Source organism: Polymorphobacter multimanifer, assembly GCF_014205635.1.
GTDB lineage: Bacteria > Pseudomonadota > Alphaproteobacteria > Sphingomonadales > Sphingomonadaceae > Sandarakinorhabdus > Sandarakinorhabdus multimanifer.
In genome coordinates, this window is sequence record NZ_JACIIV010000010.1 from 1 (window position 1) to 115,343 (window position 115,343).

The 115,343-nt window shown below is 64.8% G+C and carries 95 protein-coding genes, 2 tRNA genes and 2 pseudogenes (1 of these 99 running past the window's edge); 47 read left to right on the plus strand and 52 right to left on the minus strand.

Features of this window, described 5'->3' with window-relative positions; translation table 11 throughout:
- Positions 1–228 precede the first annotated feature (228 nt).
- The 25 genes from FHS79_RS07795 to truA all read left to right on the plus strand — a co-directional run bounded on the left by FHS79_RS07795 (position 229) and on the right by truA (position 20,505).
- Positions 229–1,251, plus strand: coding sequence for a hypothetical protein (locus tag FHS79_RS07795; protein ID WP_184197933.1), 1,023 nt, complete (start codon positions 229–231; stop codon positions 1,249–1,251).
- Positions 1,252–1,478: 227 nt separating this feature from the next.
- Positions 1,479–2,273 (plus strand): hypothetical protein, encoded by a 795-nt coding sequence (locus FHS79_RS07800; RefSeq protein WP_184197935.1) that lies wholly within the window; start codon positions 1,479–1,481, stop codon positions 2,271–2,273.
- A 63-nt stretch (positions 2,274–2,336) separates the two neighbouring features.
- Complete coding sequence (locus FHS79_RS07805) at positions 2,337–2,648, plus strand: TraR/DksA family transcriptional regulator (protein WP_184197937.1); 312 nt, start codon at positions 2,337–2,339, stop codon at positions 2,646–2,648.
- Positions 2,649–2,670: 22 nt separating this feature from the next.
- Positions 2,671–3,243: a pyridoxamine 5'-phosphate oxidase gene (pdxH, locus tag FHS79_RS07810; protein WP_184197939.1), complete on the plus strand. Its 573-nt coding sequence runs from the start codon at positions 2,671–2,673 to the stop codon at positions 3,241–3,243.
- Positions 3,240–4,040, plus strand: coding sequence for a diaminopimelate epimerase (gene dapF, locus FHS79_RS07815; protein WP_184197942.1), 801 nt, complete (start codon positions 3,240–3,242; stop codon positions 4,038–4,040). Before pdxH ends, dapF begins: the two co-directional genes overlap by 4 nt.
- The gene (gene ftsY, locus FHS79_RS07820) at positions 4,037–4,951 is read left to right on the plus strand and encodes a signal recognition particle-docking protein FtsY (protein ID WP_184197945.1); all 915 of its coding nucleotides are present in this window, start codon (positions 4,037–4,039) and stop codon (positions 4,949–4,951) included. Before dapF ends, ftsY begins: the two co-directional genes overlap by 4 nt.
- 60 nt (positions 4,952–5,011) lie before the next feature.
- Complete coding sequence (locus FHS79_RS07825) at positions 5,012–5,449, plus strand: c-type cytochrome (protein ID WP_184197948.1); 438 nt, start codon at positions 5,012–5,014, stop codon at positions 5,447–5,449.
- Positions 5,449–6,363, plus strand: coding sequence for a c-type cytochrome (locus tag FHS79_RS07830; protein ID WP_184197950.1), 915 nt, complete (start codon positions 5,449–5,451; stop codon positions 6,361–6,363). The genes FHS79_RS07825 and FHS79_RS07830 overlap by 1 nt, the downstream gene beginning before the upstream one ends.
- A 67-nt stretch (positions 6,364–6,430) precedes the next feature.
- Entirely contained in the window at positions 6,431–7,345 is a 915-nt protein-coding gene (gene ku / locus FHS79_RS07835; protein WP_184197953.1) for a non-homologous end joining protein Ku, read from the plus strand.
- 17 nt (positions 7,346–7,362) lie between these two features.
- Positions 7,363–9,861 (plus strand): DNA ligase D, encoded by a 2,499-nt coding sequence (gene ligD / locus FHS79_RS07840; protein ID WP_184197956.1) that lies wholly within the window; start codon positions 7,363–7,365, stop codon positions 9,859–9,861.
- A 215-nt stretch (positions 9,862–10,076) separates the two neighbouring features.
- The gene (ffh, locus tag FHS79_RS07845) at positions 10,077–11,510 is read left to right on the plus strand and encodes a signal recognition particle protein (RefSeq protein WP_184197959.1); all 1,434 of its coding nucleotides are present in this window, start codon (positions 10,077–10,079) and stop codon (positions 11,508–11,510) included.
- Positions 11,511–11,535: 25 nt separating this feature from the next.
- Complete coding sequence (gene rpsP / locus FHS79_RS07850; protein WP_184197962.1) at positions 11,536–12,051, plus strand: 30S ribosomal protein S16; 516 nt, start codon at positions 11,536–11,538, stop codon at positions 12,049–12,051.
- A 15-nt stretch (positions 12,052–12,066) separates the two neighbouring features.
- Positions 12,067–12,549, plus strand: a complete 483-nt coding sequence (rimM, locus tag FHS79_RS07855; RefSeq protein WP_184197964.1) for a ribosome maturation factor RimM — start codon at positions 12,067–12,069, stop codon at positions 12,547–12,549.
- Between the two features lie 33 nt (positions 12,550–12,582).
- On the plus strand, positions 12,583–12,849 hold the full coding sequence (locus tag FHS79_RS07860; RefSeq protein ID WP_184197967.1) for an antitoxin: 267 nt from the start codon (positions 12,583–12,585) through the stop codon (positions 12,847–12,849).
- A complete protein-coding gene (locus FHS79_RS07865; RefSeq protein WP_184197970.1) occupies positions 12,846–13,223 on the plus strand; it encodes a type II toxin-antitoxin system VapC family toxin in 378 nt (125 codons plus the stop codon). The genes FHS79_RS07860 and FHS79_RS07865 overlap by 4 nt, the downstream gene beginning before the upstream one ends.
- Complete coding sequence (trmD, locus tag FHS79_RS07870; RefSeq protein WP_184197973.1) at positions 13,220–13,951, plus strand: tRNA (guanosine(37)-N1)-methyltransferase TrmD; 732 nt, start codon at positions 13,220–13,222, stop codon at positions 13,949–13,951. Before FHS79_RS07865 ends, trmD begins: the two co-directional genes overlap by 4 nt.
- A 1-nt stretch (position 13,952) precedes the next feature.
- Positions 13,953–14,315, plus strand: a complete 363-nt coding sequence (gene rplS, locus FHS79_RS07875) for a 50S ribosomal protein L19 (RefSeq protein ID WP_184197976.1) — start codon at positions 13,953–13,955, stop codon at positions 14,313–14,315.
- An 82-nt stretch (positions 14,316–14,397) separates the two neighbouring features.
- Entirely contained in the window at positions 14,398–14,850 is a 453-nt protein-coding gene (locus tag FHS79_RS07880) for a YbgC/FadM family acyl-CoA thioesterase (RefSeq protein WP_184197979.1), read from the plus strand.
- On the plus strand, positions 14,850–15,545 hold the full coding sequence (gene tolQ / locus FHS79_RS07885; protein WP_184197982.1) for a protein TolQ: 696 nt from the start codon (positions 14,850–14,852) through the stop codon (positions 15,543–15,545). Before FHS79_RS07880 ends, tolQ begins: the two co-directional genes overlap by 1 nt.
- Complete coding sequence (locus FHS79_RS07890) at positions 15,546–15,983, plus strand: ExbD/TolR family protein (RefSeq protein ID WP_184197985.1); 438 nt, start codon at positions 15,546–15,548, stop codon at positions 15,981–15,983.
- Entirely contained in the window at positions 15,980–16,822 is an 843-nt protein-coding gene (locus tag FHS79_RS07895) for a hypothetical protein (protein WP_184197988.1), read from the plus strand. The genes FHS79_RS07890 and FHS79_RS07895 overlap by 4 nt, the downstream gene beginning before the upstream one ends.
- A 27-nt stretch (positions 16,823–16,849) precedes the next feature.
- Complete coding sequence (gene tolB / locus FHS79_RS07900; RefSeq protein WP_243452749.1) at positions 16,850–18,178, plus strand: Tol-Pal system beta propeller repeat protein TolB; 1,329 nt, start codon at positions 16,850–16,852, stop codon at positions 18,176–18,178.
- An 83-nt stretch (positions 18,179–18,261) separates the two neighbouring features.
- Positions 18,262–18,801 carry a peptidoglycan-associated lipoprotein Pal gene (gene pal, locus FHS79_RS07905; RefSeq protein ID WP_184197994.1) on the plus strand — a complete coding sequence of 180 codons (540 nt, stop codon included), beginning with the start codon at positions 18,262–18,264 and terminating at the stop codon, positions 18,799–18,801.
- Positions 18,802–18,877: 76 nt separating this feature from the next.
- Positions 18,878–19,774, plus strand: a complete 897-nt coding sequence (fmt, locus tag FHS79_RS07910; RefSeq protein WP_184197997.1) for a methionyl-tRNA formyltransferase — start codon at positions 18,878–18,880, stop codon at positions 19,772–19,774.
- On the plus strand, positions 19,771–20,505 hold the full coding sequence (truA, locus tag FHS79_RS07915) for a tRNA pseudouridine(38-40) synthase TruA (protein ID WP_184198000.1): 735 nt from the start codon (positions 19,771–19,773) through the stop codon (positions 20,503–20,505). Before fmt ends, truA begins: the two co-directional genes overlap by 4 nt.
- A 127-nt stretch (positions 20,506–20,632) precedes the next feature.
- On the opposite strand, the gene FHS79_RS07920 is transcribed toward truA, so the two are convergent.
- Together FHS79_RS07920 and FHS79_RS07925 are read right to left on the minus strand one after the other, a co-directional pair.
- Positions 20,633–22,117, minus strand: a complete 1,485-nt coding sequence (locus tag FHS79_RS07920) for an alkaline phosphatase (protein WP_184198003.1) — start codon at positions 22,115–22,117, stop codon at positions 20,633–20,635.
- Positions 22,118–22,168: 51 nt separating this feature from the next.
- Positions 22,169–23,092, minus strand: a complete 924-nt coding sequence (locus FHS79_RS07925; RefSeq protein WP_184198006.1) for an isopenicillin N synthase family dioxygenase — start codon at positions 23,090–23,092, stop codon at positions 22,169–22,171.
- Positions 23,093–23,184: 92 nt separating this feature from the next.
- On the opposite strand from FHS79_RS07925, the gene FHS79_RS07930 reads away from it, so the two are divergent.
- Positions 23,185–24,069 (plus strand): DUF481 domain-containing protein, encoded by an 885-nt coding sequence (locus tag FHS79_RS07930; protein ID WP_184198009.1) that lies wholly within the window; start codon positions 23,185–23,187, stop codon positions 24,067–24,069.
- A 59-nt stretch (positions 24,070–24,128) separates the two neighbouring features.
- Here FHS79_RS07930 and FHS79_RS07935 read toward each other — a convergent pair whose 3' ends face one another.
- Both FHS79_RS07935 and FHS79_RS07940 read right to left on the minus strand, forming a co-directional pair.
- Positions 24,129–27,443 carry a TonB-dependent receptor domain-containing protein gene (locus FHS79_RS07935; protein ID WP_184198012.1) on the minus strand — a complete coding sequence of 1,105 codons (3,315 nt, stop codon included), beginning with the start codon at positions 27,441–27,443 and terminating at the stop codon, positions 24,129–24,131.
- 366 nt (positions 27,444–27,809) lie between these two features.
- A tRNA-Val gene (locus tag FHS79_RS07940) sits at positions 27,810–27,882 on the minus strand.
- Positions 27,883–27,970: 88 nt separating this feature from the next.
- On the opposite strand from FHS79_RS07940, the gene FHS79_RS07945 reads away from it, so the two are divergent.
- The 6 genes from FHS79_RS07945 to yghU all read left to right on the plus strand — a co-directional run bounded on the left by FHS79_RS07945 (position 27,971) and on the right by yghU (position 32,412).
- On the plus strand, positions 27,971–28,192 hold the full coding sequence (locus tag FHS79_RS07945; RefSeq protein ID WP_184198015.1) for a DUF6356 family protein: 222 nt from the start codon (positions 27,971–27,973) through the stop codon (positions 28,190–28,192).
- A complete protein-coding gene (locus tag FHS79_RS07950; protein WP_184198018.1) occupies positions 28,192–29,394 on the plus strand; it encodes a serine hydrolase domain-containing protein in 1,203 nt (400 codons plus the stop codon). Before FHS79_RS07945 ends, FHS79_RS07950 begins: the two co-directional genes overlap by 1 nt.
- A 93-nt stretch (positions 29,395–29,487) precedes the next feature.
- Positions 29,488–29,856, plus strand: coding sequence for a YciI family protein (locus FHS79_RS07955; RefSeq protein ID WP_184198021.1), 369 nt, complete (start codon positions 29,488–29,490; stop codon positions 29,854–29,856).
- A 36-nt stretch (positions 29,857–29,892) separates the two neighbouring features.
- On the plus strand, positions 29,893–30,252 hold the full coding sequence (locus FHS79_RS07960; RefSeq protein ID WP_184198024.1) for a YciI family protein: 360 nt from the start codon (positions 29,893–29,895) through the stop codon (positions 30,250–30,252).
- Between the two features lie 2 nt (positions 30,253–30,254).
- On the plus strand, positions 30,255–31,472 hold the full coding sequence (locus tag FHS79_RS07965; protein ID WP_184198027.1) for an RNA polymerase sigma factor: 1,218 nt from the start codon (positions 30,255–30,257) through the stop codon (positions 31,470–31,472).
- Between the two features lie 61 nt (positions 31,473–31,533).
- Positions 31,534–32,412, plus strand: coding sequence for a glutathione-dependent disulfide-bond oxidoreductase (yghU, locus tag FHS79_RS07970; protein ID WP_184198030.1), 879 nt, complete (start codon positions 31,534–31,536; stop codon positions 32,410–32,412).
- 24 nt (positions 32,413–32,436) lie between these two features.
- Here the strand turns inward: yghU and FHS79_RS07975 are convergent, their stop codons facing one another.
- From FHS79_RS07975 to FHS79_RS08025, 11 genes and pseudogenes are all read right to left on the minus strand, one after another.
- Positions 32,437–32,868, minus strand: a complete 432-nt coding sequence (locus tag FHS79_RS07975) for a hypothetical protein (protein WP_184198033.1) — start codon at positions 32,866–32,868, stop codon at positions 32,437–32,439.
- A 475-nt stretch (positions 32,869–33,343) separates the two neighbouring features.
- Complete coding sequence (nuoF, locus tag FHS79_RS07980) at positions 33,344–34,651, minus strand: NADH-quinone oxidoreductase subunit NuoF (protein ID WP_184198036.1); 1,308 nt, start codon at positions 34,649–34,651, stop codon at positions 33,344–33,346.
- A 3-nt stretch (positions 34,652–34,654) separates the two neighbouring features.
- Positions 34,655–34,867, minus strand: coding sequence for a hypothetical protein (locus tag FHS79_RS18765; RefSeq protein WP_184198039.1), 213 nt, complete (start codon positions 34,865–34,867; stop codon positions 34,655–34,657).
- Positions 34,864–35,460, minus strand: a complete 597-nt coding sequence (gene nuoE / locus FHS79_RS07990) for an NADH-quinone oxidoreductase subunit NuoE (RefSeq protein WP_184198042.1) — start codon at positions 35,458–35,460, stop codon at positions 34,864–34,866. The genes FHS79_RS18765 and nuoE overlap by 4 nt, the downstream gene beginning before the upstream one ends.
- Positions 35,457–36,656 (minus strand): NADH-quinone oxidoreductase subunit D, encoded by a 1,200-nt coding sequence (locus FHS79_RS07995; protein WP_184198246.1) that lies wholly within the window; start codon positions 36,654–36,656, stop codon positions 35,457–35,459. Before FHS79_RS07995 ends, nuoE begins: the two co-directional genes overlap by 4 nt.
- Positions 36,657–36,720: 64 nt before the next feature.
- Positions 36,721–37,365 (minus strand): annotated as a pseudogene (locus FHS79_RS08000) (NADH-quinone oxidoreductase subunit C); the annotation flags it as partial.
- Complete coding sequence (locus tag FHS79_RS08005) at positions 37,362–37,877, minus strand: NuoB/complex I 20 kDa subunit family protein (protein ID WP_444543993.1); 516 nt, start codon at positions 37,875–37,877, stop codon at positions 37,362–37,364. The pseudogene FHS79_RS08000 and the gene FHS79_RS08005, both read right to left, overlap by 4 nt.
- 62 nt (positions 37,878–37,939) lie before the next feature.
- Entirely contained in the window at positions 37,940–38,317 is a 378-nt protein-coding gene (ndhC, locus tag FHS79_RS08010) for an NADH-quinone oxidoreductase subunit A (protein ID WP_184198048.1), read from the minus strand.
- A 75-nt stretch (positions 38,318–38,392) separates the two neighbouring features.
- Positions 38,393–39,193 (minus strand): inositol monophosphatase family protein, encoded by an 801-nt coding sequence (locus tag FHS79_RS08015; RefSeq protein WP_184198051.1) that lies wholly within the window; start codon positions 39,191–39,193, stop codon positions 38,393–38,395.
- 3 nt (positions 39,194–39,196) lie between these two features.
- Positions 39,197–39,760 carry an elongation factor P gene (gene efp, locus FHS79_RS08020; RefSeq protein ID WP_184198053.1) on the minus strand — a complete coding sequence of 188 codons (564 nt, stop codon included), beginning with the start codon at positions 39,758–39,760 and terminating at the stop codon, positions 39,197–39,199.
- A 38-nt stretch (positions 39,761–39,798) separates the two neighbouring features.
- Positions 39,799–41,061, minus strand: coding sequence for an MFS transporter (locus FHS79_RS08025; protein ID WP_184198056.1), 1,263 nt, complete (start codon positions 41,059–41,061; stop codon positions 39,799–39,801).
- A 168-nt stretch (positions 41,062–41,229) separates the two neighbouring features.
- Here FHS79_RS08025 and FHS79_RS08030 point away from each other — a divergent pair, with 168 nt between their 5' ends.
- The 8 genes from FHS79_RS08030 to FHS79_RS08065 all read left to right on the plus strand — a co-directional run bounded on the left by FHS79_RS08030 (position 41,230) and on the right by FHS79_RS08065 (position 51,196).
- Positions 41,230–43,350 carry a TonB-dependent siderophore receptor gene (locus FHS79_RS08030; protein ID WP_184198059.1) on the plus strand — a complete coding sequence of 707 codons (2,121 nt, stop codon included), beginning with the start codon at positions 41,230–41,232 and terminating at the stop codon, positions 43,348–43,350.
- Positions 43,351–43,355: 5 nt separating this feature from the next.
- A complete protein-coding gene (locus FHS79_RS08035) occupies positions 43,356–44,096 on the plus strand; it encodes an ABC transporter ATP-binding protein (RefSeq protein ID WP_184198062.1) in 741 nt (246 codons plus the stop codon).
- Positions 44,081–45,535: an ABC transporter permease gene (locus tag FHS79_RS08040; protein ID WP_243452751.1), complete on the plus strand. Its 1,455-nt coding sequence runs from the start codon at positions 44,081–44,083 to the stop codon at positions 45,533–45,535. Before FHS79_RS08035 ends, FHS79_RS08040 begins: the two co-directional genes overlap by 16 nt.
- Positions 45,532–46,785: a DUF3526 domain-containing protein gene (locus FHS79_RS08045; protein ID WP_184198065.1), complete on the plus strand. Its 1,254-nt coding sequence runs from the start codon at positions 45,532–45,534 to the stop codon at positions 46,783–46,785. The genes FHS79_RS08040 and FHS79_RS08045 overlap by 4 nt, the downstream gene beginning before the upstream one ends.
- 165 nt (positions 46,786–46,950) lie before the next feature.
- Complete coding sequence (locus FHS79_RS08050; protein ID WP_184198068.1) at positions 46,951–48,948, plus strand: type VI secretion system Vgr family protein; 1,998 nt, start codon at positions 46,951–46,953, stop codon at positions 48,946–48,948.
- Between the two features lie 35 nt (positions 48,949–48,983).
- On the plus strand, positions 48,984–49,529 hold the full coding sequence (locus tag FHS79_RS08055) for a DUF6931 family protein (RefSeq protein WP_184198071.1): 546 nt from the start codon (positions 48,984–48,986) through the stop codon (positions 49,527–49,529).
- Positions 49,526–50,902 carry a type VI secretion system-associated FHA domain protein TagH gene (tagH, locus tag FHS79_RS08060; protein ID WP_184198074.1) on the plus strand — a complete coding sequence of 459 codons (1,377 nt, stop codon included), beginning with the start codon at positions 49,526–49,528 and terminating at the stop codon, positions 50,900–50,902. Before FHS79_RS08055 ends, tagH begins: the two co-directional genes overlap by 4 nt.
- A 3-nt stretch (positions 50,903–50,905) precedes the next feature.
- Positions 50,906–51,196, plus strand: a complete 291-nt coding sequence (locus FHS79_RS08065; protein WP_184198077.1) for a PAAR domain-containing protein — start codon at positions 50,906–50,908, stop codon at positions 51,194–51,196.
- A 1-nt stretch (position 51,197) separates the two neighbouring features.
- Here the strand turns inward: FHS79_RS08065 and FHS79_RS08070 are convergent, their stop codons facing one another.
- The 18 genes from FHS79_RS08070 to FHS79_RS08155 form a co-directional block, all read right to left on the minus strand.
- Entirely contained in the window at positions 51,198–53,165 is a 1,968-nt protein-coding gene (locus tag FHS79_RS08070; RefSeq protein WP_184198080.1) for a serine/threonine-protein kinase, read from the minus strand.
- Positions 53,162–53,848: a PP2C family protein-serine/threonine phosphatase gene (locus FHS79_RS08075; RefSeq protein WP_184198083.1), complete on the minus strand. Its 687-nt coding sequence runs from the start codon at positions 53,846–53,848 to the stop codon at positions 53,162–53,164. The genes FHS79_RS08070 and FHS79_RS08075 overlap by 4 nt, the downstream gene beginning before the upstream one ends.
- Before the next feature lie 43 nt (positions 53,849–53,891).
- The gene (tagF, locus tag FHS79_RS08080) at positions 53,892–54,476 is read right to left on the minus strand and encodes a type VI secretion system-associated protein TagF (RefSeq protein WP_184198086.1); all 585 of its coding nucleotides are present in this window, start codon (positions 54,474–54,476) and stop codon (positions 53,892–53,894) included.
- A complete protein-coding gene (gene tssM / locus FHS79_RS08085; protein ID WP_184198090.1) occupies positions 54,476–57,907 on the minus strand; it encodes a type VI secretion system membrane subunit TssM in 3,432 nt (1,143 codons plus the stop codon). Before tssM ends, tagF begins: the two co-directional genes overlap by 1 nt.
- A complete protein-coding gene (icmH, locus tag FHS79_RS08090) occupies positions 57,907–59,268 on the minus strand; it encodes a type IVB secretion system protein IcmH/DotU (protein WP_184198092.1) in 1,362 nt (453 codons plus the stop codon). Before icmH ends, tssM begins: the two co-directional genes overlap by 1 nt.
- Positions 59,265–60,599, minus strand: coding sequence for a type VI secretion system baseplate subunit TssK (tssK, locus tag FHS79_RS08095; protein ID WP_243453289.1), 1,335 nt, complete (start codon positions 60,597–60,599; stop codon positions 59,265–59,267). The genes icmH and tssK overlap by 4 nt, the downstream gene beginning before the upstream one ends.
- 36 nt (positions 60,600–60,635) lie before the next feature.
- Positions 60,636–61,223 carry a hypothetical protein gene (locus FHS79_RS08100; RefSeq protein WP_184198098.1) on the minus strand — a complete coding sequence of 196 codons (588 nt, stop codon included), beginning with the start codon at positions 61,221–61,223 and terminating at the stop codon, positions 60,636–60,638.
- Positions 61,223–63,877: a type VI secretion system ATPase TssH gene (tssH, locus tag FHS79_RS08105; protein ID WP_184198101.1), complete on the minus strand. Its 2,655-nt coding sequence runs from the start codon at positions 63,875–63,877 to the stop codon at positions 61,223–61,225. The genes FHS79_RS08100 and tssH overlap by 1 nt, the downstream gene beginning before the upstream one ends.
- On the minus strand, positions 63,874–64,956 hold the full coding sequence (tssG, locus tag FHS79_RS08110; protein ID WP_184198104.1) for a type VI secretion system baseplate subunit TssG: 1,083 nt from the start codon (positions 64,954–64,956) through the stop codon (positions 63,874–63,876). The genes tssH and tssG overlap by 4 nt, the downstream gene beginning before the upstream one ends.
- Positions 64,929–66,821, minus strand: coding sequence for a type VI secretion system baseplate subunit TssF (gene tssF, locus FHS79_RS08115; RefSeq protein ID WP_184198107.1), 1,893 nt, complete (start codon positions 66,819–66,821; stop codon positions 64,929–64,931). Before tssF ends, tssG begins: the two co-directional genes overlap by 28 nt.
- Positions 66,818–67,324 carry a type VI secretion system baseplate subunit TssE gene (locus FHS79_RS08120; protein WP_184198110.1) on the minus strand — a complete coding sequence of 169 codons (507 nt, stop codon included), beginning with the start codon at positions 67,322–67,324 and terminating at the stop codon, positions 66,818–66,820. Before FHS79_RS08120 ends, tssF begins: the two co-directional genes overlap by 4 nt.
- A gap of 18 nt (positions 67,325–67,342) precedes the next feature.
- Positions 67,343–68,122, minus strand: coding sequence for a type VI secretion system accessory protein TagJ (locus FHS79_RS08125; RefSeq protein ID WP_184198113.1), 780 nt, complete (start codon positions 68,120–68,122; stop codon positions 67,343–67,345).
- A 122-nt stretch (positions 68,123–68,244) separates the two neighbouring features.
- Positions 68,245–68,736, minus strand: a complete 492-nt coding sequence (locus tag FHS79_RS08130; protein ID WP_184198116.1) for an Hcp family type VI secretion system effector — start codon at positions 68,734–68,736, stop codon at positions 68,245–68,247.
- A 42-nt stretch (positions 68,737–68,778) separates the two neighbouring features.
- Complete coding sequence (tssC, locus tag FHS79_RS08135; RefSeq protein ID WP_184198119.1) at positions 68,779–70,272, minus strand: type VI secretion system contractile sheath large subunit; 1,494 nt, start codon at positions 70,270–70,272, stop codon at positions 68,779–68,781.
- A 37-nt stretch (positions 70,273–70,309) separates the two neighbouring features.
- Complete coding sequence (gene tssB / locus FHS79_RS08140; RefSeq protein WP_184198121.1) at positions 70,310–70,822, minus strand: type VI secretion system contractile sheath small subunit; 513 nt, start codon at positions 70,820–70,822, stop codon at positions 70,310–70,312.
- A gap of 69 nt (positions 70,823–70,891) precedes the next feature.
- Positions 70,892–72,079 carry a type VI secretion system protein TssA gene (locus FHS79_RS08145; RefSeq protein ID WP_184198124.1) on the minus strand — a complete coding sequence of 396 codons (1,188 nt, stop codon included), beginning with the start codon at positions 72,077–72,079 and terminating at the stop codon, positions 70,892–70,894.
- Entirely contained in the window at positions 72,076–75,219 is a 3,144-nt protein-coding gene (locus tag FHS79_RS08150; RefSeq protein WP_184198127.1) for a CHAT domain-containing protein, read from the minus strand. Before FHS79_RS08150 ends, FHS79_RS08145 begins: the two co-directional genes overlap by 4 nt.
- Positions 75,220–75,227: 8 nt before the next feature.
- Positions 75,228–85,328 carry a hypothetical protein gene (locus tag FHS79_RS08155; RefSeq protein ID WP_243452752.1) on the minus strand — a complete coding sequence of 3,367 codons (10,101 nt, stop codon included), beginning with the start codon at positions 85,326–85,328 and terminating at the stop codon, positions 75,228–75,230.
- A 1,002-nt stretch (positions 85,329–86,330) separates the two neighbouring features.
- Between FHS79_RS08155 and FHS79_RS18770 the strand changes: the two genes are divergently transcribed.
- A complete protein-coding gene (locus tag FHS79_RS18770) occupies positions 86,331–86,807 on the plus strand; it encodes a hypothetical protein (RefSeq protein WP_243452753.1) in 477 nt (158 codons plus the stop codon).
- A 1,080-nt stretch (positions 86,808–87,887) separates the two neighbouring features.
- Here the strand turns inward: FHS79_RS18770 and FHS79_RS19425 are convergent.
- From FHS79_RS19425 to FHS79_RS19305, 4 genes and pseudogenes are all read right to left on the minus strand, one after another.
- A pseudogene (locus FHS79_RS19425) lies at positions 87,888–88,385 on the minus strand (hypothetical protein); the annotation flags it as partial.
- Between the two features lie 8 nt (positions 88,386–88,393).
- A complete protein-coding gene (locus FHS79_RS08160) occupies positions 88,394–89,893 on the minus strand; it encodes a ShlB/FhaC/HecB family hemolysin secretion/activation protein (protein ID WP_184198132.1) in 1,500 nt (499 codons plus the stop codon).
- Positions 89,894–90,344: 451 nt separating this feature from the next.
- Complete coding sequence (locus tag FHS79_RS08165; RefSeq protein ID WP_184198135.1) at positions 90,345–90,893, minus strand: OmpA family protein; 549 nt, start codon at positions 90,891–90,893, stop codon at positions 90,345–90,347.
- A gap of 29 nt (positions 90,894–90,922) precedes the next feature.
- Positions 90,923–91,486 carry an OmpA family protein gene (locus FHS79_RS19305; RefSeq protein WP_207792272.1) on the minus strand — a complete coding sequence of 188 codons (564 nt, stop codon included), beginning with the start codon at positions 91,484–91,486 and terminating at the stop codon, positions 90,923–90,925.
- Between the two features lie 374 nt (positions 91,487–91,860).
- Between FHS79_RS19305 and FHS79_RS08175 the strand changes: the two genes are divergently transcribed.
- Together FHS79_RS08175 and FHS79_RS08180 are read left to right on the plus strand one after the other, a co-directional pair.
- Positions 91,861–92,340 carry a DUF6795 domain-containing protein gene (locus FHS79_RS08175; protein WP_184198138.1) on the plus strand — a complete coding sequence of 160 codons (480 nt, stop codon included), beginning with the start codon at positions 91,861–91,863 and terminating at the stop codon, positions 92,338–92,340.
- Complete coding sequence (locus FHS79_RS08180) at positions 92,337–93,581, plus strand: lipase family protein (protein WP_184198140.1); 1,245 nt, start codon at positions 92,337–92,339, stop codon at positions 93,579–93,581. The genes FHS79_RS08175 and FHS79_RS08180 overlap by 4 nt, the downstream gene beginning before the upstream one ends.
- 373 nt (positions 93,582–93,954) lie before the next feature.
- Here FHS79_RS08180 and FHS79_RS08185 read toward each other — a convergent pair whose 3' ends face one another.
- Positions 93,955–94,590, minus strand: coding sequence for a PEPxxWA-CTERM sorting domain-containing protein (locus FHS79_RS08185; protein ID WP_243452755.1), 636 nt, complete (start codon positions 94,588–94,590; stop codon positions 93,955–93,957).
- Between the two features lie 541 nt (positions 94,591–95,131).
- Between FHS79_RS08185 and FHS79_RS08190 the strand changes: the two genes are divergently transcribed.
- From FHS79_RS08190 to FHS79_RS19145, 3 genes are read left to right on the plus strand one after another with little or no spacing between them, the layout of a single operon-like run.
- Positions 95,132–95,326 (plus strand): hypothetical protein, encoded by a 195-nt coding sequence (locus tag FHS79_RS08190; protein ID WP_184198143.1) that lies wholly within the window; start codon positions 95,132–95,134, stop codon positions 95,324–95,326.
- Between the two features lie 6 nt (positions 95,327–95,332).
- Positions 95,333–95,482, plus strand: coding sequence for a helix-turn-helix domain-containing protein (locus FHS79_RS08195; RefSeq protein ID WP_184198146.1), 150 nt, complete (start codon positions 95,333–95,335; stop codon positions 95,480–95,482).
- A gap of 46 nt (positions 95,483–95,528) precedes the next feature.
- Entirely contained in the window at positions 95,529–95,654 is a 126-nt protein-coding gene (locus FHS79_RS19145) for a hypothetical protein (RefSeq protein ID WP_279380435.1), read from the plus strand.
- Between the two features lie 417 nt (positions 95,655–96,071).
- On the opposite strand, the gene FHS79_RS08200 is transcribed toward FHS79_RS19145, so the two are convergent.
- Together FHS79_RS08200 and FHS79_RS08205 are read right to left on the minus strand one after the other, a co-directional pair.
- Positions 96,072–96,162: transfer RNA gene (locus FHS79_RS08200), tRNA-Ser, on the minus strand.
- A gap of 141 nt (positions 96,163–96,303) precedes the next feature.
- Positions 96,304–98,472, minus strand: coding sequence for a flagellin N-terminal helical domain-containing protein (locus FHS79_RS08205; protein WP_184198149.1), 2,169 nt, complete (start codon positions 98,470–98,472; stop codon positions 96,304–96,306).
- Between the two features lie 117 nt (positions 98,473–98,589).
- Here FHS79_RS08205 and FHS79_RS08210 point away from each other — a divergent pair, with 117 nt between their 5' ends.
- Complete coding sequence (locus tag FHS79_RS08210) at positions 98,590–99,291, plus strand: RluA family pseudouridine synthase (RefSeq protein WP_243453292.1); 702 nt, start codon at positions 98,590–98,592, stop codon at positions 99,289–99,291.
- Positions 99,292–99,446: 155 nt separating this feature from the next.
- Here the strand turns inward: FHS79_RS08210 and FHS79_RS08215 are convergent, their stop codons facing one another.
- The 12 genes from FHS79_RS08215 to FHS79_RS08270 form a co-directional block, all read right to left on the minus strand.
- On the minus strand, positions 99,447–100,286 hold the full coding sequence (locus tag FHS79_RS08215) for a MurR/RpiR family transcriptional regulator (RefSeq protein ID WP_184198152.1): 840 nt from the start codon (positions 100,284–100,286) through the stop codon (positions 99,447–99,449).
- Between the two features lie 50 nt (positions 100,287–100,336).
- Positions 100,337–102,313: an alpha/beta hydrolase family protein gene (locus tag FHS79_RS08220; protein WP_184198154.1), complete on the minus strand. Its 1,977-nt coding sequence runs from the start codon at positions 102,311–102,313 to the stop codon at positions 100,337–100,339.
- Positions 102,314–102,324: 11 nt separating this feature from the next.
- The gene (locus FHS79_RS08225; RefSeq protein ID WP_184198157.1) at positions 102,325–104,388 is read right to left on the minus strand and encodes an acylase; all 2,064 of its coding nucleotides are present in this window, start codon (positions 104,386–104,388) and stop codon (positions 102,325–102,327) included.
- A 179-nt stretch (positions 104,389–104,567) separates the two neighbouring features.
- Positions 104,568–105,647 (minus strand): glycosyltransferase family 4 protein, encoded by a 1,080-nt coding sequence (locus FHS79_RS08230; RefSeq protein ID WP_184198160.1) that lies wholly within the window; start codon positions 105,645–105,647, stop codon positions 104,568–104,570.
- The gene (locus FHS79_RS08235) at positions 105,647–106,555 is read right to left on the minus strand and encodes a UDP-2,3-diacylglucosamine diphosphatase (protein WP_184198163.1); all 909 of its coding nucleotides are present in this window, start codon (positions 106,553–106,555) and stop codon (positions 105,647–105,649) included. The genes FHS79_RS08230 and FHS79_RS08235 overlap by 1 nt, the downstream gene beginning before the upstream one ends.
- Before the next feature lie 69 nt (positions 106,556–106,624).
- Entirely contained in the window at positions 106,625–108,331 is a 1,707-nt protein-coding gene (locus FHS79_RS08240; RefSeq protein ID WP_184198166.1) for a serine/threonine-protein kinase, read from the minus strand.
- Positions 108,328–110,493, minus strand: a complete 2,166-nt coding sequence (locus FHS79_RS08245) for a DUF4175 family protein (RefSeq protein WP_184198169.1) — start codon at positions 110,491–110,493, stop codon at positions 108,328–108,330. Before FHS79_RS08245 ends, FHS79_RS08240 begins: the two co-directional genes overlap by 4 nt.
- Entirely contained in the window at positions 110,490–111,611 is a 1,122-nt protein-coding gene (locus FHS79_RS08250) for a BatA domain-containing protein (RefSeq protein ID WP_184198172.1), read from the minus strand. Before FHS79_RS08250 ends, FHS79_RS08245 begins: the two co-directional genes overlap by 4 nt.
- Positions 111,611–112,507, minus strand: coding sequence for a DUF58 domain-containing protein (locus tag FHS79_RS08255; RefSeq protein ID WP_207793870.1), 897 nt, complete (start codon positions 112,505–112,507; stop codon positions 111,611–111,613). The genes FHS79_RS08250 and FHS79_RS08255 overlap by 1 nt, the downstream gene beginning before the upstream one ends.
- Before the next feature lie 5 nt (positions 112,508–112,512).
- Positions 112,513–113,508 carry an AAA family ATPase gene (locus FHS79_RS08260; protein WP_184198176.1) on the minus strand — a complete coding sequence of 332 codons (996 nt, stop codon included), beginning with the start codon at positions 113,506–113,508 and terminating at the stop codon, positions 112,513–112,515.
- Positions 113,509–113,520: 12 nt separating this feature from the next.
- Positions 113,521–114,234, minus strand: a complete 714-nt coding sequence (locus tag FHS79_RS08265; protein WP_243453541.1) for a DUF4159 domain-containing protein — start codon at positions 114,232–114,234, stop codon at positions 113,521–113,523.
- Positions 114,235–114,236: 2 nt separating this feature from the next.
- Positions 114,237–115,343, minus strand: the 3' portion of a protein-coding gene (locus tag FHS79_RS08270; RefSeq protein WP_184198179.1) for a TldD/PmbA family protein. Its footprint extends 228 nt past the window's final position; the window shows 1,107 of its 1,335 coding nt (coding positions 229–1,335); the start codon falls outside the window, past its right edge; its stop codon occupies positions 114,237–114,239.

Here is a 115,343-nt window from a genome sequence, read left to right on the forward strand (position 1 = left end):
GTCGATACTGCGCGACTGTCCGGGGCCAATCCCTACAACACCATCCTCGGCGCTGTCTCCGCCGGATAGCTCAACGCAGGGGGTGGGTAATTACGGTTGCGGTCGCCATTTAACCAAGGGAAATCATACGCATTTTTGGCGCTACGCTGAGTTTGATCCTGTTCAAGCTGTTATTTCAGTCGAGCCAATATAATGCCGATTCGGAAACAGAAACCATTACACGGTACTGTGGAACAGGTTTTACTTTGGTACGATGGGCCGCAGATTCTTCTCGGCTCTATTAGCCGAAACAGAAAAATCATTGCAGTGGCCATCGCTGATAACAACCATGAGGGGCAGTTTTTAGGCGCAGCTGTTAGTGATGAACAGCTGTTAAGTTACGATGAGGGAAAGTATGATTTGCGCTATCTGATTACACAGTGTTTCTACGGTGAGTGGTATAGCTTCCTTTACGAGCCCGATCAGGATAAAATCTGTTTTTACAAAATAAATCGAGACAGCGCACTTATAATCGATTCAATTCCGGAAGCGGGACTGTTCTCGCGAAGCCACGACCCGATCACTAAACTTCCAGTAGCAATTGATTATTCGACAGAGAAGTTTTCCATTGATGGCCACTGGCAGTTTGCTGAACTTTCAAAATTTTATAACCAAGTTTCCGACATATACCATATTTATAACACTATCAGGCGGATCACTGAGGTCATGCCAAATGGGAACGAAGAAAGGCAGATTCAGTCGAATTTTCTGCGTCCGTTTCAGGGCGGGGGTAGTTATGTAGGCATGTTTAATTCGATTGCGAACGATAATTTTGACTATGCTCCATTGAGATTTTCTGGAGTTAAATATAATTCACCCGGCTGGATTGAAGTAAAGGGCCGTCGAGAACAATTTGGACAGACGGTGGCCTTGATTGACCACTTCGCGAATTTTTCTCAATCAATAAAGACTAGTTATACGGAACTCTATTCCTATTTATCAAAAACTAATTTGCTTTCGGCTGACGCTGACGTATTTATAATGGACTCGGTCCTTTCTGAAATTAAACAGCTCACCTTGCAACTTTGTGTAAATTTGCCTGATATCCGATTTGGCGATATTTTGAAGTTGTCTTCTGATAACTATTTGGTCACCGCAAAGGTCTGTCTGTCGATTTGTCGCCGCGGAGAACGACTGGCGAGTTTTTTCCTTCAAGGTCGAGCAAACTACGGTGATATCGACATATCAACTGCGGCTATGTTGCAGGATTGAGTAAGCTGCTGCGACCCTATGGGAATGCGGCCGGCGGCAAAGCCGCCGAGTCCGCTTTCGCCCAAAAGGCAGAAAGAAAGAGCGCGGCGAAGCCGCGCCGTCGGTCGCTCGGTCGGATTCTCCGACCGTACGCCGGCCGGGCACTGCGGCGAGTCTCAAGATAGCTGCGCTATTTTTCGCCGCCTTGGCCTCTGTCCTACACACGCCCTTTTCCCCATACTCCCCCCATGAGCCACACCCTCCCCGCCCTCACCACCCGCCATGATGGCTGGACCCCGGCCCGCCAGGCGATCTTCCTCACCGCGCTCGCCGATATCGGATCGGTCAGCCAGGCCGCCGCCGTCGCCGGCATGTCGCGCGCTGCCGCCTATGCGCTGCGCAGGCACCCCGATGCCGGGGATTTCCGCGCCGCATGGGATCTCGCCCTCGCCGATGCGATGCGCCAGATCGAGGAGCTCCTGATCGAGCGCGTCATCGGCGGCGAGACGATCACCGTCACCAGCGCCGATGGCAGCACCCACACCCGCCACCAGCCCTGCAACGAAAAGCTCGCCGTCCTGATGCTCGCGCGCCTCGATGCCATGCGAAGCCGGCAGCAGAATCTCCCTGAAACGTCCCGAAACACCCCCCAGATGTCCCCCGCAGCACCCTTGGCCATACCCTGCACGCCCCCGAACGAGACCCCGGCCCACCACGCCTTCCACAATCTCGCCCGCACCCTGCCCGATCGTGAAGGCTGGCTGGCACCGGCGCCGCGCGATGCCTCCAGCACCGCCGCCCTGCCGCCGCCCGTCACCCTGCCCCGCACCCTCGCACCCGGCAGCAGCCGCATCCCCAGCAAGAGTTCGCGCCCCGGCATCCGCCCCCCACGCGATCCTGCCACCAGCGATCCGGCCGCCAAACGCCCGAAAAAACCGCGTTCCGTGTCAACTTCGTATGGTTCGATGGCGATGGCCGAGTTGCACGAGATCGAGGACATGATCGCACGGCACGCCGGAATCCCCCCGTTTTCAGGCCGTTGATCAGCATCAAAGCTTTTCCGGCGCATCCGTGCCATGGTAGCGGCCGCAACAAGGAAAATCAGCATGTCCAACGCCATCGCCACCAGCCTCCACGCCCGCCTCGCCGAGCTGGAAACCGAAATCGCCCGTCTCGATGCCGAAACCACCCAGCCGCTCAGCCCCAAATTCAGCGACCAGGCCAATGATCTCGAGGATCTCGGCACCAACGAAGCGCTGGAAAGCGTCCACAAGGCCGAAGCCGAGCAGATCCGCGCCGCCCTTCACCGCATCGACGCCGGCACCTATGGCACCTGCGACAATTGCGGCGCCGATATCGCCCCCGCCCGCCTCGAAGCCCAGCCCGAAGCCACCCGCTGCATCAATTGCGCCGCCTGACCACACAAGCTAACGGGAGGGGATGAACACCCCCTTCACCCGCTTCGCCGAATGGCTCGCCGCCGCCGAGGCGACCGAACCCAACGACCCGAACGCCGTGGCCCTCGCCACCGCCACCCCGCAAGGCCGCCCCTCGGTGCGGATCGTGCTGCTGAAAGGCTGGGACGAGCAGGGCTTCGTTGTCTACACCAACCTGACCGGCCGCAAGAGCCTGGAATTGAAGGCAAATCCCTTCGTGCAACTGAACTTCCACTGGAAGACCCAGCGCCGCCAGATCCGCATCGAAGGCCCGGTCGAACAGGTCAGCGACCATGAAGCCGATGCCTATTTCGCCACTCGCCCCCGCCTCAGCCAGGCCGGCGCTTGGGCCAGCCTGCAATCCCGGCCCCTGCCGGACCGCGCCACCTTCGAAACCCGCCTCGAAGAGGTGCTGCAGCGCTTCCCCGACGAAATCCCCCGCCCCCCCCATTGGTCCGGCTGGCGGATAATTCCCGAAAGCATCGAATTCTGGCAGGACCGTGATGGCCGCCTCCACGACCGCGAGCTCTTCACCCTCGGCACTGACGGCTGGACGAGCGGCCTGCTCTATCCATGACGAAGTTCCTGAAAATGCACGGCCTGGGCAATGATTTCATGCTGCTCGACGCCCGGGAACACCCCGTTGCCCTCACCGCCCAGCAGGTGAGAAACCTCGCCGACCGCTGCACCGGCGTCGGCTTCGACCAGCTCATCCTCGTCGAGCCGAGCGAAACCGCCAGCGTCAAAGCCCGCTTCTGGAACCCCGACGGCAGCGAAGTCCCCTCCTGCGGCAACGGCAGCCGGGCCCTGGCCGTCTATCTCGGCGGCGCCGCCAGCATCGAAACCGCCGGCGGCCCCCTCACCAGCGCCGCGTCCGGCAGCCAGGCCGAAATCGACATGGGTCCCCCGCGCTGGCACTGGGAGCAGACACTCGCCTACCCCCTCGACACCCTCCACCTGCCGGTCAGCTGGGACGAGCTCACGGACCCCGCCGCCCTCAGCGTCGGCAACCCCCACATCGTCTTCGAAGTCTCAGACCCTGCCGCCATCCCGCTGGAATCCCTCGGCCCCCGCATCGAGACCGACCCCCTCTTCCCCGCCGGAATCAACGTCGGCATCGCCCGAGTCGACGCGCTTGACCGCATAACCCTCCGCGTCTGGGAGCGCGGTGCCGGCCTCACCCGGGCTTGCGGCACAGGCGCCGTCGCCGCTGTCGCCGCCCTCCAGAAGCGCGGCCGGATCGGCGCCGAGGTGACAGTCACCATGCCCGGCGGCGAAGTCCGGGTCCGCCGGGACGAGTCCGGGCACCTCCACCTCGCTGGCCCCGCCATCATCTCCTTCACCGGCGAGATCGACCTGGAGGCCTTTGCATGAGCTGGCTCGATCGCCTCAAATCCGGCCTCAGCCGCTCGACAACCAAGCTGGCAGACAGCCTCGCCGGCCTCGCCAGCGGCACCATGCCTCTCGACGAAGCCCGGCTCGATGCCATCGAGGAAGCGCTGATCACCGCCGATCTCGGCCCCGCCGTGGCGCAGCGCATCCGCGAGAAACTCGAAGGCCCCCGCTTCGAGCGCGGCATCGACGAAGCCGGCCTCAAGGCCGCCGTCGCCGAGGAAATCACCAACATCCTCGCCCCCTACGCCAAGCCACTCGCCGTCACCGCCTTCCCCCGCCCCCATGTCATCCTCGTCGTCGGCGTCAACGGCGTCGGCAAGACAACCACCATCGCCAAGCTCGCCCGCCGCTTCACCGAAGCCGATTACAGCGTCATGCTCGCCGCCGGCGACACCTTCCGCGCCGCCGCCATCGCCCAGCTCCGCATCTGGGCCGAGCGAGTCGGCGTGCCGCTGGTGAGCGGCGAACAGGGTGCCGATGCCGCCGGCCTCGCCTTCACCGCGCTCGAAAAGGCGCAAGCCGCCGGCACCGACGTGCTCATCATCGACACCGCCGGCCGCCTCCAGAACAAGTCCGGTCTCATGGACGAGCTGGCCAAGATCCGCCGCGTCCTCCAGAAGCGCAGCCCCGCCGCTCCCCACGACACCTTGCTCGTCCTCGATGCCACCACCGGCCAGAACGCCCTCTCGCAGATCGAGGTGTTCCAGAGTGTCGCCAAGGTGTCCGGCCTCGTCATCACCAAGCTCGATGGCACCGCGCGCGGCGGCGTTATCGTCGCGGCAGCCGAGCGCTTCCACCTCCCCATCCACGCCATCGGCATCGGCGAGGGCATGGACGACCTCCGACCCTTCGAAGCGCAGGACTTTGCCACCGCCATCACCGGCCGCTGATTGCCAAGTGCACGCATTTGCTGGCAGGATGCGCAGGCGCCGCATCAAGGAGACCCGTCAATGATCCGCCTTCCTCTCGTCCTCGCCGTTCTCGCCATCGCCTCCCCCGCCCTCGCCCAGACCGGCCCCATCGAAACGCGCAAGGCGCTGATGGAAAACAACGGCCGCGACGCTAAGGCCGGTGGAGACATGCTCAAGGGCACTTCGCCCTATGATGCCGCCCGCGCCAAGGCGATCTTCGCCAGCATGAACGATGTCGCCAACAAGTTCGGCGCGCATTTCCCGCCCAACAGCAAGACCGGTGGCAAGACCGAAGCCGCGCCAGCGATCTGGGAAAAGCCCGGCGAGTTCAAGGCCTCGCTCACCAAGTTCCAGGCCGATTCCGCCGCCGCCATGAAGGCCGATCTTTCCACCCAAGCCGCCTTCGGCACGCAGTTCGGCAAAGTCACCGCCAACTGCAAGAGCTGCCATGAAAGCTTCCGCATCAAGCTCGATTGATGACGAAAGCCGCCCGCCTCCTCATCGGCCTCGCCCTCATCGGCGGGCTCGCGGGCGGCGCCTTCCTACTGCTCACCCTGCCCGATCGGCTCGATGCGACCGCCATCGCCGCCGAAGGCAGCGGCAATGCTGCCCGCGGTGAGCGGCTGTTCTGGGCCGGTGGCTGCACGTCCTGCCACGCTGCCGGCGGCGCCAAGGGGGACGACCGGCTGATCCTCGCCGGCGGCGCCCCGCTCGAAACGCCGTTCGGCACCTTCCGCGGCCCCAACATTTCGCCGCACCCCGATGGCCTCGGCAACTGGACCCTTGCCGAATTCGCCAACGCCATGCAGCGCGGCGTGGGCCAGGACGGTCGGCACCTCTACCCCGCCTTCCCCTACACCAGCTACCAGCACATGACCGCAGCGGACATTGCCGACCTGTTCGCCTGGCTCCGCACCTTGCCCCCGGTCGCCGGCAAGGCGCCCGACAACGAACTCGGCTTCCCCTACAACATCCGTCGCGGCATCGGCCTGTGGAAGCGCGCCTTCGCCGGCGACACCAGCCCCATCATCCCCCTGCCCTCCGATGCCCCCGAGCCGGTGCGCCGCGGGCAATATCTCGTCGAAGGCCCTGGCCATTGCGGCCAGTGCCACACCCCGCGCACGCTGGACGGGCTTGGCGCTCTCGACCATGGCAAATGGCTGGCCGGCGCTCCCAACCCGGAAGGCAAGGGCCGCATTCCCAACATCACTCCCGCTAAGCTCGACTGGTCAGCGGCCGACATCGCCAGTTATCTGGAAACCGGCTTTACTCCGGACTATGATTCCGTCGGCGGATCGATGGTGGAAGTCCAGGAGAACATGGCAAAACTTCCCGCCGAAGACCGGGCCGCCATCGCCGCGTATCTGAAAGCAATCCCCGCAGCCGAGTAGCCATGCCAGCGTGTCGGGGGAACGGAACCGCCTCTCGGCGATTGACGACCCGCAACGGGAGACGACCATGGCCGCACGCCCTTATTGGAAAGGTCATATCCGGCTGGCGCTGGTGTCGATTCCGGTCGAGATCTTTTCGGCGACGAAGAGCGGGGCATCGATCGCCTTCAACCAGATCCATGAGCCGTCGGGCAAGCGCATCAAATACGAGAAAGTCGTTCCCGGGATCGGGCCGGTCGATGTCGACGACATCGTAAAGGGCTTCGAATATGCCAAGGGCGAATATGTGCTTCTCGACGAGAAGGACATCGAAGGCGTCAAGCTCGAGAGCAAGAAGACGCTCGAGCTGACCCAGTTTGTCGACAGCCACGACATCGACCCCATTTATTTCGAGAAGCCCTATTATGTCGTGCCGGCCGACGACCTCGCCGAGGAAGCCTTCATCGTGCTGCGCGAGGCGTTGCGCCGCAGCCGCAAGATCGGCCTGGGGCAATTGGCGATGCGCGGCCGCGAACATGTCGTCAGCATCAAGGCCTGCGGGCGGGGCATCGTCATGGAAACGCTGCGCTATGCCGATGAGGTGACCAAGGCGAGCAGCTATTTCCGTGATATCGGCGACGCCACTCCCGATGACGAACTGCTCGAACTGGCGACATCGCTGATCGACAAGAAGACCGGCAAGTTCGACGCCAGCGACTTTCACGATCGCTATGTCGATGCGCTGCGGGAGCTGATCGAACGGAAGAAGCAGGGCAAGACGCTCAACATCGACAGTGATGCCGGCAGCGGTGCCGACCCGCGTGGCGGCAATGTCATCGATCTGATGGCCGCCCTGAAGAAATCGCTCGGCAGCGGCGCCGCCAAGTCCGCGAAAGCCCCGCCGGCCAAGGCGAAGGCAGCGCCGTCCAAGGCCCCCTCCAAGACAGCCTCCAAAGCCCCCTCCAAGGCAGCGCCCAAGCCACCGGCGCGCAAGCGGGCCTGAGCCACGGCCTCCGCGACATGCCCCGCAAAGCCGCAAAGCCCGACACGCCTCCCAGCACGGACGCCGAAGACAGCCTGGCACCCTACCGCGCCATGCGCAACTTCACGCGCACCACGGAGCCCTCGGGCGGCCGCACCGCAAAGCCAGGCAACGGTTTCGTCGTCCAGAAACATGCCGCCAGTCGCCTGCACTATGATTTCCGCCTCGAACTCGCAGGCGTGCTGGTCAGCTGGGCGGTGACGCGCGGCCCGAGCGCCGACCCTGACGACAAGCGGCTGGCGGTGCGCACCGAGGATCACCCGCTCGACTATGCACGCTTTGAAGGCAGCATTCCCAAGGGGGAATATGGCGGCGGAACGGTGATGCTGTGGGACAATGGCACCTGGGAGCCGATCCCCGGCAAGGACCCGAAGAAAACCCTTCCCGAAGGGCATCTGCATTTCATCCTGCACGGGCAGCGGATGCAGGGGGAATGGATCCTGTTCCGGCTCAAGCCGCGCGGCAAGGAGAAGCGCGAGAACTGGATCCTGCGCAAGGTCAACGACAGCTTCGCCGCCCGCTCGGATGATCTGGTCGGGGGCCATCTGACCAGCATCGACAGTGGCCGCACGATGGAAGAGATCGCGCAAGGCAAGGCTGGCAAGGCTGCCGTTGCCGGAAAAGCGGCCAAGCGGCGCAAAGCCGCCAAGAAGTCCGCCACCGACAAGCCGCCGCCGTTCCGCCCGGTGCAGCTGGCAACGCTGGTCGATCATGTGCCGCCCGGCGATCGCTGGCTGCACGAGCTCAAATATGACGGGTACCGCACCGTCCTCGCCATCGGCGGCGGCGAGGGCAAGGCCTACACCCGCTCCGGCCTCGACTGGTCGGACCGGTTCGCCGGCCTGATTGCCGAAGCCGTCGGCCTCAAGGCGCGCACCGCACTGATCGATGGCGAGGCCGTGGTGCTGACACCGGACGGCCGCACAAGCTTCCAGGCGCTGCAGGCCGCTCTCAAGGATGATCCCGACAGCATCACCTATTTCGCCTTCGACCTGCTCGAGCTCGACGGCAAGGACCTGACGCAGACACCGTTGATCGAGCGCAAGGCGTTGCTCGCCAAACTGCTCGGCAAGGCAGACGGCAAGCTGCGCTATTCGGACCATATCGTCGGCCATGGCGAGGCCCTGCTCGCCAAATTCTGCGGCCTCGGGCTTGAAGGCGTGATCTCCAAGCGCGCCGACGGACCTTATCGCGGCGCTCGCGGCAGCGGCTGGCTCAAGACCAAGTGCATCCAGCGGCAGGAGTTCGTCATCATCGGCTGGCTGCCGTCGGACCGACAGCGCGGCTTCAAGTCCCTGCTCCTCGGCGTCAACGACGCCGGCGAGCTTCGCTATGCCGGCAAGGTCGGAGCCGGCTTCACCGAAGATGCGATGACACGCCTGCTGGCGCTGATGGCCCCCATCGAGCAGACCAGGGCCACAGTGAAGGCCCCGCCCGCCGCCGTTCGCGGTGCCCATTGGGTCAAGCCCAGGCTCGTTGCCGAAGTGGCTTTCGCCGAAGTGACCGGCGACGGCGTGCTGCGCCATTCGAGCTTCCTCGGGCTGCGCGAGGACAAGAAGCCGGAAGCCGTTGTCGCCGAGGTGCCGGCGCCGGTGGCATCCGCCACCCCCGATGCAAGCGGCATCACCATCAGCAACCGCGACCGGGTGATCTTCCCCGAAGGCAAGCTCACCAAGGGCCAACTGGCCGATTACTACGAATCCATCGCCCCGATCATGTTGCCATGGGCGGGCAGCCGACCCATCAGCCTCGTCCGCTGTCCGCAGGGCCGCGCCAGGAAATGCTTTTTCCAGAAGCATGATGCCGGCAGCTTCGGCGACAGCGTCAGGCAGATCGCCATTGCCGAAAAGGATGGCGGCAGCGAGCCCTATCTTTTCATCGACTCACCGGCAGGCCTGCTCACCTGCGTCCAGATGGGAACGATCGAGTTTCATGGCTGGGGTGCACGCATCGAGGATGTGGAAAAGCCAGATCGGCTGGTGTTCGACCTCGATCCCGATGAAAGCCTGGGCTTCGCCGATGTTGTCTCCGCCGCCTTTCACCTGAACGACATGCTGGCGCAGATGGGCCTCACCACCTTCCCGCTCGTCACTGGCGGCAAGGGTGTGCACGTCATCGCACCGCTCACCCCGGGTGCCGAATGGCCTGAAGTAAAGGACTTCGCACAGCGCTTTGCCACGGCATTGGCGCAGGCCGAGCCCGATCGCTTCACCGCCGCCCTGTCCAAGGCAAAACGCAAGGGTCGCATCTTCATCGACTATCTGCGCAACCAGCGCGGTGCCACCGCCGTGATGCCATACAGCGCACGCTCCCGCGAACACGCGCCCATCGCGGTGCCGATCACCTGGCAGGAATTGCGCTCGCTCGACAGTGCAGCAACCTGGCATATCGGCGATGCCGCCGAGATGCTGAAGCGCGCGCAATCGAAATCCCTCGCGCAATGGGGCCGCGCCAACCAGATGCTTCCCGAACTCTGACGTTGAACTGGCCTGCACGAGGCTGCCGAACATGCGCGCAGGCATCAGGGACACAGAGAATGAGGTCGCGTGCAAGGCAAAGGCCTTTTTCTTGACCTCTCTCATCAGATCGCATACGGCTCCGCCACCCAGCAATGGGAAAAGGCGCGTCCACGGATGCACGCCGGCCGACGAGGGTTCGTCCGCCGGCGTGAAATTCGTTTGAGGAATTGGATTTGTTCGACAGTCTTGCCGATCGTCTTGGCAGCGTTTTCGAGAAGCTCCGCGGTCGTGGTGCGCTGACCGAACTCGACGTGCGTGCAGCAATGCGCGAGGTGCGGATTGCGCTGCTCGAAGCCGATGTCGCATTGCCGGTGGTCAAGGATTTCGTCGAGCAGGCAACCGAGCGCGCGATCGGCGCGGAAGTCATCCGCTCGGTCACGCCCGGCCAGCAGGTCGTCAAGATCGTCAATGATTGTCTCGTCGAGCTGCTTGGCTCCGAGCATGAAGGCCTCAACATCCCCGCCACCCCACCGGCGGTGCTGATGATGGTCGGCCTGCAGGGCTCGGGCAAGACGACGAGCACGGCGAAGCTCGCGAAGTTCCTCACCGAGCGCCAGGGCAAGAAGGTGCTGATGGCATCGCTCGACGTGGCACGGCCGGCCGCCCAGGAGCAGCTGCGCGTACTCGGCGAGCAGACCGGCGTTGCCACACTGCCGATCATCGCCGGCCAGTCCCCGGTCACCATCGCCGAGCGCGCGCGGCAGTCCGCCAAGCTGCAGGGCTTCGATGTGGTCCTGCTCGATACCGCGGGCCGGCTTTCGGTCGATGCCGCCCTGATGGCCGAGATGGCGCAGATCGCCAACGCCACCCAGCCGCATGAAATCCTGCTCGTGGTCGATGCCCTCACCGGCCAGGATGCGGTGAGCACGGCGACGCTGTTCAAGGCCGAAGTGCCGCTTACCGGCGTCATCCTCACCCGCATGGACGGCGATGCGCGCGGCGGTGCCGCCCTCTCGATGCGCGCCATCACCGGCAAGCCGATCAAGTTTGCCGGCACCGGCGAGAAGCTCGATGCGCTCGAAGCTTTCGACCCGCAGCGCGTTGCCGGTCGCATCCTCGGCATGGGGGACATTGTCGGCCTCGTCGAGCGCGCCGCCGCGAACGTCGAGCAGGCCGATGCCGAGCGGATGGCCGAAAAGCTCTCAAAGGGCCAATTCGACCTCGATGATCTGCGCGCCCAGTTGAAGCAGATGAAGGCGATGGGCGGTCTCGGGGCACTGGCCTCGATGATGCCCGGCGTGGCGCAGGCGAAGCAGGCGATGGCCTCGGGTGCAGTCGACGAAAAGCTGCTTGGCCGCATGGAGGCCGTCATCAGCTCGATGACGCCCAAGGAGCGTTCCAAGCCCGAAATCATCACCGCCAAGCGCAAGATCCGCATCGCCAAGGGCTCCGGCACGACGGTGATGGAAGTCAACCGCGTCCTCAAGATGCAGCTCGAAATGGCGACTGCCATGAAGAAGCTGCGCAAGATGGGCGGCATGAAGGGCATGGCCGCCATGCTCGGCCGGATGGGCAATTCGCCCGGCGGCGTCATGGGGGGCCTCGGTGGCCTGCTCGGCGGACCCGGTGGCCCGATGGGTGGGCCGGGCAACAAGTTCAAACGCTAGAAATCAACCGAAGGAAGTCTCTGAAATGTCTCTCGCAATCCGTCTTGCCCGTGGTGGCATGAAGAAGCGCCCCTATTATCGCATCGTCGTCACGGACAGCCGCAACACCCGCGATGGCAAGTTCATCGAGAAGATCGGCACCTACAATCCGGTGCTGCCGAAGGATTCGGCCGAGCGCGTGAAGCTCGATTCCGAGCGTGCCGCCCACTGGCTGAGCGTCGGCGCCCAGCCTTCGGACCGTGTCGCCCGCTTCCTCGATGCCGCCGGCGTCCGCACCCGCGCACCGAAGAACAACCCGACCAAGGGTGAGCCCGGCGCCAAGGCCAAGGAGCGGCTCCAGCTCGCCGCGCAGAAGGCCGAGGAAGCCGCTGCCGCTGCCGTGGCTGCAGAAGCCGCTGCCGCTGAAGCCGCCGAAGCTGAGGCCGCTGCTGCTGCTGAAGCTGCTGCTGCCCCCGCCGAGGAAGCCCCCGCCGAGGAAGCGCCAGCTGAAGAGGCTCCGGCCGCCGAAGAAGCGCCTGCCGCGGACGAAACCCAGGCCTGAGCCTGAATTCGGCTCATGGCTGCCGAAATCACGCTTGCTGTTGTCGCCGGTGCCCATGGCATCGGCGGCGCAGTGCGTCTGAAGCTGTTCACGCCGTCGCTCGAAAGCCTTGAGGCGCACCGCGTCTTCCTCGCCGGCGACCGCGCGCTCACCCTCATCGACATTCGCGCCGAAAAAACCGGCGCCGTTGCGCGCTTTGCCGAAGTGAAGGACCGCAACGCCGCCGAAGCGCTGCGCGGGACCCTCCTCAACGTGCCGCGTGAAAGCCTGCCCCCCCTCGAAGACGGGGAATATTACCATGCCGACTATCTTGGCCGCGAAGTGCAGGCCCCCGATGGCACGGTGATGGGTACGGTCCGCACCATCGAGAACTTCGGCGCCGGAGACATTCTCGACATCACCCTCACGTCCGGCAAAAGCGCCATGGTGCCCTTCACAGCGGAAGCGGTCACCGAACAGGGCGACCAGCTCATCATTGACCCAATCTGGCTCACCTAGTATATACGCCACGTGTATACAGGAGCATTCGCCATGGCACGCAGCAAGGTTTTCAAATCCGGCAACAGCGCCGCCGTGCGCCTGCCCGCAGCCTTCGCACCGCCCCCCGGCACACTCGTCGAAGTCCGCGAGGAGCACGGCCGCTGGATCATCGAACCCGTCCCCGAAACCCCGAAGATGATCGACCTGACCGGGATCTATGGGTGCGCTCCGGGCCTCAAGCCGATTCCCAGCGAGGACCGGCTGTTCGAGGAGCGCCCGTCCGAGCGGCTGGCGCGAGAGGCAGCCTTGAAGGCGTGATCACTCCGCAATATCTGCTCGATACCAACATCGCCATCTACCTGATGGAGGGCACGGCACCCGCTGCGGTGCAGCGCCTGGAGGCCTGTCCCCTCGGGTCGGTCGTCACGTCGAGCATCTGCCTTGCCGAAATCCTGATGGGCACCGGCCCCGCCGGTCGCCCGGTGCTCGATGCCCTTCTTGCACAGATCGCGGTGCTCCCCTTCGACGAGGCCGCCGCGCGGGCCTATGCCACCATCCCCTTCCGTCGCCGCAGCTTCGATCGGTTGATCGGCGCGCACGCGCTGGCGCTCGACCTGACGATCATCACCGCAAGCTCGATCGACTTCGCCGACATCCCCGGCCTCCGCGTCGAGGACTGGACGCAGCCATGAGCTGGTCCGCCACCATCCTCACCCTCTACCCCGAGATGTTCCCTGGCCCGCTGGGGGCCGCAATCGCCGGCCGCGCGCTCGCCGAAGGCCGCTGGACCTGCACCGCACACAACATCCGCGACCATGCCACCGACAAGCACCGCTCGGTCGACGACACCCCCGCCGGCGGTGGCCCCGGCATGGTGCTGCGCGCCGATGTCGTCGCCGCCGCCTTCGATGCGACCCGCAACGGCACGCCGGCATATGCCCTCACCCCGCGCGGCCGGCCCCTCACCCAGGCCCTCGTCCGCGAGCTGGCTGCCGGCCCCGGCGTGACGCTGCTCTGCGGCCGCTTCGAGGGTTTCGACGAGCGACTGTTCGAGGCGCGCGCCATCCAGGAGGTCTCGATCGGCGATTACATCCTGTCGGGTGGCGAGACCGCGGCCCTCGTGCTGCTCGATGCTTGCGTCCGGCTGCTTCCCGGTGTAATGGGCGCGCCCTTGAGCGGTGTGGAAGAAAGCTTCGAAAGCGGCCTTCTCGAGCATCCGCACTACACAAGGCCCGCCCAATGGGAAGGTCTTGCGATCCCCGAAGTGTTGCGATCGGGGGATCACGCAAAGGTCGCTGCATGGCGGCTCGAGCGGTCCAGAATGGACACACGGTCAAGGCGGCCGGATCTTTGGCAGCGTCATCCCGACGCTGCGGATCAGTCGCCCTCTGGCGCGCGACGACCAAACAAGGAGGAATGAGATGAATCTCATCCAGACACTCGAAGCCGAGCAGGTTGCCAAGCTCGTCGAAAAGCGCGCCATCCCCCAGTTCAAGGCCGGTGACACGCTCCGTGTCGGTGTGCGCGTCGTCGAAGGCGAGCGCACCCGCGTGCAGAACTATGAGGGCGTGTGCATCGCGCGCTCGAACCGCAGCATCAACAGCAATTTCACCGTCCGCAAGATCAGCTTCGGCGAAGGTGTGGAACGTGTTTTCCCGCTCTATTCGCCGTCGATCGAGTCGATCACCGTCGTCCGTCGCGGTGTCGTGCGGCGCGCCAAGCTTTATTATCTGCGCGGCCGCAGCGGCAAGTCCGCGCGTATCGCCGAGGAAAAGACCCGGTAATTTTCCACTTCGCGTTCGAAAGAGCCTCCTGCCCGCCGGCAGGAGGCTTTTTTGTTGGCCGCCCCTCCCCTACAAGCGCTGCATGACGACCGTTCCTGCTTCCGGCACGCTCGCGCGTGGTGTCCATCGCTTGCCCGTGCGGGTCTATTACGAGGATACCGACAGCTCGGGCATCGCCTATCATGCCAGCTACCTGCGCTGGTTCGAGCGCGGCCGCACCGAGATGCTGCGCACGATCGGCATCACCCACACCGAGCCCGAAACTGCGGCGGCCGGCTATTTCGCCGTCGCGAGCATGGATATTGTCTGGCACCGCCCTGCCCGGCTGGATGATGCGCTGATCATCGAAAGCCGCGTCACCCGCCTTCGCGCCGCCGCCGTGGTGCTGAAACAGGTCGTCGTTCATCCTGACGCAAGTCTTTGCACCGCATCAGTCACCGCAGCGCTGCTCTGCCCCGAGGGCCGGCCCCGCCGGTTGCCGAAGGGCTGGCACGACCAATTCCTCGCCCTCCAGCACGAAGCCGAAACCGCCTGATGGAACCTGTCATTGCAACCGCCACCGAGATCAGCCCCTGGGCGCTGTTCCTGCAGGCCGATATCGTCGTCAAGCTGGTGATGCTGGGGCTGCTCATGGCCTCGGTCTGGTCCTGGGCGATCATCTTCGAGCGCTCGCGTGCCATCCGCCGCATCAACCGCGAAGCCACCCAGTTCGAGGACTGGTTCTGGAAGGCGGAGAGCCTCGACGCGCTCTTCGAGCCGGCCACGCGCGCCACCCATCCCTCCGCGCGACTGTTCGTCTCGGGAATGAACGAATGGCGGCGCAGCCTGGCACGCGGGCGCTTTGACCGGGAAGGCATCCGCACACGCCTCGCCAGCACCACCCAGGTGAGCATCGGCCGCGAGATCGACACGCTGGGAGACCGGCTCAACATCCTCGCCACCATTGGCGCCGTTGCACCCTTCGTGGGGCTCTTCGGCACCGTATGGGGCATCATGCGCAGCTTCACCGCCATTGCCGCTTCGCAGAACACCACCCTGGCAGTCGTCGCTCCCGGCATCGCCGAGGCGCTTTTCGCCACCGCCCTCGGTCTCTTCGCCGCAATCCCGGCGGTGATCGGCTACAACCGCCTTCTCCACGGCGTCGGCCGGCTCGAAGCGCGCCTCGGCGCCTTTGCCGAAGAGTTCCAGGGCCTGCTCGGCCGCCAGCTCGACAGCATGGACAGCAAGTAGATGGCGATGATGTCCCCGGGCAAGCGCCGGCGCAACGCGCCGATGGCCGAGATCAACATCACGCCGATGGTCGATGTGATGCTCGTGCTGCTCATCATCTTCATGGTGACGGCGCCGCTGCTCGTTGCCGGCGTGCCGGTCGATCTGCCGGACAGCAAGGCCGGCGCGCTCCAGAATGACGACAAGCCCATCCAGCTCAGCCTCGATGCACAGGGGCGCATCTTTATCGACAGCCTCGAGATTCCTGCCGACGGCCTCGCCGAAAAGCTGGCCGCACTCCGCGAAGCACGCACCGACGAGGCGCGGGTCTATGTCCGCGCCGATCGTGGGCTCGATTATGGCGCAGTGATGCGCGTTGTCGGCGAAGTGTCGGCATCGGGCTTCCGCAAGGTGGCGCTGGTGTCGGACGGCGAAAGCAAGCCTGCCGGGCGCCGATGACGCTGGCTGCCGCCCGCCTGCCCCCGCCGCCGCCTGTGCAGGGCTCGGAAGGGCGTGCCCTGGCAATTGCCGGGGCGGCGCATGTGGTGCTGCTGGTGGCGCTGAGCTTCGGATGGCAATGGACCTCCACGCCGCTGCCGATGGTGGACGAGATCACCCCGGTGGAGTTCGTCGACATCGCCGATGCGCCGCGGGTGACCCGGCCGCCCGAGCCGAGCATCGAGGCCGCCCCGCAGGAAACAACCGCCCCCGAGCCGACGCCACCCGAACCCGCACCCGAGCCCGAGCCGGCACCGGTGCCCGATCCGGTGCCCACGCCGGATCCTGCCCCCAAGCCCGAGCCCCGGCCGCAGGCGAAACCAAAACCCACGCCGCCCAAGCCGGAAGCCAAACCGCTCGACACGCAGACGCTGAGCAACCTCATCAACAAGGCGCTTCCCAAGGCGCCGACCAAGCCGCTCAACACCTCCGATCTCGCCAAGACGATCCAGGCCGCCCAGCCGAAGAACGCCGCCATCGATCCGCGCGCCGCGGCCACGCTGGCCCAAGCGATCCGCGCGCAGGTCGCCCCCTGCTGGAACCCGCCGATCGGTGGAGCCGATGTGCGCAAGATGACCGTGCTCATCGGTGCCGAGTTCCAGCCCGATGGCAGCGTCGCCGGCAATCCGCGTGTCATCAGCCAGACCGGAACCAGCGGCCAGAACGGCGATTATGCCCGCGCCTTCGCCGAGACGGCGCGGCGTGCGGTGCTTCGCTGCTCACCACTCAAATTGCCCGCGGACCTTTACCCGCTGTGGAAATCGGTCGAAATCAATTTCGATCCCGAACAGATGACTTGAGCGATGCCCCGTTCTTTGGAGATGTCCATGCGTATCCCCCTCCTTCTCGGCGCCATGATGCTGGCCGCCCCCGCCAGCGCCCAGCTCAGGGTGGACATCAACAGCGGCATCAGCCAGCCGATGCCGATCGCGGTGCCGACCTTTCCTGCCGCAACCCCGGGCCAGACCGCAGCCGGCAGCACCGACGAGCTCGGCCAGCGCATTGCCGAGGTGATCGCCAATGATCTGCGCTCGTCGGGCCTGTTTCGCCCGATCGCCCAGGCCGCCTTCACCACCCAGGTAAGCAACGCCGATGTGCTGCGGCCGCAGTTCGCCGCCTGGCGCACCGTGGCAGCGCAGGCGCTCGTCACCGGCAATGTCACCGCCAACCCCGATGGCGGCATCACGCTCGCCTGCTACGCCTATGATGTGTTCGCCGGCGTCGAGCTCACCCGTCAGGGCTTCGTCACCACCGCCGCCGGCTGGCGGCGTGCCGCGCACAAATGCGCCGATCTGGTGTACAGCCGCCTCACTGGCGAGACCGGCTATTTCGACAGCCGCATCGTCTATATCTCCGAAACCGGCCCGCGCTCGAAGCGCATCAAGCGGCTTGCGGTGATGGACCAGGATGGTGCCGGCCACCGCTTCCTCACCTCGGGCCAGAACCTCGTGCTCACCCCGCGCTTCAGCCCCAGCCAGCAGCAGATCACCTATATGAGCTTCGAGGGCAATCGCCCGCGGGTATGGCTCTACACGCTCGGCACCGCACGGCAGGAGGCGATCAGCCAGAGCAGTGCCGGCCAGTTCCAGGGCATGAGCTTCGCACCGCGCTTTTCCCCCGATGGACGCACGCTGGTGTTCTCGATGGCTGTGAATGGCAACACCGACATCTACACGCTCGATCTGGGCTCGAAGCGCCTGGCCCGCCTCACCTCGCAGCCCGGCATCGAAACCTCACCGAGCTTCTCGCCCGATGGCAGCCGCATCGTCTTCGAATCCGATCGCGGCGGCACCCAGCAGCTTTACATCATGGGTGCCGATGGCAGTGGCCAGCAGCGGATCAGCTTCGGCGATGGCCGCGCCGCCTCGCCGGTCTGGAGTCCGCGCGGGGACCTGATCGCCTTCACCCGCTTCGGCGGCGGCCGCTTCGCCATCAACGTCATGCGCCCCGATGGCGGCGGCGAGCGCCAGCTCACCAACGGCTATCAGGACGAGGGCGCCACATGGTCCCCCAATGGCCGGGTCATCATGTTCCAGCGCTCCTCGCGCGGCGGATCGCCCGCCCTCTGGTCGGTCGATCTGTCCGGACAGAACGAACGCAAATTGCCGACACCACTCGGTGCATCCGATCCAGCCTGGTCGCCGTTGTTGGACTGAGCTTGCCGTTGCAGATTCCACAAGCTACACCATCCGTCGATACTTCAGAACATTTCGGCGTGTTATTGCAGAAGGAGAGTAGAATGTATTCGCGACATCTCAGCCTGGCCTCGGTTGCTGGCCTTGCCCTTCTCGTTGCCGCTTGCGGGCCCAAGAAGCAGGACCTGCCGCCTCCGCCGCCGCCCGCCACCGCGACGACTGCACCGACACCCACGCCCAGCGCCCCGATGACCGATCCTGCCGTAGGCAGCAGCCTGGTGCCCGGCAGCCTGGCCGATTTCATCGCCCAGGCCGGTTCGGACCGTATCCGTTTCGCCTATGACAGCTACGAGATCGACCAGACCGCCAGCGGCGTGCTCACCCGCCAGGCGCAATGGCTTTCGCAATATCCCAGCGTGCGCATCACGGTGGAAGGTCATGCCGATGAGCGCGGCACCCGCGAGTATAATCTGGCGCTCGGCGATCGCCGCGCCCAGGCCGCCAAGAACTTCCTTGCAGCCCAGGGTGTCGCAACAGCGCGCATCGCGACCATCTCCTATGGTGCCGAGCGCCCTGAGGCGGATGGCGCCGATGAAGCCAGCTATGCGATCAACCGCCGCGCCGTGACGTCGCTGGGCAACTGACGGCATCGCCCCTCTCCCGCATGCGGGGGAGGGGCTGCCCTTCCCAAATCCTGCAAAAAGCCCTAGCCGGCTGGCCATGCGCATCATCTTCATGGGCACGCCGGCCTTCGCCCTTCCGGCTCTCGAAGCCCTGCACGCAGCCGGGCATGATATCGTCGCGGCCTATACCCGCGCCCCACAGCCCGCCGGACGCGGCAAAACCCTCCAGAAAAGTCCCGTCCATGTCCGCGCAGAGTCCCTCGGCATCCCTGTACACACCCCGCGCACCCTGAAATCGCCCGAAGAACTGGCCGGATTTGCAGCGTTCGGTGCCGATGTCGCGGTGGTGGCAGCCTATGGCCTGCTGCTTCCACAGCCCATCCTCGATGCTCCGCCAGGCGGGTGCATCAACATCCACGGCTCGCTGTTGCCCCGCTGGCGCGGCGCCGCCCCCATCCAGCGCGCCATCCTCGCAGGTGACGAGACGACCGGCATCACCATCATGGCGATGGAAGCCGGGCTCGACACCGGCCCGATGCTGCTCGCCGAAGCCACGCCGATCGGCCGCAAGACCGCCGGGGAGCTGTTCACCGAACTGGCGGAGATGGGCGCACGGCTGTTGCTTCGCACGCTCGACGAGCGCCCTGCCCCGGTCCCGCAGCCCGATGGCGCCACCCATGCCCCCAAGATCGCCAAGACCGAGACACACCTCGATTTCCGCCAACCGGCAGCCACCCTGGACCGCGCCATCCGCGCCTTCAACCCGTCCCCCGGCGCCCATGCCATGCTGCTCGGCGAGCGGGTGAAAATCCTGTCGGCAGAAGTGCTTGCCGGCGCTTCCTCACCCGGAATCACAACCGATGATGCCTTCACCATCGGCACCGGCGAAGGCCTGCTCCGCCCCACCCGCGTGCAGCGCGCCGGCAAGCCCGCCATGGCCATCGCCGACATGCTGCGCGGCTGGCCAATCCCCGCCGGCACCCCGCTCGCATGAATCGCTACCGGCTCACGCTGGAATATGATGGCCGGCCCTTCATGGGCTGGCAGCGGCAGCATCATGGCCCCTCGGTGCAGTCAGCACTCGAGGATGCAGTCTTCGCCATCACCGGCGAGCGCACGACCGTCCACGCCGCCGGCCGCACCGATGCCGGCGTCCATGCACTCGCCATGGTGGCGCACTTCGACGTGGAGCGCGATCTCGCCCCCTTCCGCATGCACGAAGCGCTCAATGCGCGGCTACGCCCGGCCCCCGTCGCCGTCCTGGCCTGCGCACTGGCACCAGGCTTCCACGCCCGCTTCGATTGCGTGCGGCGGCGCTACCGCTATCACATTGCCAACCGCCGAGCCGATCTCACCTGGCAGCACGGCCTCGCCTGGCGGATAAGCCAGCCGCTCGACACCGACGCCATGCACGCCGCCGCCCGCCATCTGCGCGGCCGGCACGATTTCACCACCTTCCGCTCGATGGCCTGCCAGGCCGAAAGCCCCGTCCGCACGCTCGATCGGCTCGATGTGGTCCGCTCGGGCAACGACATCCACATCCATGCCGAAGCCCGCAGCTTCCTCCACCATCAGGTGCGCTCGATGGTGGGTTGCCTCAAATTCGTCGGAACCGGCCAATGGTCCGAGGCCGATCTGGTGGCAGCGCTTGCAGCGCGCGACCGCCAGGCGCTGGCACTCAACGCGCCCCCGGACGGGCTATGGTTCATGGGCGCCGATTACTGAGCGGACAACGCCGTCGCGGCAAAGCCGCGACTTGACGTCGGAAAGGTTCGGCCGGCGAAGGGCCGGCCGCCCTGCCGGCCGCGCGGCGCGCGAGTCGGTCGCCAGCTCCGCTGCCGCCGCGCCGCGCTCAGCGCCACCCCAGCGCCTCAGCCATCACATGAAAAATGACGTTCTGCTCGATCACGCCGCCCACCAGATGCGCCCGCGGTCCGGTGGCATAGAGCGCCACATCATCGCCGCCATGGCTTTCGCCGCTGGTGCCATAGGTCTTGGACGCCAGATAATTGGGGTCGTTGGGCGGCAGCTGGCGTGAGAGCGGCGGCGCCACGAAGGGGCCATTGGCATAGGTGAGCGTCGTCATCGGCTGGCCACGATCGTCAAGCGCATAGCCTTCGGGGCTGGTCGGCCCGCCGCCCTCGCCATCGCGCGAGCTCTTGATATAGCCGAGAATGTCGTTGCCGCGCTCCGGATAGCCGGCAAAGCTCAGCGTGTGCGAATGGTCTGCGGTCACCAGCACCAGCGTATCGTCGAGATCGACCGACTTGAGCACCGTCTCCACCGCGCGCGCAAACTGCTGAGTTTCAGAAAGCGCACGATAGGGGTTGCTGGCATGATGCGCATGGTCGATCCGCCCGCCCTCGATCATCAGATAATAGCCCTTCTTCGAAGCGACGAGCTTCTTCAGCGCAAACGCCGCCATCTCCGAAAGGCTCGGCTCCTTCGCCTTGTCGCGGTCCACTTCAAACGTCAGATGGTCCTTGTTGAACAGCCCCAGCACCGGCCCGGATGCCGTGGGATCGAGCGCCCGAAAGCCCCCGGCATCGCCCACGAAGCGCCCGGCGGGAAAGCGCGTCTTCCATGCCGCGATCAGGTCCTTGCCGTCATCGCGGCGCCCGCCGGCGGCTTCGGGAAGGAACTGGTTGGTGCCGCCGCCGAGCACCACATCGAGGCCGCCACCGGGCGCGAATTCGACAAGCTGGGTCGCGATATCCTTGCAGCCCTTGCCGCGTTCCGCCGTCGGAAAGCTGCGGTCCGCACCTTCCCAGTTGCGGTTCGGCACATGCGAAAACACCGCCGCCGGCGTCGCATGGGTGATGCGCGTGGTTGAAACGATCCCCACCGCCATGCCTTGCCCCTTGGCGATTTCGGCAAAGGTGCGCGGCCAGCTCGCGGGCTTGCCGCAATCATCGGCAGTCTGATTTGCGGCGAAGTTGATATAGCCGATCCGCGTCTTGATCCCGGTGTTGATCGCGCTTGCCGTGCCCGCCGAATCCGAAACCTGGGCATTGGTGTTGTAGGTCTTCACCAGCGCCAGATGCGGCAGCGTCTCGAAGCTCAGCACATTCTCCTCGCCGGTGCGGCGAGCGGTGCCGTCATCGGGATATTGGGCGGCAAATATCCGCGCCGCGGCAACGGTGGCCACGCCCATGCCGTCGCCGATCAGCAGCACCACATTCTTCGCCTTCTGCGGCCGGTGCACGACCTTGAGGCGGCTCTGCACCACCGCACGGCCCATCGCCCAATAGTCATCGCCCCTGGCAGGCGTGTCGAGCACCTGGGCAGACACATCGGTCGACACCAGCAGCGCCAGCCCCATGAAAATCGCACGCATCCGTCTCTCCCCGATTTCACATGCTGATGGCCGCCGCGTGTGACGCCCGTGTTACAGGAGTTTGATTTCCCGCAGCCGCTCCTGCAGAAATTCGTTCGCCGTGATCGGCGGCCAGTCGCTCGGCCCGCCAGGCATCGTCTCGATCAGATAATCGGGGCGGAAATGCAGGAAGAAGGGCGTGGAATAGCGCGCCACACTCGCCCGCTCGGGGGCGGGATTGATCACCCGGTGCGACGTCGAAGGCAACCGCCCGCCCGAAAGCCGCTGCAGCATGTCCCCGATGTTGCACACCAGGCTTCCTGGCGGGGCATCGATGTCGCGCCACTGGCCCTGGCGGTCGAGCAGCTGCAGCCCAGCCTCCTCGGCGCCGAGCAGCAGGGTGATCACATTGATGTCCTCATGCGCGCCGGCACGGATCGAGCCGCCCTCGCCACCCCGCAAGGGCGGATAGTGGAGCAGCCGCAGCACCGAATTGCCGTCGCGCACCGGATCATCGAAAAAGTCCGGCGCCAGCCCGAGATGCAAGGCAAGGGCTTTCAGCAGCTTGAGCCCGGTCACTTCAAGCGCATCGTAAAGGTCGAGCACCGCCGGCTTGAAGTCCGGCCATTCGCGTGGCCAAACATTGCCCGGCATCACATCTTCATGCGCATGGCCTGCGGGCAGCTCGCGCCCCACGTGCCAGAACTCCTTCAGGTCCCGCGCCGCCGCCCCCTTGGCGGTCTCGATCCCGAATGCCGTCATCCCGCGCTGGCCGCCGCCATTCGGCACGATATTAGCCGCCTTGGCGCCTTCATCGAGTGCGAAAAGCGCCTTGGTGGCGCCGAGCGCGCGGTTGATGACGCGGTCGGGAATGCCATGCTCGCTCACCACGGCAAAGCCGGTGCGGGCAAAGGCGTCGCCGAAGGCTGCAGCCGCGGCAAGCGGGTCGCTGTCCACAAGGCTGAGGGGGATGGGGTGAATGTCTGCCGCCGTCATGACCGCGTCCTAGCGCCATTCAGCCCGGCTCGCCAGCCTTGACACGGGGCAGCGTATTGCCTTGAAAGCACCTGACCGAGGGAGAGGTTGTCATGCGTATCTGGATTGTCCCCCTGCTCGCTGTCGTCGCGGCACCCGCGCTCGCCAAGCCGATTCCCTCAGCGGTGGCAGCGATGATCGAGGCGGCACGCAACGATCCTGCCAAGCTTGCAGTCGTCGCCGAGATGGCGCGCGCGACCAACCCCGGCTCGGTGCGCGAGATCAACGCCCGCATCGCAGCGATCAATGCCGATCGTGCCCGGGCACGCGAACAGGCGCTGGCAGAACAGCGCTACTACGAGGGGTGGAAGGGCTCGGGGGAAGTCGGCGGCTTCGCCTCGTCGGGCAACACCAACACGCAGGGCGTGGCGCTCGGCGTCAATCTCTCCAAGGAAACCCGCCAATGGAAGCACGCGGCACGCGGCTTCGTCGATTACCAGCGACAGGATGGTGTGGTCTCGCGTGAACGGTATCTCGCAAGCTACCAGGGCAACTACAATATCAACCCGTCGATGTTCAGCCTGCTGGCCGTCTCCTACGAAAAGGACGAGTTCTCCGGCTTCGAGCATCGCTTCTCGCAATCGCTCGGCATCGGGCAGAAGCTGGTCGCCGGTCCTCGCCTGCTCGCCACCGTCGAAGGCGGTCCTGCCCTTCGCCAGACGCAGTTCACCGACGGCCTCAACGAGACAAACTTCGCGGCACGCGTTGCCGGCAACGTGCGATGGCAGCTCAGCGAGCGCCTCAAGCTCACCGAGGACGCCAGTTATTTCTACGACGGCAACAACAACAGCCTGCAGGCGCTCACCGCCCTCAACGCCAAGATCAACGGCTCACTGACCGCGCGCCTGTCCCACCAGATCAACACCGAATCAAACCCGCCCCTGGGCCGCCGCAACAGCGACCAGGTGAGCCGCGGAACGATCGTCTATTCCTTCTGAGCATAAAAAAAAGGGCGGCTCCGGTGAAGGAGCCGCCCTGGTTCAAGTTTGTGTCGCGATCAGAAGCGAACGCGGGCGCCCACGCGGATCTGCCAGAGCGACTGGTTCTGGAACAGCGCCTGTGCCGGCTCGGTCACGGCAGTACCTGAACGGTTGCTATAGCGGTATTGTGCACATGCCTGGCCCGGCGTCGTGATGTTCACGCCATCTGGGGTCGCCGTTGAAACGCACGAGACGTTTACGAGCGTGCCATAATAGGGGAACGCCACCTGCCGCAGTGAGCCCCAGTTGCTGTTGACCAAGTTAAGCACATTTTCAATGTCACCGAACACTTCGAGCTTGCCGCCGAACACGAACGGTAGTTCTTGCCGAACCGAGATGTCGAGCTTGTTGAAGCGCGGACTGCGCCCGATGTTCTTCGGCGCAATCTGGCCCTGATACTTGTTTAGCTCAGTGTTCTGCACAACGCGCTGGAAACCGGCGAAATCAAAGCCGGGAGCATATTGCACCAGCGGATCGGCAGTCTGTGAAGCGACGTTAGGCACATAGATCAGGTAACGGCTGTTGCTCTGCACGGTGCCGAACACTGCCGAACGGTTGGGTGTCAGGTCGGCAAAGGTGTAGCTGAAACGCTGGCCCGCCCGGCTGTTGAAGAACAGTTCCACCCGGGTGTTGTTGTCGCCGAACAGCGCCTTGTCGAAGCCGACATTGAGGCGATAGGCATCGTCGATCTGATAGTTCGACGTGCCATAGGCGCCATTGTTGGAGTCGATGCCGGCCGCTGCGTTGCCATAGTTCGAGCCGGCCGTGGAGGATGTACCTGAATTGACATCCTTGGCACGCTGGAAGGTGTAGGCGGCGTTGAAGAAGAAGCCGTTCAGCCAACGCTTGTCGACGCGCGCCACAACGTTCCAGCTGTAACCGAGGTTGGTATTGGTCAGGAAGAGATCGGTGTTGACCCCGGCAGCGGCATTGAACGCCTGGTAGCGCTGCCGGCCGTCCGGGAGAGTGCCCTGCACGGTATTCGGCACCGAGCGCAGGTCGGTGTAGGTCAGGGCATTCTTCACGCGTGACCAGACGACATCGGCGCCGAAGTTCCAGTCGTCACCCAGGAAGCCGAGGTTGGCGGCATAATCGACGGTGCCGGCGATGCGCCACTGCGACGGGATCTGGAAGTTGGGATCAAGCACATTGGTCGTTGCCGCAGCCGATCCGCCGCCCTGGATGCCGTTGATCAACTCCTGCGGAATGCCCTGACCGCCCGTCACGTTGTTGAGGGCAAGCGCGCCAAGGCGGTTCTGCTCAGCCGCCGAAAGCGCAAGGCCGCCGATGGTGAAAGTCTCGACACCGTTGGTAACGACACGGTTGATATTGACACTGCCGAGCGTCGGCCCCGGGTTCGAATAGTTGTTCGAAATCCAGACGTTGGGGTTGCCGCCAGCAAACAGACCGGCCGAAGCGCGCACGTTCAGGCGGTCGCTCGGGGCCCAGGTTGCCGCCACGCGCGGCTGGAAGACCTGGCGACCGTTGAGCGAGGCATTGTTGGCAAAGCCGGTCCGCGCCAGGAAGTTCTCGTTGAACAGCGGCGTGTCGGGAGTCTCGTAAAGATCCCAGCGGAAACCGGCCGTCAGCGTCAGCGTGTCGGTCGCATTCCACACATCCTGAAGACCGAAGGTGTAGACATTGTTGGAGAACAGCGCCCGAACGGTGTCGATGCCGCCGCGCAGCGGTGCTGCAAAGGTCAGCGAGTTGGCGCGGCCATTCTGAAGATCGCCCAGCGAGTCGAAGCGGAAGTTGCCCGAGACGTTCTGCGCGAACAGGTTGTTGAAATCCTGGCCACGGCGTTCGGCAATGAGCTTCACGGTGTGGTTGTTCATCTTCAGCTGCGCCTGAAACTCGATGCCGAGCGTTTGCGCCGAAAGTTCATTGGCCTGACGCGAGACATCGGGGCCGAAGGAGATGCGCTGCTGGCCGGCAGGGCATGCGGGGGAGACGGGAACCGGCGTCGGCCCGGGCTGCAAGCAGACCTGGAACTGGCCAAAGTTCTTGTCACCGAACGGCTCCTGGAGCCGAACATAGTCATTGTAGCTGACCCGCAGCTGGGTCGAGAAGGTGTCGCTCCACTGGTCGTTCAGCTGGAACACACCATAGTGATTGATCGAACCCTGGTTGTAGTTGTTGGAGAACAGCGCGAGGGTGGCATTGCCGGTTGCGACGTTGGACACTTCGCCCAAGCCCGTCTGGCCCGCGAGCAGGCTGCCTTCATTGTAGATGTATGTGAGCGCGGCACGGTGGCCGTCGGCGATGTTCCAGTCGATCTTGGCGACGACCTTGTCATCACTCTCCTCGACATTGTTGGCAACCTGGCCCGCATCGAAGTTGTAGCGGCTGGTTGCAATCTGGTTGACCTGATCAATCTCGCCCTGCGAGATCCCGAGATCGATGGCCTGAACCGCCGAAGGCGTCGCGTCGCGCAGCCGCTCCCAGGTTACTGCGAAGAACAGCTTGTCCTTGATGATCGGGCCGGTCAGCTGCGCGCCGAAGATCTTCGATTCAAAGTCTCGAGGCCTGTCGATGCCACGGGTCTTGGTGCCGGCAAGGCTGTCCGACGAATAGGTGAAGAAGCCCTGTGCCGTGAAGTTGTTGCCGCCAGACTTGAGCTGCGTGTTGATGGCGCCACCCTGAAAACCACCCTGCTGGATGTCGACCGGCGCGATCTCGACGGTGAATTCTGCAATTGCATCGAGCGGGACTGGACCGCGTGCCGATGCAAGGCCGCCGGCTTCGAGGCCAAACGGATCGCCGAACTGAATGCCATCGACCGAGATGCGATTGAAGCGGTTGTTCTGGCCGGCAATCGAAATGGCGCCGCCATTGGTGGGGTCGAGCGAAACCAGCGGGTTGCGCACAGCCAGGTTGCGGATGTCGCGATTGACCGTCGAAATGCCGCGAATGTCTTCGGCAGTCAGCACGGTTGCGGGGCCGCTGGCGATCGAGATCGTGGAGCGCTGGCGGGCGGCCGTCACCGTGATCGTCTGGCCGACTTCGGCCATGTATACGGTGATGCGCTGCGGCGTGCCGGCCGCCAAGCTGGCAATCGTCTCGCTGGCTGCATCATAGCCATCCGCGCTGACGTCGATGCTGTACGGGCCGCCGATGCGCAGGCCGGACGCATTGAAGTTGCCCGAAGCATCGGTCGTCACCGTTGACCGCGTTCCCGAAGGCGTGTGGATCATCAGAACCGTTGCATTGGGAATGCCGACACCGGCACCGCTGGCCACCTGCCCGCGGATGCTCGATGCCGTGTCCTGCGCATGGAGCGCCATTGGAGCAGCGAGGGCGGCGAGCGCGCAACCGATCCGAAGATAACGCATGTTGTAGACCCCTGGGTTCTGGCTCGAAGAGCCGCTGACAAAAAGTGCCGCCGAACTGGCTTGCTGGCGGGAGATTCGATGGCCCCCCTTTCAACCGGTTGTGTGACATTTTCTTTACAGCGCGATGGTCAGTTTGTGACGATTGCCTTCCAGCGGGAGATTGCTGCACGCTGTTGCAGTGCGGCAACAGTTCGGCAGCGTTTTGCGGCGCTGCAGCGGGGGGTGAAACCATCGGGCTGCGCGGGGGGCCAAGGCAAAGCCGCGTCCTGACATCAGGCGAGCTCGGCTGGCGAAGGGCCAGCCGCCTCGCTGGCTGCGCTTGCGCGAGACTCAAGACAGCTCCGCTATTTTGTGCCGCACTGCGCGTGGGCGGTGACGGGCTCGAACCGCCGACCCTCTCGGTGTAAACGAGATGCTCTACCAACTGAGCTAACCGCCCCACGCTGCCCCGCCATAGCCAGCCGGCGATTGCCCCGCAAGCGCAGCGCGTCTATTCGTGTGTCATTGGCAACGATGCGGAGATCACAATGCTCGACCGGCTGTTCCTGCAACACCCTCGAACCGTCGGCGAAAGCTATTTCGAGCATATGGGTGCAGCCCTCACCGTCGGCGGCCGCATGTTCGTCGCCAGCCTGAAGTGCGTCGTCCATGCGTTCGTGCCGGCCTGGTGCAAGACCAGCGGCTCGGATGCCATCGTCAAGCTGCACGGCGAGATCGCCCCGCGCCGCTACGACCAGCCGACCTTCTGATGACCTTTCATCCCGCCCGCCTCGCCCGCCTCGAAGCCCATCTCGCCGAGAAATATGTCACGCCCGGCCGCCTCGCCGGCACCCTCACCCTCATCGCCCGCCACGGCGAAGTCGAGCATCTGGGCGTCCAGGGCCATGCCGATCTCGAACGCGGCAAGCCGATGGCCGAAGACACGATCTTTCGCATCTATTCCATGACCAAGCCCATCACCTCGGTGGCGCTGATGATGCTGGTGGAGGAAGGCCGCATCGCGCTCGACGAGCCGGTGCACAAGTATATCCCCGAATGGAAGAACCTCGGCGTCTATGTGGCGGGCACCCACAAGGTCGGCTTCCAGACCAGGCCCTGCACCCGGCCGATGCAGGTCGTCGATCTGCTCCGCCACACCGCCGGGCTCACCTATGGCTTCCAGCTGCGCAGCAATGTCGATGCCGCCTATCGCGCCCACAAGATCGGCGAGATCGAAAAGGCCGGCTCGCTGGCGGACATGATCGCCGGGCTGGCCAGGCTGCCGCTCGAATTCTCCCCCGGAGAGGCGTGGAATTATTCGGTCGCCACCGATGTCGTCGGCTGGCTGGTGCAGGTGGTCAGCGGCCAGCCGTTCGAGGCGTTCCTGGCAGAGCGGCTGTTCACCCCGCTCGGCATGGTGGACACCGGCTTCCATGTCCGCGAGGGCCAGGCGCATCGCTTCGCAAGCTGCTACCAGCCGACCCGCACCGGCGGTATCGAGCTGCAGGACGATGCCGCCACATCGAGCTTTCTCTCGCCCGCCGAATTCATCTCCGGCGGCGGCGGGCTGGTTTCCACCGCGCAGGATTACCTCCAGTTCGCCCGCATGATCCTGCACGGCGGCTCGCTCGGCGGCCACCGTTACCTCAGCCGCAAGACCATCGACCTGATGATCGCCAACCATCTCCCCGGCGGCGTCGATCTGCCCGCCCTGTCACGCTCGCTCTTCTCCGAAGCCGCCTATGAGGGCGTCGGCTTCGGCCTCGGCTTTGCGGTGAGCACCAGTGCCAGCCGCACGCTGATGCCGGGATCGGACGGCGACCATTTCTGGGGCGGGGCGGCGAGCACCTTCTTCTGGATCGACCCCGAAGAAGACCTGATCGGCATTTTCATGACCCAGCTCATCCCCAGCAGCACCTATCCGGTCCGCCGCGAAGTCCGCACCCTGACCTACGCCGCCCTCGACGATTGATCTTTTTCGGGCGCCCTGTCTGAATCGCCCCGTCTCGCCACTCATCCGTTCAGCGCCCCGGAATCATCCGGCGGTGTGGACGGAGACGATCCCATGGTCCGAACATGCATCCTCGCGGCAGCGCTTGCAGCCGCCCCCTGCCAGGCGGCCGAATTTACCCTGCTCATACACGAAAGCCCCGGCGAACTCGCCAAGCGCAGCGACACCGGGCCGGCGGGCAACGCCTATTGGCAGGGCTTCGCCGCCGCCGGCGGTACTCTCGCCAAAGCCGGCGCGCTCAAGGGTGGCGCTGCACTCGAACCCTCCAGCGCACCCGATGAGCGCGGGCTCATCCTCGGCGGTTATTTCATTGTCGAGGCTGCAGATGCCGCCGCTGCGCGCGCGCTTGCCGGCAGCCTGCCGGCAGCGCGCGGCGGGCGCATCGAAGTCATCGCCCACGCGCCCGCCAAAACCGGCATGTAACTCGACAAACCCGCGATTCCGGCAAAGGATAGTATGATGCAATTCGCCCTTCTCTACAATGAAACGCCCGAGGAACAGGGCCGCCGCGACACCGCCGATGCCCCCGCCTATTGGGGTGCCTGGAGCGCCTATATGGGCGCCATGGCGGCCGCCGGCGTGATGCACAGCGGCCAGGGGCTGCTGCCGCCCGCCACCGCCACAACATTGCGCACTGCCGGCGGCAAATGGCAGGTGCACGATGGCCCCTTCGCCGACACCAAGGAGCAGCTCGGCGGCTTCGTCATTCTCGAAGTCCCCGATCTCGATACCGCCCTCGAATGGGCCGCGCGCGCCCCCTGTGCGGGTGCCGGTTCGGTGGAAATCCGCCCGGTGATGCCGCCACCTCCGGCAGGCTGAGCATGGAGGCGCGCCGCATTGCTGAAGATGCGGCGCGCACCGCTTATGGCCGGCTGCTGGCGCTGCTCGCGAGCCGCTCGCGGGACATTGCCGCCGCCGAAGATGCACTCGCCTCGGCCTTTGCCGCAGCACTCCAACACTGGCCGGTGTCCGGCGTGCCGGCCAATCCCGAAGCCTGGCTGTTCACCACTGCCCGCCGCACTCTCGGCGCCGCCCGCGCCCGCGCCGCCACCGCGTCTGCGGGCGAGGCCATGCTGGCGCAGCTCGCCGAAGAGCGTGCCGAAGCCGCGATGCCCGACTTCCCCGACAAGCGGCTGAAGCTGCTCTTCGTCTGCACCCACCCCGCCATCGCCGAAGCCGCCCAGGCGCCGCTGATGCTGCAAACCGTGCTCGGCCTTGATGCGGCGCGGATCGCGGCGGCGTTTCTCGTCACTCCCGCCGCCATGGGACAGGCGCTGGTGCGTGCCAAAGGCCGCATCCGCGCGGCCGGCATCGCCTTCACCGTCCCCCAGCCCGATGTGCGACCCGCCCGGCTCGCGGCCATCCGAAGCGCGATCTACGCCGCCTATGGCACCGGTTGGGAGGCGCTCACCACCGCCGATGGCCGCCTCGCCGGGTTGGCACAGGAGGCGGAGTATCTGGCGCGGCTGCTGCTGGCGCAGCTGCCCGACGACCCGGAATCGGCCGGCCTGCTGGCGCTCATCCTGTTCTGCGAAGCGCGGCGCAGCGCCCGGCGCGACAGCAATGGCGACTTCGTGCCCCTGTCACGGCAAGATCCGAAATCATGGTCCATGCCGCACATCTCCGAGGCCGAAGTGCTGCTCCGCGCTGCGGCCCGGCACCACAGCCCCGGCCGCTTCCAGTTGGAGGCCGCGATCCAGTCGCTCCACAACCATCAGCGCATGACCGGCGAGCCGCTGTCCGCACCCCTGCTCGGGCTCTACGACCGGCTGCTCGCAGTCGCCCCCAGCATCGGCGCCGCCATCGCCCGCGCTGCCGCTCTCGCCCAGGCCGGGGAGCCCGCAGCGGCCCTGGCCGCGCTCGATGCCCTGGCCGCGCGCTGCACCAGCCATCAACCCTGGTGGGCCGCCCGCGCCCGCGCCCTCCATGCCAGCGGCAAGAGGGACGCCGCGCAGCTTGCAGCGGCGCGCGCAGCGGGGCTCACCACCGATCCGGCAGTCCGCGCCTATCTGCTTTCAAACAAATTCTTCAGCGATTGAATCCTTGCTGCCACGAGAGCCGACCCCCACAAAGGCGGCAGAACAGCGGAAGGACATCAGCATGACCGACTATACCCCGCCAAAAGTCTGGACCTGGAACAAGAATTCCGGCGGCCAGTTCGCCAACATAAACCGCCCGATTGCCGGCGCCACGCATGACAAGGATCTTCCCGTCGGCAAGCACCCGCTGCAGCTCTACTCGCTCGGCACGCCCAACGGTCAGAAAGTGACGATCCTGCTCGAGGAGCTGCTCGCCGCGGGGCATGCCGGGGCGGAATACGACGCCTGGCTGATCAACATCGGCAAGGGCGAGCAATTCGGCTCGGGCTTCGTCGCCGCCAACCCCAACAGCAAGATCCCCGCGCTGGTCGATCACAGCACCGCCCCACCGACGCGGGTGTTCGAGAGCGGCAGCATGCTCGTCTATCTGGCGGAGAAGTTTGGCAGTGCCTTCCTGCCCACGAGCGGCACCGCGCGCAGCGAAACCTTCAACTGGCTGTTCTGGCAGATGGGCAGTGCCCCCTTCCTCGGCGGCGGCTTCGGGCATTTCTACGCCTATGCGCCGATCAAGATCGAGTACGCGATCGATCGCTATGCCATGGAAGTGAAGCGCCAGCTCGACGTGCTCGACCGCCACCTTGCCGAAAACGAATTTCTGGCCGGCAGCGAATACACCATCGCCGACATGGCCACCTGGCCCTGGTACGGCCTCGTCGTCACCTCGGGCGCGTACAACGCTGCCGAATTCCTGTCGGTGCACGAATACAAAAACGTCATCCGCTGGGCCGAAGCGATCGCCGCCCGCCCTGCCGTAAGGCGCGGCCGGATCGTCAACCGCACCTTCGGCGAGCCCTCGGCGCAACTCCACGAACGCCACGACGCGTCGGACTTCGACTTGCGGACGCAAGACAAGATCGGGGAGAAGAGCACCAGCGGCTGAGCGTCTGGACAGCCTGCCAAATCGTCATCCGTTGTCCGCCCTACGCTTGGCGACCTCCGCGAGCAAACCGGCCAAAACACTGCGCGAAAAGCTGAGGGTCACGCCATCTGGAATGCAGGGGCCGATGCTGGGCGTGAGTTCTCGAAACGCCTCCTGCTCGGCAGCGGTCCCGGCGTCGGCGAGCAACAGCGCATGAACGGCAGCCGGTTGCGCGTCGAGGATACAATTGCCCAACTGACGTAATCCCACATGAAGTGTCCGCTTTTCGGCAGGCATTCCCGCATCGGTAACGTCGCTGGCCCAGTCAGGTGCCGCACCGAGTACAGGGAGTGCTTTCGCATGGGTCTGCACATATGCGGCCTTGAAAACCGCTCCCCTAAGCAACTCTTCCTGGAACTTGAGCGACACTGTGCTGAAGCCGGCGGGATGCAGACAAACGTCGCCCGAGCCAGACACCTACTTTCCTATATCACGGGATATGAGGGCATCTGACATAATCGACTTTGCTATATCGGGGTGCACCTGAAGCAAGCAACGACCAAAATCATCGAGCACTTTTCGTCCGACACTCGCCTTGTTAACCCTGCCGATCGAAGCAGGCACGACGGCTGCCGGCCCCGGCTTTATGGTTGGAGCGGGAACTCTCTGCGCGGAACATACGCTGGCCGACAGCCAGAAGCCAATTACGATTCCTCGACCGACAACTCGCACAATGGTCATGTTCCTCCCCCTTAAGCGAACATTTCGTCAAGACTAATTTATCAGAGCAAGAACACGTCAACAAGTCTGCGCAAAGTCGGCACGCATTTCTTCATTGTTACGGAGTGGCGAGTTGTCCAGTTTTTGAACAATTGTATGGCAAGTGTGCCGAATGAGAACCGGGCCGCGGCATAGACCTCAACATCGGTCGTCCTGCATATAAGGCAACAGCCTATTCCGCAGCGACCGCCAGCCCCGGCACCGCCACAAACCCCTTGCGCTTCGCAATCCGCCGCTCGATTTCCGGGCGGAAGTGGCGGATCAGCCCCTGCACCGGCCAGGCCGCGGCGTCGCCCAGCGCGCAGATGGTATGGCCTTCGATCTCGGTGGTCACATCGAGCAGCATGTCGATCTCGCGCGGCTCGGCGTCGCCCGTCACCAGCCGCTCCATCACCCGCCACATCCAGCCCGTACCTTCGCGGCACGGCGTGCACTGGCCGCAGCTCTCGTGCTTGTAGAAATAGCTCAAGCGCGCGATGGCGCGCACGATATCGGTGGACTTGTCCATCACGATCACCGCCGCAGTGCCGAGCCCTGACTTCAGTTCACGCAGACCATCGAAATCCATGTGTGCGTCGGCAATCTCGTGCGCCGGCACCAGCGGCACCGACGAGCCACCGGGGATGACCGCAAGCAGATTGTCCCAGCCGCCACGGATGCCGCCGCAATGCGTCTCGACGAGATCGCGGAACGTAATGCCCATCGCCTCTTCAACGACGCAGGGCTTGTTCACATGGCCCGAAATCTGGAAGAGCTTGGTGCCCTCGTTCTTCGGGCGGCCGATCCCGGCGAACCATTCCGGCCCGCGCCGCAGGATGGTCGGCACCACCGCGATCGACTCGACATTGTTGACCGTTGTCGGGTTGCCATAGAGCCCCGCGCCGGCGGGGAACGGCGGCTTGAGGCGCGGCTGGCCCTTCTTGCCCTCGAGGCTTTCGAGCATCGCAGTCTCTTCACCGCAGATATAGGCTCCGGCACCGCGGTGGACGACCACATCGAAATCATAGCCCGAGCCACAGGCATTCTTGCCGATCAGTCCTGCCGCATAGGCCTCGGCAACCGCGGCAAACAGCGTCTCGGCCTCGCGGATATATTCGCCGCGGATATAGATGAATGCCGCCGAGGCGCGCATGGCGAAGCCGGCAATGAGTGCGCCCTCGATCAGCTTGTGCGGATCGTGGCGGATGATCTCGCGGTCCTTGCAGCTGCCGGGCTCGCTTTCGTCGGCGTTGATGACGAGATAGCTCGGCCGGCCGGGCGCGGGTGCCTTGGGCATGAAGCTCCACTTCATCCCTGTCGGGAAGCCCGCACCGCCGCGCCCGCGCAGCCCGCTGGCCTTGATCCGGTCGATGATTGCATCGGGGCCATCGGCGAGCAGTGCCTTCGTCTCTTCCCAATCGCCACGCGTGCGCGCCGCACCGAGCGCCCATGGCTTGAAGCCATAAAGGTTGGTGAAGATCCGGTCCTTGTCAGCGAGCACGCGTCAAACTCCTTCACCGGGGTTCTGCGCATCCAGTCTGGACGCCCGCCGGTCAAACAATAGCCCTGCCACGAGAAACACCACACTGCCGATCATCAGCAGCGGTGTCGAACTCCGCCCGCTCACCAGCAGCCAGAGCGAAAGGCAACCCGACACGATTGCCACCACGAGTGCCGTCAGCGCCAGCCGCCGCAAAGTCGCAGCGCCGATGCTCACTCCGCCATCTCCTTCAGCGTCGTCGGTCCGCCTTCAGGGCAGCTCGCCTGGCGCCCGATCGCCGAGCCCGGCGCCGGCATCTCGCCGCGCTCGAGCGCATCGAGGATCGCCATGGTGCTTTCATAGCCCAGATCCTCGTAATTATCGTCGTTGATCTGCACCATCGGCGCATTGGCGCAGGTGCCGAGGCACTCGACTTCAGACAGGGTGAACAGCCCATCGTGCGTCACCATGCCCTTGCGCAGACCCTTGTCCACACAGGCACGCATCACATCATCGGACCCGCGCAACATGCACGGCGTCGTCCCGCACACCTGCACATGGAAGCGCCCGACCGGCTTCAGATTATACTGGGTGTAAAAGCTCGCCACCTCATAGGCGCGCATATAGGGCATGCCGAGCTGAGCGGCGACGAACTCGATCACCGGCACCGGCAGCCAGGCACTGCCCGTCGCCGCCGCCATCTGCCCCTGTGCCAGCCACAGCAGCGGCATCACCGCACTCGCCTGCCGGCCTTCGGGATAGAGCGCCACTATCTCCGCCGCCTTCACCGCGTTTTCGGAAGTCCAGGCAAAGTCCTTGAATTCGGTCACCGGTCGACCTCCCCGAACACGATATCGAGCGAGCCCAAAATCGCCGGCGCATCGGCAAGCATATGCCCCTTGCACAGGAAATCCATCGCCTGAAGATGCGCCATGCCGGTGGCACGCACATGGCAGCGCCACGGCTTGTTGGTACCGTCCGCCACCAGATAGATGCCGAACTCTCCCTTGGGGCTTTCAGTCGCCACATAGGCGTCGCCAGCGGGCACGCGCATGCCTTCGGTATAGAGCTTGAAATGGTGGATCAGCGCTTCCATCGAGCGCTTCATCTCCGCCCGGCTCGGCGGCGCCACCTTGCGGTCGAGCGTCGTGTGCGGGCCCTCCGGCATATCGTTGACGCACTGGCGGATGATCCGCAGGCTCTGCCGCATCTCCTCCATCCGCACCATGAAGCGCGCATAGCAATCGCCGTCCTTGCCCACGATCACATCGAAATCGACGAGGTGATAGGCATCATAAGGCTGCGCCTTGCGCAGGTCCCAGGGAATCCCGCTGGCCCGGATGCACGGCCCGGTGAACCCCCAGGCCACTGCATCGGCTGCCGGAATCACCCCGATATCGGCGTTGCGCTGCTTGAAGATGCGGTTGTCCGCCACAAGCCCCTGCATTTCGCCGAGCACCTTGGGAAAACCATCGCACCAAGCCAGAATATCTTCGAGCAACCCATCCGGCAGGTCCTGATGCACGCCGCCGGGGCGGAAATAGGCAGCATGAAAACGAGCGCCCGAAACCCGCTCGTAAAACTCCATCAGCTTCTCGCGTTCCTCGAAAAGCCAGAGGATCGGCGTCATCGCACCCACGTCCATCGCGTGCGTCGTCACGTTGAGGATATGGTTGAGAATGCGCGTGATCTCCGCAAACATCGTGCGGATATACTTGGCGCGCAACGGCACCTCGATGGCAGCAAGCTTCTCGATCGCAAGCACATAGCTGTGCTCCATGCACATCGGGCTCACATAATCGAGGCGGTCCATGTAGGGCAGCGCCTGCAGATAGGTCTTGTACTCGATCAGCTTCTCGGTGCCGCGGTGGAGCAGGCCGATATGTGGGTCGCAGCGCTCGATGATCTCGCCATCGAGCTCCATCACCAGCCGCAGCACGCCGTGCGCTGCCGGATGCTGAGGACCGAAGTTGATCATGTAGTTCTCGATCGCGTTGCCGTCCTTCGCCGGCAGCAGATCGGTCATGTCATCCTTGGTCCAGGCGACGCCGGCACGCTCAAGCACGCTTGTGCTCCTTGGCTAACTCGCCGGCCTTCTCGTCGCCGGGCAGCACATAATCGGTGCCCTCCCATGGCGAGAGAAAATCGAACGAGCGGAAATCCTGCGCCAGCTTCACCGGTTCATAGACCACGCGCTTGTGCTCCTCCGAGTAGCGCAGCTCGACATGGCCGGTGAGCGGAAAGTCCTTGCGGAACGGGTGCCCCTCGAAGCCGTAATCGGTGAGGATGCGGCGCAGATCGGGGTTGCCGTCGAACAGAACGCCATAGCAATCCCAGGTCTCGCGCTCGTACCAGCCTGCCACCGGCCACAGCGCGGTAAGGCTCGGCACCGGCGTGCGCGCATCGGTTGTCACCTTCACACGCAGCCGCAGATTGGCGCGCATCGACAACAGCTGGTAAACCACCTCGAAGCGCTCGGCGCGATCGGGATAGTCGACCCCGCAAATGTCGATCAGCTGCTCCATCCGCAGCACCGGATCGGCACGCAGCGTCTCCATCACCCAGGCGAGCCGCTCGCGGCCGACAATTGCCGTCGCTTCGCGCACATGCACCTCGGTCGCCAGCAGCGCATCGCCGAGAATCTCGCCGAGATAGCCCTCGATGCCCTGCACGCTTGCCACCGCCGGCCAGCTGCAGCGGCCGGGCTGCGGTGCCTTCACCTCGGGCGCGCTCATCGCTCGAAGCTCCCGACGCGGCGGATCTTGCGCTGCAGCGCCAGCACGCCATAAAGCAGCGCTTCGGCGGTCGGCGGACAGCCAGGCACATAGATGTCGACCGGCACGATCCGGTCGCACCCGCGCACCACCGAATAGCTGTAATGATAATAGCCACCGCCATTGGCGCAGCTGCCCATCGAGATCACATAGCGCGGCTCGCTCATCTGGTCGTAAACGCGGCGAAGTGCAGGCGCCATCTTGTTGCACAGCGTGCCGGCCACGATCATCACATCGGACTGGCGCGGAGACGCACGCGGTGCCACGCCGAAGCGCTCGAGGTCATAGCGCGGCATGTTGGTGTGCATCATCTCGACGGCACAGCATGCGAGGCCGAAGGTCATCCACCACATCGAGCCGGTGCGTGCCCAGTGGAACAGATCCTCGGTGCTCGTCACCAGAAAGCCCTTGTCGGCGACTTCCTTCGACACATCGCCCAGAAACTGGTCGCGGTTGGCTTCACCCAGGGCGATGGCACCATTAGGCCTGATGATGCGCGGTTGCAAGGATTCAGGGTTGGCCACGGCGCCCTCGTTCATTCCCATTCCAGCGCTCCAGACTTCCATTCATAGGCAAGCCCGATGGTGAGGATGAAAAGGAACATCATCATCGACCACCAGGCCTCGGGGCCGCCCCAATGCAGGCTCACCGCCCAGGGAAATAGAAAGGCCGCTTCCAGATCGAAGATGATGAACAGGATCGCCACCAGGTAGAAGCGCACGTCGAACCGGTGCCGGCTGTCCGAAAACGCCGGAAAGCCGCTCTCATACTCGCTGAGCTTGACCGAGTCCGGCTTGGCGGTACCCGTCAGCCCCGAAACAAGGATCGGCGCACCGACGAAGATCAGCGCAAACACGATCCCCACAACGAGGAACAGCAGGATCGGCAGATATTCAACCGCAATTTCAGACATGGCCTGCGGGGCCTTTCACGCTCACAAGGGGTTGCAGCAGCCTCTAACCCGCCCCCATGAAGGGAGCAAGCACAGTCAGCCCTTCAGCGTTCCCGAAACGAGCTTGTGGAGCCGCGCCTGTACCTGGCCATTGCCCGCCACCACCTCGCGCCGCGCCACCATGGCCTCGCCGCCGCGATAGTCGCTCACAAAGCCACCGGCCTCCTTCACGAGCAGAATTCCCGCCGCCACATCCCATTCGGACAGGCCGGCTTCCCAGAAGCCATCGAAGCGCCCAGCCGCAACCCAGGCCAGGTCAAGGGCCGCCGCGCCGAAGCGACGCACGCCCGCCACTTCCGGCATCACTGCTGCCAGCTGGCGCGAGAACAGCGGCGCATCGCCGTGGCCGCGAAACGGAATGCCGGTCGCCATCACGCAATCGGCGAGCTCGCGGCGTGCCGAGACCCGCAGCCGCCGGTCGGAGAGCCAGGCTCCCCTGCCCTTTTCGGCCCAGAAGCTCTCGCCCGTCAGCGGCTGGTGCACCAGCCCCGCCACCACCTCGCCGTTGACCTCGGCGGCAATCGAAATCGCAAAGTGCGGCATTCCGTGGAGGAAATTGGTCGTGCCATCGAGCGGATCGACAATCCAGCGCGAGTTGACGTCGGCCCCTGTGGACTCGCCACCTTCCTCGAGCGTCAGCCCCCAATCGGGCCGTGCATGGCTGAGCACCTCGACGATCGTCTGCTCGGCCTGCCGGTCGGCGTTGGACACGAAATCCGCCGGGCCCTTGCGACTGACCTGCAGCGCATCGACTTCGCCGAAATCGCGGCGCAGCTTGGGCGCCGCCTTGCGCACCGCCTTTTCCATGACGGTGATGAGCGAACTATGGGCAACCATGGCTCAATCCGCCCGCCGCAGATACTCGCGCGCATAGGTGTCGACCACGATCTTCGTGCCGGCGTTGATGAACGGCGGCACCATCACGCGCACGCCATTCTCCAGGATCGCCGGCTTGTAGCTGCTGCTCGCGGTCTGGCCCTTCACCACCGCCTCGGTCTCGGCAATCACCGCCTCGATCTGGTCGGGCAGCGCCACCGAAATCGGCCGTTCGTCATAAAGCTCCATCGCCACGTCCATGCCGTCCTGCAAAAATTCGGCGGCGTCGCCGAGCAGGTCCTTCTGCATCGAGATCTGGTCGTAGTTTTCCTTGTCCATGAAGGTCAGCGTGGCGCCATCGGCAAACAGGAACTGGAAATCGCGCACATCCAGCCGCACCTTTTCCACCGTCTCGGCCGAGCGGAAGCGCTCATTGGTCTTGCGGCCGTCCATCACATTCTTCATCTCGACCTGCATATAGGCGCCGCCCTTGCCGGGCTGGGTGTGCTGGATCTTGGCAACCTTCCACAGGCCGCCTTCCCATTCGAGGATGTTGCCGGGGCGGATTTCGGTGGCGTTGATCTTCACGGGGTCTCTCGATCGATTTTGCAGACGAAGCGGAGGCCTTAGCGGCTTCGCCCGCTCCTGCCAACCGCATCGGAGTCCGCCCCGCCGTCCATCGCCCCGCGCGCCGCCACCACCAGCGCCACCAGCATCAGCGCCGCCCCGCCGAGAAAAGGCGCCGCAATGCCCACCCCGGCATAGATGCTGCCCGAAACCGCCGGGCCAAGAATGCGCCCGCCCGCACTCGCCCCTTGCGTCAGCCCGTTCACCAGCCCGCGGTCGCGGTCATCGGTCGCGGCCGCCACCATCGTCTGGAACGCCGGGTTGAAGATGCCCACCCCCAGCGCCGTCACCGCCAGCGCCGCCAGCACCATCGCATCGCCGGCCCAGTCCCCGAGGCCCGTCATCCCGAGCCCCGCCAGCCCGAGCGCATAGCCGATGATGCCGAACAGCGCGACCTTGCGCGCCCCGAAGCGCCGGGCGAGCGGTGCAGCAGCACCCGCCTGCATCACCGCCGAGATGGTGCCGATCAGCCCGAAGCTCAGCCCCACGTCGCGAGGGCTCCACCCCAGCTGGTCATCGGCGAACATCGCGAAGGTCGTCTCCATCATCGCCGCCGAGCCGATGACGAGCGCCGCCACCACCATCAGCGCGATCACCGCCGGCTTGGCGGCCATCACCTCGCGCGCGGTAGGCCCGGTGCCCGCATCCTTGACCGCCTTGCGACGCTCGGGGCCAAGGCTCTCGGGCAAGCCGACAATCACCAGCACCACGCCCACCGCGCAAATGGCAGCAGCCACATGCGCCACCAGTCTGAAATCCGCCGTCCCCGGCGCATCGCCCGCCACCAGCCCGCCGATCGCCGGCCCGAAGATGAAACCCATGCCGAACGCCGCCCCCAGCAGCCCCAGCGCCCGGGGACGCGCCTCGCCCTCCACCACATCGCCGACATAGGCAAAGGCCACCCCGATATTCCCCGCCATCAACCCGCCGAACAGCCGTGCTGCGCCCAGCGTCCAGATATCCTGCGCCTCCGCCATCACCAGATAGCTCGCCATGATGCCGACAAGCGACCCGATGAGCGCCGGCCGCCGACCGAACCGATCCGAAAACTTCCCCCACAGCGGTGCAGCAACGAATTGCCCCGCCGAATAGGCACCCAGCGCCACCGTGACGATCTCCGGCCCCGCCCCAAGCGCCCGCCCCCAATAGGGAAACACCGGCAGCACCACGCCAAACCCCATCAGCCCGATGAAGACGCAGAGCAGCAGCGGCAAAAGCTGCGCCATCGGCAGCGCGCCGGCAGAAGGTCGAGTTGTCGTCATGGCCTTGCGCATAGCAGCCGCGGCCGCATCCGTCAGTGGGCGATCCGCCGCTGCCAGCCTCCGGTGCTCTTGCATCTGCATACCGGTTTGAATGCCAGATAACATAATGTATCAACGCCGAGCACAGCGAGTCGGCATGGCTCCCGGTGCAAGGGGATCACGACACAGATGCACATTTCGAAGCTCACTCTGGTGGCATTTCTCATGGCGGGCGCTGCATCCGCCGCTGTTGCCGCAGACGTGGACGACGATGACCAGATCGTGGTCACCGGACAGCGCCAGGCCTATCGCGGCAATTTCACGCTCAAGGAGACGCCGCAGGCAATCCAGGCGATCGACGAGCAATGGATCGACAACAACGGACTGACGCGGCTGACCGACGTGCTCGACCTGTCGGCGTCGGTGGCGCGCCAGAACAATTTCGGCGGCCTTTGGGATGCCTATGCCGTCCGCGGCTTTGTCGGGGACGAGAACCTGCCCTCGGGCTATCTGGTCAACGGCTTCAACGGGGGTCGCGGCTTCGGCGGCACCCGCGATGCCGCCGGCATCGAGCGGGTCGAGGTGCTCAAGGGCCCCAACGCCGCCCTGTTCGGCCGCGGCGAACCCGGCGGCACGATCAACATCGTCACCAAGCGCGCCGATTTCGCCAATCGCGGCCGATTGAACCTGCTCGCCGGGAGCTTCGACCGCCAGCGCGCCGATGCCGACATCAACATCGCATCCGGCGAAACCGCTGCCATACGCCTCATCGGCTTCTACGAAGACGCCGGCAGCTTCCGCGAGACCGTGCGCAGCAACCGCTTCGGCTTCCTGCCCTCGGTGCTTGTCAGGCTCGGCGCCGACACCAGCCTCACCTACGATCTCGAACTCTCGCGCACCGAAGCCGATTTCGATCGTGGCACCCTCGCCATCGGCGGCGTCCTCGGCCTCGTTCCGCGCGAAAACTTCCTCGGCGAGCCCGGCGATGGCCCGGTCGAAGCCGATGCCACCGGCCACCAGCTTCAGCTCCAGCATGATTTCGGCGATGGCTGGAGCCTGCTGCTCGGCACGCAATATCGCAAGACACGGCTCGAGGGCTTGTCCACCGAAGCCGAGCTCGCCGGCGGTCGCCAACGCCTTGGCCGTGACGGTCGCTCGCTCTCCCGCCAGCGTCGCTCGCGGCTCTACGAAGGCGAGCATTTCGTCGTGCGCGGCGAGGTGGCCGGGCGCTTCGAAACTGCCGGCCTGCTGCACCGTGTGCTGATCGGCGCCGATTACGACAGCTTCGACAACAGCCAGCTGTTCCTGCGCTTCCGCCCGCCCGTCGTCGGCGCTGCCACCACCCCGGCACAGACCAACGATATCGACATCTTCAGTCCCGTTTATGGCCGCTTTCCCCTGCCCACCCCCGGCCCGCAAACCGATCGGCTCGACCAGCAGCGCGCATTCGGCGCCTATGTGCAGGACCAGATCACGCTGAGCGACCGTGTGCAGGTGCGCCTCGGCGGCCGGTTCGACAGCTTCGAGGTCAAAACGCTCAATCGCGCCAGCGGCGCTTCCAACCAGCGCACCTACAAGCGCTTCAGCCCCCAGGCCGGCATCGTCTTCGAAGCCAGCGACGCGGTGTCGCTCTATGCCGCCTATGGCCAGGGCTTCCGCGCCAATCTCGGCGCCACCGAAGCCGGCACCCTGTTCGACCCCGAAATCTCCAAGGCCGCCGAAGTCGGGGCCAAGTTCGGCCTGCTCGACGATGCGCTGCAAGGCACGATCTCGCTGTTCAGCCTCACCAAGTCGAACGTCCTCGCCGCCGATCCCGGCAACCCCGGCTTCTCGCTCCCCATCGGCCAGGCCCGCAGCCGCGGCTTTGAGCTCGATCTCACCGGCAAATTGCCGGGCGATTTCGACCTGTGGTTCTCCTACGCCTATGTCGATGCCGAAGCCCGCAACGATGTCGCCGATCTGAACTTCGGCTTCGCCATCCGCGCCGGCGATCCGCTGCTCAACATCCCGAGGCACAGCCTGAGCCTCCAGCTGGCCAAAAGCGTTGACATCGGCACGATGCGGCTGATGCTCGGCGGCGGCGTCCAGCATGTCGGCGAGCGGCTGGGAGCGACGGGCACAAGTTTCACCCTTCCCGACTATACCCTGGCGCGGCTGTTCGCCTCGCTCGCCATCACCCGCAACATCGAGGTCTTCGCCGACGTGACCAACCTCTTCAATACCACATGGTATTCCAACAGCTTCAACGATCTCTGGGTGCAGCCCGGCGCCCCGCGCGCCGGCTCGGTAGCCCTTCGGTTGCGCTATTGATGGTCATGCAGCCCGACATCCTGCCGCTGACGATCCACGATCTCGTCATCACCCGCGGCGACCGGCGCGTGCTCGATGGCCTGTCGCTGTCGCTCGCACCGGGCGAGATCTACGCGCTGCTCGGCGGCAACGGCGCCGGCAAATCGACGACGCTGTTCGCCATCCTCGGCTTCCTCGCCCGCAGCAGCGGCACATTGTCCGTCGCCGGCACCGATCCGGCCGAAGCCCCCGATGCCGTCCGCGCCCGCGTCGCCTATCTGCCCGAGAATGTGGCGCTCTACGATCATCTCAGCGCCCGCGAGAATGTCGATTATTTCCTCAAGGTCGCCGGCACCCCGCGCCCCCGCGTCGATGTCGAGGCGGCCTTCGAGAGTGTCGGCCTCGCCGCATCGGCCTGGGATGCGCGCGCCGCCAGCTTCTCCAAGGGCATGCGCCAGAAGACCGCCATTGCGCTGGCCCTGCTCCGCCAGGCGCCACTGCTGCTGCTCGACGAGCCCACCTCGGGCCTCGATCCCGCCGCCGCCGCCGATTTCCATGCGCTGCTCGCATCGCTCTCGGCGCGCGGCGTGGCGGTGCTGATGGTCACCCATGATCTGCTCGGCGCTGCCGACACCGCCAACCGCATCGGCCTCATCCAGGCCGGCCGCATTGCCCGCGAATGGACCGCAAGCGACACCGCGCCCCGCTTCGATCTCAACGCCCTCCACGATGGTTTCGCCGGAGCGCGGGCATGGGCGCCGGCATGATCGCCACCATCGCCGCCGCCGAGCTGCGCCTCATGCTCCGCTCGCGCCTTGCGCTGGTCGGGCTCGCCACCCTGCTGCTGCTCTCCGCCATCGCCGCCATCACCTCGGCCGTCCAGATGTCCACCGCCGCCATCGCCCGCGCCGATGCCCAGGCCATCACCGACGCCCAGTTCAAGTCGCAACCCGACCGGCATCCCCACCGCATGGTGCATTATGGCACCTATGCGCTGCGCCCGGTGGGGTCGCTGGCGGCGTTCGATCCCGGCGTCGATGCCTTCACCGGCACCGTTCTCTTCCTCGAAGGCCACCGCCAGAACAGCGCCACGTTCGGCGCAGCGCGCGAATCGTCCGATCTGGTCCGCTTCGGCCAGCTCACCCCGGCGTTCGTGCTGCAGACGCTGGCGCCGCTGCTGCTCGTCTTCCTCGGCTTCGCGACCGTTGCACGCGAGCGCGAGAGCGGCAGCCTGCGCGCCTTGCGCGCCCATGGTGCGAGCGCCGCCACCATCCTCGGCGGCAAGGCGATTGCCCTGGCAGCCGTCGCCGGCATCGCCATGCTTCCCGCACTCATTGCCCTGCTCTGGGCCGCCGCGCGGATGCCCGGCGAAGCAGCGGTCGCTGCGCTCACGGCGCTCGCCTATGCCGCCTATCTGCTCGTCTGGGTGCTCGCCATCGTCGCCGGCTCGGCGCTGGCACGCACCGCGCAAGGCGCGCTCGTCGGCCTCATCGCCGCCTGGGCGATCATCGTCGTGCTGGTGCCCCGCGCCGCCGCCGGCTGGGCCGGGCTCGCCGAACCGCTGCCAAGCCGCGTCGACACCGAATTCGCCATCGCCGCCGACCTGCGGACGCTGGGCGACAGCCATAACGCCAATGATCCGCATTTCGCCGCCTTCAAGGCCGGCGTTCTCAAGCAATATGGCGTCAGCCGCGTCGAGGATCTGCCGGTCAACTATCGCGGCATCCAGGCGATGGAAGGCGAGCGGCTGACCGCGAAGCTGTTCGACGAATATGGCGCCCGCGCCGATGCCATCCAGCTCGGCCAATCGGCCCGGCTCGCCGCCTTCGGGCTGCTCAGCCCTGCCCTCACCGTGCGCCGGGCCTCGATGCTCGCTGCCGCCACCGATCTTGCCACCCATCTCGATTTCATGCGCCAGGCCGAGGCCTATCGCTTCGATCTGGTCCAGCGCCTCAACCGACTCCAGGCCGAAGCCGTGTCGGGCGCCGATGATGGCGCTCGCAGCCGCGATCCCATCGCCGACCGGCGCACCCGCATCTCGGCCGATTTCTGGAGGTCGATGCCCGAGTTCGCCTTCGTCCAGCGCTCGCCCGCCCGGCGCGCAGAGGCGATGCTCCCTCCGCTGGGCATCCTCATTCTCTGGCTCGCTGCAGCAGCAGTCCTTTTCGGCTTCGGCATTCGCCGCGTCGGGAGCGATGCGGCATGAACCACCTCTTCCGCGAAGCCTGGCTTCTCGGCCGCAACCGGGCCGCCCTCGCCGCCCTCGTCCTGCTGGCCATCTGCGCCGCGGCAGCCGTGGCGCTCGGCTTCGGCAGCGTCGCGCGCGACCGCGCGGCAATCGACCGGATGCTCACCGGCCAGGTGGCCGAGGAAGCCGCTCTCGCCGCCTTCGCCAAGGAACCCGGGGACGGCGCTTATTATGGCTTCCAGCCGACCTGGGACCCACCCTCCGACCTCGCCTTCGCAGCACTCGGCAGCCGGGACATCGCCCCCGCCATGCTCCGCGTCCGCGCGCTGGCCCTCGAAGCGCAGATCCACGAGAACGAGGCCGCCAACCCCGAGCTGGCGCTGCCCGGCCGCTTCGATCTCGCCTTTGTCGCCGTCTATCTGGCGCCGCTCGTGCTGATAGCGCTCCTCCACGATCTCTGGTCGGGAGAGCGCGAGGCCGGCCGCCTGTTTGCCCTGCAGGCCACGCCCGGCGCGCGGTGGCGTCTCTGGGCGCCGCGTGTCCTTGTCCGTGCCGGTGCCGTCCTGCTTGCCCTGCTGCTGCCCTTTGTCGCCGGCGCGCTCATCTCCGGCACCACCCCGGGGCGAGCGCTGGCCTTCGCCGGCCTCCTGCTCCTCGTGTGCGCATTCTGGACCGTGGTGGCGCTGCTTGTTGCCCGCCGGCCGATATCGTCCGCCGTCAGCGCCGCATCGCTTGCCGCCCTGTGGTTCGCGCTCACGCTTGTGGCACCCGCTGCCGCCGGGCTGGGCATCAACGCTGCGGTGCCCGTCCCCGATGGCGCCGCGATGGCGCGCGAGAACCGCGAAGAGGTCCATGGCGGGTGGGACAAGCCCAAACCGGTCACCATGGCGCGCTTCGTGGCGGTCTATCCGGCCTTTGCCGACCGCGCCGAGGTGCCGCAGACCTTCACCTGGAAATGGTATTTCGCCTTCCAGCACCTTGGAGACCTGCACGTCGCCACCGAATCAAAGGCCTATCGCAACGGCATCGCCCGGCGTGCAACCCTTGCCCGCTGGGCCGGCGTCCTGCTGCCCCCCGCCGGGCTGGCACAAGCCATGGCAGCGGTCGCAAAAACCGACGTCACCGCCCAGCTGGCCTACCAGCAACGCATCCGCGCCTATCACCAACGTCTGCGGGAATTCTATTATGCCTATCTCTTCGACGAGAAACCGTTCGGTGCTGCCGATCTGCCGCTGGTACCGCGCTACAGCCCGTTGAACGACGACTAGACACGATCTCGAAAAAGTTGGCATCGGTTTTCGACAAGAAACGCAGGAAAAAAGGTCCGGGCCGTCGCCCGATGTCGATCGCCAGAGCTCGACAATGGTTCGCCATGCTGTTGCCGGTCACCAACCCTGTGCTATGAATGCGTCCTGTCCGGGGGAGAAGCTGGCATGGCAGCGGAAAGCGATCGCATCGGCAAGATCAGCACCAGTCCTGATCGAAGCCTGTTGCTACTCGGAATGACAGCCGTCGAGAAACTCTCGGAGCTGTTCATCATCGAAGCCGAGGTTGTCGCCCGTGGTGGCCCCGTCGATCTGCATCCCTGCCTGTCCAAGCCGGTCAGTTTTACCTTCCAGGGCAAGCCGCACGTCTCGCGACATTTCCACGGCATCTTGTGCGAATATGTCGAGGTGGGGCGGAGCAACGACGATCAGGATTTCGTCTATCGGCTGGTCATCCGCCCGCAACAGTACATCAGCGCGCTCAACCGGATGTCGAAAATCCACTTCAAGAGCACCATGGTCAACATCCTCGGCCTGCTGGCGCCGCAGCGCCACAGCCTTTCGGCGAGCTACAGTGCCATCGAATATCGCGTGCAGTATGACGAAAGCGATTTCGCCTTCGCCTCGCGCCACATGGAGCGCGAAGGCATCTATTATTTCTTCGAGCATGCCGAGGGCAGTCACACGCTGGTCGCCGTGGATGCGCCCGCCGCGCACACGGCAGGAACGCCCGCCACGGTGCGCTTGGGCGGTGGGACGCCGGATGGCCGCGAGGCGCTGCTGTTCTCGCTGCGCGAGCACCGCCGCTTCGGGCCGACCGCCTACACCGTCGACGACTATGATTACGAGAAATCCACCGTTGTCCTCAAGAAACAGAAGCAGGTGACCAACCTCGGCGCCGGCGCCTCCCGCTGGCGCAGCGGCACTGCCAGCGATGTGGGCGGCACGATTGCGGAACGCTTCGAATATCCCGGACACTACGACCAGCCGGGCCTCGAACGCGGCGCCCGCTACGCCAATGTCCGCATCGAGGCCGATCGGGCGGAGATGGCCCGCAGCCATGCCGAGGGCGATGTCTTTGCCGCTGCGGTCGGCCGCAAGCTCACCGTCGCCTTCGACGAGAGCGGCAATGGCCACAGCTTCAATGGGGACCAGGAATATCTCATCGTCGCCACCCGCCACCATTATCACGCTGCCGGCTATCGCTCGGGCAGTGGCGGCAACGAGGACATGCGGGTGGAGCTCGAACTGATGCCCGTGCGCCATCCGTATCGGCCCGCACTCAACACGCCGATGCCGCGCATCGCCGGCCCGCAGACCGCCGTCGTCGTCGGTCCGCCCGGCGAGGAGGTGTTCACCGACAAGTACGGCCGGATCAAGGTGAAGTTCTTCTGGGACATCCAGCGATATGAAGACGGTGGCCAGGTGCCCGATCGCAGCATCTGGGTGCGCGTCGCGCAGATGAGCGCCGGCAGCGGCTACGGCGCCTTCATGATCCCGCGCATCGGCCATGAGGTGGTGGTGGAATTCCTGAACGGCGATCCCGACAGACCGCTCGTCACCGGCAGCGTCTACAACGACGGCAACCTCCCCGCCTTCGGCAGCGCTGCCGCCAACCCGCTGCAAGGCATCCGCACCAACAGCACCAAGGGCGGCGGCGGCTTCAACGAAATCCGCCTCGACGACACCAAGGACAGCGAAGTCTTTTCGGTGCAGGCGCAGAAGGACCTGAAGACCCTTGTGCTGAAGGGCGACGAAACGCGGGATATCAAGGAGGGCAAGCGCACCACCACGATCAAGAGCGACGAGACGCTCACGATTCAGGACGGCAACCGCCAGGAGACGCTCGAAAAGGGCAATGACAGCCTGGACATCAAGCAGGGCAACCGCGCCGCCACGCTCGACATGGGCAACGACAAGCTTCAGCTCAACATGGGCAATCGCGCCATCAAGCTAGACACGGGCAAGCAGGAGACCGAGGCGATGCAATCGATCGAGCTCAAGGTCGGCTCGAGCTCGATCAAGATCGACCAGACCGGCATCACCATCAAGGGCATCATGATCAAGATCGAGGCCACGGCCATGTTCCAGACCAAGGGTGCGATGATGCAGCAACAGGCCAGCGCCATCCATATCGTCAAGGGCGCCATGGTGATGATCAACTGATGGACGGCACGACCACAGCCAGGTCCTGGCCCCGCGTGAAGTGGACCCGCGCCGGCCAGGTAGCCGCATTGGCGGGAGACAATGTCCAGCTCGAGGACATGCTGGAGTTGCCACCTTCCGAAGCCTTTGCGCGCATGCGCGCACGCGATGCCGTCGAGGCCACCCATTTCATCGCACATTGCCTGCCACGCCTGCAGGCACTGCAATGGCTGAGCCAGTGTCTCGCAACCATGACCCCCACCACCCTTGCCCGCCGCCTTGCCGCGCGCAAGGCGGTCAATCGCTGGCTGGCAGACCCCTCGGATGCCAACCGCCGCCTCGCCTTCGAGGCTGGGGACAACGCCGGTTTCGACACGCCGGAAGGCTGTGCCTGCCTCACCCTGTTCCTGTCGGGCGGCAGCCTCGCACCTGCCACCCAGGAGCAGCCGGTGCTGCCGCCGCCGGCGGCATTCGGCCAGCTGCTGGCCAGCGCCGTGCTGCTCGCCACCCTCAACGACGATCCTCCCAACCACGCCCGGCGGCTCGCCACAGCGCTTGCCGATGCCGAACAGCTGGCCGCCACTGCGGAAGGCCGCGCATGAGCTGCACCCTCACCATCGAGAATGTTTCAAGCCTGGCTTCGGGCGATCCCGTCGTCATGACCCTTAACGAACATGGCCTCTCGATCGGCCGCGCTCCCCATGCCGACTGGACCTTGCCCGATCCGCGCAATTTCATCTCGTCGATGCATGCCGACATCGAGTTCAGCGATGGCCAATATGTGCTGATCGACCGCTCCACCAACGGCACCTTCATCAATGGCGACAACAACCGCCCGACCGCACCCTACACATTGCGGGACGGCGATCTGTTGCGCGTCGGCAGCTATGATGTGCGGGTGAGCCTGGGTGGTGGTGGCTTTGCTGCCAGCACGGGCCAGGGTGCTGCCCCTTCCGGCGGGCTCGACTGGATGGTGGGTGCCAGCGGAGCCAGCGCCCCCACCCGCCCGGATGAATTCGGCCGCGAAGCCCGTCGCGCGCTTTTCCAGTCCAACAACGACCCGATGATGGCCGATTTTGCCCCTCCAGCGACCCTTTCTGCCCCTCAGGACCCCTTCGGCATCGCCGCCCATATCCCTTCGGCACCCGTTTCAGCCGATCCTTTCGGCCTCACCGGCCCCGCAGCACCGCCGGTGCCAGCCTTCAGCGCGCCGGCGTCTCCGGACCCGTTCGGCATCGCCTCCCCCGCACCCACGGCCCCCGCGGCAGCACCCACACCCGCCGCAGACAATCCCTGGGCCAAGCTCCACGCCTTCGATGCGATCGATTTCGCCACCGCCGCCACCCCCACGGCACCACCCGCCCCTGCACCCGCACGCACGCCGGAAGCTCCCGATGGCGGCGCCGCTTTCGCTCGCTTCCTGGCCGCCGCCGGTCTGAAGCCGGCCGATGTCGAAGGCGTGCCCCCCAGCGAAGTACTTGAAGCAGCAGGACATCTCCTCCGCCAGACAGCCGACGGTCTCATCCGTCTCCTCGACGCCCGCACCCGCGTGCGCCACCAGTTCGGCGTCGGCGCCCAGGTCACCAGCTTCCAGACGCAGGGCAACAATCCGCTCAAATGGACCCGCCAGCCCGAACAGGCGCTCCGCCAGATGGTAGGGCGCCCCGATGGCGGATTCCTCACCGGCCAGCAGGCTGTACACGGCGCCTTCCAGGACCTTCAGGCGCATGAAGTCGCCATGCTGGCTGCCATGCAGGAAGCGCTTGCCGCCACCGTCCAGCGCTTCTCCCCCGACGCGATCAAGAGCCGTGCGAAGGCCCGCAGCGGGCTGTTGCCCGGCGCCCGGGAAGCCACGCTCTGGCGCGCATTCGAGACGGAATATCAAGCACTTGCCGCCGAAAGCGATGCCGCTTTCCTCGATCTCTTCGCCCGCCATTTCCGCACGGCCTATGAGCGCAATGTGAAGAAGGACTAGGCCATGCCCGGACCCCCCGCCGCCCGCATCACCGACATGCACGTCTGCCCGATGGTCACCGGCATCGTCCCCCATGTCGGCGGCCCCATCGCGCTCGGCTGCTTCACCGTGCTCACCGGCATGCTGCCCCAGGCCCGCATCGGCGACATGGCAATCTGCGTCGGCCCGCCCGACACCATCGCCCTCGGCAGCTTCACCGTCATTGTCGGCGGCATGCCCGCAGCCCGCATCGGCGATCTCACCGCCCATGGCGGCACCATCGTGCTCGGCCTTCCCACTGTCCTGATAGGCTGAACTAGCGCACTTCGATCCAGCCACTCACCAGTTCGCAGTCACCCGACCGGCACGCACTGGCCATATCCGGCGCTGCACCGCTCGCGGTGGCCGGAGACAATTCGGTCGGGGACGCCACCATCGCGACAAGGTAGCGCCCGGTCTTTGCTTCAAAGCCTATGGCACTGGGATCGAGGTTGAACCGGTTGGCGTCACCCGACGAAACCTGTTCGCCTCGACCGGCGAATCGATCATCGATCGATGTGAACAGAAGGCGCCCTGCCGGTCGGTCGGCAAGCTTGAAGTCGAGCATGATCGTGCCGTCAGCGCCTCGCGGCAATGAAGCCAACGACAGGATCTGGCTGCCAGGCATGCTGAAGCGTTTGTCGGGCGTGGATGCCGCAGCAATGCGGATGGAATCGATCACCCGGCAGGTCGCAGGCGCAGGCGCGTTGATGGCGGCCACGCCACTGCCATCCAATTGCCATCCGGCAACAGCCGCTGGCAGCGCCGTTGCGGCGTTGCGCCATCCAGCAAGCCGGATCCGCCCGGCTTCGGGCGGACCGTCGATCCGCACATCGGCGCACTGCAGAGCGCCAAGCGCTGCAAACACCTGTGGTGCGGACGTCGCCCACTCCGCAGCGGATGCCACGGCATCGCCGCCCGCCACAGCAGTGCTCTCGGCGCGCACCGCGTCGGCATCACCGGTTCCATCCGCAGGCCGCGCCATCTCGCCCGGCGGCTCCGCCTCTTCGCCACCCGACAGGCCGAACCACGCGCCTGCCGCAATGACGGCAACGGCCACACCGGCAATCGCCACAAGCGGCAACCTGGATTTGGGCGCATCCCTACCGACAGACGCCACCGCTTCCGCCTTCACAAAGGCGGCGCCGCCTTCACTGCTGCCCGCAACCGGGGCGGGCGTACTCATGAACATGGTGCTGCGCGCGTCCGCTGCGTCCGCCACTTCCTCCATCGACTGAAATCGGTCAGCCGGGTCAGGCGCCAGCATCTTCGCGACGATCGGCTGCAAGTCAGCGGGCAGGTCCGAAATGTCCGGAACAGTATCGCGCGCCTCCAGCGCATCGACGATGGTGATCCCCATGGCTACCGGCGCCCCGCGGGCAAGTGCCGCAATCACCAGGCCAAGGCTGTAGATGTCGGTCCATGCGCCGACATTGCGCTTGTACTTGCCGAACACCTCCGGTGCCGCATAGCCGAATTTGCCCGCAAACGCTTCGCCCACAACGCTTTTTTCGCCAGGATTATTGTCCTTGGCGATGCCGAAATCGATGATCTTGGCGCGCTCGATGTTGCCGCCGGGCAGCAGCACATTGTCTGGCGAAAGATCCCGGTGGATCACGCCGGCCTCGTGCGCTGCATGCAGCCCCAGTGCGAGCCGCCGCAACACCCGCCGCACCAGCGCAGGTTCGGCCGGCGCGCCATTCAGAACCTGCGCCATCGAGGGTCCGTCGACATATTCGATGGCCAGGTAGTTCACACCCCGACTTCGGTCGAATGCCAGCGCGCGATACTTCACCAGCGCATCATGGCCGATCTTCTCAAGGGCACTCGCCTCGCGGCGGAACAGGGCCATGAACTGATCATCGGTTGCATACTGGCCCAGGATCACCTTGATCGCGACCTGCTCGCCGGATGCAATGTTGCGCCCTTCATAAACCCGGCCCATCCCGCCTTCGGCAATGAAGCGAACGACTTCGAAAAGATCGTTCAATTGCACACCAATCAGGGCGTCCGCACTCCCTGGCCCGCTGCCCACGAACGATGGCATCGGTGGTGGTGCCGGCAGCGGTGCAGACGGCGGTGCGGACGGTTCAGCATCAGCTGGCGGCGGCGCAGCCGCACCCCGCAGCGCAGCAGCCAGCGCATCCGCCGAAGCGACCACCGTGCGGTCACCACCGGCCGGTGGTCGCGGTGCCGGCGTGGGCGTCGGCGTGGGCGGGCCGTCAATGGGTGGCTGCGTGGTCATGCGTCCATCCGCATCAATTCGGTCACTTCTTCAACCGATATCACGATCACGGTAACGTTGTCGGGCGCGCCGCGCGCCAAAGTCTCGGCCACGAGCCGCTCGGCCACAAGCGTCACGTTCGGCTGGCGCAGCAACGGGATGATGTCGGCGTCCGCGACAACCTTGGTAAGGCCGTCGGTGCACAGCAGGTAAAGGTCTCCCGGTTGTGCCTGGTCCTGCACCACCTCGGCGCGCAATTCGGCCTCGGTACCCACGGCGCGGGACAGAACATGCGCCATGGGATGGCTCTCGGCTTCGGACGCTTCGATCATTCCCCGGTCCACCATTTCCTGCACAACGCTATGGTCGCGCGAAATCTGGACGAGGCGACCCTGCCTGAAGCGATAGGCCCTGCTGTCTCCGACCCAGACGCAAAGGAGATCAGCGCCCTGCAGGTGCAGGAGCACGGCGGTCGTGCCCATATCGCTCCCCGCCTGCGACGCGGCATCGATGATGGCGGCATTGCCGGCGTGCAGCGCTGACAGAATTGCCGAATGGTTGCCATCTGCCGCCGGCAGCACAAGCGCGCCGAACTGGGCAGCGAGCGTCTGTGACGCCCAGTCGCCATGCGCATGCCCACCCATGCCATCGGCGACCATCCACAGCGCCACATCTTCCCGGCCGACCGCAGAGTCCTCGTTCACCCTGCGCACCAGTCCCGGGTGGGTCAGAACCGCCGATCGATACCTAAGCCGCATCGCGCACTGCCCCCTCCACCAGCCAGGTCAGCGTGTCAGCATCCAGCGCCATGCCTGGCAGAGCCACCGGAGGCCCGGCTGCCGGATTGGGCACCCAAAACGCACTTGCCACCGGGCAGGACAATGAAGCGAGAAAGCGGCCCACTGCTTCGATCCGGGGCGCGGCCGCGGCCAGTTCCAATGCCAGCCCATCGGCATCCAGTTCGCCCGAGAGAGCCTGATAGACTGCAGCCTCCACGCCTGCAGCAAAGCCCGGATGCTGCGTCGCCGCTGCCCACACCATGTCCGGAGGGCCTGCCACACCCGCGACCAGCAGAAACAGCCGGCCAGCGCGATCGACCGTGGGCGTGATCACCCCGTGAAGTGCCATATGCGGCTGCAGCACAAGCCAACAATGCCACAAGGGTGCCGCCGTCATGCGCGCGGCAAACCCCTCGTCGCCATTGCGCACGCGCAGCGAAGCCACGCCATCCGTCATCCAGCGATCCAGGTCGGCAACCAGGGTTTCGGGCCATCCCCGCCACACGAAATCACCATGGGCGGGCAATTTTCCGAACAGCCCGGCCGCGAGCATCACAGGGTCGCAGGGCAGCGCAGGGCAAAAACGCCGTCCGCCGCAAACGGATCGGGTCCCGTCACCACCTCGACGTCGATGGCAGCCTCGGCGCCATAGGCAAAGCGATATCGACCAGCGCCCAGCATCTGCTTGCGACCCTTGGCAAGCAGCCGGAACAGCGACCATGGGCCTTCCTCGCGCAATGCCGGTGCCGTGCCACCTTGCAGCGCCGCAAGCTCGGCAATCTGCGATCCCGAGGCCGACCAACCGAACCGCTCGGGCGGATTGCCAGGCAGGAGATCCATCGGCACGCCACCAGCCCGCAATCGCACGCCACCCTTGATCCCGGGCGCAGCACTTACCCGCAGCACAAGATTGCCTCCCATCAGCGACTCCGCATCGCCGGCACGCTGAAATTGCTGTGCCGATGTCGCACGGAAGCTGCGGACCGTCGGCTCTGCCACCCAACCCCAAGGCTTGGGGCCGCCTGTGCGCACCAGATAGCCGGCAAGTGTGTCGCGCGCGAAGCCGGCCATTTGCGCTGCTGCGCGGCTGACATCGGCGGGCGCCAGATCGTCACCCGTCCCGAATGGATACCCTTCGCCGAATACCCGTGCGCAATCCGCCAGCACACCATTGGCATAGGCCGCCCTTAGCTCGCTGGTGCGCTGCGTTTCTGCAGCATTGCTCGATCCGCTGGCCACCTGGGAGACAAAGGCCCCCAGCTCGGGCGCACCGGCGCTGGCGTTCTGCGCGGCCACCTGCAAATCGGCTGCCGCGGCGGCAATGCCGGCTGCGCCACCACCACCACCACCACCGCCGCCTCCGCCACCGCCGCCTCCACCGCCGGCAACTTGTGCCTGCGCCAAGGCCAGCTGATAGCGGCCGAGCGCATCGAGAAGCTGCCCCAGCTGCGGAGCCGGCCCGCCGGCATAGTCCTTCAGCCCGGCGAAATCCGCCTCGATCATCCGCGCTGCAACTGCAGAAGCACCCCGCCCAGCCCGTTGTGTCAGCGCGCCCGCCGCGGCCTTGCCAAGCGCGCCGCCCGGCACTTTCGGCGCTGCCAGCTTGGGCATGAGCGCGGTCACGTTCGCGACTACCTGATCGCTGATCTTCTTGAGCGGTGATGAGCCCTTGTTGGCCAAGCGTGCCAGCGCCGTGGTGTCAGTTGCATAATCGCCCGGCTGTGGGGATTGCAGCACGGATTTCCAGCGCCGCGCATATTCATCGGCATAAAGCGCGCCGAGCTGTTCCATGTTCAGCGGCACTTGCGCTGCCGCACTGCTGCCCAGCATCCAGCGATCCCGGTCCAGCGCTTCGCGAATGGTCGGAAGGCTCGTCGAAAAGCCCTTCTGAAACCCGGCCTTTGTGAAGAAATAGGGCACCGACAAGGATTCGAGCTCGGCGGGATTGGCGAAAGCCCGCGCTTCCCCCGGCAGCAATGCATTGCCGACCATCCGCCAGTCCTCGCCCGTCACCTGCTGCTTCATCAGCGCCAGCCCCCGTTGCTCGGCGCTCATCGCTGCCACGGCGCCTTGCGTTGCCTCCACAAGAGGCCCGTCCAGCAAGGGACCGGTCAGCTGTCGACCGAACCGGCCCGTGTCGGCCAGCAGGGCTCGCGTGTGGCGCAAGATCCGCTCCCGCGTCGGTGCGTTTTCTTCGCCCGGGAAGCCCTGTGTCAGCAAATAGGTCTCAAGCCATTGCACCACATAGCCATTGTCGCGCCTGGCACCGGCACGGTTGCCCAGCATCAGATAGACCTTGAGCGGCTCGTAAAGCGTCACAGGGTCTTCACCAGCATTGCGCAGCGCCGTCTCGGCGGTCACGATCAACCGCGGCAGCAGATAGCGCTGCAATGCGTCAACATAAACCCGCGCTGATTCTTCGGCCAACGTCGTCCTGTACAGGCCAAAGCCCTGCGTCAGAGGCACGGCGCTTGCCGCAGTCACGCTGAAGGGCAGTTGATCGCGAAGTGCATCGAGGGTGTCCAGCGGCTCCGCGAGCGATGCCGACAGCGCCACACGGTCACCCGGATCGAGGCTTGTCTGCGCTGCCTTGAGCGTCTCTGCGGCCACCAGCGTTGCGTCCTGCCCTTTCCGGTTGGCGAGGAAGCTCGCCACCATCGCACCTGCCAGACCGAGCACCATCACGGCACCAAGCAAAAGCGCCGCCAGCTGCAGGCGACTGTTGCGCTTGCGGCGAGCGAGGTCGGGGCCAGCCAGCCCGGCCTCCGGAATTATCACCTCGGCCAGCAGCCGGTTGACGAAGAACGCCCGGGGGTTGGACGCACGCGCACGCTGGCCCTGGCCAACGGCGCCCGCAAGGCTGCCCAGCAACCGATCAAACGGCGTGCCCTGTTGCACACCGCTGGTGAAGTAAAAACCCCGCAACCGGGCAGCTGCGGCGTTTGGCGTGGCCGCAGCGCCGCTGCCGAACACGCCGTCGAGCAACCTGATCAACCGCGCCCGCAAATCGATGAATCGCGCTGGCAAGGTCAGTGCAGCACCGCGGCGCACCGGATCGCCCTCGGCCTGCAGGCGCGCCGGCAGCCGGTCCGCCAGCGCCTGCACGGCATCGTCATAGCCTGCTGCGAGGGTCGTCTGGCTCGGCCGGTCTCCGCTCAGCGGCAGCGTGTGCCCCAGCACCGATCGCCGACCCTCGACCGACAGATCGTCGAAGAATTCGGTGAACCCCAGCAACAGATCGGCCTTGGTGAAGAGCACATACACCGGCAGTTCGAGCCCAAGCTCCCGCGAAAGCTCAGCCAGCCTTGCCCGCAGTGTCACCACATGCCGGTCCAGCGCCTCGGCACCGCTACGCGCGACCTCATCGAGGCCAATGGCGATGATCACGCCGTTGAGCGGCTGCAGCGGCCGCGCCTTCTTCAACGTGCGCAAAAAGGCTTTCCAGCCTTGGGCATCGGCATCGGCGCCGCTGTCCTGGCTGGTGTAGCGACCGGCGGTGTCCACCAGCACCGCCTCGTCGGCAAACCACCAGTCGCAGTTGCGCGTGCCGCCGACGCCGGCTGCCGCTTCGTCCGTCAACAGCCGCAGGCCGCTCTTCTGGATGAGGGTTGTCTTGCCCGCACCCGGCGGGCCGATAATCACATACCAGGGCTTGGCATAGAGTGCGCTGCTGCGCTTGCCGCCGCCATCCGCCTTTAGCCGATCGAGCGCTTCGCGCATCTTGGCAGCCATCGCCTCGCCGTCGCGGTCAGCCGGCTTGGCGATCGCCTCGACCAGTGCCGCATCCGCCTTTCGCAGCCGCCACCAGCGCCAACCCGCGGATGCAGCAAACGCGATCCACACCGCGCCGATCAACCACCAGCGCAGGAACAGCCACGAGGCGACGAACAGTCCGCACACCAAAAACACCACCAGCGTCGTCAGCAGCGCTATGCCGACCGCCAGCACCCACCAGTTGCCCAGCCATTTGCGGATCATCGTCATCAGTCGCTCCGCGGCAGCACGAGCTCAACTCGCCGGTTGGCAGCCTTGGCCTCGCGTGTATCGGCACGGTTCACCGGCTCCCGGTCCCCGCGCCCTTCCACCGATAGCCGCGCCCGATCACCGACGATCGGTTTCAGCAGCAAAGCCACATCCTCCGCCCGCGCCAGGCTCAACGCCGCATTGTCGGGGAAGCTTGCGCGCAGCCGGCCCGAGATGGGGTCGCTGTCGGTATGGGCGACGACGGCAATCGGACCCACTTCCGGCGCCAGCGCCCGTCCGGCATCCTCGATCAACGGAACATAGTCCGGGCCCAGCAGCGCCGCACCCGCCGGGAACATCCCCGCGGCCAGCCCGGGGCATTCGGAAATCACCAGCCGGATCGTGGCCCCGTCATCACGCGCCTCAATGCACGGATTGCGAAGGCGGCCGCGGATCCGCTCAAGCTGTGTGGACTGCACTTCGGGAACATCCGCTCCCAACCGGTCAATCCGTGCCGCTGCAATCGGCGGTAACGGTCGCAGGGCTGCCCGCGCCGGCTCGTCCCGGCTGTCGAGCCAGAGCTTCAGCACAAGGAACACCAGCAGCAGGAAGGCCGCTCCGGCCGCAAGCGCAAGCACCGCACGAACGAACCAGCCGACCTTGGGCATCGGTGTCGGCTTGCCTTGCCATTGCGGGACAAGATCGGTCTCTTGCCGCGGTCTGATGCCCGAAAGCGCCCCGTAGATGGCCGCCATCCGACCCTCGATCTGCTGGCGGCCATCCGCTTCGATCCTTGCACGACCCAGAAAGCCGACGGCGAGGCACGCATGGTAGAGCTCCAGCATGTCCAGATTGGCGGCCGGCCGCTGCAGAAGCGTGTCCAGGATGGTGAAGAACTGGTCGCCGCCGAACGCCTGACCAAAGCTTTGCACCACCAGGCTGGATCGCGCCCAGTCCGATTGCGCACCGCCCGGCAGATTTTGCACCACGTCATCGACAGTGGCCAGCACCGCATAGCGCGCCCGGGCATTGTCTTCAGCCGAAAGCCCCATGGCAATCAACTGCTTTTCGAAGGCCTTGGCTTCCTCGCCGGCACGCGCCCGCAGCGCCGGCACATCAGTCACCTGCCGATCGGACTGCACCGCAGCCGCAAGGGCCAGCAAGCGCGCCGCAACAGCCGTAAGCGGGTTGCGCACTCGCATCGGAACATCGAGCGGCGGCACATCATCGCTCGCCCAGGCCCTGGGCGTCGGGGCCTTGGGGCCACCACCACCATCCCCGCCGCCGGGCGGCGGAGGCGGCGGCGGCGAGGGTGGCGCAGGGGCTCCGCCCTTGGCAGCCGCCAGCGGTGACGGACGGAAGACCGTTTTCTCGCCGCTCATCGCGTTGTCCTTCTCACGCACCACAGCTCCATGGCCAGGTCAGGCCATTCCCCCGCTATGTAAAGGCCGAGTGCGGGTGCCGTGGCGAACTCCTTCCAGTCCGGGTGGCTGCGATCCAGCTCGAAGTACACATAGCCCGCCATCGCCCTGATCTGCGGCGGCGGAGCCGCCACCGCCGCCAGCGGCACCCCTGGCAGCGCTGCCTGGACCAGCTGCTGCATCCGCGTCACCGCGCCGATCTTCACCACCGATGGCAGCGAACGGCGGACATCCTCGGAAGGCCGCCGGGTGGAGACCGCAAGATAGAAGCGGCCCTGGTCATAAAGGCCGCGATCGGTGATGGTGGACACATAGGCACCCGGCTGCAGCAGCTTCAGCTCCAGCTGCACCGCGGAGCGGCTGAACTCGGTCGAAAGCCCCGCCCGCAGCGCGTCCACCACCGGCTTGAAACATGCTTCAAGGTCCTCATGCTCATAGGTCGGGAAATCGCCCGGGCGCCGGTCGGCCCGCGTGAAGGTCGCAAGCTCTCCCGCCAGTGCCAGAAAACCGGTATATAGCCGCTCGGGATGCACCCGCTCGAGCCGCTGCAGATGCTTGAGCTCCGGTTGCCAGCGATTGAGCAATTGGAGCAGCAGATACGCCGCAAAGGTCTCGCTGCCGCCATCGGCACCCTCCACGGCGCGCAGCGAAAGCTCCTCCTGCCGCTGCTCCAATCGGCCCAGGATGTCGACGAGAAAGCCGGCCAGCGTCGGGGACGCCCGGATATCGAGCACCGGCGGGATATAGGCGTCATCCCACACCACCCGCTTGCCCACCAGTTCGCGGATTCGCCCAATGCCGATCTTCGTGCGGCCGGCAAGATCGGCCTCGTCGATGCCGAAGTGCAGATTGGGCAGCGCCACTTCAACAAGTTCCATGTTTCGGTCGGGATCAGATTGGTCGACCACTTCGCGCTCGGCGATCAGGTAGCGCGTCACATTGGCATCGGCACTCTCGGGCCGCGTGTAAACAACCGCCCCCTCCTGCCGCGCCGGCAGTGTCAGATACACGATCCGCCCGCGCACCTGGTCATCGACATCGAGCGGCGGCGGCGGCGCAAGCCCGCCCGGCACCGCCACGACCTCGCCGTCCTGCATCACGGCCACAAGCCGTCGCACGCCCACCTTGGCACCCGAACCAAGGTCCTCATCCAGCGTTAGTTCCACAAGCCCCCAAGGGTGCGCCACCGCGCCGCCCATCCGCGCATGCAGCGCCCACAGCCCCGCATCACCCTGCATCTGCAGATGCTGCGGCCGCAGGAACAGCCCTTCGGACCAGACTGGTTGTGTCACTTTAAAGTGTTCCCCACTGATCGACCTGGCCATGCGTCATGCGATCACCAAGTTCTGCTGGGGAAAACCATCAACCAGTCGCATGCGTCCCAGTGCCGCCACACCTCGCGGATCAGCTTTGAGCAGAGGACCGCATTTGTCCAGAGACAGCAGGAACCCCTGGACCACTTCGAATGCAGCAGCGCAGACAACTGCCGTCGTCAACACTGTGCCGCCAAGAGCAATCAGTGCCGATACCACCGGCACAGCCGCCGTCGCGGCGCTCCCCGAAGCAGTCGTCTTTGCGATCAATACCGTATTGCGCGTGGACCCGGCTGTGGTGATCACCAAGTCGACAACTGCGGAAAAACATTGGATCATGTCGACATCAGCAGCGGCAAAAGTCACTATTGCACGAACACGTTCCGTCAGCATCAGCACCAGATCGCGTTTTGTCGGCATCCGTCCATGCCTTGCCGATTCGATAATCAACGCTGCCGACTGCTCGCTCAACGTGATCACGAACTCAATGGCCTGCCGATCACGTTCATTATTCATGGTGCTGTTGACCAGCGCCCTGATGATCTCCCCAACAGCTTCCACCGTAACTTCGGCGGCATCGGCAGATTTGACTCGTCCTGCCATCACGCCGCCGCCACAAACACATATTCCAGCCCGTCACCCGGCGCCGTCACCTCGATCCGCTCCACCGTCACACCGTCCGCCATCCGTCCCAGCAGTTCGGTCGAAAGCGTCGGCAGCATGTCGTTGGTCAGGATATTGTCGATCATCCGTCCACCGCTCGCCAGTTCGGTACAACGGCTCACGATATGAGCCACTACCGCCTGGTCGTAGGTCATCGTTATCTTGTGGTTTTCCTTCACCCGCTTGACGATTCGGCCCAGTTGCAGCCGCACGATGCCGCCCAGCATCTCTGGCGAAAGCGGATAATAGGGCTGCACGATCAGCCGCCCCAGCAGCGCCGGTGGAAACACCTTCAGAAGCTCCGGCCGCAGCGCCTTGGCCATCGTCTCGGCATCCGGCGCGGTTTCCGGGTCCGCCGTCATGTCCATGATCATGTCGGTGCCGACATTGGACGTCAGCAGGATCAACGTGTTCTTGAAGTCGATGTAGCGGCCTTCGCTGTCATCCATGTAACCCTTGTCGAACACCTGGAAAAACATCTCGTGCACATCCGGGTGTGCCTTCTCCACCTCGTCGAGCAGCACGATCGAATAGGGCTGGCGTCGCACCGCCTCGGTCAACACGCCGCCTTGCCCATAGCCGACATAGCCCGCCGGCGCGCCCTTGAGCGTGGACACGGTGTGCGCCTCCTGGAACTCGCTCATGTTGATGACGATCATGCTGCCGTCGCCGGCGTACATCAGCTCCGCCAGCGCATGTGCCGTCTCGGTCTTGCCGACGCCCGATGGCCCGCAAAGCATGAACACGCCCACGGGCTTGTTCGGATTGTCCAGCTTCGCGCGGCTGGTCTGCAGCCGCTTGGCGATCGCCTCCATCGCATGGTCTTGGCCGATCACCCGCTTCTTCAGTTGCTCGGCAATCGCCAGCACGCCGGCAATCTCGTTCTTCACCATCCGGCCAACCGGGACACCGGTCCAGTCGCCCACCACGGCGGCGACCGCATTGGCGTCCACCTGCGCAAATACCATCGGCGCATCGCCTTGTGCTGCCGCCATCTCCGCCATGCCGGCGTGCAGCGTCTCGTCGTGGGTGGCCGTGTCCTCGCCGTTCCCATTTGCTTCGGCGCGCGCACTGCGCGCTGCAATCACCGCGGCGACAGCGGTCTTCTCTGCCTCCCATTTCGCATTGGCTTCGGCCAGCACCGCGCGCGCCTCCACCAGCGCCTCGTCGACCTCATCGATGCGCTTGGGGCTGGCCATGCCACTGCCAGCTTCGCGCACTGCAATTTCGCGCTCGACCTCAAGCAGTTCCACCCGGCGCAGCCGGTCCTCCACCGGCGCCGGCGTGGCATGCTGGCTCACCGATACGCGCGCACACGCCGTATCGAGCAGGCTCACCGCCTTGTCGGGCAGCTGCCGCGCCGGAATATAGCGCTGGGATAGTTTCACCGCCGCCTCCAGCGCCTCATCCAGCACGATCACCTGATGATGCTTCACCATCGCGTCGGCAACGCTGCGCAACATCGCGATCGCCTTGTCGGTCTCCGGCTCGCCCACGTTCACGGTCTGGAACCGCCGGGTCAGTGCCGGGTCCTTTTCAAAATACTGCCGATATTCCGCCCAGGTGGTGGCCGCGATGGTCCGCAGCTTGCCCCGTGCCAGTGCCGGCTTGAGCAGATTGGCCGCATCGCCTGTACCGGCCGAGCCACCGGCGCCGATCAGCGTGTGCGCCTCGTCGATAAACAGGATCACCGGGCTGGCCGACGCTTCGACTTCGTCGATCACCTGCCGCAGCCGCTTCTCGAATTCGCCCTTCACACTTGCACCGGCCTGCAACAACCCGATGTCGAGCGAGCGCAGAGTCACATTCTTCAGTTGGGGCGGCACATCGCCATCGGCAATCCGCCGCGCAAAGCCTTCCACGACTGCGGTCTTGCCCACGCCGGCCTCCCCGGTGAGAATCGGGTTGTTCTGCCGCCGTCGCAGCAGGATATCCACGACCTGCCTGATCTCGGCATCGCGCCCCACAATCTTGTCGATCTCGCCAGATCGCGCCCGCGCCGTCAGATCGACACTGAACTTTGCCAACGCAGATCCTTCCTGCGCTGGCTCGAGCCCCGGCTCACCGTCACCGCCGCCGCTGCCGGCTCCACTGCCAAGCCCCCCTGCCTCGCTCGCCTCACCGCTGCCGGCGGTTATGCTTCCAAAACCGTCCGCGAGCTTGTCGGCATCGACCTTGCGATACTCGTTGGACACGCTGGTCAGCACATTCTTCAGGTTCGGAGTCTTCAGCATGGCAAAAAGCAGATGCCCGCTGCGGACCTTGCCGGCATTGAACATCAAGCTGGCGTAGAGCCAGCCCTTCTCAACCGCCTCCTCGACATGTGCGGACAGGTCGGACACGCTGGACGCACCACGCGGCAGCTTGTCGAGCGCAGCCACTGTATCCCGCCCCAACTGTCCCTCATCGAGACCGAAATGCGCCCGGATCAGCGCGAAATCACCCTTAGGGTCGGCATTCAGCGTGTGAAGCCAATGAACCAGCTCCACATAGGGGTTGCCCCGCAGCTTGCAAAAGCCGAACGCGGTTTCGACTGCTTTCAGGCTGCTGGGAGCAAGCCTGCCAAACAGGGCTGCCCGGCTGATTTCAGTCATGCTGCTTCCTCCAAATTGCCGGCAGCGGCTGGTGCCGGCGCCGCACGTTCATGAATGGTCAAATCCTTGCGCAGCCGCGCCCGGCCACGTGGCGCCATCCAGCTGGTCCAGCCCAGCCGTGTCGGCACGCCGCCGCGACCACCCAGCCGCGCCGGCTCGATCAGATGTTCTGCAATCGCCACATGCGCCCGCCAGTTGACATGGTGTGGCAACGCCGAACGCGCGGCCTCGGCCATCAGCTGGTGGCCATGGCCACCGGGAAGCAGATCATCGAGGTCTGCCATCGAACGGGCACGGATCGAGAAGGCAACGTCATACTCCACGCTCCAGAACCGCCCGCCCAATGAGGCACCTTTCCCGAGCGCCACATCATGCTGTCCCAACTGGCTGCGCTGATCGACGGGCGCTTCATGCCACCGTCCTACTGCTTCGCGCACGGTCACCCGCCGCCCCAGCATGTGGGAGAGCATCGATCCGATTGCCGTTGGAGACCGGAGCGCCGCAAGATGGCCGCCGTAAGGCAGCCGCCGCCAATCATCGAATGATGCCGGATCACCCATCGCCGGCCTGGAACCGGGCGCCAGAAATGCCAGTTCGGTAGTTCCCGCAACAGCGGCCAGATAGCCTGCAAATCGGTCATCGGCCGGTCGGCTGGCATTGGCCGCTGGGCGCGCATCAGCCCAGGCCCGGTAAAAGAACTGCAAGGACCGTGACCCCAGCATACCGAGAAATTCGTTGAACGGCCGTGGACCGCGGCGTTGTCGTTCGTACACGGCAATCTCGGTCAGATGGCTGGGCAACGGTCCCATCGGCCCGGTCAGTCCAAGATGCCGGGATTCCAGGACCGGGCGCCGGCCATCGGTTTGCCAGGCGGCAATGGTGGATGCCGGAAAATTGAAATCCGCCACGTGCGCCAGGTTCACGACCTCGCGGGAAGGCTCGAGCGCCTCGCCCACGCGCGGACTGGCCGGAGTTGCCACTTCCAGCGCGTTCACAGCCGCAAAAAAGTCCCATCGCTCCGGAGAGGCCGCCAACGCTTCGAACAGGCGGGTCAGATCGTCGGTCGTCGACCGGTCCATAGCCCCTCCCCGTCCACATCCCTCGCGAGATGTCGCCAATGCCACGACAATCCATTGTCGGCTTTCACTTCGCATTCCGCAAAGCTGTTGATGGTTGCGAAATCGGCCAGAAATCGCGCAACAACCGTCGAGAACAGATAGGCTGTCCCGGCTTCGTAACTGTTCCAGGCGAGTTCCAGCGTCAGACGCTGGCCGCGCAGAAACGCCAGTCGGCTGCTGCCATTGGCACGCCGCGTCACCAGCCGCGATGTCAGCCCCGAGAGACCCTGGATCTCGCGACGCATCACCGGCGACTGATCCCGCAGATACAGGCTCAAATGATCTGCCAGCGCATCAGGCGCACCGTCGGCACGAACAAATCCGTCACGTCCTGGCGCCAGATGGCTGATGATCCGCCAACCCGAATCCACCATGCCCATCGGTGGCTGCGGACGCGTGGGTCCGATCAGCATTTCGATACCTCCGGTCGCCTTCATGTCCATCATCGTCAGCTCGAGCAGCGCTGCGCCGGGCCGCAACCGCGTCGATAGTGCACGATTGGTCACCAGCCCCCGCGCGCCAAGCTCGATGATGCCGCCAGCCAGCGCCGGGTTGCCGGGCGAGGACAGGCTGATCCATGCCTCGGTGCCTATATAATCGCCTTCACGGCGCCGACGTGTCTCCGCTTCGGTCAACCGCCGCAGTCGTCGGCGCAACGTATAGTAAAGCGGCTTGGCACCGCGCTCGACCCGCCGCGCATAAAGCGGCAGCGCTGGCGTGCCCACCATGTCCTCGGTTGCAAAGCCGGTCACGCTGTCCAGCCTGTACACTTCGAAATCGAGAGCAGCCGTCCGGTCGGGCAGCACGATGTGTTCCGACTGGCGCTGGTCGACCAGAACGCGGTCGAAGCGCTTCTCGAACAGATTGATCACAGGGGTTACGAACGGCAGCAGCGAATCATCAGCCACTGCCGAAGCCAGTTGCGGCACTGCCCGCTTGAGTGGGATCACGATATCGAGCGCCCGGTCGGCCCGTGCAAAGCCTGCCGCCAACCCCGTAAGGCAGATGAAGCGAAACTTCTGCGGCATGGCAAAATATTCGGCCAGCAGCCGATATCCACCAAAGCTGCGCTGCTCATCGGGAAGCAAGGCCTCCTCCGGCCCGAAACCATGAGGCACAACAGCGCCAGCCCGCTCGATCCACGATTGCTTGCGGCCCCGTTCGGGAGCGGCCAGCCGAACGCCCAGGCTGTCATCCAGCAGCTGCTGATACAAAAGCCCCGGCACATCGCCGCTGCCGCCCAGGAACAGCGGCAGCCTGTCGATCGTCAAAGCCGACAGGGGTGCGGCTGATGTCGCTTCGATCCGGAAGCGCAGGCCGGCTTCACCCAGCGCCTCCCCACAGGCTGCAGCAATGGCCGCTCGGGTCGGCAGATACTCCACCGCCATCACCGTCAGCGGCAGCAAGGTGACGTCCTGGCCGGTGGTGAACTGGACCGGCTGTGTCATATCACCTGACAGACTGGCCATCAGGGTCGAGCCGCGCTCGTGCAAAACACCCTTTGGCGGCGTGGCGTCTCCCTTCATCGGCTTGAGCGCCACGATCGCCATCGCCGGCGTGGGCGCCAGATAATGGGGATACAGCGCCTCCAGCAACGATTGCGTGAAGCGGGGGAACTCCTCCTCCATCTTCACCCGCACGCGCGCGTTCAGAAAGGCCACACCTTCCATCAGCCGTTCGACATGCGGGTCCGGGTCGGTGGGGGCGTCAAGCCCGAGCAATCCCGCGACCTGCCGGTTATCCTCCGCAAATTCTGCCGATCGCCGGCGCAAGTACAGCAATTCGCGATTGTAGGCCGAGAGCAGGCGCGGATCAGTGGCGCTCATGTCGTCACCTCGACCTCGCCGGAATCCAGTGACACAGCTGTCTTCAGCTCGATGTAGCGTTCGTCGATCGCGCCGCGAAGCTCCCCCTGAATGGTGAACCTGACCTTGTTCTCATTGTCGATGTCACCGCTGAAGGTCACCTTCACGGTATCGGCAACGAGCCGCGGCTCGAAGGCCAGCAACGCCTTGACGATATCGTGCGCCCGCCGCTCGAGGCTGCCACGAGACATTTGCAGCGCGGTGAGATCGGAAATGCCCTGGTTCAGAACAGATGTCGCAATCTCGGGATAATCCCCAATCGGCACTGCAGTGGCGAAGCTGATATCGTTCATGAGCCAGGCGACATCGCGGATGACAACCTGGCGCAGTTCTCGCTCGCCGAACTGTTCGGTCGGGGCGATGAAACATGGCAGAAGGTCGCGGCTCCCATCGCCCTTTACACGGCCGAGGTGGCCGATCAGCTTGTCGACGACCGATGGCTTGAGCGGCCGTTCATCATGCATCGGCTGCCCCCGGGTCGGTCATGCGATAATCAATTGGCGCAGTTCGAGAATGCCAGCCTCCGGGCCGTCAGTGGTCAGCAGGTGTTGGCCAACACCCACCTCCAGCCCCCCCTGATCACGCCAATCGGTCGCACGCGCCAACATGAGGGCCGCTGACCCGCTGCCGCCTGTGCCGGGGTAAGTGACCGGCAACATTGCAGCAGAGGTCTGGCCGGATCGAAGCTCGATGTCCCCCGGGAGCCAGATCAGGTCCCTGAGGTCGTTTGGACCCTGGCAAACCACTCTCTTGATCGCCGCAATTGGCAGAAAGCCATAATTGTCGCCGACGATGACCTCAAGCATCGGACCAAACCGTTGGTCGGCGTCTGCTATCCACTCGAATTGTTGGCCATTGATGCTCCCTGCACTGGCAGGAGCAGCCTCAAGCGCCGCCGCCGAACGGGATTCGGCATCAGGGGCCTGCACCGCACTCGCATGAACTGCGTCGAGCAATCCATCCACCCAGGGCTCGGCACCAACGATCGACTGCGGCCGCTCGCGTCCGCTCCAAACAGCATCGCGCGTCAACATCGCCGCAAGTGCTTGATTATAGACGCCCGCCATCATCATTGCCTTGGGCTCGGCTGTCGCAAGGGCTTGCAGTTGCGTCCTTGCCTTCTCCCATTCACCGTGCAATGAAATCAATTGCCAAAAGAACTGCCGAGCGTCGGCGTCTCCCGGCACCATCCGCAAGGTCGCCGCCAACGCCGCACGCGAACCAGCAAGGTCACCGCTTTTCAGCAGTGTTTCGGCGTCCATGTCCGTCTCCAGCCGACCTAACGCCGGGATGAGTGAGGCGCGGCGAGGAGGATGGCGCTCGCTTCGCCGCCAAACCAAATAATGAGGCGGGCACCGGCAAAGGCCGGCGCCCGCCAAATTCATCAGGATGCAGCATTGCCTTCTACGTCGAACGTGAAATCGCCAGCAGCGCTCACTGCGCCAGTGTCGCCCTGCTCGAAATACTCGACTTTGACCTTGGCAAAGTTGAGGCTGACATTCTCGGTGAGCCGGTCCTCACCACCCGAGCCCCCGGTCGAAACCGACGAGATCAGACACTTGGTCATGGTGATCTTCAGATAGACATATGGTTGATCGCCGGCCTTGCGCACGTTCAGCACGCACTCGGTGATGTGCGTACCCTTGAGGCAAGCCAACTGCATCTTCGGCGAAGCCTTGTCGATCCACTTGGTCAGCGAAATGTCCTGCACGTTCGCCTTGCCAGCGCCACCCCCGCCGCCTTGGTGGAACGTGCCGGACTGGCTGGCCCCCCAGGACCAGGCAAGCACATCGATGTCGCCGACAGTCGCCTTGTCCTTGTCCTTCGACTCGCCAGTAATTCCGTTGCTAACCTTGAGAAACATGTCGAGAGCCATGGTAAGTCTCCTTCTACAAATAAGCCGTTGTCAGATACGCGCTCAGTTACCTGCCTGACGCAGCGCAGACGTCATTCCCAATGTAATATCCATGCCTTCCATCTGGAAATGCGGCACGAACTCGAACTTTGCCCGGTAGTAACCAGGGTTTTCCTCATCTTCGAGAATCTTGATTCCAGCCGCTTTCAAAGGCTTGCGCGCCTTTTGCTCCTCGGACGACATCTCGGGCATCTGGTCCACATACATCGAAATCCAGCTGGTCAGCCGGTTTTCCATCTGCGTTGCCGTGGGCGTGCCACCAACCCAATCCCGCACCATGCACTTCAGATAATGCGCAAAGCGGCAACTGGTGAACAGATAAGGCAGTCGCGCCGAAAGTCGTGCATTTGCAGTTGCGCCCTTGTCGGCAAACTCCTTGGGCTGATGTAGCGTCTGCGCACCGATAAAGGTCGCCTGGTCGGTATTCTTGCGGTGGATCAACCCGATCAACCCGGCGGCAGACAGTTCACCCTCGCGCCGATCCGAAATGGCGATCTCGGTCGGACATTTAACCGCCGTATCACCATCCTCGGTCGGGAACATCGCAACTGGCAGCCCCTCAACCGTACCACCTGACTGCACGCCACGAATTCGCGTGCACCAACCATATTCCTTGAAAGCCGAATTCACCCGCACTGCCATGGCATAGGCCGAATTCATCCATGCATATTTCCCATGGTCGCCGGCCGTATCTTCCTCGAAGCCGAACTGCTCCACCGGATCGGACGACGCGCCATAAGGCCGCCGCGCCAGAACGCGCGGCGCGGTGAGCGCGATGTACCGGCTGTCGTCCTTCGCACGGAGAGACCGCCAAGCCGCATACTCCGGCGTGTCGAAAATCTTTCCAAGATCCCGAGGCTTGGCAAGATCCTGCCAGCTTTCCATGCCGAAAAGCGCGGACGATGTTCCAGAAATGAACGGCGCATGCGCAGCACTGGAGATTTTTGCCATACCTTCAAGAACTTCCACATCGGTCGGCATATGTGCAAACTGATAGTCGCCGACAAGGCAACCATAGGGATGACCGCCAAGCTGACCGAATTCCGCCTCGTAAACCCGCTTGAACAGGGGAGACTGATCCCAGGCCGCACCACGGTAGCTGGAGAACATCTTGCGAAGTTCATCCTTGCCGACGTTCATCACCTTGATCTTCAGATCGCTTGCTGTCTCCGAGTTCATCACCAGATAGTTGAGGCCGCGCCACGCGCTCTCCAGAGCCTGATACTCAGGATGATGGATGATCAGGTTCACCTGTTCTGTCAGTTTGCGGTCGAGCGCCGAGATCATGCTCTCGATCGTACCGATGACGTCACCTGGCACCAGGTTGCTTCCCGCAAGCGCCTGCTCCGCAAGCGTGCGCACTGCCGACTCGACACGGTTCTTGGCTTCATCGGTCGCTGGCTTGAATTGTTTCTGCAAAAGGCTCGAAAAATCGTCGATAGTGACTTCAGTCGCAGCAGCAGAAGCGCCTTGCGCGACATTCGGATCACTCGCCATGGCCTGATCTCCTGAATCTAAAGTTGTTGCGCCAGAATCAGGCGTCGTTCCCATCCGAGCGCGCCTTGGATTCGGCGGCGAGGGTACCCAGCAAGTCCGGGTTCTTCAGCAATTGATCGATGACGTCCTGAGCCTTGTCCTTGCCGTCCATATACGCCAGCAAATCGGACAATTGCCTGCGCGCCTCGAGCAACTTGGCCGTCGCGGGCACTTGCTCGGCCACACGACCCGGCGAAAAATCATCCATCGACTTGAAGGTCAGATCGACCGACAACTTGCCCTCACCGGTGAGCGAATTGTCTACCATGAACGCAGCACGCGGCGAAATGGAGTTCTGAAACTCACCGAAATTGTCCATGTCGACATTGACGAAGTCGCGCTCGGCCATTTCCTTTTTGGGCTTTTCAGACTTTCCCGAAAGATCGGACATCACACCCATCACGAACGGCAGAGAAATCTTCTCGACCGATCCGTAGGTTTCGACTTCATACTCGATATGCACACGCGGACTGCGATTCCGCTTGATGAACTTCTGGCCGTCTTGCGCCATGGAATCCCCCCCTTGCACGCTCAGCCACGACATTGCTCGCGGCCGCTCTTTGTCTAGACACAGTGTGCATCACTCATTGCGAATTGCCAAGAGCCGACGTATCTCATCAACGCTGTTCGGCGAAATTTCTTCGACCAACCGATAAAAATCCATCTCGACCCAGTTTCGAACGCGCTTCAACATCAACGGAACGGGGCTTGTCGGCTCATTGTCTGAATAATAACGTACGATTGCATCAATTGCGACGAGGACATCGCTTCGAGAGCGCGGGGTATCACCGGAAAATCGCTTTGCAGGTTGAGTGCCGCCCGGAGCCGAAACGCCGGCAACATCTGCCGCTGTTTCAGCGTCCTCTGTCGGCGCGATGTCCTCCAGGGCCGCCGGATCGGGAAACCGCTCCATAAAGGCTTCGGAAACGCCGATCATCGCCTTCAACTGATTGAGAATAGGCCCCATGCTCGGCGAATCGCTCATCCGTCGCTCAAACGCTTCCACGAGCGAATGAATTTCGTCCGAGAGGCCTCGCAGGCCGACCAGCCGCGCCTCGACGGCCGAGCGAAGTTGCAAAGCCAGCGGCCGAACGGCATCGGCATCAAAACTTGGTATCAGACACTCCGCTGCCGCATCACGCCCGCGCTCGGTGTCAGAAATTGCGATCATGATTCCGCGGAGCTGCCGCGCGGCATCCTGGTTCGGCCGCGCCAATCTCGCGGCCACCGCCGTGACGGCACCGCTGGCAACCCGCGCGTTCAACTTCTCCTGGTCGTCAGACGTCCACTCAGGCACAGGCTCAAGCGCCATCTCGACAACGGCGGCCGTAAACTCCGTCGTGGAAGGCGCCGGCAGGCCGACGATACCAAGGCGCTGCAAAGGCAGCAGCATGGCAGCCGGTCGCGCGAGCGCCGACAGTTCGTTGATCCGACCGATCGCCATGTCTTCGGCAGGACCGGGATGATAATCATCCCAATATTCCTCTGCCAGCTTTCTGACATAACACAGCAGCGCAGTTGTCGCCTCGATATCGCCGGCACGCACCGCCGCCTGTGTCGCCACGATCGCCGGCATCTGGTCCTTGGTCCGCATCAGCATGTCGGTGCAGCGGCGCACAACTTTCATCAGTTCCGGCGGCTTCAGGCTGGAAAATTCGCCCGGCGCATCCTCGAGATCCCGGAATTCGGGCTCCCCGCGCAGGTCAGGGCCACATGGATTGTCCCCATCCAGGGAAGCCAGCAATCCGTCAAGATCGATGCTGCTCATCTTCCGGCCTCCACGGTGGTACCCAACATCGGCCGTGCGCCATCGCCCACCAGCATGAAGGCGCCCCAGTAATAAGGATGAGACGTGTCGATTCCACTCATCATCCCCATTTGCGCCTGGCGCAAAGCGCCCCCCATGGACCCCGTGCGGCCAGCCTGGAACATCTGGGAAATCAACCGTGTGGAGGCTTCGATCGTTCGCCCGTCCTGAGCGCGGAAACTGTCCGGAATCGCCCAATGGGTCGTGAGCACTGCGCGGCTGCCTGCAACCAGAAATGCGCGTGCAAGGCCGTTGAGCGTGGCAGCCTGCCCCAGCTCACTGCGAAAACCGCTCTGCCGCGCGCGCGCGCTGCTGGCAGATGCCGCAGTGTTGCACGCCGAGAGCACAACAAGATTGGCATCCAGCGAAAGGCCGGCGATCTCTTCGAAGCTCAACAATCCATCGCTCGCTTCATCCTCCGCAATCGAGGTCACGAGTGCCGGTGGGCTGTCGCAATCGAGCTCATTCTCTTTCAGGCCATGGGTAGCAAAGTGCAGAACTGCAAAATTCTTCAGCGTTCCGCCAAGCGTCGTCTCGTCACCGAGCCGGACATCGGTGAACGCGCCCTTCTCCACTGATTCCGCACCAACACCCATGGCCTCCCGTGCAGCCATGATTTCGGCCGCACCCACCGGGCGCAAAGCTGCAAAACCGGCGCGCAGCGTGTCGCCACGAGCCGCACATTGGCCGCGAAATGCGCCCCGCTGCGGCAGGTCTGCCAAGGCCGCCTGTTGCGGCACGGCATGGTTGCCAAGTCCGAGATAGGGCTGCGAGGCTCGCGAGGCTGCCAAGGTGCGGCTGATCAGGAACGAGCGCGGCGACACCGCCGAATCGATCCTGCGGTCGCGCACCAGAAAGCGCACTTTCGTATAGTCACGACTGTTGCGTTTCACGCTGTCGTCGAAGGCTGCCACGCTTGCCTCGTCCTCGACGAGAACTGCATAAGGTAATTGTGTCATCGGGCCATTGGGCTCGGTGATCAAAGTCGTCACACCGTCCAGTGCCGGACCCGCGCCACCGAAAATCGCCTCCTTGAGCTTGTGCGCTCCCTCTACGTCGAAGACCAGGACAATGGTTCGGCCATCACGCGCCAAAGTACCATCGATCGACCGCCGGACCTTCTGGGAAAGTTCTGCAAGGCTCGCAGTGTCGATCCCGGTTCGATAGATGACCGCATCATCGGATTTGACCAACATTGCGTAGCTGCGACCGTCCAGCGTCACAAGCTTCAGATATGCTTCGCCCGGTCGCAGTGCGCGCTGAAGCTCCGCGAGCGTCGCGACAGTTTCGTTGGCCTGTTGATATTGCTGATCACCTTCGAGTTCGGCACGCACGGCCGCCGTCTGCGCGTTCATCGCCGCCAGATCCGCTTCAAGGTCAGTCCGCTGGGCTGCATCGGCCGGCAGCAATGTCAGCCTGGTCGATAGCGCCCGAACTTCCCGGTCCAGAAATTGCAGGGTCTTCGCGCGCACCGCGCCATCGCTGCTGCCGCTCTCGAAGATCTTCTGCAGTTGCGCGATCTGGCTCGCCACTGCAGGCGGGCTCACAAGCTGCGCCGCCTCGAAAAACTTCGCACGTGCCGATACCGCTCCCTGGCCGCCAGCCGCAGCGTCGGCAGCCAAAAGATCAAACCAGGCATCCAGCCCGCCAACTGTCGCCGCGGTCGACGGCCCGAGAGTCCGCAGTATTTCGAACCCGTTGTCAAAACTCGTCCTTGCCGCTGCCGGATCGCCCGCGGCAAGGGCAGCGGTTGCCAGCTCGATGTGTCGTTGTCCAAGCAACGGCGTTCCCGCATAGATTGAAGATTGTTCGAGCGAGGCAACTGCACGGGCAAAGGCCGCGCGGGCGGCGGCCAGATCTCCCCCCGTTCTTGCTGCGCGACCCTGCTCGCCAGCCACTGCGCTGCGCAACCACTGGAGACGCGACGTATCCAGCCCACTGTTGTCGAAGCGGGTGAGCAAACGGTCTGCGGCCGACAGTGCTTCCATGGCATCAGCCGCTCGCCTTTGACTGCGCAGTGACACCGCCCTTACATACTGGGATTGCGTTTCCAGAATGGTTGGCGCCACCCAGCTCTGGTCGCGCCGCGCCAGCGCCGATCGCGTGCTCCCCGCATTCAACTGCCCCAGCACGACCGGATCTGCCAAAGGTGAGTTCGAAGAACTGCCCATTTCACGGCTTGCCTGCAGCGCTGCATCTGCCTGTACAAGCGCGGTCGCATAGTCCCGCCGATTGAGTGCGTCGAGAGCACGATAAACAAGGAGCTTGCGGTTGAGCGTCTGACCAGGGGCGCCCCCCAAGGCACCGATCAATGCGGCGGCCTGCGACAGACCGACCTCAGCAGCCTCGGCATAGCCGAGATTCGATGATGATAGTGCCTGTTCGAGCATGAAATCGGCCCGGTCGGCTGGCAACGCGGTGGCAGACAGTTGCGCAAGATAGCGTGTCGCGAGCTCGCGGGCCTCACCATGCTGACCGCTGAGGCTGTACTCGATCACTTCCGAACGTTGCGACATCAGCCCGGCGGCATCGGTGCCGGCCAGCGCCAGGCGGGAGCCGGTGGCAGCCGCCTGAAGGCGCGACAGATCAGGAGCAGTGCCAGGCTCGGCCGCAAGCTGCACGTCGTCTGCAACAAGCGCGCGCGCAACACCGGTCAGATTGGCGGCAAAACGCTCAAGGCCATCGATGGCCAGAAGGTCCTTCCTCTGCGGTACAGTCACGGCGAATGCGCCATAGCCACCTTCGCCATTGCGGCAGCGTGACGCCTCTCCTGCCTCGAAGCCGGCAAGCGTCAACGCCGCAGGCGCAGCACAGATCATGCGCTTCGCCACGGCGGCTCGAATTTGCGCCAGTGCATCCTTCCCACTTCTGAATACACCGACGCGTCCCACGCTCGCCGTATCTGTCCAACCGCGGCAGCGCACACTATAGACCACATCGAACAGGTTGCTGGACGCAGCATCATTCCACACGCGTTCTGCCTGGCACAATTCACCCTGCGGCCCGCGGCCGGCATCAAACCTGTCGGGAAGCGATTGTGCCGCGGCCGGCATCGCCAGTGTTGATGCCGTCAGCAAAAGCAGAGAATGTCTCATGGTCATGTTTCCCCTCATGGCCGTGCCCCATCAGCCGGGGTCGTTGCAGCCGGCACCGGCGTGACCACCGGCTCCAGCTCGTCGTCGCGCCATAGCGCCTCGTTGGTTGTTCCCGAGATGAGGTCCAGGGGAAGGACAAGATCGGGCGTGCTGCGAATGAGCAGCGCCTGCCCTGGGTCATTCAGCTGCACCAGTGGCAACGGGAGGCCGGTCACGATGCATCCAGCCGTGGTCAAGGCAACACAGCCGTTGATACGCACATTATTGGGGCTGATGCCGCCTAGCTGGTCTATCGTCACGCGTAGCGCTGCGGCGATGCCTTCCTGTCCGCCAAGCGAGCCAAAGAAGCCCACCACCGGTCCACCCTGCACAGCGCCGCCGTTAAGCAGCTGCACGCTACCCAACCGCACACCACCGCCGGGTTGCGCCGAGGTGTCGGTGTTCTGCAACAGACCCCATTGCTCAACCCGCACCACAAGCCGTTCCGCCGTCAAGACATTGTACCGCGGCGGCTGGAATGGAGGATTGGCGATATAGAAGCGTGAGGTCGGCTGTTCCGTAAAGGATCGCCGAACGGTTGCCGGGTCCGGCGGACTGTCTGTCAGCAGCGTATCGAGGAACTGGGTGCGCAAACCGACCGCCAGATATCGCCCATTCAGCCGCACTGCCGACCCATCGGCAACAATCTGGCCACCGCCGGCTGTCGCGCCGGCAGCTTCGACCACACGCACTGCCACGCTCCGCGCAGCATTGGCCAGCCCCTCGTTGCTGGTCGCACTGCCGCTATCCGCCACCGCGAGACCACCCAAAGTCAAGGTACGCCGAGCGGCACTTCCTGTGGACCGGAATGTCAGGACGCCGGTCACATCGATGTCGTTGCTGGTCAGAACGCCGACATTGACAGTGTTTGGAAACAGGTCGGTCGTACCAATCTTCACCGCCCGGCCCTTGCCATCAATTTGCACCGATGGCGCAAACACGCGTGGCATGTCGGCATTGTCGAACAGGCTCATGCCACCGTTGGCAACATTCACCACACCGCCCGCAGTATTTGCAGTCAGACGTAGCAAGCCGTCCGTCCGGAGTTCAGCCGCCGGTACCAGATCGATCCGATCAGTTGTCAGATCGGCTGTTCCAGCAACCCGGACCGAGCCATTCAACAAAATCGAACGGCCAGATGTCAGCGCCAGCCTTGATGAGCGGTCAACGCCCGCCAAGGTAATATCCGATGTGATGCCTGTCGCCTCGGCCACGATCTCGCCGCCCGCCAGAGTACCTGCGGCAATGCTCCCTGCGGTCGACCGCAGGTCGATCCGCGCCGACGTTGCATTCACCGTGCCAGCTCGCAGGTTGCCACTGGTCGCAACGTTGCCGACCTGCCCGGCCCGCAGCGTCACCGCGCCGCTCGAGATCACGTTGCCGAGCGTGGCGTCACCAGATGCCTGCGCCAGCACCGAGTTGGAACCGGTAATTCCCGCGATAGTCACTGTTCCCCGCGTTGCCCGCACATCGATCGCGCCGGCGCGCAGCCCTCCGGTATTTACCGAAGTCAAACCCGCCATGCTGATGGAACCTGCGGTCATGGCCTCGGATGCGATGACGTCGGCACCAACCGTGACAGCGCCGGTCACCGTCACATCGCCGAGCGCAGCTGTGTCAGCTGCTGTGACTGCAAGGGTGCCTGACTCCGCAATACTGGCGATGTCCACACTTCCGGCGGATGCAGAAACTGCAATCCCCGCAGCCTGAAGCGCCCCGGTCGTGACCGAAGACACACCGGCAAGATCGATCGTTCCTGCCGTCATTGCCTGGACGCCGATCGTGTCCGCTGCGATCGTGACTGCATCCGTCACTGCCACATTGCCCAGCGTCACGATGTCCGATGCCGTGACCGTCAGCGAGCCCGAGTCTGCGACAGTGGCGAGGTCCACGGTCCCCGCGGATGCCGAAACTTCGATACTGGCGCCCCGAAGCGCTCCCGTCGTGACCGAAGACACGCCGGTCAATTCGATCGTTCCTGCCGTCATTGCCTGGGCGCCAATCGTGTCCGCTGTGACCGTCACTGCATCTGTCACTGTCACATTGCCCAGCATCACGATGTCGGATGCCATAACTGTCAGCGAACCGGACTCAGCGACGCTGGCAATGTCGACACTGCCGGCGGAAGCAGAAGCCGTGATGCTCGCGGCTTGCAGCGCCGCCGTCGTCACCGACGACACGCCAGTGAGATCAATGGAACCCGCAGTCATCAATTGCGCCGCAATGGCATCTGCAGCAACCGTAGCCGCGCCCGACACCGCCACATTGCCCAGCGTCGCCACGTCAGATGCCGTGACTGTCAGCTCGCCCGAATCCTGGACATTCGAGATCACAACACTGCCAGCGGAAGCCGAAGCCGCGATGCTCGCGGCCTGCAGCGTTTCGGTTGTCACCGAAGACACGCCTGTCAGGTCTATCGAACCCGCAGTCATTGTCTGCGCAGCGACGACATCTGCTGCAACCAAGACCGAGCCCGTCACCGTCACATCGCCCAACGTCGCCACTTCAGATGCTGTGACCGCAAGCGCGCCTGAGTCCGCGACTGTTGCAATGTCCACGCTGCCAGCAGAGGCAGAAGCCGTGATAGTCTCGGCCTGCAACGCCCCGGTCGCCACCGACGTCAAGCCCGCCAGTTTGACCGTACCTGCCGTGATCGCCTGCGTAACGATGACATTGGCGCTGAACTCAGCAGCTTCTGTCACGACTGCAGTGCCCAACGTGGCGGTGCCAGATGCCGTGAGCGCCAGCGACTTCGCACGTGGCACCCCGCCGATGGTTGCATTGCCAGCGCTTGCGGCCAACGTCAGCACGCCACCTGAAACGTCACCCATTTCAAGATCGCCCGCCAGCGCACGTGCGGTCACCGAGCTGTTAATGCGGCTGTCCACATCCACCGTGCTCAGCCCGTTCCCGGCTTCGAGGTCGATCGACCTGGCAACGCTGATGGCATCATTGGCGACCAGAACACCTCCTGCCATTGCCGCAAGAGCTCCATCGGCAGCAACTGCCTGCACGGTCATGGCGCGCCCCGCAGCGAGATTGATCGAGCCAATGCTTGTTGCATTGCCGGCCAGAAACAGATCGCGCCCTGCACTCGCTGCAAATTGGCTGGACCGCAAGATTGTCTGCAACAAGACATCGCCGCTCGCCCCGGTCGCATCTGCCTGGATCACGCCACCAGCCAGGGTTCCGGATGCGATACTGCCGTTTGTCGCACTGAGCGTGATTGCGCCCGCCCCGGAGTCGACCGAGCCCACAAATAGGTCACCACGACCGGCGGTAGCACCCACCTGCCCGGCCCGCGCCGTCACCGCGCCGCTGGTCCCGACGCCACCCAGGGTCACATCGCCAAACGCCTGCACCAGCACCGTGCCCGACTGCGCGATCCCCGCGATATTGACCGTCCCGGCCGTCGCGCGTGCATCGATCCGGCCAGCCTGCAAATCGGCGGTGGTCACTGACGATACGCCAGTCAGTTCAATCGATTCTCCGGTCATCGACTCTGCAGCGATGACATCTGCGGCAATTTCGATGGCATCCGACACTGCCACACGTCCTAGCGTCGCGGTATCGGACGCCGAGACCGCAACCGAACCTGAATTGGCGACGCTCGCGATATGAACACTGCCGTCCGAGGCCGAAGCGGTGATGCTGTCCGCCTCAAGCGCGCCCGTCGTGACCGACGAAACGCCTGCAAGTGCGATCGTACCGGCAGTGACGGACTGTGTTGTGATCGTGTCTGCATCAACCGTCACAGCGTCGGTGACGCTCACGATACCGATCGTGGCCGCATCGGATGCCATGACCGTGAGGTTGCCCGAGTTATCGACGCTCGCAATTTCAACATCGCCGCCAGATGCCGACACGGTGATGTTGCCCGCCTCAAGTGCGCCTGTTGACACCGACGATACGCCTGCCAGCTCAATGGAACTGGCGGAAATCATTTGCGTGGCGATGCTGTCCGCGCCGACCCTCACGGCTCCAGCAACCGAAACAGGCCCCAGCGTCGCCGCTTCCGACGCCTCGACCGACAACGAACCCGAATCCGCAACGCCCGCAATGGCCACGCTGCCGTCCGAGGCCGAAGCGGTGATGCTTTCCGCCTCAAGCGCGCCCGTCGTGACCGAGGAAACGCCTGTAAGTGCGATCGTACCGGCGGTGACGGACTGTGTTGTGATCGTGTCTGCATCAACTGTCACAGCGTCGGTGACGCTCACGATACCGAGCGTGGCCGCATCGGATGCCATGACCGCGAGATTGCCCGAGTTCTCGACGCTCGCAATTTCAACATCGCCGCCAGATGCCGACACGGTGATGTTGCTCGCCTCAAGCCCGCCGGTGGTCACCGAAGACACGCCAGCAAGGTTTATGGAATCAGCGGCAATCACCTGCGTGCCGATGATGTCCGCATCGACTGCCACGGCGCCCGAGACCGAGACAGGGCCAAGGGTCACAGAATCCGATGCCGAGACCGCCAACGAACCGGAGTTAGCAATGCTCGCGATGTTGACGCTACCGGCCGATGCCAAGGCGCTGATGCTCACCGCCTCAAGTGCGCCGGTCGTCACCATCGACACGCCCGACAATTCGATCGTGCTTGCAGTAATGGGCTGCGCGGAAATGATACCGCCGCCAACAACCACAGCGCCGGTGACTGTGACGGCTCCCAAAGTCGCCGTATCGGACGCCATGACCGTCAACGAACCCGAATCCGCAACGCTCGCGATGGCCACGCTGCCATCAGACGCCGAAGCGGTGATGCTGTCCGCCGCAAGCGCGCCCGTCGTGACCGACGAAATGCCCGTAAGCGCTATTGTGCCCGCCGTAATGTCTTGAGTGATGATGCTGCCGGCGCCAACCGTCAAAGCGCCATTGATTGTAACTACGCCGAAAGTCGCGGTGTCCGATGCCGTGACCGTCAACGATCCCGAATCCGCAACGCTCGCAATGGCCACGCTGCCGTCCGAGGCCGAAGCGGTGATGCTGTCCGCCTCAAGCGCGCCCGTCGTGACCGAGGAAACGCCTGCAAGTGCGATCGAACCGGCGGTGATGGACTGTGTTGTGATCGTGTCTGCCTCAACAATTACAGCGTCGGTGACGCTCACGATTCCGATCGTGGCCGCATCGGATGCCATGACCGTGAGGTTGCCCGAGTTATCTACGCTCGCAATTTCAACATCGCCGCCAGATGCCGACACGGTGATGTTGCTCGCCTCAAGTGCGCCTGTTGACACCGAAGATACGCCTGCCAGCTCAATGGAATCAGCAGCAATCACCTGCGTGGCAATGATGTCGGCATCGACTGCCACGGCGCCCGAGACCGAGACAGGGCCAAGGGTCACAGAATCCGATGCCGAGACCGCCAACGAACCGGAGTTAGCAATGCTCGCGATGTTGACGCTGCCGGCCGATGCCAAGGCGCTGATGCTCACCGCCTCAAGTGCGCCGGTTGTCACCAACGACACGCCCGACAATTCGATCGTGCTTGCAGTAATGGGCTGCGCGGAAATGATGCCGCCGCCAACAACCACAGCGCCGGTGACTGTGACGGCTCCCGAAGTCACCGTGTCCGATGCCGTGACCGTCAACGATCCCGAATCCGCAACGCTCGCAATGGCCACGCTGCCGGCCGAAGCGGACGCGGTGATGCTGTCCGCCTCAAGCGCGCCCGTCGTGACCGACGAAACGCCTGCAAGTGCGATCGTACCGGCAGTGACGGACTGTGTTGTGATCGTGTCTGCATCAACCGTCACAGCGTCGGTGACGCTCACGATACCGAGCGTGGCCGCATCGGATGCCATGACCGTGAGATTGCCCGAGTTCTCGACGCTCGCAATTTCAACATCGCCGCCAGATGCCGACACGGTGATGTTGCTCGCCTCAAGTGCGCCTGTTGACACCGACGATACTCCTGCCAGCTCAATGGAACTAGCGGAAATCATTTGCGTGGCGATGCTGTCCGCGCCGACCCTCACGGCTCCAGCAACCGAAACAGGCCCAAGCGTCGCCGCTTCCGACGCCTCGACCGTCAACGAACCCGAATCCGCAACGCCCGCGATGTTCACATTGCCGTCCGAAGCCGAAGCGGTGATGCTGTCCGCCTCAAGCGCGCCGGTCACGACCGAGGAAACGCCTGTAAGTGCGATCGTACCGGCGGTGACGGACTGTGTTGTGATCGTGTCTGCATCAACTGTCACAGCGTCGGTGACGCTCACGATACCGATCGTGGCCGCATCGGATGCCGTGACCGTGAGGTTGCCCGAGTTCTCGACGCTCGCAATTTCAACATCGCCGCCAGATGCCGACACGGTAATGTTGCCCGCCGCAAGTGCGCCTGTTGACACCGACGATACGCCTGCCAGCTCAATGAAACTGGCGGACATCATCTGCGTTGCGATGCTGTCGGCTCCGACAGTCACGGCTCCAGCAACCGCGACAGGCCCGAGTGTCGCCGCTTCCGACGCCTCGACCGTCAAAGAGCCAGAATTCGCAACGCCCGCGAGGTTCACATCGCCGTCCGAAGCCGATGCGGTGATGCTGTCCGCCTCAAGCGCGCCGGTCACGACCGACGCCACACCGGAGAGCAGGATGTTTCCGGCAGTCATTGTCTGCGTCGAAATCTCGGCTGCAGTCACTTCAGCTGCACCGGTCACGGTTACGGGAGCGGACAGAGTGGCCATGCTGCCTGCCATCACATCGAGCGATGCCGAATTCACCGCGCCTGCCAGTGTGACATCACCCAGCGTCGCGCCCAGCGTCACCACGCCGCCCGAAATTGACTGCATCTGAAGATTGCCGGCTTCGGCAAGCGCAAACACTGCGCCATCGCCAGTGGACTCGAGAGCAGCAGCGGTCAGGTTGCGTGCTGCCTGAAAGTCCACGCTACCCGTGACCTGCGTTGCGCCGGCAATGGCGAGATCGCGCCCGGCGCGCACCAGGACATTGCTACCTGTAGCTATGGCGGCGACTGTCACATCGCCTTCTGTTCCAGTAGCGCCAGGGCCTCGTCCCGCATTGAGAGCGATCGTGCCTCCAGCAAGTGTATCGGTACGGGTAAAGCCATTGCTCGCAACGATGTCGATATCGGCTGCAGTCAGTGCCCCGGTTGTCGCATTGCTGCCGGCTTGCACATCCACCGTACCAATCAGCAGCGCCGGACCGACAATGCTCGCGGAACCGCCTGTCGCCATCAGCAATGACAAAGCGGTCACCCCGTCGATCGTCGCGTCGCCCGCTGTCGACTCGATTTCCACCACGGACGCACTGGAAAGTGCTCCCATGTTCAGGTCGCCCGCCACCGCAACCGCTGTCAGTTGGCCGTTGCCACTGTCCACATCTGCCGTCTGAAGGCTGCGTTGCGCCTGAAGCTCCACGCCCGCCGTGATGACAACATCGCCGTTAAGCGTAAGGTCCCGGGTGGCCAAACCGCTCAAGGCGCTGCCTGAAATCTCGCCATTTACAAGCAGGTCGGAGCCGGCAAGCAATATGACCCCGCCGGTCAACGCACCAGTTTCCACATTGCCCAAAAGTGCTTCGAGCGCGATCGTGCTGCCCGACACCGCGCCCGTTGTCACTGCTGTGCCGGTAATATCGGCAGTTCCTGAAACACGTGTGGGACCAACAAGCGAAACTGCTCCCGCTGCCGATACCAACAGAGTTGATGCGCCGGGCGTGCCGCCAGCGCCCTCGACACGCGCAATTATCACGTCGCCACCGGTGCCTGGCGATGTCTGCACAAGCAAATCAGAGCCAGTGAGGTTGCCGAGAGTCACATCGCCAAGATTGCTCGTCACGGTCACACTTCCGGCACCCCCGGCAATATCGCCGGCCAGCACGTTGCGCTCGCTGCTCAGCACCACCCCACTGCCGGCAGACACATTTGCCATGTCCACGCCAATCGGCGAGACTGGCGCCATGGCCATCAAGTCCGTGCCACCAGCCACCGTCACGGTGCTGCCGGCTGTCGTCCGGGCATCAACAAGCACGCGACGCCCACCTGCCAGCGTCACGATGTTGCCGGCCGCCACGGCCAACTGCCCGGCACCGAGCGCTTCAGCCAGCCGGAGGTCCCGCGTGGCTGCCATGCTGATCGAGCCCAATGGTGCCGCACTGCCGCGGTCCACGACAATGTCGAGTGCAGAGTTGAGAATGATATCTCCGTTGCTCGACGTGAGACTGCCGACATAAATGCCATCGGGGCTCGGCCCGCCAGCATTCTCACCTGTCGCTGTCAGGATGATACCGAGGTTGGCCGAGATGGTGCCGCCGACAATCCGCCTTCCAGTGACATCAAGCAGGCCGGGATCGCTCACATCGCCAAGATTGACCGAGTCGCCTGCCAAGGTCGCACCATCGGCACCGAAGACATCGATGCCGATCAGGTCACCGCCGGCCAACGCCACAACCCGTTTTCCGGGCAGCGGTCCGATGGCTGTCCCGGTAACCGGGTCGAAAATGTCGTTGCCGGATGCGTCCACCGGCGCATCACTGTTGTCGTTGTCGGGGCTCGAGATCCTGAAATCAGCGCCGGTCAGATCGCCCATCCTCGCGACTGCCACGATGTCGTTGCGGCTAGTCACATCCCCCAGTGCGATCTCGTCGGCCAGTGCCACAACCCGACCGCCGGACGAGATGGCACCAGCTACATCCAGTGTCGGTCCCGCGTCCAACGTAAGGAAACTGCCTGTCGTCGTCACATCACCAACAATGGCGACTGCACCAGGGCTTTGCACAAGCAGAGCCCCGCCGGCTGCCAACGAGCCGCTTCGCGCAAGTGACAACCCATTGACCAAAGGCGCGGTCGTTACGTCGATGGTCGTGCCAAACAGGCTGATCGGCCCGTTGCTGGCCGAAGCCTGGCCGAGCACGAGCGCGTTTCCGGCGGTCAGCGTGATTCCCGCTGCATTGCTGGTGCTGGCCGTGCCGATAGCCATGCGGCCAGTGTTGGCCAGACTGATTCCCGAGTTCGAGGTTGTCAGCGTGGCAATGTCCACATCACCATTGATCACGGTCGCGGCACCCAGGAGACTTGCTGCCGTGACATTGGCAAAAGCGAGGCCGTCAAACGCTGCCCCCTGCACCAACGTCACATTGCCGGCGCCGGCGGTGATCGTCGTCCCCGCCATCGATATGCTGCGCACACCGGCTGCCGGTGCCACGGATCCTGCAGTCAGTGTGGTCGCGACTGAGTCGAGTGTCACGCCACCAAGGCTGCCGATGCTGCGCGCGGCCGACACCGCCACGCTGCTCGCCTCGATCGTCGCGCTGCTGCCGGTCCGGCCGAGCACAACATCAATCCCGGCCGTGATGGAAACCGCGCCTCCACCCGCATCAATGCCGGCCCGCACGATGGCGTCGCCGGTCACGCTCGTCAGCGTCACCGGTCCGTTGCTTTCGATCCGCCCCGGTTGGGCGACATCACGCCCGACCGTCAATGTGCCGGCGTCGGCCCTCACCGTTACGGCGTTGTCGCTTGAAACCGTGCCGACGATCACATTGCCGCTGGTCGAGCGGATTAGCGCGTCTGCCGTCAGGACGACATCGCCGGTGGTAATCGCGGCGTCGGTCAAAAGCCCTGCCGCCGATGGCCCATATGCCGCCGGCGTGAACGGCGAGGCCGCCGGTGCCACCCCAATGCCCAATGAACCCGCTGTAACCGAGCCCAAAGTCAATGCTGTTCCAGCGCCACGCACCAGCAAAACGGCGCCGCCATTGTTGGACAGGTTTGCACCGCCGCCGATCGCCCCGGCCGCATCCAGAACGAGGTTGCCGGCAGTCGCCGCAAGCGTTGTCGTACCCTCGCTCAGGATGTCGCCCGTCGCGGCACGCAGCAGCAGGCCACCGCTGGAGGTTTGCATTCGGACCTGACCATCCGCGCCGACCACGATACTGTTGGCGAGCACGATATAGTCCTCGCCCGTCCCGCTACTTACATCGCCGGCCACGCGCGCAGCCCCGCTCGCGGTCACCAGCACTGCCCCGCGGGATGCCAGGCCAGCAGTGGCCACATCCCCGCTCGTCGCCGTGACGGAAACATCGCCATTGCCGGCACCCGACCCGCCGATCCGCGCCAGCACATCCCCGATCGTGATGCTGCTACCCTGCACTGAAAGGGCGTTGTTGGCGCTGGTCGTGCCGACAATCGTGACGGCACCGTCTGCCTCAAACGCAGTCACGCCCGAGGTCACGATCTGTCCGCCTGCCGCGGACAGTGCCAAGGTCGACAATGATCGCGCATTTCCGATCACAAGATCGCCATTCTGCGCGGTCAGGTTTATCGCACCCGATCCGGGCTGCCCGGTCACCCCCGCCAGCGACAAGCTTTCTGCCACAAGGACCAGCCCACCATTGACGCTGGTGTCGTCTACAAATCGAATTTCGCCATCGGTGGCAGCCAAGCTCAGATCGCCAGTGGTTGTCACCGGCCCGGTCACGACCAAGTCGCCGCCCGTCGCATAGTTTGCCGTGTCGGCCAAAGTCACGCCACTGGCACTTGCCAGCCGCAAACTCCCGCCAGCGGTCAGCGTCAGGCCGCTGGTGTCGAGCGTGCCATTCGTGCGTGTCAGCGAGAGATCGCCCGTCGCACGCACCCCGTCGGTCGCAAGACTTCCCGCCAGCGCACCAGCGCTGACGGAGACATTCGCTGCCGGCGCCGCCGCCCCATCAAAAGCTGTCATGTTCGCATTCAGCGCCAATGCGCGCGTTGCGAGCCCATCGTCGATATTGATCGTCAACGTGCCGGGTGTCACGATGTCGACCGCACCCGTTGCCTCGATACTGTCCGCCGTCACGTTCGACGCACCGCCGCCGATGACAACACCTCCGCCGGCCCGCACGGTCGAGAGTGCAAGATCCGATGGGGTTGTCAGCGTCACCACCCCGCGAGCAGCAAGGCTACCGACTGCAATCGTCCCGGCATCAACCGAGACCGCACCCGTGAATGCCCTTACACCACCCAAAGTGACCGCTGTGATACTCTGGCCGCCCGTCGGCGTCACAACCAGGCTGCCGCCGATCACCTCGCCGAGCGACACATTGGCTGTGTCGCCTGGCCGCACAGTGATCGAAAGGCCACTCGTTTGGGTACTACCGGCCGTGATCGTGAGCACGCCACCGGTGCCAATGTCTCCGTCGGCGATAAGGCTTACCGTTCGATCGGCACTTGCCGTGTTTCCACTGTTGCCTACAAGGCCAACGCCGCCGACGCCCACCGCAATTGCTGCATCGGAAACAACGGACAGGCCGTCAGAAGCGCTCACCAAAGTCGCCAATGCACCGCCCAGCACCACGCCGTCACCACCGAGGCTGATACTGCCGCCGGTCGCGGACAAATCGCCCGTTATCGTCAGTGTGTCACCTGCCATGAGGGTCAGATCACCCGCAGTTGCGGTCACGAGATCGACAGCCAGGCTGTTCGCGTCGAGCACTTCAACGCTCGCGCCGCGCAGCACGACTGTCCCGGCGGCGTTGTCGATGCTGCCTGTCACGAGCGCCCCACCGGCATCGAGATCCACGTTGCTCGCCGTGGTCAGGCTGCCGGTTCGGATGTCCCCTGATACTTCAAGCAACAGCCCCGTTGTCAGGTTGACGTCCCCAAGTCGCACATCGTCCAAACCTGCTGGCGTCAAGACGAGATTTGCCGCGGTCACATCGCCAAAGATAACGTCAGCGTCGACCCCCGCCGTCACACTGACATCGCCGCGGTTTGCATCACCCGTCACCAGCGCTGCCGCATTTGCGCCCGGTGATCCAACCCCGGCCGTCGACGTGAGCGCGATGCCACGAAGATCGAGATTGGTATCGGCGTCGCCACTGTTGGAGCGCAATGTGCCGCCACTGGTCACGATCGCGCCATTGGTTGCCGTCACTGCAATGCCTCGCGTTGCAGTGAGTCCGGCTGCCGCAAGCGTGACAGTGGCGCCGCTCAGGCGGATATCTGCTCCAGCCGTCAGCCCCGCAGCAAGCGTGACTGCACCATTGCCGGCTACAGAAATCCCGCTAGCGGCCGCGGAAAGCACGGCATTTTCTCCGATCTCTATGCCCCGCGATATGTTCAGTGGTCCGGCATCCGGCATCTCGACCGGCACCGGTCCATCTGCATCCGCCACGCCGGCGCGCAGAATGATGCCATTTTCCCCGATCGCGGCATGGCTCGCCGTAATGCTGCCACCGACATTGAGGAGGGTTTCGTTTAGGCTGCTGCGGCTTGCCACGGCGGCAAACACGCGATCGCCGTTCACTTCGCCCGATGCCACCAGCGCCGCACCCGTGAGCACAGTGCCCTCGCCGATCGCGATTCGCATCAAGCTCGTCGGCGTCAATTGCACACTGGCATCTTGCGCCACCACAAGACCAACATCCCCGCCTGCAGACAGTTGCGCAGGGTTATCACCACCCGCCATCACAATGCGCGGCGCAACCAGCAGAACGACGCCATCAGCATTGATGCTGGCGCCCGAACCGCCGCCCGAATCCAGCCGGATTTCGGCCCGCGCATCCGCATTCCCGCCCTCGGTGCGTGCTCCAAGGAAGTTCACTGCATTCGCTGTTCCGAAATTTGCAAACTCGGCATCAGTTACCGCCAGCGTCGAGGCCACGAAGCTCGACATGTTTGTTACCGAGCTTTCGGGACCAAACAAAACTCCATTGGGGTTGACCAGCCAGATACTGCCCCTGTTGCCGGCCGAGGCGGTCGGATCACCCCGCAATATGCCATCGATCACCGATTGCGGCACGCTGTTGCCGTCCCCGACAACACGGTTGAGAATAGCAAACGGCATGTTTGCCATGGGCAATCCGTTGCGAAACTCTACAGTGGCAGCACCATTTTCGTCACGACCGATGGAAAAGCTCTCCCAGTTGATGATCGCATTCGGGCTTTGCACATTTATGGTCAGCTGGTTGATGTCCGGCATTGCATCCGGCAGACTAATGACACCTTCAGGCGGAGGCGTGAACGCCCCAGGAGCCCCGACGCTGTAACTGAATTCGAGTACACCGCTTTGGACAGTGCCATTGTTCGGGAGCGCCAACTGCGCCGCAACCGGCGAAGCCACCGAAACCAGTGCAAGCGAGGCCGCTCCAGCCAGCAACTGCTGACGGCGGATGATACGACGATCCATCATCATGCCCATATCCCCCGTCAGCGCCAAGGCAGCGCGCGCACCGTGAGAGAAAGCAGCAGGCGCGCGCCCGGCTTCTCAACATCGATGGCCAGATTTCTGTCGAGCGGCTTCGCGTACACGAGATCGAGCCGCATATGGTTGCCAAAAGTCGCCCGCACGCCCCCGCCGATCGATCGCAGCGTCCGCCTTCGCTCGAAATTGTTGCTGTCGAGATTCCAGAGCTCGACATGGTCGTAGAAGCCAAGCGCCTCGAACGCGATGTCATTTGTGGAAAGAGGCACCGGCTTGCCCAGCCGCACTTCAGTACTGGCGCCAACCACGCGATCGCCGGCTGTGGCACCTGGGTCGTAGCCGCGGCCGAGCGTCAGGTTGCCAACTGCGAATTCGTCAAAAGCCAGCAGCGGATCCGGCGTCCACTGGCCGCGGATATCGGTCGCGAGTGTGGCTGCATAGGGTGAATTGGGACCAAACCGCACCCGCGCCTCGCCGTTCAGTCCGGCACGGAAAACAAATGCCTGGCTGTTGCCTTCGAAGCGCGTCGGCAGCGCCGAATTGCCGCCGCCACCAACCGGGGTAGCGCCGAGAACCCCGAGCCCCTGCCGCAATTCGGCATAGGCACCCAGGCGCCACGCAGGTGCCAGAACCGAAAGCCGCCGCGCTACAACATCGCCATCAAGTCGAAGCCATGCCGCGCGGACTTGATCAAGGTTGATCAACTGGCCAAGTGCGCGCGTGCGCTGGTCAATCAGGTCGAATCCGCCACCAACCCGAACATTGGCAGTGGTCGATCGCACCAATGGGTAACTGGCCGACAGCGAAGCAAGGATCGATTCTGAGGTCAGCGCGAAATTGGCGGCCGCGTTGGGAAGTGTCGGTCGTGTCTTTGCATAGGTCATGTTTGCAGCGAACCGAAGTCCATCATTTCCGGCGGCAAAATCATGTCCGCCTTGCACGACCACGAGCTCGCGCACATCGCTGGTTGAAAACACCGATAGATAGGTCCGGTCAGCCAGGCCGGTGATCCCGTACAATTCACCCCGGATAACGCCGCTCCAACGCCCGATCTGCGTAGAACCATAGTTCTGAACGTTGGTCACAACACTGCCGATGTCACGCTGAAGCAGAATCTCTCCGATCACCTCGCCGGCTTGGCCCGATGGCGCAGGACGCAGTTCAAGCGTAACCTGCGTGCCTGGAATGTCGTTGGCGAGCAGCAGTATGCGTTCTGCTTCTTGCTCGTTCAGCGGATCGAGCGCTCGCAGACGTTCGAGCAATTTCTCGAGCCGCGCCTGCCCCTTGCCGGCATCGCCGCGAACCCGAAGCTCCACAATTCTGGCGGTCGTCACCCGAAGCCGCAGGACACCGTCAGCAAGCTCCTGCTCCGGCACTTGAACAGCGGCCACAAATCGTGCCCTTTGCAATGCCGCGCTGGCTTCGTCGCGCAACCTGCAAATTTCGGCCAGCGGCTGGGCCCGGCCATCAAGCCCGGCACCAACGTCTGCGAGCACGGTCTGCACTTCAGCCGGCAATGCGATGTCACCAGGCCCAACAAAAACAACCTTGCTCAGCGGCGCCGTCAGCGCGCTGTTGGCCAGAGCCTCAGGACACGGGCCCGGCACAAAACCCCGCGACCTCACGGTCGCTCGTGGCTGCGTCAGGTCAGCCGATGGCGGTGCCCTATCCAGTTCTTGCGCTGTCGGCGGCCGTCCTGGCGCGCCAGGTGTGATTTGTGCCGCTACAGGCTCCGCTGCTCCCACAGCGAGTGCCGCCGCGCCCATGAACAGCGAGGCCCTTGAACAGATTTCAAAGCGTCCGGAGCCTCGACTCCGTCGATACGCGCCACTGCGTTCAACACGCACCATTCGGCCACCCCGCCCCATTCGCCCCAACCCCCTGCCGGCTTCCACCGGCCCCCCGCACCGCAGCGACACCAACAACTGCCCGAAGCTGGCAAGCACCCGGCAGGGATCAGCGTGCAACAACCTCCACGCGACGATTTCTCGGATCGCTCGCTGTCCGCCCCTCAAGCGGTTGTTGATACCCCAACCCACGTGCTGTCAGTCGCGCGGAGTCAACACCTTTGCCAGCAAGGTAATCGACAACAGCCTGCGCCCGCGCCCGGCTCAACGCAGCGTTCAACTCTCGCCCACCGCTGCTGTCAGTGTGCCCCTCAACGGCAAATGGCCGAAACGCTCCAATTTTCAGAAGTCCTGCTGCAAAACGATCCAGTGTTGCTTTGGCTTGGCCGGTCAAGGCTGCAGAGCCAAGTTCGAAACTCATTCGAATGTCTTGACGAACAACCTTGCCTTTCACCCATTGGCGCGTGCAGGGCACGTCGGGCCTGGTGCCGTCTGGATTGCTCTGCGCCACTTCAACCGGGGGGCAATCGGACAACGCTTCCGCGAGCTTGTCGATGTCCGCGATCTCAGATGGCCGCCCTGCCTCTTGCGCCGCGACCCCGGACGCGCTCGCCGCCATCATTGAAGCCAGCACTGCGAATCTTCTAGCTGTTTTCATCAGATGTGTCCCCACACGTCCGATCCGCCTCAGCGTGCCACGACTTCGACACGGCGATTGGCAGGATCGCCGGCGGAACGGCCCGACAAAGGCTTGTCATAGCCAAAACCTTGCGCAACCAACCGTGCCCGGTCAATGCCCTTGGCGGCAAGGTAATTCACGACGGCCTCTGCACGGGCCTGGCTGAGCGCCATGTTGGTCGCACGGTCACCACTGCTGTCCGTGTGACCCTCGATCACAAAGGGGCGATAGCGGCCAATCCGCACGAGCTCGGCCGCAAACCGATCCAGCGTTGACCGGGCACGATCGGTGAGATCGGCAGAGCCAAGCAGAAAGCTCATCTGGATGTCCTTGCGGATCACCTGCACGGTGCGCGCCGCAGCCTGCGCAGGACGGCCGAGGACCATTTGCCGGGTCTCGGGAAGATCTGCACAGCTGCCATCGGGCAATCGCGCCTCGCACGCTGTAGCCGGCGCTTGCGGCTCCGCCAGCATACGCGCGAGTTCTTCCACATTCTGTGCCTGTACCGGTGCAGTCAACGCCGCGACCCCGCCGACGAGGATGATTTTCGACACCGTAAGAATACGAATCACTGCCCCAACTCCTGCCGATAAGGTCTCCAACTAGGCTGAATCTACAAGTTGTCAATGAATTCACCAGTCCTAAACGCCTAAAGGACCGTTTCCCTTTCCGTAATGTTGCTTTGCACAAAAGCGACCAGACCGATGATGGAGTCGCCTTGTCGGACGTTGTGGCTTATGGTCGTGCAACTGGCCCAAAGTGATATCAGGGCCGCCGCGGAAGGAAGTCGGCCTGTGCTTCGTTGACACGTCTGAGCGATGCTGTAGCCTTTCCACCAAGCGAACAGTTGGGGTGCGGGGAGCATGATTTTTCAGCACGATGCTTCGCGTGGTCATTGCGCGAAGCGATGTTGAAAACTTGGCTGGCGATAAGTCCGGTGTCATGCATGGCTTTCGCTGCGCTGACACTGACGACGGCGTGCGGCGCGGGGGAGGCGGCAGTGGATCAGGCAGTTCTGTTTTCGGCACTCGACGGCAAGCTTGTTCGCGAAGGAAAGCCTGTCGCGGGCGCGACGATCATCCGGGAGTGGGATTTTGCCGAGGATCGAGTGCACGGCATCGACCGGGCAACAACCGACATGCAGGGCCGATTTCAGTTTCCCCCAGTACTGCACAGCTATCAGAAGGCTCGCTTCCTGCCGCAACAAGCTGTTGTCACGCAGTTGATCAAGGTGCAGCTCGGGGATGCCGAGTGGCGTGTGTGGGCGGCCTCCAAGCACGATCTCAAAGCGGGGACGGAAGCGGTTGCCGGTCCCGCTGACGGAACGGACCCCGGTGTGCCGCTCGACATTGTGGTCGATCTTGATTCGCCCATGGCGCTGCGCGGCCAGGTTGCCGGACATACGATCTTTGGAACGGCGCCATGAGCCTTCTGACGCCGGACTTTGCTGCAGCTCTCGCCGACGGCGTTTATGGTGTGAACGCCAATCCTCTTCTCAACGTGCAGGAGCGCAGCCTGCTACTGCGGTGCGAGCCCCTTTTCTCGATTGGGCGGCCGGATGGTGAGAGCAGTCACCCCTTCGCACGCAGCACATCCGGCGTGGCTCCTGGCGGCTTCAGCTTATTGAACAATGTCCCAGGTGGCCGCCGGGTAACGGGACTGTTCGCGCCGGTGGAAAGCGATTTTGGCTATGTCGCTACGGGCAACGGCGACTGGCGAGGCCATATGGTGGTTGTGACCCGGGGCACCATGGGACCGAAAGGTGTTTCCGCCGATTGGCTAAGCAACTTCAACGTCGGTCTTCAACCGGGGCCCGGCGGCTTTCCGGTGCATGCAGGCTTCAACCGCATCTGGAGCGGTTTCAACGGTTTCGTGAACCGCGCCATCGAGCATTATCGGCCGGAGCATATTCACTGCGTCGGCCACAGCCTTGGCGGTGCATTGGCAAATCTCAATGCGCTCATGCTCGCCCGTGCGGGTGAACGCGTGTCCCTGTACACCTTCGGTGCGCCCCGCGTCGGCACGGCAGCATTCGTAGCGGATCTGTCACGTCGGCTTTCGGACCGAGTGAAGCGTGTCTATCATCCGGCTGATCCAGTCCCCATGATCCCGCTTTTGCCGTTCCTGCACGCACCCATGACCGGCGGAATTCGACTGGCCGGTCCGGCCGGCGCGCTGGTCGATGCCAGCGCACATGACATGAACGCGAGTTACGCCAGGCTCGTGGCGAACCAGAGCTGGCTCAGCCTCGAGCGCGCCAACACCATGCTGGGGGACTTTCAGATCGACAGTTGGCTACAACAGTCAGCCCAGCGTCGAGGCGGCTTCGTCATGCGATCTGCAGCACTGCTGGAGCGCATTGCCAAGGGCTTGGCCAGGCTCGTGGCAAAGGCCAGCGTGTATGTGATTGGCTCCGGCTTGAGCGCAGCGGCGACCGCCACCCTGACCACCCTGGATTTTGTATCCTGGTTGCTGGCGCGCGCCTCGGCAATGCAGGCAGCCATCCGCGAAGAAATAATGGGTCTGGTCAATGCCATCTTCGGTTTCATGGGGCGGGTAGCCAACAGCATGGTTTCATTGACACAGTCCGCGCTGCGTTGGGTGCTTGATCTGCTGTTCGACTTTCTGTCGAACATGGCTCGCTTGGCCATCGACCGTCTTCGCTGAGGTTGGAATGCAATCGGCTGGTCCTTGCAACCGGTGCGCCCTGGTGAAGTTTTGTCCTGCCGCAAGTTTGCCGCCACATTGCTGACCGCCGGCAGTTCTGTCTGTTGTCGAGCGAAGCGGCGCGAAGGGGGATGACGCGTTCTCCGGCATCGTCTTCCGTCAAGACGACGGCAATGTTTGTGCATCCGCTTGTTTGAGCATTGATCCGATCAAGCTAGCGCAGGCCGCGAGACCAAGAGCCGGGCTCACCCACTCGCGGCACCTCGGTTCTGAGCGGTCCTGCGAAGGCGCTCGGCCCGCTTGCCTACGTCGCCGCTTTAGCGGTCCGTCAGCGTCACACTGGCACCGGCCGGTATGACGCTGACGGACAGGCTCAAGCTGCGACCGCCGCGCGGCGACGCATTGCGGCGCCGGTCAGGCCGAAACCGGCGATCAGCATCCCCCAGGTCATCGGCTCTGGAACGATGCCATTGAAGCGGACTTCTGAAAGGCCGGCGTTCCAGCTGGCTTCGGCATAGGTGCCTTGGCCATAGTTATTGAGGATGTCGAAGCGGACATAGCGCGCATCGCCGGTGAAGGCCGCAGCCTGCCCGGCCAGCGGCTCGCCGGTGCCGAGCGTGAGCGTGCCACTGTAGGCTTCGCTGAACGCAACGCCGTCAGTCGACGTGAATAGCTGGAAGTCCTTCACGCCGCGCAGAATCGTCGACTGGAACTGCGCTGGGTTGACGAAATTATAGTTCCAGAATGTCGCGCCCTTCAGCGTATAGGTCGCCCCCAGATCGAACACCAGCGTCGCCTGGTTTACACCAAGGTCGGTCATCCACATGTCGGTGTATTCGGGGCTGTGCAGGCCCCCGACAAGGCCGCTGCCGTTGATCAGGTTCACGTCCCGATACTCCCCGAAGAACGGAAAGGTGTTGGAGGCGACGACGCTAACCGGGGTGATCGTTGCCGCCGAAAGCGGCGCGGCAACAATAATAGCCGCAGCAAAAAAATACACGTTACGCATATCACTAGATCCTTCACATGGTTACTATGACGTTGATAGAATAGACATATGTCAGCTTTATAGAAATTTTGTGAAGAGTCTGGGTCGGCCTATTCGGGTCGCTCGTTGTCGAGCGCAGCTTGGGTCTCCTTCCTTGCCTCAAGGCGCGACACGTTCGACGACAGGGTACAGGGGCCTTGGCTCGACCCTCTGCTGGCGGCATTGCTGCTTGAATCCATGTTCGGCTATGCCACTGCGGGGCTGCGACTGTTGCGTCGCCATCGTGCATGGCTGCTGTCGCGGCGTTTGGATCTTGCGGCAGCAGACAGGGTAGGCTCGGTCCTCCTGGCCTTCATCGGTATCGTGGTTGCCCGAAACAGGCTATCTGTCCGCCGATGCGCTGGTGCGACCATTGTCGCACTTCGACATGATCGGCATTTATGTGTTGCTGGCGATCATTGGCAACTATCTCGCGATTGAGAGCTGAAGACACACCGGGGCGCGAACGCAGCCGATTTCCGAACGCGCGGAGCGGGTCTTTGCCACCATCGCTGCCGAGTGGATGAAACGCGTCGAACAACAGAATTGGTGGCGGGATGCGGAACTCGATCTGGCGAGCCTCGCCCAACGTTTTGGGACGAACACAGCCTATCTCTCCCGCGGATTGAACGAAGGGCTGGGAACCGGTTTCAGCGAGGCGATCAACGGGCTGCGGGTGCAGCATGTCGCCGCCGAATTGCGCAGGGGCTGCAGCTAGGACATCTTGTCGATCGCGATCGATGCGGGGTTCGGATCGAAAGCGACATTCAACCGCGTATTCAAGGAGCGGTTCGGCATGACGCCGTCAGCATTCCGCCGGGTCTCAAAGAACAAAAAAGATCATGCAAAGGACAAGTTTCAGCGCATCGCCTGAACGAGACGCCATCATTGACGCGACCACCCTATGACGGAGTTCAATGATGTTCGATCTGAATCGCCGCCTCTTGCTGGCCGGCGCGCCGGGCTTTGCCCTGACGACGCTTTTGCCGGTGTCGGCGCGCGCATCGGGACCTTCCCGACGACCGCTGAGCCTGACGCGGGACTGATCCCGGACTTGATCGTGTTCAGTACCGCCGCGTCATTATTCAGCGGAACAGACATTCAAATGGAAGCAGCCCTTCACGCGCTTACGAAAATATAGTTCGTCCACTTGAGGTCGACAGCTGCAGATGCCGCACTGGAGACATTCAGGCGCGTTATCGCCTTTGGGCAGCAGGCCTTCCGCACCGTGCGGAACGCCGCAAGTGCTCCGCCGAGGCAAATGAAGACCGCACCGGCTGCCAGCCATAGCCTTGCCGACCATAGTCTGGCCCAAGATGGCAATGTGCTGATACCATTGTCCGGCAGGTCCGCAGCTTCACGGCCAGAGGATCAGGTTCGCTGGTCGGGCCAAGACTGCAAACCCCCAAAAACGACAGAGGAAATGTGGCCCGGCTTGAATGAGACATAGCCATTGAAGAAGATGGCGGATCGGGAGGGATTCGAACCCTCGAGGAGCTTTAGACCCCTACACACTTTCCAGGCGTGCGCCTTCGACCACTCGGCCACCGATCCGTTCGCCCGTGCCCGAAAGCCCTGCGAGTGACGCGCGATAGACATTGCCGGCGCGGAGCGCAAGCTTAAGGCCGACGAAACGCGAGCCAAAGGGCGGCGCCGGTCTCCCGGCGCCGCCCTCGGACCGCTTGCGGTGGGCGATTATCGCAACAGCTGCAGCACCTGCTGGCCAGCCTGGTTGGCCTGTGCCAGCATCGCCTGCGCCGCCTGCCCCAGCACCTGCGAGCGCGACAGCTCGGTCGTTTCGCTGGCGAAATCGGCATCGGTGATGCGCGACCGCGAGGCGACCAGATTGTTCGCGTTCGATTCGATGTTGAGCAGGGTCGCCTCGAGCCGGTTCTGGGCCGCACCAAGATTGGCGCGGTCGAGGTTGACCGACTTCAACGCCTCGTCGATTGCGTCGAGCGCCAGGCTGGCACCGGCCTGGGTGCTGATGTCGAGATCCTGCACCTTCAGTCCGCCCTTGTCGGTACCATAGGTGTTCTCCTCGAAGCCCAGGTTCGTGAAGTTCGACGCAGTGCCGAAGCCGAGGCTGCCGGCATCAACCTCGATTGCCCGCGATGATTCCAGGCGCACGGTCGAATAGGCGGTGTTCGCCGCCGCGGCCGTGGCCGCAACGGTGTAGCTGGTGCTCGTGCCCTTGATCGTCATGCCGCCGAGCCCCAGTTCGGCGCTGGTCGCGGTCCCGGTGTTGGCGAGGCTGATGTTGCGGCCATCGGCTGCGGTCAGGTCGAGGCCACCCAGGCCATTGTCCTTCGCGGTCACGCCGGTAAGACCAGCAAAGTCGTTGATGGCTTCGGCCACCTTGTCGCGACGATCTTGTGCGCTTTCACTGGCGGCAAGGTCAGTGATGCTGATCGACACGCCGTTGATGTCGATCGTTGCAGCGCCCGCCAGCGTGACAGCCGTTGTGCTTGAGGAGAGGGTCAGCTCGTTCGCGGTTGCCGTCACCCCGGTTTCCGCCGAACTGGCGTTGATTGCAGCAGCAATGGCGATACCGCTGCCGGCCTTGACCGAGGCTGCGCTCACCGTGGATGACACGGTGTCATCGGCCGAAACCGCACCACGGATCGCCACGCCGTTGATGCTGAGATCGCCGTTGTTGAGCGTGCGGGCGTCGGCCGCGCCGGTGGCAACTGCACGGGCATCGCTCGACACGGTGGAGACACCGCGCTCGAAGCTCCCTGCCGAAAAGCCCGAGCGGCTGATCCGTGCGGCCGAACTGTCCGACGTGCCGATGCTGATCGGCTCGCCGTTGAGCGAGACCAGCGACACGGTTCCCGACTGCGCGCCGGTCTTGATGCCGGTCTGCGCCGAGGTCAGCGTACCGAGGCTGACGATGACGTTGCGACCATCGGCAGCTTCGAGACGGATACCGCCGTTGTTGTCCGACGTGTCGATGGCGGTCACTCCGGTCTGGCCGGCGATCGCGTTGATCGCCGCCACCACCAGCTCGCGGCTCTCCGCAGCATTGGCGGTGGTGGTGATCGAGGCAGTGGTGATACCGTTGATTGTCACAGTGCCGGTCGCGACACCCGCCGTCATCGCAGCGCCCGTCAGCACCGTCTTGCCGACTTCGGCTCGTACGCCGGTCTCGGCGGTCGCGCGGTTGATGGCAGCGGCGCGTGCCACCGCCGAGCCCGACTTTTCGGCCGAGGACACATTGTCGTCGCGCACCGAGCTCGAGCCGATGGTCACACCGTTGATGACGAGGTCGCCAGCCTGCATCGCCTGGTTGGCGGTGAGGTTGGTGGACGTGGCCTCGAAGGCGCCGGTGCCGGTCAGCGCCGGCGTGCGGCCGGTGCCGAGCGAACCGGCGCGTGCCGAGCCGATATCGAGCTTCACAGTCTCGCCGGCACGGCTGCCGGTCTGCAGCAGCAGGCTCTTGGCCGAGCCGTCGAGCAGCTTGATGCCGTTGAAGTTGGTGCGGCTGGCGACCGTGTCGATCTCGTCGATCAGCTGCTTCACTTCCACCTGCAGGGCGGCGCGGTCGGTGGCGCTGTAGATGCCGTTGGCGGACTGCACCGAAAGTTCGCGCATCCGCTGCAGCGAGTTCGACACCGAGGACATTGCACTTTCCGCCGTCTGCGCCAGGCTGATGCCGTCCTGGGCGTTGCGCGATGCCACTTTGAGGCCTCGCAGTTCGGCGGTCATGCGCTGCGAAATGGCGAGACCGGCGGCATCGTCCTTCGCCGAGTTGATGCGCAGGCCGGTCGACAGCCTTTCCATCGCCATCATCAGGCCCTTGCCAGCAATTCGCTGGCCCGACTGGGCCGTCAGTGCAGAAATATTGGTATTGATCACCGTCATGATAAATGCTCCCGCTTCGGTTCCCCGGGCTCCGTGGACAGCCACGAGGCGCCGTGCCCCAAGATACGGGCGCGGTGAAGTTTGCTTAATTCTGGCTGTTGGCCGACAGGATCCGATGTGAGCAACGATCGAAAAACTCCTGATCCGGGCTCGCTTCCCTTCACCATCCTTCATCTTGGCGCGGACTGGCTGGCGATCGACAAGCCTGCGGGGCTGGCAGTGCATCCCGGCCCCCGCACGCCGCACAGCCTGGAAGACCATTTGCCTGCACTCGCCCGGCTGCTCGGCCAGCGGCGGCCGCCGGTACTGATGCACCGGCTTGACCGGGACACATCCGGCTGCCTGCTGCTGGCGCGCACCGTCGGCGGCCGCAGATGGCTGGCGCAGGCCTTCGAAGCTCGGCAGGTGGAAAAGACGTATCTCGCGCAGCTCGATGCGTTGCCCGAAGCCGATGCCGGGGAGATCGATGCGCCGCTCGCCAAGATCTCGACGGTCGAAGCCGGCTGGCGGATGGTTGTCGATACCGTGCGGGGCAAGGCAGCACGCACACGCTGGCGGGTGCTCGACAGGGACACACGCCTGGTGGCGATGATGCCCGCCACCGGCCGCACCCACCAGCTTCGGGTGCATGCGACGCTGATCGGCGGTGCGATCATCGGGGACAGTGTTTATGGCCGCGCGGCTGCCGGAGGGCTCCGGCTCCATGCACGCAGCCTGATGGTGCCGCAGCCATCGGCACCACCGGTGCGGATCGACGCTGCCCTGCCGGCGCGTTGGGGGCTTCCGGAAGGGCTGATGTCGGCCTGGGGACTCGGCTGAACATCCGACTTTGCAAAATGTGCAAGACGAGGCGCGCTGGCGATGCGAGGCTCGATCGGCAGTATCCGCGAGACGAAGGCCGCGAAAGACGGCGTCGAGCCGGCGGATGCACTGTTCTGGCGGCCCAGCCTTCTGCTTGATAGGTCCTGAGGCGGTCAGTTCCCGCCGGTGCCACCGGGTTGAAAGCCGATGAACTCGGCATAATGGCCCGACACCCTCGCGAGTCGTTCATGCACCCGCTCTGCGCCGATGGCGCGTACCACATCGTCGACAAGCAGGTTGAGCAGGCTGGCAAGTGCAGTGTTCATGTCCCAGAAGTGGCCGAGGCTGACTTCGGCGGCGAGGATGTGCGGGGTAAGGTCCCGGGCCCAGGGGCAGTAGGGATCGGTCACGACGATGAGCGGAATGCCGGCCGTGACAGCGCGCTCCCCGAGCACCCGGAAGTGGCGCGAGTATCGGCGGATGTCGACGAGCACCAGCGCATCCTCCGGCCCGGCTTCCGAAAGCAGTGCGGGAAAGCGCCCTGCCCCGCTTTCATGGCTGCGCACGCCGCCCCGCACATGGCTGAGATGATCGGCAAAGGCTGCCGCCAGCCCGCGTTCGGTCTGGAAGCCGGCCACGTGCACGGTGCCGGCATTGGCGAGCAGCCGCACGACATCGGACCAGCCGGGGGTGGATGCCAGCGCATAGACATCGGCGATGGCAGCGAGCTCGGCCTGCAGCCGGGCATCGGGACTTTGCGGCCGGGCCAGCAGCCAGGGGGCATCGCGGTCTCCCCGCAGTTCCTCCTTGAGCGCTGTCAGCCCGTTCCAGCCGCGGGCTTTCAGGAAGCGGCCCACGGTCATCGCCGAGACGCCGACGCGGGCGCCGACCGAGGCGGCGGTCTCGAAGGGCACGCGGTCGAGATTGTCGATCAGCCAGCCGGCGATCATCCGCTCGGCGACGGTGTAATCCTCATAGCCGGCCTGCAGCCGATCCCTGACACGTGCACCCATGTTCGGTGGCTAACATGTCGCAGCGATTGCGGAAAGCGGCAAACAACAGCTCAGCGCAACGCTGCTTCAAGCCAGGCGGCCGAATGGGTGAGCAAGTCGATTCGGGCCGTGCTGTCATCGAGGCTGTGGGCCAGTTTCGGATAGACGACCAGTTCGTGTTTCTTGCCGGCCTTGGCAAGCGCTGTCGCCATCACCTTTCCCTGCATCACATCGACATTGAGATCATGATCGCCATGGAAGATGAGCGTTGGCGCGCCGATGCGTTCGGCCTGCCTGGCCGGCGAGCCTGCAAGGATATGCGGGCCCTCGCCGAAGAAGCGATTGATGATCGTGCCATAGGTGTTGAAGCGCGCCGATGCCTTCATCAGCCCGAGATCGGTGACCGGCGCCACCGCGATCACGGCCTTGTACAGGGTCGGGTCGAGCACATTGGCCTGGAGCGCCGCATAGCCGCCATAGCTCCAGCCGAAGATCGCCATCCGGTTCTTGTCGGCGATGCCCTGCCCAAGCAGCCAGCGGGCGCCGGCGTTGACATCGCCGATCGCGATTTCCCAGCTCTTGAAGCCGTTGGTGGCGTACCAGGCTTCGCCATAGCCCGACGAACCGCGGAAATTGGGCTGCAGCACGGCATAGCCGGCCTGCGCAAAGAATTGCGCCAGCCAATCGAAACCCAAGGCATCGCGCGATGCCGGACCGCCGTGCGGCATCACGATGGCGGGCAGGCCCCTGGCGTCTTCCTTGCCGGGCGGCAGGGTAAGATAGCCCGGGATCATCGTGCCATCGGCAGCGGGGAAGCGCACCGCCCGTTGCGGCGCCACGGGAATTTCTGCCACTTGCGGACGCACCGGCAGCACTTCGGTCAGCTCGCGACCCTGGGTGTCGAAGCGATAGTAGCGACCGGGGTCGGTGACGCCGCCGGCAAAGACCAGCTGGTAGCGACCATCCCAGCTTTCATCGATGATCGACACCGGCGGCTTGCCCGGCAGAGCCCGGGTAAGGGCTTCGGCGCGCTTCTTCAGGGCCTCGTCGAAAAAGGCGAGTTCGAGCGCGTCCACGGTATAGGCGACCGCCACCGGCCGGCGATGCTTGCCGATGCGCCAGACGAAATCGGCGTCGACGATGGGATGGGCGAAGATGAGCTCGGCGGGCGCGCCGCTGGCAAGCGGCTGGCGATAGAGCGCGGCACGGCCATCGAGAGTGCGCGTGACCAGTGCCGCATCGCCGCTCTCGTCGAAACCCTGGAACGCGGGGCCGCCGCTTTCGCTCAGGCTGGCCGAATCGAGTTCCTGCCAGTCCCGCGATCCCTTTGGCCGCACCGACATCGTCTCGCGGTCCCGCACATAGCCATTGGGATCGTAGTTTACCATCGACCGGAACCGGACATTGCCATGCCCGTCGCTGCGATAGTCGCTGATATTGCGGTTGCCAGGCTCGACGATCGTTGCCCTGTTGTTGAGGACATTGACCTTCTGGACCGAAAGGCCCGGCCTGGCGCCGGGGATGTTGGTGTTGATCGTGATCGAATCGACGACATTCACCTCCATCAGGACATGTTCGGGATCGTCCGGAAGCCAGTCGATGACCCGGGCGCCGCCATAGTCCCGGCCGATCGAGCGGGAATTGGCACGTGGGCCCAAGAGGAGCGAGCCGGCGCCATCGGCCGCCACCGAAAAGGTGCGCTGGAACGCCACCAGGGTGCCTACCTGCTCGCGATCAAGGGCGTAGACCCGGCAGAGCAGCCGGGTGCTGCTTTTCCAGCCGCAATCGATCGGCTGCACCACGGCGCTATCCAGCACCAGGGCGATGCGCGACTCGCCGGTTTCGATGTCGCCGACCTTGACCGCGGTTCCGGCGCTGCCGGCAGCCACGAAATACAGCACCTGCTTGCCATCGGGCGAAATGCGCATGCTCGATGCGGCTTCGCGGGTACCATAGGCAGTGGCAAGCGCCTTGATGTCCGGGACTGCCGCGACCGGTGCAGCCGACAACAACAGGGGCACGACAATGCCCCGCAACAACATCTGCATCCTGCCCCCGATCAATTTGCCCCGACGATGTCCCTATCAAACAGCACAGGCTTCCACTTTTCAACGACAAACAAGGCGACCTGATCATTGTAATGCGGCGACTTTGTCCTGATCGTCGCCGCGCCGAACTGGTGGATGCTTTCCGAGCGCACAGCGCCGTCCTTCGGCCATTCGACGACCATCATGAAGCCATCGCCATTGTTGCCGACGCGGCGGCCGTCCTCGGCGACCGGGGCATAGATGGCGCGCAGGGCATCGGGACCGCCCATCACCGGCAAATCGACGTCGCCGCGCCGTACCCGCTGATAGTCGCCGAGGCTGGGCGTCAGCGTGCCGAAGGTGGCCATCAGCTCATCGACCGCGGCGCGAAGCTCGGGCGCTGCATCGGGGAGTGCCACACCGCCATAGCCGGCCCGAACGCCCTTCCCCAGGACGTTGGCGGCGAGCGCATCGGCAGCACCCTCCCCGTCCTGCGTCCAGTCCCAGCTGCGCAGCAGCGCCTGCGCTTCGGCGAGTGCCGGATCTTCGACGGCAAGCACTGCAGCCATCCAGCGGCCGGCCCAGCTGCGCTTGTCATAGCCCTTGTCGAACTTGATGCGCAGCAGCGCCTCGCGGCTGATGGGGCCGTTCACCGCGGCAAACAGGTCGTAATAGCGCCAGGTCCGGTTTGTGATGTAGGTCTCGATCCCCATCTCTTCCGGGAAGCTCTTCGGATCGAGCTCGTCGGTGGCGGCGGTCGACATGAAGGGGGTGTTGTTGGCATTGCCCACCCAGCCGCTGGCCGGATCGACGACCTTGGGATAGGCGGTGTACGGCTCATATCCCGTCCACAGCGCCTTCGAGGTGTTGCCCGGAAGCACGCCCTTCCAGTCGAACCCCTTGGGTCGCTTGGGGAACTTGGCGTTGTAGATCATCGCGACATGGCCCTGCGCATCGGCATAGACGAAGTTGGTGCCGGCGACGCCCTGGGTGGCCATGGCGTCGCTCCATTCGGCGAAATCCCTGGCCTTGTTGAGCCGGTAATATTGGTCGATCTGGCCGGGCTCGCCAATGCCGGCGTAGCGGATTGCGAAAAAGCCCTGGTCGTTCTTGATGACCGGCCCATGGACCGAGCGATAGACGGTACGCGGCACCGGCAGCACAAACGGCCCCATCTTGACGCGCAACCATATGCGGCGTGCCTCGAGGGGCCGCCATGCGCCATCGAAGCGGTAATTCTCGCCCGCCGCATCGACTTCGAGCTTGTAGACGTCGACGAGATCGGGACGGTTGACGGTGTTGGCCCAGCCCAACGTCTTGTTGTGGCCGACCAGCGGGAACGGGCTGCCGGGGAAGAGCGCGCCGGCAAAATCCCAGCCTTCGTCCGAATGCACCACCAGCTCCCACCAGGCCACGCCACCTTCCCAGGGCTGGTGCGAGTTGACGATGAGGCGGGTGACGCCGTCATCGGACCGGGCGGCACTCACCGCAAAGGCGTTGGAGCCGCGCTCGTCGGCGGGGCCGGAATCGCGCGGCACCGGCGTGCCGGCAACCAGCGCGCCGAGTGGCTTGTCGAGCCCGATGAAGAAGGGCGAGCGCAGCATGAAGCCAGCCAATATGTCTTCGCCATTGACCGGGAACAGGCCGCGCACCCGGGGCGCGGAGGGGTGTGTCCTGACCCACTCATTGAGGCCGCGGGCATAGCCTTCGAGCACCAGGCGCGAGGCAGCGGACAACCTGGGATATCCGACCTTTGCCGCTTCGTTCGGCTGGAGCAGGCCGCGCGCGAAATCGATCTTGGCCCCCTCCTCCCCGGTGATGGCGCCGGCACGGCCACGGACGGCGGCGACAACGTCTTCGATGTTGGCGAAATCATCCTGGGCGTGGGCCATTGCCACGCCATAGCCGACATCGGCATCGGTCTTGCCGATGATGTGCGGCACGCCATAGCCATCGCGGACGATGCGGACTTCGTGCCGGACCGGAGCGTCGGGTATCGAGGCTTCGGCGGTGAGGCCATCCCAGCTCATTAGCCCGACCAGCACGGTTGCCACCGCTGCGAGCAGGCCGATCAGCCCGCGCATCCACTTCGACATCAAGCGTCCGTCCCCTTGTTCTGCACGCTGAGTGGTAGTGACCGGCCGGTGTCAAGGGAAGTGGACGAAGTTGACAAAAAAGACGCGAAACGCAGTTTTTTCGCGGCCTGGGAGGGTGAAGTGTCCATTGCCGGACCATGACCGGAAATGACGATGTAGGACAGCGCCTTATGCGCTTTTTAGGCCGCCAGCGCTTCGGGCGGCGCCTCGGTGTCGGTTAGGCTGGCGAGGAACTGGTCGCAGGCATGGTCCCAGCTGAACCGGGCGCCGAAGGCGGCGCATTCGTCTCGGTCGGCGTCGAGAGCGGCGTGCATGGCGGTCGCGAGAACTTCGTCCACCGCCCCGACCGGCCGGCCCGACAGCGCACCCGAGACGCCATAGCCGATACGGCCGAGGCCATCGGCCCCGAGAATATCGAGCGGGCCCGGCACCGGATAGCCCGCCACCGGGGTGCCGCAGGCGAGTGCCTCGATGATCACGAGCCCGAAGGTATCGGTGCGGCTGGGGAAGGCGAGGACATCGGCGCCGGCATAGGCGCTGGCCAGCGCATCGCCGTGGAGGGCGCCGAGGAACAGCGCGTCCGGATAGCGTGCAGCGAGGGATGCGCGGGCGGGGCCATCGCCGACGATGACCTTGGCGCCGGGCCAATCGGCGGCGAGGAACGCCTCGATGTTCTTCTCGACGGCAACGCGGCCGACGTGGAGCGCGATCGGCCGTTCGAGCGATGCGAAGGCCGAATGCGGGGTGCGGGCCGGGGAGAACTGCAGCAGATCGACCCCGCGCGTCCAGGGGCGGGTGTGAGGGAGGCCGTGCCCAGCAAGCTCCTCGGCGAGGCGCGGCGTCGCGACAAGGATGCTCTTGGCGGGCTGGTGGAAGCGCTTGATAATGCGCCAGATGAGCGCCGGGGACATGCCGGTGCGCGCCGCGACATAATCGGGAAAGCGGGTGTGGAAGCTGGTGGTGAAGGCGACACCATGCGCGGTGCAAAGGCTGCGCGCCAGCCAGCCGAGCGGACCTTCGGTGGCGATGTGGACGGCATCGGGCGCGAAATCGGCGATGGTGCGCGCCACGGTGCGCCGCGTGGTGAGCGCCAGCCGGATTTCGCCATAGCCGGGCATCGGCAGCGAACGGAAGCGATCGGGGCTTATGACCTGGACATGGTGACCGCGCGCCGTGGCGATATCCATGACGGTGGAGAGGGTGCGCACCACGCCGTTGACCTGTGGCGCCCAGGCGTCGGTGACGAGGGTGACCCGCATCAGGCTGTTGCCGGCAGTGCTGCGATCCGGTGGAGGGCGGCGGCGCGCTTGGCCCAGTCGAGGATCTCGATGCGGCCATCGTGATACTCGACGAGGGCGGTGCAGCTTTCCACCCAATCGCCGTCGTTCATGTAGGTGATGCCGTCGAAATCGCGGATTTCCGCCGAGTGGATATGGCCGCAGACGACCCCATCGACCCCGCGCTCGCGCGCTGCCCGCGCCACGGTTTCCTCGAAGCGGCTGATAAAGGAGACGGCGTTCTTGACGCGCTTCTTCACGTGCGCCGACATCGACCAATACGGCAGCCCGAACTGGCGGCGGACGCGGTTGACCCAGACATTGGCGCGTAGCAGCAGCGAATAGCCGATGTCTCCCAGGAAGGCGAGCCAGCGGGCGTAGAGGACGACGCCGTCGAACTCGTCCCCGTGCAGCACGAGGAAGCGGCGGCCATCGAGCGTCTCGTGGATGGCTTCGGGCATCACTTCGACCCCACCGAAGGCAAGCTGGGTGAAATCCCGCAGCGCCTCGTCATGGTTGCCGGGGATGTAGACGACGCGGGTGCCCTTGTTTGCGAGCTTGAGGACGCGGCGGACGATATCGTTGTGGCGCTGCGGCCAGTACCAGCCGCGCTTGAGGCGCCAGCCGTCGATGATGTCCCCGACCAGATAGAGAGTATCGGGCTTGATCGAGCAGAGGAAATCATGGAGCAGCTCGGCGTTGCAGCCGGCAGTGCCGAGATGGGTGTCGGAGATCCAGACGGTGCGGAGCTTGAGCTTGCCGCGCGGAGTGAACTCGTCTTCCTCCTGCCAGTGGCGGTTGAAGGCTGCCGGGCGGAGCGGTGGTGGCGGGCTTTCGCGCAGCAGCGCGTCCAACAGCGCTTCCGGTGGCTCCAACGGGAGACTTGCCATGCCCTTGGCCCTTCACAGCCTCGATGCAGCCCCCTCTACATCTGGTATGTGACAATCAAGCGACGCGCATCATATCGGTTCCGGCGCGCTGCGGCCAAGGCGGGCGCGTTCGAGCCACCAGAGCAGGGCGGCGACGGCGACGAAGGCCAGCCACCAGGGCCAGGCGGGGCCGGGCAGGCTGCGGTCGGCGGTGGTGTTTGCAGCGGCGGGGCGGCTGCGGGCGAGGAGCAGCGTGGCCTCGCGGCGGGCGGCGGCGCGGATGTTCGGATGGGCATCGGCGGGCAGGATGCGGAGCGGCGTTTCCGTGACGGGGTCGCCGGAGCGCAGCCGGTGCCAGCCGGGGGTGATGGGCCAGTAACCGGCGCAGCTGCGTGCACTGGGGTCCGGATGGAGGGGGATGGCGGTGCCGCCGGGGGTAAGCATTTGTGCAGGGCTCGAGAGGCCGCAGATCGAGACGCGTTCGCCGCTGTATCCCCAGGCGGGAAGATCGGGTCGGGTGGTGGCGGTGGACCTTGCAACAGCGCTGAACATGTTGCTCCAAAGCCCTGCAAAGGCTGTGGACTTTCCCGTGAGGACAAGGGCGTAGCTGTCCAGCACCGGCCAAAGCCCGATGCGGCCGCGGCCATAGCTGCGCCAGGCGGCAACGGGCCTCCCGGTGGTGTCGCGGAGCCAGGGAATGGCGTCCGTGCCGAGTGGGGCGAGCGGCAGAGATTGCACGGTGGTGCCGCCGGCGAGGCGGGTTTCGCGGGGGGTGTCCCCGGTCGCCAGACGGAGGCCGAGGGTGCTCCAGGCGGTCCGTACAGGGGCGGGAACGGGGCCGCTGGTGCGCAGCACAAGGCCCATGCCGCTGCGGACTGCGGACAGCACGGCAGCGCGGGCGCTTGCCGAGAGGCCGGCCCAGCTGCGCTCGTCGAGGACCAGCACGTCGAGGCGCGCGAGGGTGGCGGCAGTCATTGCCAGGGGAGAATCGCCCATGGTCACGCCGCCGCCCAGCGTCACGTCGCTGCCGAAATCGAGGCCGGCGTCGGCGGCCCAGCGGGCAAGATATTTGAGCTCGGGGCCGGGCGCGCCGGCGCGGACCCAGAGACGCGGCGGGGGTGATTCAAGGGCGGTGATCGGTATGTCGGCGGTATCCGAAGGGGTGCCGGCGGTATCGCGAAGGACGATCTTCCAGTCGGCGGCACCCGCTGCGCGGACCTGGCCGGCGAGGGTGAAGCTGCCGTCCGGGGCAAGCTCGGCAAGTGCCGCGCGCTTGCCGGCGGGATCGAGCAGTTCGACACTGCCGCCGTCGATCCCGGCAGCGGCGCCCGAGATTTGCAACCGGCCCCCTGCCCCGACCGGCGGCGGCGGATCGAGGCGGATGAGGCCCGTCGGCGAGGGAGGCGGTGCGAACTGGACCGACACGGTGCGGGCCATGGCCCGGTCGCGGGGCTCCAGCCCCTCCCCCACCACGCGGACGGTGGTGGCGGGGCGCTGGCGCAGGGCAGTTGCGAGATCGGGGGCGAGATCGGAGGCACTCGCGGGGGCTTCGGGGAGGCGGATATCATAAGCGCCGGGCGGGGCGCCGCGTGTGGCGACGACGAGGGTGCTGCCCGGCACGGTGACGGCGGGGGGGTGGAGGGCCAGCCAGAGCAGGCCGGCGGCGAGCGGTTGCAGCGCCAGCAGCGCCCAGAAGCGAGGGCCGCGTGGCTGTGCAGCCTGCCAGCGCCAGAGCCGCAGCCAGCCGAGCAGCACGGCGAGCACCAGGATGGCGCCGGTGGCGAGCGCGAAGGTCATCGTGTGGCCAGCGCGTCGAGATAGCGGCGGCCTGCTGCATCGCCGGCGGGGCGGCGGAGGACGGCGGCGGGGGGCGTGGCGATGGCGGCCCAGATGGCGCCGCGCAGCGTGGTTCGGCACGGGGCGCAGTCGGGATCGGAGCGGACCGCGTCGATGGCGGCGACGACCGAGAGCTTGTCGGCCACTTCGGCCTGCGCCAGCCAGCGTTCGAGGCGCTGGAGATCGGCTTCGCTCGGGCTGGACGTGGCGAGGCTGGCGAAAAGCGCGGCGGGCACGGCGTCGGGATAGTCCTGACCGTCAAGCGACCTGCGGCCGGGGGCAATGCCCTCGCGCTTGCCGGTGAGGCGGCGCGCCATGTCGATGGGGGGCAGGTTGGTGCCGGTGCGTTGGAGGAAGATGCGCGTCGCCTGCTGGACGTCCTTGATGAAATTGAGGGCGGCATAGGCTTGCGGCAGGGCGGCGGCGGGCTCGGCCTGGCGGAGCGAACGTTCGGCCTGCCACATGGCGTCGAGCGCCTTGCCGAGAGTGGCGCGGGTTTCCGGATCGAACAGCGTGGCGGTTTCGGAATCGCCGTGCGCATGGCCATATCCGGCGAGTTCACCATTGTCCGACCCGAAGACCGGGGGTGCCCGGTCACCGGCGCCATGGTTGTGGCCGTCATAGGCATCATGGCCTTCGGGGAGGACGAGCTTGGGTGCGGGCTTGTCGGCTGGCGCAACCTTGTCGGGGGCGCCGCCGTCACTGGTGAGAAGGTCGGCCATCGTCGGCGCCTTGGGCTGGCCTTCGGACTCCTCGCCAAGGAACTGGCCGTAGCGCAGGCGCAGGATGCGCTGATCGGCACCGATGTTGTTCGACCTTGCCGTGAAGGTGGCGGCCGGGAGGCGGCGCCGCTCCTTGAGCAAGGCTTCGATGTCGATGATGATCTGGCGCTGGCTGCGGAAATAGGCGGGCATCACGCGCTGCACCATGCCTTCGAGCCCGGCGGCCTCGGCCATTTTTTCGGATGGCACGCGCAGGATGAGGCTGGGGCTTTGCGCGGTCTGCGCGGTGCCGGGCTTGTTGTCGGCGACGCTGAGCTGCGCCACCAGCTCGCCGCCGGGGGTGAGGCCCAGCGCGTTCAAGTCGAGCGACACGCTGAAGCGGCGCGCCTTGGGCGAGCCGGTGCCGGAGAGGACCATGGCGGATTCGCGGAAGCGTACATTCTCGCCGGACCCTTCGGCGCGGATGAGGCGGAGGCGGGCGGTGGCACGCACGCCATGATCGTCGCGGGCTTCGAAGCTGAGCGCCCAGCGGGATTGGCCGGGGGTGGCGGAGGTGAGGGTGGTGGCGGGGACGAGGACGCGGACGACCGGCGGGGCATCGGCGATGGCATCGAGGCGGTGAAGCGGGCCTTGCCTGGCTTCGCCTGTCGCGACGACGCGGTAGAGCGCCGAGCGATCGAGCCGGGCGGTGCCGACGAAATCTTCGTTCTGCTTGGTCAATGATACGCGGCGGCCGTCGAGGAAGACCAGCGTGGCGGATTCGGGGACGGGGGCGAAGCGGAGGCGCCAAATCAGCGTGCTGCCTGCGGGGGCCTTGGCGGACAGGCCTTCGGCATTGCGGGCGGGCAAGCCGGTGTAGCCCGGCGGCGTGATGCGCAAGGTGCGTGCCACCAGCACCGGCGGCGGCTGATCGGCCTCGCCGCGAATGAGGGCTTCGACTTCGGCGGAGCCTCCGCGCGGCCAGAAGATAGCGTCGGCGATGGTGACGAGCGCGAGGCCCCAGATGGGGACAAGACGTTTTGGCTGCCAATCGGGCTGGGTGGCGATAGCGGGGCCGGTTTCGAGGCGGGTGATGAGCCGGTCGCGCTGGAGGCGTTGCAGCAGGCCAAGGGTGGCGGGCTCGGCGAGGAGGAGATCGGCGCTGTCTTCGACATCGGGTCGCTCGGCATCAAGGCGACGGAGCAGCCAGCGCTGATCATAGCGGGCGGAGGCGCGGAGCGCGAGGAAGGCCGTGGCGGCAAGGCCGAGGGCAGCGACGGCCGCCGCGGCACCGGGACCGGCGAGGCGCCATGCGATGGCGGCGGCGGCGAGGACGAGCGGCAGGGCGGCGGCGGCGGTCTGGGCGCGCACGCGCCAGACGATGGGGCGCAGCCAGGCGGCGAAATCGGGGGCGACGCTCATGGCCGGGCTGCGCGCCGGCTGCGGGTGGCGACCCAGCGCTCGATGAGCCAGCCGAGTGCGATGGCGAGGCCCAGCCAGCCGGAGAGATCGAGCCCGGCGAGCACGGGGGCGGGGCCGCCGGTGCGCGGCTGCCAGCCTTCGGCGCTGACGCGCGCCGGCTCGGGCGGGGGTTGCAGCAGGGCGGCGAGAGCTTGGGGGAAATCGGGTTCTAGCAGCGCCGGAAGGGCGGCGGGGGTGAGCGGGCGCACGAAGCGGATGAGCCTTCCGCGCCCAAGCGGGCTGGCCTCGGCGATCGGGCCCTGGGCATCGCGCCAGACGGTGGTGCCGGCGGGGATTTGGGTTTGCGCCATCACCAGCGCGGTGCCGCCGGAGGCGACCCAGTTTGTGATTGGGTCGGGCGGGGTGCCGGACCCAAGCCACAGGAGGATGCTGCTTTGGGGCGGCATGGGTGCGTCGGCGGGCTGGAGATCGAAGCCGGCGCCGAGGCCGGTGGCGGCAGCGCGGAGCCAGCGGAGGCCCGGGTCGGTGGCAGGGCCGCGTGCGGCGAAGGCCAGCTTTTCGACAGGTGCTGCCAGTGCCGGCATGGCGCCTTCAAGAATGCGGACTTGCACCGGGCGGGAGAGTCTCGGGAGTTCGGCGTCGACGCCTTGCAGGACGCCGGGGACGAGGATGGTGAGCGGGACTTGCGCGGCGAGGGTGGAATCAAGCTCGCGGACAAGGCTGGAGACTGGGCCGGCGGGCGGGGCGATCTCGCCGAAATCGGGGAAGCCGGGGGTGAGCCAGAGCGCCCGGGCGTCCCCGGCCGAAGCGAGGGCGGCGCGGGCTTCCACCAGATCGGCGCCGGGGAACACCACAAGCACCGGGCGGCGGTCGGTCCAGCCGCGCCAGATGGGCTGGGCGAGGAGAAGTGCGAGCAGCACGACGAGCAGCAGCCGCAGCAGCAGCAGCGGCACTTCATCGAAGCGGATCTGCGCGCGCGGGCGCGGGGCGGCGCGGAGCCAGCGGAGGGCGGCAAAGTCGATGATATCGGCGTCGCTGCGGCGCGCGAGATGGATCGCCAGCGGCAGCACCACGGCAAGCAGGCCGAGCAGGCCGAGGGGGAAGAGGAAGCCTGGCATCAGCTGTATTCGTCGGCGTGGCCGCTGCCGAACAGGCGGCGGAGCGGCACGTCGAGCGCTTCGTCGAGGACCAGCCGGGCGTGGCGGATGCCGTCATGCTCGAGCCGCGCGGCGAGTTCGGTCTGTGCTGCGGCAAAGCGGCTGAGGAATTCGTCGCGGAGCACCTTGCCGTCGCCGAGCAGCTCTTCGCCGGTTTCGGGATCGCGGAAGCGATGGCCTTGCGCGAAGGGGAAGTCGCGCTCCTCGACGCTGAGGATCTGGATGGCCAGCACTTCGCGGCCTGCCGCTGCCAGTCGTTCGGCAAGGGTGACGGTGCCCTCGTCGAAGAAATCCGACAGCAGCACGACGAGATCGCTGGGGCCGACACGGTCCCACAGCGGCCCCAATTGGGCGAGTGCGGGGAAGCCGCCGCGGGGCTCGACCGCGCGGAGGGCCAGCGCCAGCCGATCGCGCTGGCGGACGCCATCGGCGGCGTCGATGACGTTCAGCCCGGCATCCGAAAGCACCACGAGGCCGAAGCGATCGCCCTGGTTCATGGCAAGCTGGCCGAGGCAGGCGGCGAGGCCCATGGCGGCATCGAGGCGGCTGCGGGTCGGTTGCGCCCGGTCGGCCTGGCCCATCGACGCCGAGGCATCGAGCAGTATCCAGAGCCGCAGCGGGCTTTCGCGCTCGGATTCGCGGACGAAGAACTTGCCCGAGCGGGCGTAGAGCTTCCAGTCGATCATCCGCGGTTCGTCGCCGCGCTCATAGCCGCGATATTGCGCGAATTCGAGGCCGGCACCGCGCGCGCGGCTATGGTGGAGGCCGAGGCCCTGCAGATCGGCGGCGCGGCGCGCGGTGAGGCGCAGCGTGCGCAGCCGCCCGCGCACGTCCGGGGGGATCAGGTCCGGCCCCACGCCTCTCAGCCGGGGAACGGCACGGCGCGGAGCAGCGCCGCGACCACATCGTCGGCGGTGCAGCCTTCGGCTTCGGCGGCGAAGCTCAGGAGCAGGCGGTGGCGCATGACGGGGGCGGCGAGCGCCATCACGTCCTCGCGGGTGGCGGCGAGGCGGCCCTGCAGCAGGGCGCGGGCCTTGGCGGTGAGCACCAGCGCCTGGCCGGCGCGCGGGCCGGCACCCCAGCGGACATATTTGGCGATGGTTTCGGGAGCGTTTTCGGCCGGGCGGCTGGCGCGGACGAGGCGGGTGATCCAGAGCAGCAGATCTTCGCTCAGATGCACTTCGCGCACGAGGCGCTGCAGGGCAAGCACATCGGCCTCCCCCATCACCGCTGGCACGACGCCGGGCTTGCCGCCGGTGGTGGCGGCGAGAATGTCATGCTCTTCGGCCTCGGAGGGATAATCGACGCGGATGAGCAGCAGGAAACGATCGAGCTGGGCTTCGGGGAGCGGATAGGTGCCGGCCTGTTCAAGCGGGTTTTGCGTTGCCAGCACGAAGAAGGGTTTCGGCAGCACATGGGTGACGCCGCCATAGCTGACGGTCTTTTCCTGCATCGCTTCGAGGAGAGCGGCCTGGGTTTTCGGCGGGGTGCGGTTGAGTTCGTCGGCGAGGAGCAGGTTGGTGAACACCGGGCCGGGCTGGAAGCGGAAATGGCGCTTGCCGGTGCCGTGATCCTCTTCGAGCAGCTCGGTGCCGAGAATGTCCGACGGCATGAGATCGGGGGTGAACTGGACGCGGCGGAATTCGAGCTTGAGCGCTTCGCCGAGGCTCTTCACCAGCAGTGTCTTGCCCAGACCGGGGACGCCTTCGAGCAGGCAATGGCCGCCGGCGAACAGGCCGATGAGCAGCTGCTCGACGACCTCGGTCTGGCCGACAATGGCCTGTCCGACAGCGGCGCGCAGGCCGCCGAGCTTGTCGAGCAGTGCTGCTACGGAGGCTTCGTCGATGGTGTCGGTCATGGGGAATCCGGCTCAGGCTGAAAGGGCGTAGACGATGATGTTGACGGCGAACTTGGTGTTGTCTTCGGCGAGGAAGCGCTTGTTGCGCCAGTCGTAGTCCCACTCGCAGCCATAGTCCTTGTTGCTGTAGAGGACGCCCAATCTCCCCTTTCCGGCCCGACCATTGATCTCGATGCCCTTGAGGTAATCGTGGATCAGGTCATCGCCCCAGCCGTTGAGCTCGAAGCTGGTGGCGGGCGGGCCTTCGAACTTGAAGAAGCTCGAATAGACGGGGTGGGTGTTGGGCAGCTTCTTCATCGCGCTGCTGCCGAAGATCTTTGCCATTTCGGCTTCGAAGGATTTGGCGAACAGGCCGTCGATATCGTGGTTGCAATCATCGACGAACACGAAGCCGCCGTTTTCGACATAGCGCTTGAAGTTGGCGCGCTCGGCGGTGTCGAACTCGACGAGGCGGTGGCCGGCGAGATAGCAGAAGGGGGCGCGCAGCATCGCCGGGTCCGACAGGGCGATGACATGTTCCTTGGGGTCGACGCGCAGGCTGGTGTAATCGACGAGCGAGGTGAGGATGTTGTTCGGCATCCGCTGGTCGACGTCCCAATCCCCGCTGCTGTACTTCAGCCGGGTGAACCAGAAGTCGTAGGCCGCGGCGCGGGCCGGGATGGCGGTGGCTGCCATGGCGCCCGCCAGCAGTCGCAGGAAGCTCTTGCGGCTGATGGCGGGCTGCACGATCAGACGGCGTCCGACAGCGAGGTGAAGGTGAAGTCCCGCAGCTTCATCGGCGGGATCATCATCACCAGCGAGCTTTCGTCACTGGCGACGCGCACCGGGCGGCCGAGCTCATCGATGTTGTTGAGCATGATGACCGGGCTCTCGTTGAAGCGGAAGTTCTTGAGCGGGTATTTGATCTCGCCATTCTCGATGTAGAAGGTGCCATCGCGGGTGAGGCCGGTGAGCAGCACCGTCTGCGGATCGACCATGCGGATGTACCAGGTGCGGGTGACGAGGATGCCGCGCTCGGTGGTGCGGACAAGATCGGCGGTGGACTTGGTGCCGCCCATCATCAGCAGGTTGCCGGGCTGGCCAACGGCGGTCTTGCCGGTCTTTTGTGCCCAGAAGCGCGAATAGTTGAGGTTGGCGATCTTGCCGTCCTGCACCAGCGCCTGCCTTTCGCGGGCGAGGCCGGTGTTGTCCCAGGGCATCACCGCGGCTTCGGGGTTCCAGGGGTCGGCGATCATCGTCACGCGCGGATCATAGACCTGCTCGCCGAGCTTGTTGCCGCCGCCCTTTTTGGAGAGGAAGCTGCGGCCTTCATCGGCCTGGCGGGCATCGAAGAAGCGGATCATGAAGCTGACGAGGCCGGCGGCCGCGGCGGGCTCGAGGATGACGGTGTATTTGCCGGGCTCGAGTGCCCGTGCTTCGGCCGAAGCGGCGGCCTTGCGCATGGCGACGCGGACTTCGGTATCCGCATTGAGCTGGGTGACATCCTGCACATCCTTGCCGACCCAGCCCGAACCGCGGCCATCGGTCGTGCGCACGGTGCAGGTGTAGTTGGCGCGGGTGGCGGTCTGATAGCCATAGTTGCCGTTGCTGTTGGCGGTGGCCGAGAAGTTGCTGGTGTCGCTGAGGAAGCCGGCGGCGATCAGCTTTTCGGCCTTGCACGCCGCGATCGACTTGGCGGCGACATCGGCGCGCAGATCGGGGGTGATCGCGGCGGTGGCGGCGTCGAAGGTCGGGCTGGCGCGATAGGCCTGCTTGGCGACCGCCGGCACGAACTCGGGGTTTTCGGGCGCCAGCATTGCCAGCTCCTCGGCGCGCTTGACGACGCGGGCGAGCGA

What these genes read in the sequence shown, in the direction of transcription:
- FHS79_RS08190 (WP_184198143.1), top strand. Translation starts at nt 95,132, where the DNA reads ATGAAACGCGTCGAACAACAGAATTGGTGGCGGGATGCGGAACTCGAT.
- trmD (WP_184197973.1), top strand. Translation starts at nt 13,220, where the DNA reads ATGAGCTGGTCCGCCACCATCCTCACCCTCTACCCCGAGATGTTCCCT.
- FHS79_RS08150 (WP_184198127.1), bottom strand. Translation starts at nt 75,219, where the DNA reads ATGACCATGAGACATTCTCTGCTTTTGCTGACGGCATCAACACTGGCG.
- FHS79_RS08230 (WP_184198160.1), bottom strand. Translation starts at nt 105,647, where the DNA reads ATGCGGGTCACCCTCGTCACCGACGCCTGGGCGCCACAGGTCAACGGC.
- tssH (WP_184198101.1), bottom strand. Translation starts at nt 63,877, where the DNA reads ATGACTGAAATCAGCCGGGCAGCCCTGTTTGGCAGGCTTGCTCCCAGC.
- FHS79_RS08050 (WP_184198068.1), top strand. Translation starts at nt 46,951, where the DNA reads ATGGCAGCGGAAAGCGATCGCATCGGCAAGATCAGCACCAGTCCTGAT.
- rplS (WP_184197976.1), top strand. Translation starts at nt 13,953, where the DNA reads ATGAATCTCATCCAGACACTCGAAGCCGAGCAGGTTGCCAAGCTCGTC.
- FHS79_RS07950 (WP_184198018.1), top strand. Translation starts at nt 28,192, where the DNA reads ATGACCTTTCATCCCGCCCGCCTCGCCCGCCTCGAAGCCCATCTCGCC.
- FHS79_RS07880 (WP_184197979.1), top strand. Translation starts at nt 14,398, where the DNA reads ATGACGACCGTTCCTGCTTCCGGCACGCTCGCGCGTGGTGTCCATCGC.
- tssC (WP_184198119.1), bottom strand. Translation starts at nt 70,272, where the DNA reads ATGGCGAGTGATCCGAATGTCGCGCAAGGCGCTTCTGCTGCTGCGACT.
- FHS79_RS07945 (WP_184198015.1), top strand. Translation starts at nt 27,971, where the DNA reads ATGCTCGACCGGCTGTTCCTGCAACACCCTCGAACCGTCGGCGAAAGC.
- FHS79_RS08220 (WP_184198154.1), bottom strand. Translation starts at nt 102,313, where the DNA reads ATGCAGATGTTGTTGCGGGGCATTGTCGTGCCCCTGTTGTTGTCGGCT.
- FHS79_RS07935 (WP_184198012.1), bottom strand. Translation starts at nt 27,443, where the DNA reads ATGCGTTATCTTCGGATCGGTTGCGCGCTCGCCGCCCTCGCTGCTCCA.
- FHS79_RS08120 (WP_184198110.1), bottom strand. Translation starts at nt 67,324, where the DNA reads ATGCATGATGAACGGCCGCTCAAGCCATCGGTCGTCGACAAGCTGATC.
- tssF (WP_184198107.1), bottom strand. Translation starts at nt 66,821, where the DNA reads ATGAGCGCCACTGATCCGCGCCTGCTCTCGGCCTACAATCGCGAATTG.
- FHS79_RS08180 (WP_184198140.1), top strand. Translation starts at nt 92,337, where the DNA reads ATGAGCCTTCTGACGCCGGACTTTGCTGCAGCTCTCGCCGACGGCGTT.
- FHS79_RS08250 (WP_184198172.1), bottom strand. Translation starts at nt 111,611, where the DNA reads ATGCCAGGCTTCCTCTTCCCCCTCGGCCTGCTCGGCCTGCTTGCCGTG.
- pdxH (WP_184197939.1), top strand. Translation starts at nt 2,671, where the DNA reads ATGAACACCCCCTTCACCCGCTTCGCCGAATGGCTCGCCGCCGCCGAG.
- FHS79_RS08015 (WP_184198051.1), bottom strand. Translation starts at nt 39,193, where the DNA reads ATGGTTGCCCATAGTTCGCTCATCACCGTCATGGAAAAGGCGGTGCGC.
- FHS79_RS07860 (WP_184197967.1), top strand. Translation starts at nt 12,583, where the DNA reads ATGGCACGCAGCAAGGTTTTCAAATCCGGCAACAGCGCCGCCGTGCGC.
- FHS79_RS07960 (WP_184198024.1), top strand. Translation starts at nt 29,893, where the DNA reads ATGCAATTCGCCCTTCTCTACAATGAAACGCCCGAGGAACAGGGCCGC.
- ku (WP_184197953.1), top strand. Translation starts at nt 6,431, where the DNA reads ATGGCCGCACGCCCTTATTGGAAAGGTCATATCCGGCTGGCGCTGGTG.
- FHS79_RS07830 (WP_184197950.1), top strand. Translation starts at nt 5,449, where the DNA reads ATGACGAAAGCCGCCCGCCTCCTCATCGGCCTCGCCCTCATCGGCGGG.
- FHS79_RS08260 (WP_184198176.1), bottom strand. Translation starts at nt 113,508, where the DNA reads ATGACCGACACCATCGACGAAGCCTCCGTAGCAGCACTGCTCGACAAG.
- FHS79_RS07955 (WP_184198021.1), top strand. Translation starts at nt 29,488, where the DNA reads ATGGTCCGAACATGCATCCTCGCGGCAGCGCTTGCAGCCGCCCCCTGC.
- rpsP (WP_184197962.1), top strand. Translation starts at nt 11,536, where the DNA reads ATGTCTCTCGCAATCCGTCTTGCCCGTGGTGGCATGAAGAAGCGCCCC.
- FHS79_RS07965 (WP_184198027.1), top strand. Translation starts at nt 30,255, where the DNA reads ATGGAGGCGCGCCGCATTGCTGAAGATGCGGCGCGCACCGCTTATGGC.
- FHS79_RS08065 (WP_184198077.1), top strand. Translation starts at nt 50,906, where the DNA reads ATGCCCGGACCCCCCGCCGCCCGCATCACCGACATGCACGTCTGCCCG.
- FHS79_RS08175 (WP_184198138.1), top strand. Translation starts at nt 91,861, where the DNA reads ATGGCTTTCGCTGCGCTGACACTGACGACGGCGTGCGGCGCGGGGGAG.
- FHS79_RS08235 (WP_184198163.1), bottom strand. Translation starts at nt 106,555, where the DNA reads ATGGCAAGTCTCCCGTTGGAGCCACCGGAAGCGCTGTTGGACGCGCTG.
- dapF (WP_184197942.1), top strand. Translation starts at nt 3,240, where the DNA reads ATGACGAAGTTCCTGAAAATGCACGGCCTGGGCAATGATTTCATGCTG.
- FHS79_RS08145 (WP_184198124.1), bottom strand. Translation starts at nt 72,079, where the DNA reads ATGAGCAGCATCGATCTTGACGGATTGCTGGCTTCCCTGGATGGGGAC.
- rimM (WP_184197964.1), top strand. Translation starts at nt 12,067, where the DNA reads ATGGCTGCCGAAATCACGCTTGCTGTTGTCGCCGGTGCCCATGGCATC.
- icmH (WP_184198092.1), bottom strand. Translation starts at nt 59,268, where the DNA reads ATGAGCGGCGAGAAAACGGTCTTCCGTCCGTCACCGCTGGCGGCTGCC.
- FHS79_RS08225 (WP_184198157.1), bottom strand. Translation starts at nt 104,388, where the DNA reads ATGTCGAAGTGGATGCGCGGGCTGATCGGCCTGCTCGCAGCGGTGGCA.
- FHS79_RS07805 (WP_184197937.1), top strand. Translation starts at nt 2,337, where the DNA reads ATGTCCAACGCCATCGCCACCAGCCTCCACGCCCGCCTCGCCGAGCTG.
- ligD (WP_184197956.1), top strand. Translation starts at nt 7,363, where the DNA reads ATGCCCCGCAAAGCCGCAAAGCCCGACACGCCTCCCAGCACGGACGCC.
- FHS79_RS08240 (WP_184198166.1), bottom strand. Translation starts at nt 108,331, where the DNA reads ATGACCTTCGCGCTCGCCACCGGCGCCATCCTGGTGCTCGCCGTGCTG.
- fmt (WP_184197997.1), top strand. Translation starts at nt 18,878, where the DNA reads ATGCGCATCATCTTCATGGGCACGCCGGCCTTCGCCCTTCCGGCTCTC.
- FHS79_RS07930 (WP_184198009.1), top strand. Translation starts at nt 23,185, where the DNA reads ATGCGTATCTGGATTGTCCCCCTGCTCGCTGTCGTCGCGGCACCCGCG.
- FHS79_RS08030 (WP_184198059.1), top strand. Translation starts at nt 41,230, where the DNA reads ATGCACATTTCGAAGCTCACTCTGGTGGCATTTCTCATGGCGGGCGCT.
- tagH (WP_184198074.1), top strand. Translation starts at nt 49,526, where the DNA reads ATGAGCTGCACCCTCACCATCGAGAATGTTTCAAGCCTGGCTTCGGGC.
- FHS79_RS07920 (WP_184198003.1), bottom strand. Translation starts at nt 22,117, where the DNA reads ATGCGTGCGATTTTCATGGGGCTGGCGCTGCTGGTGTCGACCGATGTG.
- truA (WP_184198000.1), top strand. Translation starts at nt 19,771, where the DNA reads ATGAATCGCTACCGGCTCACGCTGGAATATGATGGCCGGCCCTTCATG.
- FHS79_RS08035 (WP_184198062.1), top strand. Translation starts at nt 43,356, where the DNA reads ATGCAGCCCGACATCCTGCCGCTGACGATCCACGATCTCGTCATCACC.
- FHS79_RS07895 (WP_184197988.1), top strand. Translation starts at nt 15,980, where the DNA reads ATGACGCTGGCTGCCGCCCGCCTGCCCCCGCCGCCGCCTGTGCAGGGC.
- FHS79_RS08245 (WP_184198169.1), bottom strand. Translation starts at nt 110,493, where the DNA reads ATGAGCGTCGCCCCCGATTTCGCCGCCTGGCTGCGCCCCATCGTCTGG.
- yghU (WP_184198030.1), top strand. Translation starts at nt 31,534, where the DNA reads ATGACCGACTATACCCCGCCAAAAGTCTGGACCTGGAACAAGAATTCC.
- ftsY (WP_184197945.1), top strand. Translation starts at nt 4,037, where the DNA reads ATGAGCTGGCTCGATCGCCTCAAATCCGGCCTCAGCCGCTCGACAACC.
- FHS79_RS08070 (WP_184198080.1), bottom strand. Translation starts at nt 53,165, where the DNA reads ATGACCACGCAGCCACCCATTGACGGCCCGCCCACGCCGACGCCCACG.
- FHS79_RS08040 (WP_243452751.1), top strand. Translation starts at nt 44,081, where the DNA reads ATGGGCGCCGGCATGATCGCCACCATCGCCGCCGCCGAGCTGCGCCTC.
- tolQ (WP_184197982.1), top strand. Translation starts at nt 14,850, where the DNA reads ATGGAACCTGTCATTGCAACCGCCACCGAGATCAGCCCCTGGGCGCTG.
- FHS79_RS08100 (WP_184198098.1), bottom strand. Translation starts at nt 61,223, where the DNA reads ATGGCAGGACGAGTCAAATCTGCCGATGCCGCCGAAGTTACGGTGGAA.
- FHS79_RS08165 (WP_184198135.1), bottom strand. Translation starts at nt 90,893, where the DNA reads ATGAAAACAGCTAGAAGATTCGCAGTGCTGGCTTCAATGATGGCGGCG.
- tssM (WP_184198090.1), bottom strand. Translation starts at nt 57,907, where the DNA reads ATGACGATGATCCGCAAATGGCTGGGCAACTGGTGGGTGCTGGCGGTC.
- FHS79_RS19145 (WP_279380435.1), top strand. Translation starts at nt 95,529, where the DNA reads ATGTTCGATCTGAATCGCCGCCTCTTGCTGGCCGGCGCGCCGGGCTTT.
- tssB (WP_184198121.1), bottom strand. Translation starts at nt 70,822, where the DNA reads ATGGCGCAAGACGGCCAGAAGTTCATCAAGCGGAATCGCAGTCCGCGT.
- FHS79_RS07825 (WP_184197948.1), top strand. Translation starts at nt 5,012, where the DNA reads ATGATCCGCCTTCCTCTCGTCCTCGCCGTTCTCGCCATCGCCTCCCCC.
- FHS79_RS08215 (WP_184198152.1), bottom strand. Translation starts at nt 100,286, where the DNA reads ATGGGTGCACGTGTCAGGGATCGGCTGCAGGCCGGCTATGAGGATTAC.
- FHS79_RS08125 (WP_184198113.1), bottom strand. Translation starts at nt 68,122, where the DNA reads ATGGACGCCGAAACACTGCTGAAAAGCGGTGACCTTGCTGGTTCGCGT.
- FHS79_RS08130 (WP_184198116.1), bottom strand. Translation starts at nt 68,736, where the DNA reads ATGGCTCTCGACATGTTTCTCAAGGTTAGCAACGGAATTACTGGCGAG.
- FHS79_RS07890 (WP_184197985.1), top strand. Translation starts at nt 15,546, where the DNA reads ATGGCGATGATGTCCCCGGGCAAGCGCCGGCGCAACGCGCCGATGGCC.
- tolB (WP_243452749.1), top strand. Translation starts at nt 16,850, where the DNA reads ATGCGTATCCCCCTCCTTCTCGGCGCCATGATGCTGGCCGCCCCCGCC.
- ndhC (WP_184198048.1), bottom strand. Translation starts at nt 38,317, where the DNA reads ATGTCTGAAATTGCGGTTGAATATCTGCCGATCCTGCTGTTCCTCGTT.
- FHS79_RS08205 (WP_184198149.1), bottom strand. Translation starts at nt 98,472, where the DNA reads ATGACGGTGATCAATACCAATATTTCTGCACTGACGGCCCAGTCGGGC.
- FHS79_RS08045 (WP_184198065.1), top strand. Translation starts at nt 45,532, where the DNA reads ATGAACCACCTCTTCCGCGAAGCCTGGCTTCTCGGCCGCAACCGGGCC.
- FHS79_RS07925 (WP_184198006.1), bottom strand. Translation starts at nt 23,092, where the DNA reads ATGACGGCGGCAGACATTCACCCCATCCCCCTCAGCCTTGTGGACAGC.
- pal (WP_184197994.1), top strand. Translation starts at nt 18,262, where the DNA reads ATGTATTCGCGACATCTCAGCCTGGCCTCGGTTGCTGGCCTTGCCCTT.
- tagF (WP_184198086.1), bottom strand. Translation starts at nt 54,476, where the DNA reads ATGCTCGCGGCCGGGCTGTTCGGAAAATTGCCCGCCCATGGTGATTTC.
- FHS79_RS07800 (WP_184197935.1), top strand. Translation starts at nt 1,479, where the DNA reads ATGAGCCACACCCTCCCCGCCCTCACCACCCGCCATGATGGCTGGACC.
- FHS79_RS07995 (WP_184198246.1), bottom strand. Translation starts at nt 36,656, where the DNA reads ATGACCGATCTGCTGCCGGCGAAGGACGGCAACGCGATCGAGAACTAC.
- tssG (WP_184198104.1), bottom strand. Translation starts at nt 64,956, where the DNA reads ATGGACCGGTCGACGACCGACGATCTGACCCGCCTGTTCGAAGCGTTG.
- FHS79_RS08185 (WP_243452755.1), bottom strand. Translation starts at nt 94,590, where the DNA reads ATGCGTAACGTGTATTTTTTTGCTGCGGCTATTATTGTTGCCGCGCCG.
- FHS79_RS08025 (WP_184198056.1), bottom strand. Translation starts at nt 41,061, where the DNA reads ATGACGACAACTCGACCTTCTGCCGGCGCGCTGCCGATGGCGCAGCTT.